101 protein-coding genes, 2 tRNA genes and 2 pseudogenes (1 of these 105 cut by a window edge) are annotated in these 114,706 nt (G+C 61.0%); 44 read left to right on the top strand and 61 right to left on the bottom strand.

What is annotated here, in order from left to right:
- The 3 genes in view from BLQ09_RS23765 to BLQ09_RS23755 are tightly spaced (at most 18 nt apart) and all read left to right on the top strand, a layout consistent with a single transcriptional unit that may run on beyond the window.
- Positions 1–294, top strand: partial view of a fimbria/pilus outer membrane usher protein gene (locus BLQ09_RS23765; RefSeq protein ID WP_092358747.1) — the 3' end only. 2,292 nt of this gene lie to the left of the window's left edge; only the last 294 of its 2,586 coding nucleotides appear in the window; the start codon falls outside the window, past its left edge; the stop codon is at positions 292–294.
- Positions 281–1,300, top strand: a complete 1,020-nt coding sequence (locus tag BLQ09_RS23760; RefSeq protein ID WP_371914544.1) for a fimbrial protein — start codon at positions 281–283, stop codon at positions 1,298–1,300. Before BLQ09_RS23765 ends, BLQ09_RS23760 begins: the two co-directional genes overlap by 14 nt.
- Positions 1,301–1,318: 18 nt before the next feature.
- Positions 1,319–1,840, top strand: coding sequence for a fimbrial protein (locus BLQ09_RS23755; RefSeq protein ID WP_092358745.1), 522 nt, complete (start codon positions 1,319–1,321; stop codon positions 1,838–1,840).
- Between the two features lie 69 nt (positions 1,841–1,909).
- Here the strand turns inward: BLQ09_RS23755 and BLQ09_RS23750 are convergent, their stop codons facing one another.
- The 3 genes from BLQ09_RS23750 to BLQ09_RS23740 all read right to left on the bottom strand — a co-directional run bounded on the left by BLQ09_RS23750 (position 1,910) and on the right by BLQ09_RS23740 (position 3,706).
- Positions 1,910–2,890, bottom strand: a complete 981-nt coding sequence (locus BLQ09_RS23750; protein WP_092358743.1) for a phasin family protein — start codon at positions 2,888–2,890, stop codon at positions 1,910–1,912.
- Positions 2,891–2,902: 12 nt separating this feature from the next.
- Positions 2,903–3,325 carry a phasin family protein gene (locus tag BLQ09_RS23745; protein ID WP_027605028.1) on the bottom strand — a complete coding sequence of 141 codons (423 nt, stop codon included), beginning with the start codon at positions 3,323–3,325 and terminating at the stop codon, positions 2,903–2,905.
- Positions 3,326–3,430: 105 nt separating this feature from the next.
- Positions 3,431–3,706, bottom strand: a complete 276-nt coding sequence (locus tag BLQ09_RS23740) for a polyhydroxyalkanoic acid system family protein (protein ID WP_027605029.1) — start codon at positions 3,704–3,706, stop codon at positions 3,431–3,433.
- Between the two features lie 144 nt (positions 3,707–3,850).
- On the opposite strand from BLQ09_RS23740, the gene ubiE reads away from it, so the two are divergent.
- The 12 genes and pseudogenes from ubiE (at position 3,851) to BLQ09_RS23685 (ending at position 14,016) form a co-directional block, all read left to right on the top strand.
- On the top strand, positions 3,851–4,621 hold the full coding sequence (gene ubiE, locus BLQ09_RS23735) for a bifunctional demethylmenaquinone methyltransferase/2-methoxy-6-polyprenyl-1,4-benzoquinol methylase UbiE (protein ID WP_003171186.1): 771 nt from the start codon (positions 3,851–3,853) through the stop codon (positions 4,619–4,621).
- Complete coding sequence (locus BLQ09_RS23730) at positions 4,621–5,244, top strand: ubiquinone biosynthesis accessory factor UbiJ (protein ID WP_092358741.1); 624 nt, start codon at positions 4,621–4,623, stop codon at positions 5,242–5,244. Before ubiE ends, BLQ09_RS23730 begins: the two co-directional genes overlap by 1 nt.
- Positions 5,241–6,845: a ubiquinone biosynthesis regulatory protein kinase UbiB gene (ubiB, locus tag BLQ09_RS23725; RefSeq protein ID WP_027605031.1), complete on the top strand. Its 1,605-nt coding sequence runs from the start codon at positions 5,241–5,243 to the stop codon at positions 6,843–6,845. The genes BLQ09_RS23730 and ubiB overlap by 4 nt, the downstream gene beginning before the upstream one ends.
- 41 nt (positions 6,846–6,886) lie before the next feature.
- Positions 6,887–7,279 carry a phosphoribosyl-AMP cyclohydrolase gene (gene hisI / locus BLQ09_RS23720; protein WP_012721796.1) on the top strand — a complete coding sequence of 131 codons (393 nt, stop codon included), beginning with the start codon at positions 6,887–6,889 and terminating at the stop codon, positions 7,277–7,279.
- A 2-nt stretch (positions 7,280–7,281) separates the two neighbouring features.
- A complete protein-coding gene (locus BLQ09_RS23715; protein WP_027605032.1) occupies positions 7,282–7,614 on the top strand; it encodes a phosphoribosyl-ATP diphosphatase in 333 nt (110 codons plus the stop codon).
- A 26-nt stretch (positions 7,615–7,640) separates the two neighbouring features.
- Complete coding sequence (locus BLQ09_RS23710) at positions 7,641–7,919, top strand: twin-arginine translocase TatA/TatE family subunit (protein WP_003171180.1); 279 nt, start codon at positions 7,641–7,643, stop codon at positions 7,917–7,919.
- 10 nt (positions 7,920–7,929) lie between these two features.
- Positions 7,930–8,346 (top strand): Sec-independent protein translocase protein TatB, encoded by a 417-nt coding sequence (gene tatB, locus BLQ09_RS23705; RefSeq protein WP_092358739.1) that lies wholly within the window; start codon positions 7,930–7,932, stop codon positions 8,344–8,346.
- Positions 8,343–9,134, top strand: a complete 792-nt coding sequence (tatC, locus tag BLQ09_RS23700) for a twin-arginine translocase subunit TatC (RefSeq protein WP_027605034.1) — start codon at positions 8,343–8,345, stop codon at positions 9,132–9,134. The genes tatB and tatC overlap by 4 nt, the downstream gene beginning before the upstream one ends.
- The gene (locus tag BLQ09_RS23695) at positions 9,131–9,838 is read left to right on the top strand and encodes a 16S rRNA (uracil(1498)-N(3))-methyltransferase (protein ID WP_092358737.1); all 708 of its coding nucleotides are present in this window, start codon (positions 9,131–9,133) and stop codon (positions 9,836–9,838) included. Before tatC ends, BLQ09_RS23695 begins: the two co-directional genes overlap by 4 nt.
- A 188-nt stretch (positions 9,839–10,026) precedes the next feature.
- Positions 10,027–11,085: pseudogene (locus tag BLQ09_RS32005) on the top strand (methyl-accepting chemotaxis protein); the annotation flags it as partial.
- On the top strand, positions 11,071–11,943 hold the full coding sequence (locus BLQ09_RS32000) for a methyl-accepting chemotaxis protein (protein ID WP_371914545.1): 873 nt from the start codon (positions 11,071–11,073) through the stop codon (positions 11,941–11,943). The pseudogene BLQ09_RS32005 and the gene BLQ09_RS32000, both read left to right, overlap by 15 nt.
- A gap of 165 nt (positions 11,944–12,108) precedes the next feature.
- The gene (locus BLQ09_RS23685; RefSeq protein ID WP_027605037.1) at positions 12,109–14,016 is read left to right on the top strand and encodes a methyl-accepting chemotaxis protein; all 1,908 of its coding nucleotides are present in this window, start codon (positions 12,109–12,111) and stop codon (positions 14,014–14,016) included.
- Positions 14,017–14,028: 12 nt separating this feature from the next.
- On the opposite strand, the gene BLQ09_RS23680 is transcribed toward BLQ09_RS23685, so the two are convergent.
- From BLQ09_RS23680 to hutC, 22 genes and pseudogenes are all read right to left on the bottom strand, one after another.
- A complete protein-coding gene (locus tag BLQ09_RS23680; protein WP_027605038.1) occupies positions 14,029–14,763 on the bottom strand; it encodes an amino acid ABC transporter ATP-binding protein in 735 nt (244 codons plus the stop codon).
- On the bottom strand, positions 14,756–15,715 hold the full coding sequence (locus BLQ09_RS23675) for an amino acid ABC transporter permease (protein WP_065925730.1): 960 nt from the start codon (positions 15,713–15,715) through the stop codon (positions 14,756–14,758). Before BLQ09_RS23675 ends, BLQ09_RS23680 begins: the two co-directional genes overlap by 8 nt.
- Before the next feature lie 94 nt (positions 15,716–15,809).
- Positions 15,810–16,607, bottom strand: coding sequence for a transporter substrate-binding domain-containing protein (locus tag BLQ09_RS23670; RefSeq protein ID WP_027605040.1), 798 nt, complete (start codon positions 16,605–16,607; stop codon positions 15,810–15,812).
- 210 nt (positions 16,608–16,817) lie between these two features.
- Entirely contained in the window at positions 16,818–17,627 is an 810-nt protein-coding gene (locus BLQ09_RS23665) for a transporter substrate-binding domain-containing protein (RefSeq protein ID WP_027605041.1), read from the bottom strand.
- A 175-nt stretch (positions 17,628–17,802) separates the two neighbouring features.
- Positions 17,803–20,375: pseudogene (gene mdoH, locus BLQ09_RS23660) on the bottom strand (glucans biosynthesis glucosyltransferase MdoH); the annotation flags it as partial.
- The gene (locus BLQ09_RS23655; RefSeq protein ID WP_222935589.1) at positions 20,368–22,047 is read right to left on the bottom strand and encodes a glucan biosynthesis protein G; all 1,680 of its coding nucleotides are present in this window, start codon (positions 22,045–22,047) and stop codon (positions 20,368–20,370) included. The gene BLQ09_RS23655 and the pseudogene mdoH, both read right to left, overlap by 8 nt.
- Positions 22,048–22,370: 323 nt before the next feature.
- The gene (dtd, locus tag BLQ09_RS23650) at positions 22,371–22,808 is read right to left on the bottom strand and encodes a D-aminoacyl-tRNA deacylase (RefSeq protein WP_027605044.1); all 438 of its coding nucleotides are present in this window, start codon (positions 22,806–22,808) and stop codon (positions 22,371–22,373) included.
- Complete coding sequence (gene pip / locus BLQ09_RS23645) at positions 22,805–23,776, bottom strand: prolyl aminopeptidase (RefSeq protein ID WP_027605045.1); 972 nt, start codon at positions 23,774–23,776, stop codon at positions 22,805–22,807. The genes dtd and pip overlap by 4 nt, the downstream gene beginning before the upstream one ends.
- A 103-nt stretch (positions 23,777–23,879) precedes the next feature.
- Entirely contained in the window at positions 23,880–24,809 is a 930-nt protein-coding gene (locus BLQ09_RS23640) for an alpha/beta hydrolase (RefSeq protein WP_092358733.1), read from the bottom strand.
- A 233-nt stretch (positions 24,810–25,042) separates the two neighbouring features.
- On the bottom strand, positions 25,043–25,990 hold the full coding sequence (locus BLQ09_RS23635; protein WP_027605047.1) for a choline ABC transporter substrate-binding protein: 948 nt from the start codon (positions 25,988–25,990) through the stop codon (positions 25,043–25,045).
- 131 nt (positions 25,991–26,121) lie between these two features.
- Positions 26,122–26,922 (bottom strand): N-formylglutamate deformylase, encoded by an 801-nt coding sequence (hutG, locus tag BLQ09_RS23630; RefSeq protein WP_092358731.1) that lies wholly within the window; start codon positions 26,920–26,922, stop codon positions 26,122–26,124.
- An 11-nt stretch (positions 26,923–26,933) separates the two neighbouring features.
- Positions 26,934–28,139 carry an imidazolonepropionase gene (hutI, locus tag BLQ09_RS23625; RefSeq protein WP_092358729.1) on the bottom strand — a complete coding sequence of 402 codons (1,206 nt, stop codon included), beginning with the start codon at positions 28,137–28,139 and terminating at the stop codon, positions 26,934–26,936.
- 15 nt (positions 28,140–28,154) lie between these two features.
- The gene (locus BLQ09_RS23620; RefSeq protein WP_027605050.1) at positions 28,155–29,564 is read right to left on the bottom strand and encodes an amino acid permease; all 1,410 of its coding nucleotides are present in this window, start codon (positions 29,562–29,564) and stop codon (positions 28,155–28,157) included.
- Positions 29,565–29,724: 160 nt separating this feature from the next.
- Positions 29,725–31,263 carry a histidine ammonia-lyase gene (gene hutH, locus BLQ09_RS23615; RefSeq protein ID WP_092358727.1) on the bottom strand — a complete coding sequence of 513 codons (1,539 nt, stop codon included), beginning with the start codon at positions 31,261–31,263 and terminating at the stop codon, positions 29,725–29,727.
- Positions 31,264–31,296: 33 nt separating this feature from the next.
- Complete coding sequence (gene hutH, locus BLQ09_RS23610; RefSeq protein WP_092358725.1) at positions 31,297–32,805, bottom strand: histidine ammonia-lyase; 1,509 nt, start codon at positions 32,803–32,805, stop codon at positions 31,297–31,299.
- Between the two features lie 117 nt (positions 32,806–32,922).
- Positions 32,923–33,747, bottom strand: coding sequence for a quaternary amine ABC transporter ATP-binding protein (locus BLQ09_RS23605; protein ID WP_051429333.1), 825 nt, complete (start codon positions 33,745–33,747; stop codon positions 32,923–32,925).
- A complete protein-coding gene (locus tag BLQ09_RS23600; RefSeq protein ID WP_027605053.1) occupies positions 33,744–34,595 on the bottom strand; it encodes an ABC transporter permease in 852 nt (283 codons plus the stop codon). The genes BLQ09_RS23605 and BLQ09_RS23600 overlap by 4 nt, the downstream gene beginning before the upstream one ends.
- A gap of 71 nt (positions 34,596–34,666) precedes the next feature.
- Positions 34,667–35,632, bottom strand: coding sequence for an ABC transporter substrate-binding protein (locus BLQ09_RS23595; protein ID WP_027605054.1), 966 nt, complete (start codon positions 35,630–35,632; stop codon positions 34,667–34,669).
- A 70-nt stretch (positions 35,633–35,702) separates the two neighbouring features.
- The gene (locus BLQ09_RS23590; RefSeq protein ID WP_092358723.1) at positions 35,703–37,151 is read right to left on the bottom strand and encodes a purine-cytosine permease family protein; all 1,449 of its coding nucleotides are present in this window, start codon (positions 37,149–37,151) and stop codon (positions 35,703–35,705) included.
- Positions 37,152–37,220: 69 nt separating this feature from the next.
- Positions 37,221–38,891 carry a urocanate hydratase gene (gene hutU / locus BLQ09_RS23585; protein ID WP_027605056.1) on the bottom strand — a complete coding sequence of 557 codons (1,671 nt, stop codon included), beginning with the start codon at positions 38,889–38,891 and terminating at the stop codon, positions 37,221–37,223.
- A 406-nt stretch (positions 38,892–39,297) separates the two neighbouring features.
- The gene (locus BLQ09_RS23580; protein WP_027605057.1) at positions 39,298–39,858 is read right to left on the bottom strand and encodes a HutD/Ves family protein; all 561 of its coding nucleotides are present in this window, start codon (positions 39,856–39,858) and stop codon (positions 39,298–39,300) included.
- Complete coding sequence (hutC, locus tag BLQ09_RS23575; protein WP_223841674.1) at positions 39,855–40,565, bottom strand: histidine utilization repressor; 711 nt, start codon at positions 40,563–40,565, stop codon at positions 39,855–39,857. Before hutC ends, BLQ09_RS23580 begins: the two co-directional genes overlap by 4 nt.
- A gap of 147 nt (positions 40,566–40,712) precedes the next feature.
- On the opposite strand from hutC, the gene BLQ09_RS23570 reads away from it, so the two are divergent.
- Positions 40,713–42,077, top strand: coding sequence for a formimidoylglutamate deiminase (locus BLQ09_RS23570; RefSeq protein WP_027605059.1), 1,365 nt, complete (start codon positions 40,713–40,715; stop codon positions 42,075–42,077).
- A gap of 54 nt (positions 42,078–42,131) precedes the next feature.
- Here BLQ09_RS23570 and BLQ09_RS23565 read toward each other — a convergent pair whose 3' ends face one another.
- The 6 genes from BLQ09_RS23565 to BLQ09_RS23540 form a co-directional block, all read right to left on the bottom strand.
- Entirely contained in the window at positions 42,132–42,701 is a 570-nt protein-coding gene (locus BLQ09_RS23565; protein ID WP_027605060.1) for a lipocalin family protein, read from the bottom strand.
- A 30-nt stretch (positions 42,702–42,731) separates the two neighbouring features.
- On the bottom strand, positions 42,732–42,986 hold the full coding sequence (locus BLQ09_RS23560; protein WP_027605061.1) for a hypothetical protein: 255 nt from the start codon (positions 42,984–42,986) through the stop codon (positions 42,732–42,734).
- Positions 42,987–43,162: 176 nt separating this feature from the next.
- Positions 43,163–44,173: a class 1 fructose-bisphosphatase gene (locus BLQ09_RS23555; protein WP_027605062.1), complete on the bottom strand. Its 1,011-nt coding sequence runs from the start codon at positions 44,171–44,173 to the stop codon at positions 43,163–43,165.
- Between the two features lie 109 nt (positions 44,174–44,282).
- Entirely contained in the window at positions 44,283–45,635 is a 1,353-nt protein-coding gene (locus BLQ09_RS23550; RefSeq protein ID WP_092358779.1) for a DUF3999 domain-containing protein, read from the bottom strand.
- Entirely contained in the window at positions 45,635–49,150 is a 3,516-nt protein-coding gene (locus tag BLQ09_RS23545) for a DUF2339 domain-containing protein (protein ID WP_092358721.1), read from the bottom strand. Before BLQ09_RS23545 ends, BLQ09_RS23550 begins: the two co-directional genes overlap by 1 nt.
- A gap of 157 nt (positions 49,151–49,307) precedes the next feature.
- Positions 49,308–51,758, bottom strand: a complete 2,451-nt coding sequence (locus BLQ09_RS23540) for a glycogen/starch/alpha-glucan phosphorylase (RefSeq protein ID WP_027605065.1) — start codon at positions 51,756–51,758, stop codon at positions 49,308–49,310.
- Positions 51,759–51,998: 240 nt separating this feature from the next.
- Here BLQ09_RS23540 and BLQ09_RS23535 point away from each other — a divergent pair, with 240 nt between their 5' ends.
- On the top strand, positions 51,999–52,433 hold the full coding sequence (locus BLQ09_RS23535) for a YkgJ family cysteine cluster protein (RefSeq protein WP_024072902.1): 435 nt from the start codon (positions 51,999–52,001) through the stop codon (positions 52,431–52,433).
- Between the two features lie 193 nt (positions 52,434–52,626).
- Here the strand turns inward: BLQ09_RS23535 and typA are convergent, their stop codons facing one another.
- A complete protein-coding gene (gene typA, locus BLQ09_RS23530) occupies positions 52,627–54,447 on the bottom strand; it encodes a translational GTPase TypA (RefSeq protein WP_024072901.1) in 1,821 nt (606 codons plus the stop codon).
- Positions 54,448–54,586: 139 nt separating this feature from the next.
- Positions 54,587–56,041: a tRNA uracil 4-sulfurtransferase ThiI gene (gene thiI, locus BLQ09_RS23525; RefSeq protein WP_065940748.1), complete on the bottom strand. Its 1,455-nt coding sequence runs from the start codon at positions 56,039–56,041 to the stop codon at positions 54,587–54,589.
- 334 nt (positions 56,042–56,375) lie between these two features.
- Here thiI and glnA point away from each other — a divergent pair, with 334 nt between their 5' ends.
- From glnA to ntrC, 4 genes are all read left to right on the top strand, one after another.
- On the top strand, positions 56,376–57,782 hold the full coding sequence (glnA, locus tag BLQ09_RS23515; protein ID WP_024072899.1) for a glutamate--ammonia ligase: 1,407 nt from the start codon (positions 56,376–56,378) through the stop codon (positions 57,780–57,782).
- Positions 57,783–57,867: 85 nt separating this feature from the next.
- Complete coding sequence (locus BLQ09_RS23510) at positions 57,868–58,404, top strand: chorismate mutase (protein ID WP_027605068.1); 537 nt, start codon at positions 57,868–57,870, stop codon at positions 58,402–58,404.
- A 302-nt stretch (positions 58,405–58,706) separates the two neighbouring features.
- Positions 58,707–59,792 carry a nitrogen regulation protein NR(II) gene (gene glnL, locus BLQ09_RS23505; RefSeq protein WP_024072896.1) on the top strand — a complete coding sequence of 362 codons (1,086 nt, stop codon included), beginning with the start codon at positions 58,707–58,709 and terminating at the stop codon, positions 59,790–59,792.
- Entirely contained in the window at positions 59,789–61,225 is a 1,437-nt protein-coding gene (ntrC, locus tag BLQ09_RS23500; RefSeq protein WP_027605069.1) for a nitrogen regulation protein NR(I), read from the top strand. Before glnL ends, ntrC begins: the two co-directional genes overlap by 4 nt.
- A gap of 529 nt (positions 61,226–61,754) precedes the next feature.
- Here the strand turns inward: ntrC and BLQ09_RS23490 are convergent.
- On the bottom strand, positions 61,755–62,195 hold the full coding sequence (locus BLQ09_RS23490; protein ID WP_092358719.1) for a hypothetical protein: 441 nt from the start codon (positions 62,193–62,195) through the stop codon (positions 61,755–61,757).
- On the opposite strand from BLQ09_RS23490, the gene BLQ09_RS23485 reads away from it, so the two are divergent.
- Positions 62,194–62,649 (top strand): tRNA (cytidine(34)-2'-O)-methyltransferase, encoded by a 456-nt coding sequence (locus BLQ09_RS23485; RefSeq protein ID WP_046070509.1) that lies wholly within the window; start codon positions 62,194–62,196, stop codon positions 62,647–62,649. The two genes, BLQ09_RS23490 and BLQ09_RS23485, sit on opposite strands and share 2 nt — an antisense overlap.
- Before the next feature lie 126 nt (positions 62,650–62,775).
- On the opposite strand, the gene secB is transcribed toward BLQ09_RS23485, so the two are convergent.
- The 3 genes from secB to BLQ09_RS23470 are packed head-to-tail and all read right to left on the bottom strand — an operon-like array spanning position 62,776 to position 63,967.
- A complete protein-coding gene (secB, locus tag BLQ09_RS23480) occupies positions 62,776–63,255 on the bottom strand; it encodes a protein-export chaperone SecB (RefSeq protein WP_014716520.1) in 480 nt (159 codons plus the stop codon).
- A 42-nt stretch (positions 63,256–63,297) separates the two neighbouring features.
- Positions 63,298–63,552, bottom strand: coding sequence for a glutaredoxin 3 (grxC, locus tag BLQ09_RS23475; RefSeq protein ID WP_010213876.1), 255 nt, complete (start codon positions 63,550–63,552; stop codon positions 63,298–63,300).
- A 1-nt stretch (position 63,553) separates the two neighbouring features.
- Positions 63,554–63,967, bottom strand: coding sequence for a rhodanese-like domain-containing protein (locus BLQ09_RS23470; RefSeq protein ID WP_027605071.1), 414 nt, complete (start codon positions 63,965–63,967; stop codon positions 63,554–63,556).
- A 151-nt stretch (positions 63,968–64,118) separates the two neighbouring features.
- On the opposite strand from BLQ09_RS23470, the gene gpmI reads away from it, so the two are divergent.
- The 4 genes from gpmI (at position 64,119) to BLQ09_RS23450 (ending at position 69,317) form a co-directional block, all read left to right on the top strand.
- Complete coding sequence (gene gpmI, locus BLQ09_RS23465) at positions 64,119–65,645, top strand: 2,3-bisphosphoglycerate-independent phosphoglycerate mutase (RefSeq protein WP_027605072.1); 1,527 nt, start codon at positions 64,119–64,121, stop codon at positions 65,643–65,645.
- 248 nt (positions 65,646–65,893) lie between these two features.
- A complete protein-coding gene (locus BLQ09_RS23460; protein ID WP_092358717.1) occupies positions 65,894–67,189 on the top strand; it encodes a murein hydrolase activator EnvC family protein in 1,296 nt (431 codons plus the stop codon).
- Between the two features lie 30 nt (positions 67,190–67,219).
- Positions 67,220–68,536: a S41 family peptidase gene (locus BLQ09_RS23455; protein WP_027605074.1), complete on the top strand. Its 1,317-nt coding sequence runs from the start codon at positions 67,220–67,222 to the stop codon at positions 68,534–68,536.
- 1 nt (position 68,537) lies between these two features.
- Positions 68,538–69,317 (top strand): divergent polysaccharide deacetylase family protein, encoded by a 780-nt coding sequence (locus BLQ09_RS23450; protein ID WP_027605075.1) that lies wholly within the window; start codon positions 68,538–68,540, stop codon positions 69,315–69,317.
- On the opposite strand, the gene BLQ09_RS23445 is transcribed toward BLQ09_RS23450, so the two are convergent.
- From BLQ09_RS23445 to BLQ09_RS23415, 7 genes are all read right to left on the bottom strand, one after another.
- On the bottom strand, positions 69,308–70,063 hold the full coding sequence (locus BLQ09_RS23445) for a substrate-binding periplasmic protein (protein WP_027605076.1): 756 nt from the start codon (positions 70,061–70,063) through the stop codon (positions 69,308–69,310). The two genes, BLQ09_RS23450 and BLQ09_RS23445, sit on opposite strands and share 10 nt — an antisense overlap.
- Positions 70,064–70,129: 66 nt before the next feature.
- Entirely contained in the window at positions 70,130–70,900 is a 771-nt protein-coding gene (gene hisF / locus BLQ09_RS23440; RefSeq protein ID WP_003171107.1) for an imidazole glycerol phosphate synthase subunit HisF, read from the bottom strand.
- Positions 70,901–70,909: 9 nt separating this feature from the next.
- Positions 70,910–71,647, bottom strand: coding sequence for a 1-(5-phosphoribosyl)-5-[(5-phosphoribosylamino)methylideneamino]imidazole-4-carboxamide isomerase (gene hisA, locus BLQ09_RS23435; protein ID WP_027605077.1), 738 nt, complete (start codon positions 71,645–71,647; stop codon positions 70,910–70,912).
- A 39-nt stretch (positions 71,648–71,686) separates the two neighbouring features.
- Positions 71,687–71,944: a DUF2164 domain-containing protein gene (locus tag BLQ09_RS23430; RefSeq protein ID WP_027605078.1), complete on the bottom strand. Its 258-nt coding sequence runs from the start codon at positions 71,942–71,944 to the stop codon at positions 71,687–71,689.
- On the bottom strand, positions 71,945–72,583 hold the full coding sequence (gene hisH / locus BLQ09_RS23425) for an imidazole glycerol phosphate synthase subunit HisH (protein ID WP_065925756.1): 639 nt from the start codon (positions 72,581–72,583) through the stop codon (positions 71,945–71,947).
- Positions 72,583–73,176, bottom strand: a complete 594-nt coding sequence (hisB, locus tag BLQ09_RS23420) for an imidazoleglycerol-phosphate dehydratase HisB (protein ID WP_017849940.1) — start codon at positions 73,174–73,176, stop codon at positions 72,583–72,585. Before hisB ends, hisH begins: the two co-directional genes overlap by 1 nt.
- Before the next feature lie 168 nt (positions 73,177–73,344).
- Positions 73,345–75,006, bottom strand: a complete 1,662-nt coding sequence (locus tag BLQ09_RS23415; RefSeq protein ID WP_027605080.1) for an OFA family MFS transporter — start codon at positions 75,004–75,006, stop codon at positions 73,345–73,347.
- Between the two features lie 325 nt (positions 75,007–75,331).
- Between BLQ09_RS23415 and BLQ09_RS23410 the strand changes: the two genes are divergently transcribed.
- The 4 genes from BLQ09_RS23410 to BLQ09_RS23395 all read left to right on the top strand — a co-directional run bounded on the left by BLQ09_RS23410 (position 75,332) and on the right by BLQ09_RS23395 (position 79,054).
- The gene (locus tag BLQ09_RS23410) at positions 75,332–77,542 is read left to right on the top strand and encodes an AsmA family protein (protein ID WP_092358715.1); all 2,211 of its coding nucleotides are present in this window, start codon (positions 75,332–75,334) and stop codon (positions 77,540–77,542) included.
- Positions 77,539–78,606 carry an A/G-specific adenine glycosylase gene (gene mutY, locus BLQ09_RS23405; protein ID WP_092358713.1) on the top strand — a complete coding sequence of 356 codons (1,068 nt, stop codon included), beginning with the start codon at positions 77,539–77,541 and terminating at the stop codon, positions 78,604–78,606. Before BLQ09_RS23410 ends, mutY begins: the two co-directional genes overlap by 4 nt.
- Positions 78,603–78,875 (top strand): oxidative damage protection protein, encoded by a 273-nt coding sequence (locus BLQ09_RS23400; RefSeq protein ID WP_027605083.1) that lies wholly within the window; start codon positions 78,603–78,605, stop codon positions 78,873–78,875. The genes mutY and BLQ09_RS23400 overlap by 4 nt, the downstream gene beginning before the upstream one ends.
- A 103-nt stretch (positions 78,876–78,978) precedes the next feature.
- Positions 78,979–79,054, top strand: a tRNA-Phe gene (locus tag BLQ09_RS23395).
- Positions 79,055–79,183: 129 nt separating this feature from the next.
- Here BLQ09_RS23395 and BLQ09_RS23390 read toward each other — a convergent pair.
- The 5 genes from BLQ09_RS23390 to BLQ09_RS23370 all read right to left on the bottom strand — a co-directional run bounded on the left by BLQ09_RS23390 (position 79,184) and on the right by BLQ09_RS23370 (position 82,737).
- On the bottom strand, positions 79,184–79,453 hold the full coding sequence (locus BLQ09_RS23390; RefSeq protein ID WP_027605084.1) for a hypothetical protein: 270 nt from the start codon (positions 79,451–79,453) through the stop codon (positions 79,184–79,186).
- 94 nt (positions 79,454–79,547) lie between these two features.
- Positions 79,548–81,152: an ArnT family glycosyltransferase gene (locus BLQ09_RS23385; protein ID WP_027605085.1), complete on the bottom strand. Its 1,605-nt coding sequence runs from the start codon at positions 81,150–81,152 to the stop codon at positions 79,548–79,550.
- An 85-nt stretch (positions 81,153–81,237) separates the two neighbouring features.
- Positions 81,238–82,203 (bottom strand): arsenic resistance protein, encoded by a 966-nt coding sequence (locus BLQ09_RS23380; RefSeq protein ID WP_092358711.1) that lies wholly within the window; start codon positions 82,201–82,203, stop codon positions 81,238–81,240.
- A gap of 41 nt (positions 82,204–82,244) precedes the next feature.
- Positions 82,245–82,553, bottom strand: a complete 309-nt coding sequence (locus tag BLQ09_RS23375) for a type II toxin-antitoxin system RelE/ParE family toxin (RefSeq protein ID WP_051429336.1) — start codon at positions 82,551–82,553, stop codon at positions 82,245–82,247.
- On the bottom strand, positions 82,543–82,737 hold the full coding sequence (locus BLQ09_RS23370) for a type II toxin-antitoxin system RelB family antitoxin (protein WP_081744416.1): 195 nt from the start codon (positions 82,735–82,737) through the stop codon (positions 82,543–82,545). The genes BLQ09_RS23375 and BLQ09_RS23370 overlap by 11 nt, the downstream gene beginning before the upstream one ends.
- Before the next feature lie 199 nt (positions 82,738–82,936).
- On the opposite strand from BLQ09_RS23370, the gene BLQ09_RS23365 reads away from it, so the two are divergent.
- Both BLQ09_RS23365 and BLQ09_RS23360 read left to right on the top strand, forming a co-directional pair.
- Entirely contained in the window at positions 82,937–83,911 is a 975-nt protein-coding gene (locus BLQ09_RS23365; protein ID WP_092358709.1) for an alpha/beta hydrolase family protein, read from the top strand.
- Between the two features lie 17 nt (positions 83,912–83,928).
- Positions 83,929–84,333: a hypothetical protein gene (locus BLQ09_RS23360; RefSeq protein WP_027605088.1), complete on the top strand. Its 405-nt coding sequence runs from the start codon at positions 83,929–83,931 to the stop codon at positions 84,331–84,333.
- A 74-nt stretch (positions 84,334–84,407) separates the two neighbouring features.
- On the opposite strand, the gene gabP is transcribed toward BLQ09_RS23360, so the two are convergent.
- Positions 84,408–85,799 carry a GABA permease gene (gabP, locus tag BLQ09_RS23355; RefSeq protein WP_092358707.1) on the bottom strand — a complete coding sequence of 464 codons (1,392 nt, stop codon included), beginning with the start codon at positions 85,797–85,799 and terminating at the stop codon, positions 84,408–84,410.
- 555 nt (positions 85,800–86,354) lie between these two features.
- On the opposite strand from gabP, the gene BLQ09_RS23350 reads away from it, so the two are divergent.
- The 5 genes from BLQ09_RS23350 to BLQ09_RS23330 all read left to right on the top strand — a co-directional run bounded on the left by BLQ09_RS23350 (position 86,355) and on the right by BLQ09_RS23330 (position 90,518).
- Positions 86,355–87,128, top strand: coding sequence for an ABC transporter ATP-binding protein (locus BLQ09_RS23350; protein WP_027605090.1), 774 nt, complete (start codon positions 86,355–86,357; stop codon positions 87,126–87,128).
- A 13-nt stretch (positions 87,129–87,141) separates the two neighbouring features.
- On the top strand, positions 87,142–87,894 hold the full coding sequence (locus tag BLQ09_RS23345; RefSeq protein WP_027605091.1) for an ABC transporter substrate-binding protein: 753 nt from the start codon (positions 87,142–87,144) through the stop codon (positions 87,892–87,894).
- Positions 87,895–87,968: 74 nt separating this feature from the next.
- Entirely contained in the window at positions 87,969–88,661 is a 693-nt protein-coding gene (locus BLQ09_RS23340) for an ABC transporter permease (RefSeq protein WP_027605092.1), read from the top strand.
- On the top strand, positions 88,661–89,350 hold the full coding sequence (locus BLQ09_RS23335; protein WP_027605093.1) for an ABC transporter permease: 690 nt from the start codon (positions 88,661–88,663) through the stop codon (positions 89,348–89,350). Before BLQ09_RS23340 ends, BLQ09_RS23335 begins: the two co-directional genes overlap by 1 nt.
- Positions 89,331–90,518 (top strand): methyltransferase, encoded by a 1,188-nt coding sequence (locus BLQ09_RS23330; protein WP_092358705.1) that lies wholly within the window; start codon positions 89,331–89,333, stop codon positions 90,516–90,518. The genes BLQ09_RS23335 and BLQ09_RS23330 overlap by 20 nt, the downstream gene beginning before the upstream one ends.
- 240 nt (positions 90,519–90,758) lie before the next feature.
- Here the strand turns inward: BLQ09_RS23330 and bcsQ (BLQ09_RS23325) are convergent, their stop codons facing one another.
- From bcsQ (BLQ09_RS23325) to BLQ09_RS23275, 11 genes are all read right to left on the bottom strand, one after another.
- Positions 90,759–91,688 carry a cellulose biosynthesis protein BcsQ gene (gene bcsQ / locus BLQ09_RS23325; RefSeq protein ID WP_027605095.1) on the bottom strand — a complete coding sequence of 310 codons (930 nt, stop codon included), beginning with the start codon at positions 91,686–91,688 and terminating at the stop codon, positions 90,759–90,761.
- Between the two features lie 175 nt (positions 91,689–91,863).
- Positions 91,864–92,988, bottom strand: a complete 1,125-nt coding sequence (locus tag BLQ09_RS23320; protein ID WP_092358703.1) for an alginate O-acetyltransferase AlgX-related protein — start codon at positions 92,986–92,988, stop codon at positions 91,864–91,866.
- A 12-nt stretch (positions 92,989–93,000) separates the two neighbouring features.
- The gene (locus BLQ09_RS23315; RefSeq protein WP_027605097.1) at positions 93,001–94,416 is read right to left on the bottom strand and encodes an MBOAT family O-acyltransferase; all 1,416 of its coding nucleotides are present in this window, start codon (positions 94,414–94,416) and stop codon (positions 93,001–93,003) included.
- Positions 94,417–94,433: 17 nt separating this feature from the next.
- Entirely contained in the window at positions 94,434–95,099 is a 666-nt protein-coding gene (locus BLQ09_RS23310; RefSeq protein WP_027605098.1) for a DUF4397 domain-containing protein, read from the bottom strand.
- Positions 95,099–95,764, bottom strand: a complete 666-nt coding sequence (locus tag BLQ09_RS23305) for an SGNH/GDSL hydrolase family protein (protein ID WP_027605099.1) — start codon at positions 95,762–95,764, stop codon at positions 95,099–95,101. The genes BLQ09_RS23310 and BLQ09_RS23305 overlap by 1 nt, the downstream gene beginning before the upstream one ends.
- A gap of 17 nt (positions 95,765–95,781) precedes the next feature.
- Positions 95,782–99,621, bottom strand: a complete 3,840-nt coding sequence (locus tag BLQ09_RS23300) for a cellulose biosynthesis protein BcsC (RefSeq protein WP_092358701.1) — start codon at positions 99,619–99,621, stop codon at positions 95,782–95,784.
- The gene (bcsZ, locus tag BLQ09_RS23295; protein ID WP_027605101.1) at positions 99,603–100,799 is read right to left on the bottom strand and encodes a cellulose synthase complex periplasmic endoglucanase BcsZ; all 1,197 of its coding nucleotides are present in this window, start codon (positions 100,797–100,799) and stop codon (positions 99,603–99,605) included. Before bcsZ ends, BLQ09_RS23300 begins: the two co-directional genes overlap by 19 nt.
- On the bottom strand, positions 100,796–103,063 hold the full coding sequence (bcsB, locus tag BLQ09_RS23290) for a cellulose biosynthesis cyclic di-GMP-binding regulatory protein BcsB (protein WP_027605102.1): 2,268 nt from the start codon (positions 103,061–103,063) through the stop codon (positions 100,796–100,798). The genes bcsZ and bcsB overlap by 4 nt, the downstream gene beginning before the upstream one ends.
- Entirely contained in the window at positions 103,060–105,279 is a 2,220-nt protein-coding gene (bcsA, locus tag BLQ09_RS23285) for a UDP-forming cellulose synthase catalytic subunit (RefSeq protein WP_027605103.1), read from the bottom strand. The genes bcsB and bcsA overlap by 4 nt, the downstream gene beginning before the upstream one ends.
- Positions 105,276–106,325: a cellulose biosynthesis protein BcsQ gene (gene bcsQ / locus BLQ09_RS23280; RefSeq protein ID WP_027605104.1), complete on the bottom strand. Its 1,050-nt coding sequence runs from the start codon at positions 106,323–106,325 to the stop codon at positions 105,276–105,278. Before bcsQ (BLQ09_RS23280) ends, bcsA begins: the two co-directional genes overlap by 4 nt.
- 573 nt (positions 106,326–106,898) lie before the next feature.
- The gene (locus BLQ09_RS23275) at positions 106,899–107,309 is read right to left on the bottom strand and encodes a hypothetical protein (protein ID WP_027605105.1); all 411 of its coding nucleotides are present in this window, start codon (positions 107,307–107,309) and stop codon (positions 106,899–106,901) included.
- Between the two features lie 188 nt (positions 107,310–107,497).
- Between BLQ09_RS23275 and BLQ09_RS23270 the strand changes: the two genes are divergently transcribed.
- The 7 genes from BLQ09_RS23270 to tnpB form a co-directional block, all read left to right on the top strand.
- A tRNA-Thr gene (locus BLQ09_RS23270) sits at positions 107,498–107,573 on the top strand.
- 172 nt (positions 107,574–107,745) lie between these two features.
- On the top strand, positions 107,746–109,068 hold the full coding sequence (locus BLQ09_RS23265; protein WP_092358699.1) for a tyrosine-type recombinase/integrase: 1,323 nt from the start codon (positions 107,746–107,748) through the stop codon (positions 109,066–109,068).
- Positions 109,069–109,979: 911 nt separating this feature from the next.
- Complete coding sequence (locus BLQ09_RS23255) at positions 109,980–110,960, top strand: integrase domain-containing protein (RefSeq protein ID WP_092358695.1); 981 nt, start codon at positions 109,980–109,982, stop codon at positions 110,958–110,960.
- Positions 110,957–111,313 (top strand): hypothetical protein, encoded by a 357-nt coding sequence (locus BLQ09_RS23250; protein WP_256569003.1) that lies wholly within the window; start codon positions 110,957–110,959, stop codon positions 111,311–111,313. Before BLQ09_RS23255 ends, BLQ09_RS23250 begins: the two co-directional genes overlap by 4 nt.
- Before the next feature lie 516 nt (positions 111,314–111,829).
- On the top strand, positions 111,830–112,801 hold the full coding sequence (locus BLQ09_RS23245; protein ID WP_092358693.1) for a reverse transcriptase domain-containing protein: 972 nt from the start codon (positions 111,830–111,832) through the stop codon (positions 112,799–112,801).
- Positions 112,802–112,803: 2 nt separating this feature from the next.
- Positions 112,804–114,156, top strand: coding sequence for an ATP-dependent nuclease (locus BLQ09_RS23240; RefSeq protein ID WP_092358691.1), 1,353 nt, complete (start codon positions 112,804–112,806; stop codon positions 114,154–114,156).
- A 305-nt stretch (positions 114,157–114,461) separates the two neighbouring features.
- Positions 114,462–114,706: IS66 family insertion sequence element accessory protein TnpB (gene tnpB / locus BLQ09_RS23235; RefSeq protein ID WP_139202133.1), on the top strand; the 245-nt coding region annotated here is incomplete at its 3' end.

The raw sequence follows: 114,706 nt of genomic DNA, 5'->3' as shown, positions 1-114,706 counted from the left end.
CGCGAGGATGGCAGCCCGCTGCCGTTTGGTGCGGATGTGTTCGATGAGGACGGCGCGAGCGTCGGGGTGGTCGGGCAGGGTGGTCAAGCCTTTGTTCGAGTGTCTCGTACACAGGGACCATTGACGATCAAGTGGGGCCCCCATGCCGGCGCCGCATGCCAGTTGCATTACGACTTGGGTCCACAGTCGAACATTGCCGGCACCCAACGCTTGCTTAATCTCGACGCGGGCACCTGCCGGCTCGATACAGCACAGCACATGCCACCGTCGAGCGAGCGCAATGCAAGCAGTTGATCCGGCGCAGGCGAGCACGCCCAGCGCACTGCTTGCCTGCAACCGCCCTATTTCTTTTGCGGGACTGAAGATGAAACGCGCCATACAACTCATGTCAACAGTGCTGGTCCTTGGCTCGCCGATTGCGGCTCAAGCGGCGTGTGACAGGTATCAGAACGACACATTCACACTCACCCTTCCGTCCACAATCGTCGTACCGGACAGCCTCCCGGTGGAGTCTGAAATTGTCATTAAGGAATTCACTGGTACGGCACCCTCTTACACCATGAATTGCGGCCACACTTTATTAACGATTACCGGGCGCTACAACGCAAGGTCTCACTCAAAGTACTACGAGACCGAGGTTCCTGGCGTGGGCGTGCACATGCGGATCCGACATTCCGGCTCGCTTTACCCTTTCTTCAGCATGCATAACCAGCAACGCACATTCAGCGGCCCCCTCACCAGCTTCATGGCCGCGGAGTTGAGGTTCTATAAAGCCGGGCCTGTAACAGACGGGACAGTGCCTGCCGGTAACATTTGGGTGCAGAGACTGGATAACCGTCCGGAGAGTTTTACCCTGAGGCTCGGCAACGCAGTGCGCTTTGTCAGGCCCGCCGCCACCTGCGACCTGGCAACCGGCGACGTCAACCGCACGATCTCGCTCGACCCGGTGCAAGTCGGCGCATTCAACAACGCAACGACCGCGGGCCCACGCAACTTCGAGTTAACCGCAAACTGCACCAACGCTTCCAACGTGACCTTCCGCTTTTCCGGTACCCCCGCACCTGGCAATGATCGGCTCTTCGCCAATACGGGCACTGCCGGTGGCGTCGCCCTGTGGCTGTATTCGCGCATTGGCGGTGGTATCCAGAACATCCTCGCCAACGGCACCGAAAACACCCGCACGGTGCCGGTCTCCGGGGGGCGCGCGGTGCTGCCGCTGGGTGCGGCCTATCACAAGAACGGCACGGTCAGCCAAGGCAGGCTCGAAACGACCGCGACCGTCAACATCACCTATAACTAAAAACCTGAGGAGTATGTAATGAGGATTCGAGCCCTGCCCCTGCTGCTGGCTATCACCGCGAGCCTGGCCGCCACTGCGGTCCAGGCCGCAACCACGGGCACCTTGCGCTTTACCGGCCAGGTCAACGCCGGCACCTGCAACCTGGCCGCCGGTGATGTGACCCGCACCATCACCCTGCCCTCGATCAAAGTATCGGATTTTGATTCATCCGAAGAAGTGGGTACGACAAATTTCGACATTACCGCCGAGTGCGAATCGGACATTCAAAATGTGTTCTTTCTGTTCGCGGGCACTCCGTCCAGCGGCAATGGCGCATTGTTCGCCAACACCGGAACCTCAGCCGGAACGGCGCTCTCGCTTTCCCACCGAAACGTCGCTTACATTCCCGCCAATGGTTCTGTCGCCGAGCGCACTCGCCAGATCGCCACAAGCGGCGCAAGAGCGTTGTTACCGATGAATGCGTCGTATCGGAAAACCGGCACCCCAATTACCGCGGGTACCCTGGACAGCACTGTCACCGTTTCCATTACTTACAATTGATGGGGAACCGCGCACGAAAAAAATGCCCAGCCTTTGCAGGCCGGGCATTTTTTTCGCGTCCCGGAAAAATCAGGACTGACTGGTTGGCGTCGGGGTGACCGGCGTTGCAGTCGGGGTGGCGGCAGGCGTGGGTGCCGACACCGAGTTGGCTGTCGAAGCAGCTGGTGCCGTGGTTGCCGGCTTGGCGGCAACAGCAGGCTTAGGCGCTGCCGGTTTTTTCGCTGCAGCTGGCTTCTTCGCCGCAGCAGGTTTGGCGGCTGGCTTGGCCACCGGTTTCGCGGCAGCTGGCTTGGCCGCAGGTTTAGCAGCGGCAGGCTTGGCCGCGGGTTTGGCGGCTGCGGTTTTGGCTGCGGGCTTAGCGGCCGGTTTTGCGGCGACCTTGACTGCTGGCTTGGCCGCAGGTTTGGCAGTTGCTTTCGCAGCCACGGGTTTAGCGGTGGCCTTGGCAGCCGGTTTGGCCGCTGCGGTTTTGGCAGCCGGTTTAGCGACTGCTTTTACAGCTGCCTTGGCCGCGGGTTTTGCAGCTGGCTTGGCGGCAGCTTTCACCAGAGGTTTGGCAGCCGTTTTAGCCGCTGGTTTGGCAGCGGCCGTTTTTGCAGCAGGCTTGGCAGCCGGTTTAGCGGCGGCCGCTTTCACTGGAGCCACTTTGGCACCGGTCAGTTTTTCGATTTGCTTTGTCAGGGTATCGACCTTGCTGTGCAGGGTCTTCAGCTCAGCTTTACTCGGCACGCCCAGGCGCGAAATAGCACTGTTGAGGCGCTTGTCCAGAGCCCCTTCGAGTTCGCCCCAAGTACCCAATACCTGTTTCTTCGCATCACTGATGCGCGAACCGGCAGTGGCTTTAGCAGCACCTACTTGTTTACCCACTGCGCTCTTGGTCAACTTCTCGGCTTTCTCGCCGTCCTTAACCAACGTCTCGAAGAGTTTACTGCCGTCACTGTCGATCTTCGAGTAAACGCCTAAACCAGCCAGCCAGATCTTGCGGGAATACTCTTCAACTTTCCCGACCCACGAGCTGCCTTCTTTCTGAGTAGTCTTTTTAACAGCCATCCCGATGTCTCCTTAGTGTTTACGCGCGACACGTTCGAGCAATGCCGTCAGCTCTTCGAGCTTAGCAGAGAGTGTCTCCACGTCATGTTTAGACGCAATGCCAATTCGATTCAAGGCACTGGCAACGCGAGTATCAAAAGCTTTTTCAACTTTATCCAGCTGAACTTCTACCAGACCTTTGACCGCGGAGACATTACTCTTTACTTGATCAATCTGACTGTTGGCTGCATCAAGTTGTTCCACTGCAACTTTTTTGCCTTTACTTTCAACATGTTGACCGGTTTTAACCAGCTCTTTGAAGTAGTCGCCGCCCTCGCTGCCGACCTTCGCGTAGGCACCAAGACCCGCCAACCAGATCTTGCGGGCGTAGGTTTTAACGTCACTCAACGCGCCGGTCTGAGCATCGATTTTTTTCTTCAGGATAACTTTGGCCATGGTGCACCTCACGCAGAAAAGGGGGGAGGAACGGCCCGCAGGAGTTGAGGACCTGGGCACAAAGTAGGCTGGAAAATTAGAATCGGCACCCTAAGTACTCGCGGATCAGGCCAAGGCTTTATCCAGGGCTTTCTCGATTTCGGACTTGATGGTGCCACTCATGGCCGACATCAACAGGCCCAGTTCCACATCAATGCGCAGCGAATCATCCGCCACCAATACGGTGCCTTTAACCCCCGAACGCTTGAGGTTCAAGGTATCGCCGGACCACGAAGGCTCCAGGCCATATTGCTCCTGGAGTTTATGCGCCAACTTCTCGGCCTTTGCGCGTGCCCCTTCTTTACCCAGGGAATGTGCACGCTCAACGGTTATACGGGCCATTACGATGACTCCTCTTTATAGGGATTTGAATACCTTGAATGCGGCAAAAGGTCTCGGTGCCTGCCTATCTTACCTGCAGCCTTGCCAAGACAAAGCAGGCCTTGGGGATTATCATGTCCCGCATTCTCTTTTGGTGACAGCGATATGACTGATCAGCGCAAAGGCAGCGATGCCGAACCCACCACTCACTTCGGTTTCAAGAACGTCCCGGAAAGCCAGAAGGCGGAAAAAGTCGCTGAGGTGTTCCACTCCGTGGCAGCCAAGTACGACCTGATGAACGACGTGCTCTCCGGCGGCATGCACCGCCTGTGGAAACGCTTCACCATCGAGCTGTCGGGGGTACGCACCGGCAACCGCGTGCTGGACATCGCCGGCGGTACGGGTGACCTGGCGGCCAAGTTTTCCAAGCTTGTCGGCCCTACCGGCCAGGTGGTGCTGGCGGATATCAACGGCTCGATGCTCAAGGTCGGCCGTGATCGCCTGCTCGACAAAGGCGTGGCCGGCAATATCGAATTCGTCCAGGCCGACGCTGAAAAGCTGCCGTTCCCCGACAACCATTTCGACTGCGTGACCATCGCCTTCGGCCTGCGCAACGTGACCCACAAGGAAGACGCGATCCGCTCGATGCTGCGCGTCCTCAAGCCGGGTGGCCGCCTGTTGGTACTGGAGTTCTCCAAGCCGACCAACGCGCTGATGTCCAAGGTCTACGACACCTACTCCTTCGCCTTCATGCCGTTGATGGGCAAGCTGATCACCAATGACGCCGAAAGCTACCGCTACCTGGCCGAATCGATCCGCATGCACCCCGACCAGGAAACCCTGAAGTCGATGATGGTAGAAGCCGGTTTCGACCGCGTGACCTACCACAACATGACTTCGGGCATTGTCGCCCTGCACCGTGGCATCAAGCCCTGATGCTGCTCAAAGGCCTTCTCGTCAGCGTCGAACACGGGATCAACCGTGTACTGCGCCTGGACAGCACCGCCCTGGCACGGCTCGCGCACTTGAACGGCAAGGTCATCGCCGTGGACTGCAGCAGCCCCGCCCTGCAGCTGTTTATCCTGCCCAGCGATGAAGGCCTGCTGCTCGCCACTCAATGGGCTGCCGAAGCCGACTGCACCCTGCGTGCACCCGCCTCCAGCCTGTTGCACCTGGCGCTGAGCCGCAACAAGACCGCCATCCTCCACGGCCCCGAAGTGCACCTGGAAGGCGACAGTGCGGTCCTGATGGACCTGGCCGCCGTGCTGCAGGACCTGGAACTGGACTGGGAATACGAGCTGTCCCGCTGGATCGGCCCCGTCGCCACCCAACTGATCAGCGGGCACCTGCGCAGTCGCACGCGCTGGTACCAGCAGGGGTTCGCCAGCCTCAACCAGAACCTTGCCGAATACTTGAGCGAAGAATCGCGCACCCTGGTCGGCGAACGAGAAGCGCAAGCGCGCTTTCGTGAGCTCGACAAGGCCAAAATCGACCTGGAACGCCTCGAGGCCCGCTTCGAGCGCCTGAGCCGTTCCCTTGATCCAAGCGATAACGCATGAAGCTGCTCGCCGTCCGCCGTTTGTTCCGTATCCAGCGCGTCGTAATCCGCTACCGCCTCGATGACCTGCTGTTCGCCCTGCCCTTGCCATGGTTCCTGCTGGCGGTGCGCTATGTGCTGCCTTGGCGCTGGTTCCCGCGCAAACAGCTGGAGTTGAGTCGAGGCGCACGCCTGCGCCTGGCGTTGCAGGACCTGGGGCCGATTTTTATCAAGTTCGGGCAGATCCTCTCCACGCGCCGCGACCTGCTGCCCGAAGACATCGCCGACGAACTGATGCTGCTGCAGGATCGCGTGCCGCCGTTCGATTCCCAGCAGTCGATGAAGCTGATCGAAGAGCAACTGGGCAAGAAGATCAGCGAGGTGTTCAGCCGCTTCGACGTCGAACCGCTGGCCTCGGCCTCGGTGGCGCAAGTGCACGCCGCGCAGTTGAAGAGCGGCGAAGAAGTGGTGGTGAAGGTGATTCGCCCGGGCCTCAAGCCGATCATCGGCCAGGACCTGGCGTGGCTGTTTATCCTGGCCCGCGCCGCCGAACGTTTCTCTGCCGATGCGCGCCTGCTGCACCCGGTGGACGTGGTCGCCGACTACGAAAAAACCATCTACGACGAACTCGACCTGCTGCGCGAAGCGGCCAACGCCAGCCAGCTCAAGCGCAACTTCGAAGGCTCGCCGCTGCTGTACGTGCCGCAGGTGTACTGGGACTGGTGCCGCCCGAAAGTGCTGGTGATGGAGCGCATCTACGGCGTGCAGGTCACCGACCTCGCGACCCTGGCCGACCAGCGCACCGACATGAAGATGCTTGCCGAGCGCGGCGTGGAGATCTTCTTCACCCAGGTGTTCCGCGACAGTTTCTTCCACGCCGACATGCACCCCGGCAATATCTTCGTCAGCACCGTCAACCCGTGGAGCCCGCAGTACATTGCGATCGACTGCGGCATCGTCGGCAGCCTGACCCCGGAAGACCAGGACTACCTGGCGCGCAACCTGTTCGCCTTCTTCAAGCGCGACTACCGCCGCGTGGCGCAGTTGCACATCGATTCGGGCTGGGTGCCGGCGGAAACCAAGCTCAATGAATTCGAAGCGGCGATCCGCACCGTGTGCGAGCCGATCTTTGAAAAACCCCTGAAAGATATCTCCTTCGGCCAGGTGCTGATGCGCCTGTTCCAGACCGCGCGGCGCTTCAATATGGAAGTGCAGCCGCAACTGGTGCTGCTGCAAAAAACCCTGCTCAACATCGAAGGCCTGGGCCGTCAGCTGTACCCGGACCTCGACCTGTGGAACACCGCCCAGCCGTTCCTGGAACGCTGGATGCGCGAGCGGGTCAGCCCGAAAACCCTGCTGGGCAACCTGCACAGCCAGTTCGAACAGCTGCCGCACCTGGCCAACATGACCCGCGACCTGCTGGAGCGCATGTCCCAGCCCCATGCCAAAGACCCCGCACCGCCCTGGCAGAAGCGCAAGGACGACTGGTTCCTGCGCCTGCTGGGGGCCGCGCACCTGGTCGGTGGCGTGATGCTGGCCATTGGCGGGCCGCTGAACCAACTGGGCCACTGGCCGGCCGGCATCATGGTCGCCGTGGGTGTTTATCTGATCGTGCGTCGATAGCCAATCCGGTTATACACTGTCGCAAATTGCCGGAGCCGAAAATGAAAGACTGGCTGGACGAGATCAAGTGGGACAGTGACGGCCTGGTGCCGGCCATTGCCCAGGACTACAAGACCGGGCGCGTGCTGATGATGGCCTGGATGAACCGCGAGGCCCTGAGCCTCACCGCCACTGAGCAGCGCGCCATTTACTGGTCACGTTCCCGTGGCAAACTGTGGCGCAAGGGCGAAGAGTCCGGGCACGTGCAGACCCTGCACGAGATGCGCATCGACTGCGACGCCGACGTGGTGATCCTCAAGGTCGAGCAGATCGGCGACATCGCCTGCCACACCGGCCGCCACAGCTGCTTCTATCGCGTGTTCGAGAACGGCGAATGGAAGGTTGTAGAGCCGGTGCTCAAAGACCCGCACGCCATCTACTCGGCAGGACACTGACCATGAGCGATACCCTCAACCGTGTGGCCCAGGTGCTGGAGGACCGCAAAGGTGCGGATGCCGACAGCTCCTACGTCGCCAGCCTGTACCACAAGGGCCTGAACAAGATCCTGGAAAAACTCGGCGAAGAGTCCATCGAGACCATCATCGCGGCCAAGGACGCGCAAATCAGCGGCGATTGCAGCGATGTCATCTATGAGACCGCCGACTTGTGGTTCCATAGCCTGGTCATGCTCGCCCAACTGGGGCAGCATCCACAGGCCGTGCTGGATGAACTGGACCGTCGCTTCGGCTTGTCCGGGCACGCCGAAAAGGCCTCGCGCCCGTCCGCCTGAATAACTTTTACTAGAGGATTTGCAGCATGGGCATTTTTGACTGGAAACACTGGATCGTCATTCTGGTAGTGGTGGTACTGGTATTCGGCACCAAGAAACTCAAAAACCTCGGCACCGACGTGGGCGAGTCGATCAAGGGCTTCCGTAAAGCCATGAACGACGATGAGAAGCCTGCCGACCCGGCCGCCAACCCGGTGCCACCGGCCCAGCCTGTACACCCCCAGGCCACCCAGCCGATCACCGAGCGTCGCACCTTCGACGTGCAGGCTGAAAAAGTCGAAGAGCCGACCCGCAAAGACTCGTGAGCACTGACTAATGTTTGGTATCAGCTTCTCTGAACTGCTGCTCGTCGGCCTGGTTGCCTTGCTGGTACTGGGGCCGGAACGCCTGCCCGGTGCCGCACGCACGGCCGGCCTGTGGATCGGGCGCCTGAAACGCAGTTTCAACGCCATCAAACAGGAAGTTGAACGGGAAATCGGCGCCGACGAGATCCGTCGCCAACTGCACAACGAACATATTCTGTCGTTGGAACAGGAAGCCCGGAAGATCCTGTCGCCGGTGCAGGAGCCCGCCAAATCGGTGGAGCCTGTGGCCGAGCACAGCATCGCGCCTGCGCCAGCGGTGGATACCCAGCCCGCCGCCCCGACCCCGACCGCTCCAACCGAGCCTGCGCCGACGCCCGCTGCGTCGCCCGCGCCCCATGACCCTACATTGCCGCCGCGAGCCCCATGAGCGCTGATAAACCGGAAAACGACCAGCATATGCCGCTGGTCTCGCACCTGACCGAGCTGCGGACCCGCCTGCTGCGTTGCGTGGCCGCGATCTTCGTGATCTTTGCCGGGCTGTTCGCCTTTACCCAGCAGATCTACACCTTCGTCTCCACGCCGCTGCGCCAGTACCTGCCGGCCGGCGCGACGATGATTGCCACCGATGTGTCATCGCCCTTCCTCACACCGTTGAAGCTGACGATGATGGTCTCGCTGTTCCTGGCGATCCCGGTGATCCTGCACCAGATCTGGGGCTTTATCGCGCCGGGCCTGTACAAGCATGAGAAGCGCATCGCCGTGCCCTTGCTGGTGTCGAGCATCCTGCTGTTCTACACCGGCATGGCCTTCGCCTACTTCCTGGTGTTCCCGTTGATCTTCAAGTTCTTCGCCGCCGCCACCCCGGCCGGCGTGGAGATGATGACGGACATCACCAGCTACCTCGACTTCGTGATGACGCTGTTCTTCGCCTTTGGCGTCGCCTTCGAAATCCCCGTGGCCGTGGTGTTGCTGGTGTGGATCGGCGTGGTCAACGTGCAGTACCTGAAGAAGATCCGCCCGTACGTGATCATCGGCTGCTTCGTGGTCGGCATGATCCTCACGCCGCCGGACATCTTCTCCCAGACCCTGCTGGCCGTGCCGATGTGGATGCTGTTCGAGATCGGCATCCTGTTCAGCGGCCTGATCAGCAAGCGTGGCGATCACCCGGATGACCAACCCGCAGACGACGACCAGCCGCCAGCGACCCAGCCGTGAACCTGCTGCTGCTGTTCGATGCCGACTTTATCGCGGCCGACCGGGTGATCCTGCGTGATCGGCGCCTGGTGCATATGCAGGAAGTCCACCGCGCCGCCGTAGGCGACAGCCTGCGGGTCGGGCGCCTTGGCGGGTTGATGGGCAACGCGCAATTGCTGCGCCTGGAAGCCCGTGAAGCCGAACTGCAAGTGAGCTTCGACCAACCACCGCCGGCCAAACTGCCCCTGACCCTGCTGCTGGCCCTGCCACGTCCGAAGATGCTGCGCCGGGTCCTGCAAACCGTGGCGGCCATGGGCGTGCCGAAAGTGGTGCTGGTCAACAGCTACCGGGTGGAAAAAAGCTTCTGGCAGACCCCCTTCCTGGAGCCCGAGGCCATTCGCGAACAACTGATCCTCGGCCTGGAACAGGCGCGGGACACGGTACTGCCGGAAATCCTTATCGAAAAGCGCTTCAAGCCCTTCGTCGAAGACCGCCTGCCGGCCATGACCGCAGGCACCTTTGGCCTGATTGGCCATCCCGGCGACTACCCACCCTGCCCACGCGGCCTGGACGAACCGGTCACCCTGGCCATAGGCCCGGAAGGTGGCTGGATCCCCTATGAGGTGGACCTGCTGGCCAAGGCCGGCTTGCAGCCGGTGCAATTGGGCGCCCGCATCCTGCGCGTCGAAACGGCCGTCACCGCCCTGCTCGCCCGCCTTTTCTAACCACACCGCATAACCCTTTGGGAGGGGGCCTGCTCCCGATAGCGGCGGGTCAGTCAGCATTTCTGATACTGAACCACCGCTATCGGGAGCAAGCCCCCTCCCACAGGGGACAGCGTCGCTACAGAATTCCGTATGCAAGCCGATAACCCGTGAATAAGTCCAAGCCTTGTTCCAGGGGAGTTCGCAACATGTATCGTTGGTTAGCCGAAAAGCTGGGGAATGTCAGCGTCAAAACCAAGCTGGCGGTGGGCTTTGGCCTGGTATTGCTGTTGACACTGATGATCACCTTCACCGGCTGGAGCGGCCTGGGCGACGTGATCAGCCGTGGTGACAAGCTGGGTTACATCTCCAGCCTCAACGGCTTGACCAAAGACCTGCGCCTGGCACGCCTTGACTACGAGATGCGCCGTGGCGAACAAGGCCCGACCGCCGTCAGCGAACTGCTGAACAAGCTGGACACTGGCCTGAAGACCGCACGCAGCCTGATCGAACAACCCACGGATGCCGCCCTGGTCGATGAGCAATTGGCCGCCGTGGACCAGTACAAGCGCGCGTTCAACGATATGGTGCAGGCAGGCACCAACCGCGAAAATGCCCGCAGCAAGCTGGGCGATACCGCCGATAATGCGGTACTCAAGGTCAGCGAAGTCGAGAAATCCCTGCTGCAAGGCGACAGTGTCACGCTGTTCAACAGCGTGGTGGACCTGAGCAAACTGATCCAGCAAGCGCGCTTCCAAGTACGGGGCTACACCTACAGCGGCAAGGTGGAGGCCGAGCAGCCCGCGCTGGATGCCATCGACAACGCGCTGAAAAGAATCACCAGCCTCACCAGCCAAATACCTGATCAGTATTCAGCCAACCTGCAACAGGCCAGCGTCTCACTGCAAGCCTACCGCGCCGCCGTCAGCCAATACCGCGACTCTCAAGTGGCCAGCGCAGCGGCACTCAAGACCATGTCTGCCCAGGGCGATATCCTGCTGGGCCACAGTGACAAACTGACGGTTTCCCAGACCGCGGTACGCGATGCGGATGCCGCGCAAGCCAAATACTTGCTGCTAACGGCCACCGTGCTGGCGCTGATCTTCGGCCTGGTTGCCGCCTGGGCCATCACCCGCCAGATCATCCTCCCCCTGAACCAGACCCTGCAGGTCGCCGAGCGTGTCGCGTCGGGCGACCTGAGCCACAACCTCACCTCCTTGCGCCAGGATGAGCTGGGCCAATTGCAACGCGCCATGCAAAGCATGACCGTGGGCCTGCGCGAGTTGATCGGCGGCATCAGCGAAGGGGTCACCCAGATCGCCAGCGCTGCCGAGCAACTGTCGGCCGTGACCGAACAGACCAGCGCCGGGGTCAACAGCCAGAAAGTCGAGACCGACCAGGTGGCCACCGCCATGAATGAAATGGCCGCTACCGTGCAGGAAGTGGCGCGCAATGCCGAGGAAGCCTCGGAAGCCGCGCTGGCCGCCGACCAGCAGGCCCGCGAAGGCGACAAAGTGGTCGGCGAAGCGATCGCCCAGATCGAACGCCTCGCCACTGAAGTCGGCAACTCCACGGTCGCCATGGCCGATCTGAAGCGCGAAAGCGACAAGATCGGCAGCGTGCTCGATGTGATCAAGTCCGTGGCCCAGCAAACCAACCTGCTGGCGCTCAACGCGGCCATTGAAGCGGCGCGGGCCGGTGAAGCCGGACGCGGTTTCGCGGTGGTGGCCGATGAAGTACGCAGCCTGGCCCAGCGCACCCAGAAGTCCACCGAAGAGATCGAAGAGCTGATCGTCGGCCTGCAAAGCGGCACCCAGCAGGTAGCGAACATCATGGACAACAGCCGTGGCCTCACCGACAGCAGTGTCGAGCTGACCCGCCGCGCCGGCAGCGCCTTGGAGAACATCACACGTACGGTCTCGACCATCCAGGCGATGAACTCCCAGATCGCCACCGCCGCCGAGCAGCAAAGCGCCGTGGCGGAAGAGATCAATCGCAGTGTGTTGAACGTGCGCGATATCTCCGAGCAGACGGCTTCGGCCAGTGAAGAGACCGCCGCATCGAGTACCGAACTGGCGCGCCTGGGCACTCATCTCCAGGCGCTGGTCGGCCGCTTCAGGGTCTGACCCCTTCCCCGCGTGGCGACCCGCCCTGGGTCGCCGCCTGCAATCTGTGAAATTTCCTACGCATTTATCAGCCCCACCTCTGCGCCGAGAGAACTAGCGTTCAATTCAGCTCAATGTGCCTGCGCACGTTGAGAACGCCCACTGTTCACTTGTCGGAGGTTGATCATGCTTCGTCGAATGACTTACCTGCTGGGTGACGCCAGTGTCACTCTCAAACTGGCCCTGGGCTTCTCCCTGGTCCTGGCATTGAGCCTTGTGATTGCCGTGACTGGCTGGCAAGCGCTGGCCGCGTCCCTTTACCGCTCGCAGACCCTGACCGTGCTCGCGCAACTGGCCGTGACGGGTGAAGAACTGCGGGCCGACAGAATCGTCTACCGAACCCTGGACGATACCAACAGCCTCAACAAATTGAGCGTGAGCATAGAAAAAATCGACGGATTCCTGAGCGAGCTTTCCAACCGGCTCAAAGTCCCCAAATCCATTCAATACCTGCAGGAGATGACCCGCCTCTCCGCAACGTTCAAAACCACGCTCAAGGAGGTGCCCGCCCTGGTCGAGAAACGTGAGAGTGCCCGTGAACAACTGAAGCAGAGCTCCGTACGCACCGGCGACGTGCTGGCACAACTGGCCAGCGACTTACCCGACCAGGAGGATGAAAAAGCCCTCGATGCCATCGAAAACCTGCGCCAGGCCATAGAGCAGGCGGAGGATCGCGCCCAAACCCCTGCCTGGGCCGCCAGCTCGCTGGATGCCTACGCCCAGGCCGTCAGCGACGCCGAGCGCAACCTCGAACTCGCCCAGGCTGGCGTAGCAAAATTGCCGGTCGACAGCGGCGCCCTGAAAAATACCGTGCTCAGTATCCGCACCCACCTCACACGCCTCAAGGACACGCAACTCACAACCGAGGGCGCGCAAAAGCAATTGGAACAGCAACTGGACGAACTGCTCGCCCAGAGCGACCTCTTGAGCCAGGACCAGACTCAGCGGCGCGAACGCGAAGCCGAACAGGCCCGCACCCAAACCCTTGGTACGACCGCTGCCGCCTTGCTGCTGGGCACTCTGGCAGCCTGGCTGATTGCCGGGCAAATCGTGAAACCGCTGCGCAAAGCGCTGTCCGCTGCCAATCGCATTGCCCAAGGCGACCTGAGCCAAGATGTGCAGTCCCGACGGCGTGACGAGTTGGGTCAACTGCAACGCAGCATGAGCCAAATGACGCTGAACCTGCGGGGGCTGATTGGCAACATCAGCGACAACGCGCGGCAAATTGCCAGCGCCGCCGAGGAGCTCTCCACCGTGACCGAACAAACTCGCGCAGGGGTGAATAATCAGCGCGATGAAACCGAGCAGGTCGCCGCCGCCATGAACCAGATGCTCGCCACCGCCCAGGAGGTTGCGCGCCACGCCGAGCAGGCTTCGCTCGCCGCCGGACAGGCCAATCAACAGACTGAGCTGGGCGATCAGGTGGTGACGGATGCCGTGGCGCAAATCGAGCACCTTGCCCATGAAATGGCGCGCGCAGGCCAGGCCATGATTGGGCTGCAACGGGAAAGCCAGAAAATCAGCAGCGTGCTGGATGTGATCAAGTCCGTGTCACAGCAGACCAACCTGCTGGCGCTCAACGCCGCGATAGAAGCCGCACGGGCCGGCGAAGCCGGTCAAGGCTTCGCGGTGGTCGCCGATGAGGTGCGCGGTCTCGCCCAACGGACCCAGCAGTCCGCCGAGGAAATCGAAGAGCTGATTGGCGGCCTGCACAGCGGTACACAACAGGTGGCCGACATCATGGACTACAGCCGCACCCTGACCGACAACAGCGTCGGCCTGGCCCGTAATGCCGGGGATTCCCTGACGGAGATCGCCCGCACGGTGTCGGTCATCCAGGAGATGAACCCGCAGATCGCCGCTGCCGCCGAGGAGCAAAGTGCGGTGGCCGAAGAGATCAACCGCAGCGTATTGAAAGTACGCGACGCCTCGGAGCAAACCGCCGCCGCCAGTGAACAGACGGCAGCGGCCAGTATCGAACTGGCGCGGCTGGGAACGGATTTGCAGCAATGCGTGGGGCGGTTCAAGGTATGAACGCCCCGCGCCCTATAGCACCTGGCGCAGGAACGCCTGGGCGCGCGGGTCTTTGGGCGCCGCGAAGAACTCGGCCGGGGCCGCATCCTCCAGCAACTTGCCATGATCGAAGAACAGCACCCGGTCCGCCACTTCACGGGCAAAACCCATCTCGTGGGTGACGCAGACCATGGTCATGCCTTCAAGGGCCAGGGTCTTCATCACGTCCAGCACCTCGCCGACCATTTCCGGGTCGAGGGCCGAGGTGGGCTCGTCGAACAGCATCACCTTGGGCTCCATCGCCAACGCCCGGGCAATCGCCACCCGCTGTTGCTGGCCGCCGGAAAGCCGCGACGGGAACTCGTTGGCTTTCTGCGCAATGCCGACCTTTTCCAGCAGCGCCAGGGCCTTGGCTTCGCGCTCCTTCTTGCCGCGCTTGCGCACGACTTTCTGCGCCAGGCACAGGTTTTCCAGCACGGTCATGTGGGGGAACAGGTTGAAGTGCTGGAACACCATGCCGACTTCACGGCGATAGGCATTCACATCGGTTTTCGGGTCGGCCAGTTGCAGGCCATCGATGCTCACCGAGCCCGAATCGAATTCTTCCAGGCCATTGAGGCAACGCAGGAACGTGGACTTGCCGGAGCCGGACGGGCCGATCACCACCAGCACTTCGCCCTTGGCCACCTGGGTGGTCACATGGTCCACCGCGCGCACCACATGCCCGCGGGTATCGAAGACTTTTACCAGATCGCGGACTTCAATCACTTTGGGCGAGCCTCCGCTCAAGCCGGCTGGCCATTTTCGACAGCGGCAGGTTGATCAGCAGGTACAGCCCTGCGACGCAGAACAGGATTTCAAACGGCGAGAACGAGGTGGTGATCACTTCGCGACCGCTTTTGAGCAGCTCGGTAATCGCGATCACCGAGACCAGCGAGGTGTCTTTCACCAGGCTGATAAATTGCCCGGCCAGCGGCGGCAACACGCGCTTGAAGGCCTGCGGCAGCACCACATGGCGCATCGACTGGCTGGCGCTCAGGCCCAGGGAACGAGCCGCCTCGTTCTGGCCACGGGTGATGGACTGCACGCCGGCGCGGACGATTTCCGCCACATACGCGCCCGTGAACAGTGACAGCGCGGCGATCCCGGCAAACTCCCGAGACAGGTTGAGCACCGTGCCGATAAAGAAGTAGAAAATAAAGATCTGCACCAACAGCGGCGTGCCACGCACCAGCTCGACGTAGATCGTCGACAGATCGCGCAGGGTCGGGTTATTGGACAGTCGGCACAACCCGGTGGCAAGACCGATCGCCAGGCCGAGAATCCCGGATACCACCGACAGCCACAACGTGGTCCACAGGCCCCACATCAAGGGGCCCAATGCCCAATGGCGGTTAACCCCAATGACATCGCCTTCGGCCACATCATCGCCGCGCGCCACTTGCAGGCTGTTGTCGGCCACGCTCACACGCTGTTCGACGCCGGCATCGTTGCGCAGGGTGACTTCGGCCACATCGCCCTTGCGGACCAGCTCCACGACAGTGGAGATGTCCGCAGCGCGCTGGGACTCTTCGGCCTGGTAGGCGAAGTATTGCGGGACCCGGTTCCAGCGCCACTCGTAGGACATCAGCGAGGTGGCGTAATACAAGGCGCCGGCCAGGCCGACCAGCACGACGACGGTCAGCAGGTGCCAGGGCCATTGGGCTTTTTTCTGTTTCATCTACTCAGCATCCAAAAAAATCGAGGCCCGCACACCTGATGTGGCGAGCGGGCTCCCCACATCAAGCCCTCTCACACCAGAAAACAGTCCCGCTTTATTCCATGTCCTTGAGCCACTCGGAGCTCTTGAACCACTTGTCATGGATGCGATCGTAGGTGCCGTCGTTCTTGATCTGGTGCAGGAAGTTGTTGATGAAGTTGATGCTGTCGTAGTCACCCTTCTTCAGGCCGAACGCCAGGGGTTCAAAGGTGAAGGGTTCTTCAAGGAACACCAGCTTGCCGTTACCGACTTTTTTCTCGGCGACCACGTTGTACGGCGCGTCATACACGAAGGCATCGGCCTTGCCGTTGACCACGTCCAGCACACCTTCCTGCTCGTTGTCATAGCCGTGGTACTTGGCCTTGGAGATCAGCTTCTTGGCGACCATCTCACCGGTGGTGCCGAGCTTGGAGGTCAGGCGGTACTTCTCGTCGTTCAGGTCTTTGTAGGACTTGATGGTGCCTTCCAGGTCCTTGCGGATCAGCAGGGTCTGGCCAACCACGATGAAGGGTTCGCTGAAGTTCAGGCGCAGGTTGCGTTCCTGGGTCAGGGTCATGCCGCTGCCGATCATGTCGAACTTGCCGGTGAGGAACGCCGGGATGATGCCGTCATAGCCGGTGGACACCAGCTCCAGCTTGACGCCCATGGACTTGGCCATGGCCTTGAGGATATCGACCTCGAACCCAATGATTTCGCCGCGTTTGTCGGTCATTTCGAACGGCATGTAGGTCGGGTCCATGCCGACTTTCAGCGTGCCGCGCTTGACCGCATCATCGATGGCACCGGCCTGGGCGGCATTGGCCGAAACCAGCGCGGCGACGCCGAGCAGCAGCATCGAAAGATACTTTTTCATCATCAAGTCCCCTGAACGATTCTTATACGGTCGGCGCGCAAAAGGGCTGCACCAATTCGGGGTGCGATCCTAACCCACTCATTGCCTGTCACAAAGGTTTCACGGGTATTTGTTATCTGCGTATGTCGGAAAAGTCCCACAACAACGCAGCCAGCTGCTGGGATAGACGCTTGCGTTGGCAGCGCTGGCAACGGATTGATGTGTAAGAAGTTATGACTTCCAGTCGACCTCTACCAGCCAGTCCATGTCCTTGAACCACTTGTCGTGCAAGCGATCGTAGGTCCCGTCCTGGGCGACTTGATTGAGGAAATGGTTGATCCAGTTGAGGCTGTCAAAATCGCCTTTCTTCACGCCAAACGCCAAGGGCTCAAAGGTGAACGGCTGTTCAAGCGCCAGCAGCTCGCGGTTTTCCGGCAGGCTCAGGGCGATCAGGTTGTAGGGCGCATCATAAATAAAGGCATCGGCGGCACCGTTCACCACTTGGCGCACAGCTTCCCGGGGCGTTGCAAAACTGCTCAAGCGCGCCGCCCCCAGGAAGCGTTGCGCCGCCGCCTCGCCAGTGGTGCCCTGGACGGTGGTGACACGGTAAGTGGCGTCGTCCAGGTCTTCGACACTGGCGACCTTGTCCTTCAGGCTGGGGTGCAGCAACACGGTTTGCCCCACCACGATAAAGGAGTCGCTGAAATTCAGCTTCAGGTTGCGCTCCTGGGTGACGGTCATGCCGCTGCCGATCAGGTCGAACTTTTTCGCCTGCAGCCCAGGCAGCAACTCGGTATAGGGCACGCTGACCAATTCAAGCTCAACGCCCAGGGCCTGGCTCATCACCTTGAGCAGGTCGATTTCAAAGCCAACGATACGACCCTCTTTATCGGTCATTTCAAAGGGGACATAGGTGGGCGTAGTACCCACTTTCAACACACCACGCCGAACCGCATCGTCGATGGCACCGGCCTGCACCAGACCAGCGTGAATCAATGCAATAACGCCGATCAGCAATGCCGAACAATACCTTTTGATCATGAATCCCCCTGTGACCGAGTCAAATTTGGGGGGCGATCCTACCCCACTCGCGGGCACGCAAATACGCCTCGGACAAGGGACTTTTGTTTCGAAATAACAAGGAGTTAGGGCGGTAGAAAAACGCTGTAGGACCAGCGCTTCGAACGCCCCCGAAGTGAACCCTCGGGGGCGTCTGAATCAGGCCGGTTGGGCCTGGGACGACAGCGGTTGCAGCGGCAGTAACGGCGCGTGCGGGTCGGCCTTGATCGAGTTCCGCCAGGCAGCGAGCCACTCAGCATGCCCTTCGCTCCAGACCTGCTCATGCAAGCGGGCCAGGGCTACCGGGTCGCTGAGCAACGCCAGGCGTTCGCCGTTGTTGAGGCCGGCAGGGCCGACTTTCAACGCGTGGCGCACACGTTCGGTACGCAGGTACTCGATGGGCTCGGCCTGACCGTGACGCGAGGTCGCCAGGGCACAGGCCAGTGCGTTCTGCTGTGGGTCGACCACCGAGCGCACAAAGCCGTCTTTCAGCGCGTGCCAACGGTTTTCGTGGGTGTACTTGTCGGTGGACAGCAACGCTTGCGGCGGATTGTATTCCTCAGGGATCAGGAACAGGCTCTCATCGCGGGACTTCAGTCCGAGGTTGACCCGGCTGGAGATCACCGACACCGGGATCGACAGCATCAACGAACCCACGATCGGCACCAGCCACCACAGGAAGCTCGGGTTCAACCACACCACCAGCAGGGCCCAGAAGAAGCCAAGCAAGGTCTGCGTGCCGTGACGCTTGATCGCTTCGCCCCACGGGGTGGAGTCGTCGTCACGCTGCGGCGAGTTCCAGGTCGCGGCCCAGCCGAGGAACGCGGCGAGCACGAAACGGGTGTGGAAAATCATCCGCACCGGCGCCAGCAGCATGGAGAACAGCATCTCCAGCAGCATGGACATCGTCACCTTGAACTTGCCACCGAACTCTTTCGCGCCCTTGGCCCAGATCAGGATGATGCTCAGCAATTTCGGCAGGAACAGCAGCACGATGGTGGTGGAGAACAGCGCCACCGCCTTGTCCGGGTGCCATTGCGGCCACAGCGGGTACAACTGGCGTGGCGCCATGAAGTACTGCGGCTCCATCAGGGTGTTGACCGCCAGCAAGGCCGTCGACAGCACCAGGAACAGGAACCACAACGGCGCCGACAGGTAGGACATCACACCGGTCAGGAACACCGCGCGGTGCACCGGGTGCATGCCCTTGACCAGGAACAGGCGGAAGTTCATCAGGTTGCCGTGGCACCAGCGACGGTCACGCTTGAGTTCATCCAGCAGGTTCGGCGGCAGTTCTTCGTAGCTGCCCGGCAGGTCGTAGGCAATCCACACGCCCCAGCCGGCACGGCGCATCAGCGCCGCTTCAACGAAGTCGTGGGACAGGATGGAGCCGGCGAATGCACCTTTACCCGGCAATGGCGCCAGGGCGCAGTGCTCGATAAACGGTTTCATGCGGATGATCGCGTTGTGACCCCAGTAGTGGGATTCACCCAACTGCCAGAAGTGCAGGCCGGCGGTGAACAGCGGGCCGTACACCCGGGTGGCGAATTGCTGCATGCGCGCATACAGGGTGTCCATGCCCGACGCACGCGGCGCGGTCTGGATAATCCCGGCATCCGGCGTGGCTTCCATCAGGCGCACCAGGCTGGTCAGGCATTCGCCGCTCATCACGCTGTCGGCGTCGAGAACCACCATGTACTTGTAGTCGCCGCCCCAACGACGGCAGAAGTCGTCGAGGTTGCCGCTTTTACGCTTCACGCGACGGCGACGGCGGCGATAGAAGATCTTGCCGAAGCCACCCGCCTCACGGCAAACGTCGAGCCAGGCTTGCTGCTCGGCGATGCAGATGTCGGCCTCGTTACTGTCGCTGAGCACGAAGAAGTCGAAACGATCGAGGTCACCGGTGGCGGCCACCGATTCGAACGTCGCGCGCAAACCGGCGAATACCCGCGGCACGTCTTCGTTGCAGATCGGCATGACCAGCGCGGTGCGCGCGTCTTTCGGGATCGGCTCGTCGCCGGCACTTTTACCGGAAATCCGGTATTTATCGTGGCCGGTGAGCAGTTCGAGGAAGCCCATCAATGCAGTCCAGAAACCGGCCGAGACCCAGCAGAACAGGATCCCGAACATGATCAGGATGCTGGTCTGCAGGGCGTAAGGCAGCACCTGGGTGGCGGTTTGCAGCAGGGTCTGGTTGCGGATCTCGTCGAAGTCGACCAGCGACCAGCCCTGGTAGGGCATGATGCCTTTCATGTACCAGCCGGCCACGATGGTCTGGCCGAGCATCAGCACCAGCAGGATATAACGACGAATCGAACCCACGGTACGCCAGCGGGCTGCCGGCAATACGCGCTCATCCTTCGGCGGGGTCGGCGGGTTGCTGCGGCCGGTGATCCGCCGCCAGCCGCGCACCAGGATATTGGTGCGCCACGGTTCAGGCACCACGCGGGTACGGCGGATGGGCGGCGTGGCCTTGAGGCACACGCGCCCACTGGCGTCGAGCCCGAGCATTTCGGCGTCTTGCAGCTCTTCGGCCGTGCTGAGGGTCAAGCGGGGACCCACCGACGCCTGGGCGGCGTCGACGGGTGCATCGAACGCCTTGGACGACAAGCGCTCGTGCAACTCGGTGAAGGATGTGCAGCCCGCCAACTCGGCGCGCTGCTCAGCGGTCATCGGAAGATGCGCCAGGTACTCGGAGAGAGTCTCTGGCTGGACTTGAGAATTACTCATCGGCAGGCAACTGATAGCTCCAGGTTTCGGTCAGGACTTGCTCGGTCTTGATCGGCTCCGGTGTGGCTGGGGCAGCTTCTGGCTGCTTGGCTTCCTTGTCTTTCGCGTCTTTCTTGGCCTGTTTCTCGTGTTGCTTGGCCAGGACCTTGTCGGCCTTCAGCACCTGGGTCGAAACATGCTCAGGCTCAGGCGGCGTGATGTCCTGGACCAGGGCTGCACGCATCTCGGTCGGCTTGCCTGCGTCCTTGATCTTCATACGCAGGGTCAGGCGCCAGCCTTTGGTGTGTTCGTTGTAGCGCACGCTGTTTTCTACCAGCTCGGCATTGTCACTCACGCTCACCTGGCTGCGCACCGGGGCGTCCGGCAGCAGTTTCTTCAGGGACGGGCCCTCGAAGTCCACCAGGTACGCCACGCTGCCATCCGGCTGACGGATCAGGTTGGATTGCTTCACATCACCGGTGGAGCGCAGGGTCTGCTTGACCCAGGCGCTGTCCGGCGAGTGGAACGCGGCATCATCGAGGGTCCAGTGCAGGCGGTAGGCCACTTCCAGCGGCTTGCCGACTTCCGGCAACTCCGCCGGGCTCCAGAATGCAACGATGTTGTCGTTGGTTTCGTCGGCAGTCGGGATCTCGACCAGGTCGACGGAGCCCTTGCCCCAGTCGCCTTCAGGCTCGATCCACGCGCTTGGACGCTTGTCGTAGTTGTCGTCGAGGTCTTCATAGTGGCTGAAGTTGCGACCCCGTTGCAGCAGGCCGAACCCACGCGGGTTCTCCACGGTGAAGTTGCTGACCGACAGGTGTTTAGGGTTGTTCAGGGGGCGCCAGATCCACTCGCCGTTGCCGGCATGGATCGACAGGCCGCTGGAGTCATGCAGCTCGCGACGGTAGTTGAGCACCTTGGACGGCTGGTTGGCGCCGAACAGGAACATGGAGGTCAACGGGGCAACGCCCAGTTTGCTGACCTTGTCACGCAGGAACATCTGGGATTTCACATCGACAACCGTGTCGGTGCCCGGACGCAGGATCAGGCGATAGGCGCCGGTCGCACGTGGGGAATCCAGCAGGGCAAAGATCACCAGGTGCTTGTCACCCGGTTTTGGACGCTCGATCCAGAACTCGGTGAAACGCGGGAATTCTTCACCCGACGGCAGCGCGGTATCGATCGCCATGCCACGGGCGGACAGGCCATAGACCTGGTCCTTGCCGACGACGCGGAAATAGCTGGCGCCGAGCATGGTCATGATTTCGTCTTGCTTGTCGCCCTTGTTGATCGGATACAGCACACGGAAACCGGCGTAACCCAGCTGCTCGGTGGCTTTAGGATCAAACTTCACGTCACCGAAATCGAAGCGAGTCGGGTCGTATTTGATTTCCTGGACGCTGTCGGCGGTCACTTCGTTGATTTTCACCGGTGTATCGAAATGCATACCCTGGTGATAGAAGGACAACTTGAACGGGGTGTTCTGATCGGCCCATTCGGCTTTTTCGTTGCGGAAACGAATCTTCTGGTAGTCCGCGAACTTCATTTCGCGGAATTCGTTCGGCAGATTGCTGCGCGGAGCTTCGTATTTCTGCCCGGCCAGCTCTTTTGCCTTGGCCGACACATCATCCAGACTGAATGCCCACAGTTGACCCGCGCCGAACAGGCAAAACAGGGCAGAGCCCGTCACCAGTGCGTTTCGTAACCGTTTGGCAGACAATTTTGGTGCATTACAGGGACTAACAATCACGAGCAACCCTCGCCGAAAACAGATCAAAAAACCAACGGCCAGCTATCTATATGCCAGGTTGGCGAGCATTGTTCCGACTCCCCTGGGGCAAAATGATTCCCCAGTGGTTACCGGACAAGTCTCTACCTAAGTCAAAAATGGACCAAACAACGCTGATCCCCGTAGCGCGCGATTATCTAGTAGCCCGCGAGACAACGCATCAGGGACAACGAAGTATTTGTAGCGAAACCCTACGTTTTTAGGCATTAAAGTCGTTTTTAATACATTCATGTCTGTAAGAGAAAGGTCACAGGGCCATCATTGACCAAATGCACCTGCATATCCGCACCAAAACGCCCCGAGGCCACCTTGCCATGCAATTGTTGCGCTTGTAACAGCAAGTGATCAAAAAGCGCCGCTCCCAGGGCCGGCGGCGCAGCGGTTGAGAAGCTTGGCCGCAGGCCGCTCTTGGTATCCGCCGCCAGGGTGAACTGCGACACCAGCAGCAATCCCCCATCGATATCCTTCAACGACAGGTTCATCTTGCCCTCGTCGTCGCTGAATACCCGGTAGTTAAGCAGCTTGTGCAGCAGTTTGTCGGCACTCTCGGGCGTATCTGCAGGTTCGACGGCCACCAGCACCAGTAAACCCTGGTCGATAGCCCCGACGATTTCGCCCGCCACTTCGACCCGGGCGCCACGCACCCGTTGCAGCAAGGCCTTCATGCTTCTTCTGGCGGCAGATCAAGCAGGCGCCGTGCCATTTCGCCGGTCGCGCGCACCAGTGCATCGGTAATCCCGGGCTCGGACGCCGCATGGCCCGCTTCACGGATGACCTGCAGTTCGCTGTTCGGCCAGGCCTGATGCAGCTCCCAGGCGTTATCCAGCGGGCAGATCATATCGTAGCGGCCATGGATGATGACGCCAGGCAGATGGGCGATCTTGTGCATATCGCGAATCAGCTGGTTGGGCTCCAGGAAGGAGTTATTGGTGAAGTAGTGGCATTCGATACGGGCGATGGACAGCGCGCGCTGAGGCTCGGAAAAGCGCTCCACGTGCTGCGGGCTCGGGCACAGGCCGAGCATGCGCCCTTCCCAGCCGGACCAGGCCTTGGCGGCGTGCATCTGGGCGATCTGGTCGTTGCCGGTCAGGCGCTTGTGGTAGGCCGCGATCATGTCGTGACGCTCATCGGCGGGAATCGGCGCGATGTAGTCCTGCCAGTAGTCCGGGAACAGGCGGCTGGCACCGGCCTGGTAGAACCATTCGATGTCCTGGGGGCGGGCGAGGAAAATACCGCGCACGATCAGGCCATGCACACGCTCGGGGTGGGTTTGCGCGTAGGCCAGGGCCAGGGTCGAGCCCCAGGAGCCGCCGAACAGCACCCATTTGTCGATGCCAAGATGTTCGCGGATGCGCTCGAGGTCGGCGACCAGGTCCCAGGTGGTGTTGTTTTCCAGGCTGGCGCGCGGGGTGGAACGGCCGCAGCCACGCTGGTCGAAGGTGACGATGCGGTACAGGTTGGGATCGAAATAGCAGCGGCTCTGGGCATCGCAACCGGCGCCAGGGCCACCGTGGATGAATACGACAGGCAAGCCTTCGGGGGAGCCACTTTCATCGACATACAGCGTGTGGGTGTCATCGACGGCCAGATCGTGCCGGGCGTAGGGTTTGATCTGCGGGTACCAAGTCTGCATTGCGCGCTCCGTAGGGGGTCGGGTTCATCCCTGGGGGGACGTCTTTTATTTTGCCGTCTGGCACTATAAACCCGAATTGTGCAATGAGCATGTCCTTGAGCGCTTAGAGCTGCGTCAGCAGTTCGCTCCTCAGGTAATCCAACAGGTAGCCGTACAGCCGATCCACCTCCGGGGCCTGGCCCTTTGCGCGTAGACAGCCGTGGACCAGGCCTTTGCCCGGATACAACAGTGCAGGCACACCGGCCTGTTGCAGGCGCTCGGCGTACAGCATGCCGTCGTCGCGCAGCGGGTCGAATTGGGCGACTGCGATCAAGGCCCTGGGCAAACCACTGAGATCCTCGGCCAACAGCGGCATGGCATAGGCCGATGGTTTATCCAAACCGCGCAGGTAGAGCGCCAGGTAGTAGTCGGTGTCGGCAGTGCTGAGCAGCGGCGCGTCCATGCAGTCACGGCGCGAGGGCAAATCGGCCGGGCCGCCCAGCCCGGGGTAAATAAGGACCTGGGCCCGCGGCATAGGCTGGCCATCATCGCGCAACCCCAGGCACAACGCCGCCGCCAGGTTGCCGCCCGCACTGTCACCGACCACTGCCAGGCGTTGCCGATCGATGGCGTGTGGCGCCTGTCCTTTCTGGATCGCCTGCCACACTGCGCGGCAATCGTCGTAGGCGGCCGGGAATGGGTGCTCGGGCGCCAGGCGGTAGTCGATGGCGATCACCAGCACCCGGAGGGCATTGGCCAGCTCGAAGCAGATGAAGTCATGGGAATCCAGGCCGCCGACCACCCAGCCACCGCCGTGTATATAGAGGAGACATGGCCAGCCATCGGCGGGTGGCGGTGCAGGGGGCAGATAACTGCGCACGTCCACGCCGGCCAGGGTGAAGTCCGCGAGCTGCAAGCCTTCCGGTTTCGGCGGGGTGAATGCCTGGCACATGCGCTGGTAACTTTGGCGCTGGCTCGTCAGGGAAGAGTCGGCGCAGGTGAAGGACTCGGTTTTTGCGACGAAGGCGGCGAGTTGCGGGGATATCGGGTACATACGCGATGATCTCTGGCGCGGCAGGTTCAAGGTCGGGGGTTTCCGATTGCGATGGATCAGTCACTTGATAGGTTGCCCGGCATGGCGCTATCGGGGCAGTCGTATCTACACATCTTCGGTGAAAGAATAATCTAAGGTAATGAAGTCCTTGTGGTGAGCGGGCTTGCCCCGCTCACCACAGCGTTATGCGTCAACCCTCAAGATACCCATGGCTATCGGGGGCTGCACTTGGCTTAGGGTTTGAGGTAGGCCTGGAGCGACGCCAAGCCGTCGCTGCCATCAAATGCTGTAACCCCGGCCAACCAGCGCTGCAAATCCTCGGGGTGGTCGCGCAGCCATTGCCTGGCCACGTCCTGCGGTGACTGGCGCTCCATGATCGGCACCATCAACTGGCTTTCCTGGGCGGCGGTGAAGGTCAGGTTCTCGAGCAATCGGTTAGCGTTGGGGCAGCGTTCGGCAAAGTCCGGCGCGGTCACGGTGGAGACCGTGGCGCGCCCTTCGTCAGGACCGAACACGTCTTCGCTGCCAGTGAGATAGGCCATTTTCATATTGATGTTCATGGGGTGCGGGGTCCACCCGACAAATACCACGAACTCCTTGCGGTTCACTGCGCGCTGCACCGCCGCCAACATGCCAGCCTCACCGGAAGCCACCAGCTTGAAGCCGCCCAGGCCGAAGTGGTTGGTGTCGATCATTTTCTGGATATCGGTATTGGCGCCGCTGCCGGGCTCGATGCCGTAGATCTTGCCGCCCAGCTTGTCCTTGAAGCGGGCGATGTCGGCAAAGGTCTTCAGCCCGGCGTCAGCCACGTATTGCGGCACGGCCAGGGTGGCCTGGGCATCGGCGAGGCTGGGTTTATCAAAGACCTTGACCTGCCTGGCGGCCAGAAACGGCGCGATGTTGTTGTCCATCGCCGGCTTCCAATAGCCGAGGAACACGTCCAGGCGTTTATCGCGGATACCGGCAAAGATGATCTGCTGCACGGCGCTGGTCTGCTTGCTGTCATAGCCCAGGCCGCTGAGCAGCACGTCGGCCATGCCCGAGGTGGCGACTACATCGGTCCAACTGACCACGCCCATGCGAATGGATTTGCAGGAGACCGGTTCGGCGGCCATGGCTTGGGCACTGAGGAGTGCGGCGCCGGTGAGGGTCAACAGGTAACGGTTGAACAGTCTTTTCATGAAAGAGGTCTCACTCGGCAGCTTTTATTATGGGAAGTGGCGTCTGGTGCGCCATAACCACAACCTTACCGAGCGAGGCCTCTCCCAACACGACCTGTGGCGACTGTGAGTTGCACAGGGGCGACCGTTCGTCACTCGTAGCGCTTGCGCCCCCACGCCAGCAAGCCTTCCAGCAGCTGCTTCAACACCACTTGCGTCGGCTCGGCCAGATCCGGGCGATAGCGGAACGGCTCGAACTCTTCCATATACGTGCTCTGGCACAATTCCAGCTGCACCGCATGGATATCCTGCGCCGGATTGCCGTAATGGCGAGTGATATGCCCGCCCTTGAAGCGCCCGTTCAGCACATGGGTGTACTGAGGATGGGTGGCACAAATGGCCTCGAGCTGGCTCGCCAGTTCCGGATCGCAGGCGGCGCCGTTGAAGGTGCCGAGGTTGAAGTCCGGCAGTTTGCCGTCGAACAGGTGCGGGATCACCGAGCGGATCGAGTGCGCATCGAACAGCAGCGCATAACCGAACTCAGCCTTGAGCCGCACCAGTTCCTCTTGCAGCGTGCGGTGATACGGGCCCCAGATCTTTTGCAGGTAACTGGCGCGCTCTGTCTCGCTCGGCTCCAGACCTTCGCGGAACAACGGCACGCCATCGAACAGGGTCGCCGGGTACAGGCCGGTGGTGGCACCGGCGTACAGCGGCTTGTCGTCCGAAGGCCGGTTCAGGTCAATGACAAACCGCGAGTACTCCGCCGACAGGGTGCTGGCGCCCAGTTCATCCGCGAAGTCATACAGCGTGGGGATGTGCCAATCGGTGTCCGGCAGGCTTTGCGCTTCGGGGATCAACCCGGCTTCCACCGCAGGCGTCAGGCGCAGGCCGGCGTGGGGCATGCTGATCAGCAGCGGCACACGGCCTTGTTTGAAGTTCAGAACCTTATCCACAGCAGTGCTCCTTATAGGGTGACGTCGATGCCGTGGCGCACGACGCGTTTATCCAGCTCACCGCCCAACCAATAGGCGAGGTCGGCGGGGCGATCAATCTGCCAGGCGACAAAGTCGGCCACCTTGCCCACTTCCAGGGACCCATGGGTGTCGCCCATGCCCAGGGCAGTAGCCGCATGTTGTGTGACACCGGCCAGGGCTTCTTCCGGGGTCATACGGAACAGGGTGCAGGCCATGTTCAGCATCAGGCGCACCGACAACGCCGGCGAGGTGCCGGGGTTGAGGTCACTGGCGATGGCGATCTTCACGCCGTGCCGGCGCAGGGCGTCCATCGGCGGCAGCTGGGTTTCGCGCAGGAAGTAGAACGCCCCCGGCAGCAACACCGCAACGGTGCCGGCAGCGGCCATGGCGATGGCGTCTTCTTCGGTCATGAATTCCAGGTGATCCGCCGACAGCGCGTGGTAACGCGCCGCCAGGCTGGAGCCGTGCAGCGACGACAACTGCTCGGCGTGCAGCTTCACTGGCAGGCCGAGTTGCCGGGCGACCTTGAACACCCGCTCCACCTGCTCGGTGGAAAACGCCAGGTATTCGCAGAACGCATCCACCGCGTCCACCAACCCCTGCGCCGCCAAAGCCGGCAGCATTTCATTGCAGATGTGCTCGATGTAATCGTCGGCGCGGTCCTTGTACTCCGGCGGCAATGCATGGGCCGCCAGGCACGTGGCACGCACGCTGACCGGCAGCGCTTCGCCCAGGCGCCGAGCCACCCGCAACATCTTGCGCTCGTTGGCCAGGTCCAGGCCGTAGCCGGACTTGATCTCCACGGTGGTCACGCCGTCACGCAGCAGGCTGCGCAGGCGCTTATAGGCGCTGGCGAAGAGTTCATCCTCCGTGGCGGCGCGGGTGGCACGCACGGTGCTGGCAATACCGCCGCCCTTGGCCGCGATGTCGGCATAGCTCACGCCCTCGAGGCGCTGCTCGAATTCGCCGCTGCGATTGCCGCCAAACACCGCGTGGGTGTGGCAGTCGATCAGCCCGGGGGTGACCCACGCGCCTTGCAGGTCATGCACCTGGGCGTAATCCGCCGTCGGTACTTCGCTGCGCGGACCGATCCACTCGATGAGCGAACCGGCGGTGACCAGGGCGGCATCCTCGATGATCGAGTATTTGCCCTGGGCCATGGTTGCGACGTGGCAGTGTTGCCAAAGGGTTTTCATCAACGCCTCCCTAAGTTATCGATGAGACAAGGCCGGGTCGTAATGGACCTTGGCCGCTTGCCCGGCGGCGGGCTTGACCCACAGCAGGTAGGCAACGACCAGCAACACGATCCACACCGCACCGACCAGCAAGGCCGCCTGGGTGTCCGGGAAGTAACCGAGCACGCCAAACACAAACAGCATGAACACGATGGCGGCAGCCGGCGCGCAGGGCCAGAACGGCACCGGGAATTTCAATTCGGCCACCTGCTCTTTCGTCATCGAGCGGCGCATGGCGACCTGGGTGAACAGGATCATCAGCCACACCCATACGGTGGCGAAGGTGGCAATCGACGCGATCAGCAGGAACACGTTTTCCGGGATCAGGTAGTTGAGCAGCACACCGCCGAGCAAGGCGGCGCCCATCACCACCACCGTCATCCACGGTACGCCTTGCCTGGACAACCGGGCAAAGCCCTTGGGCGCCTGCCCTTGCTGCGCCAGGCCGTACATCATGCGGCCGGCACCGAAGATGTCGCTGTTGATGGCCGACACGGCCGCCGAAATCACCACGATATTGAGGAGGGTCGCCGCCGAGCCTATCCCGAGGTTGCTGAAAATCTGCACGAACGGGCTGCCCTGGCTGCCGATCTGCGGCCATGGGTAGATGGCCATCAAGACAAACAACGTCAGCACGTAGAACAACAGGATGCGCAGCGGCACGGCGTTGATCGCCTTGGGGATCACGCGCTGCGGGTCCTTGGCTTCACCGGCGGTGATGCCGATGATCTCGATGCCGCCAAACGCGAACATCACCACGGCAAACGAGGCGATCAGCCCACCAATGCCGTTGGGCATGAAGCCGCCGTGGGCCCACAGGTTGCTCAGGCCGCTGGCCTGGGTTTCGCCGGCCGAGTGGATGCCGAACAGCATGATGCCGAAACCGCCGAGGATCATCGCCACGATGGCGCCGACCTTGAGCAGCGACAGCCAGAACTCCATCTCGCCAAAGACCTTGACGTTGCACAGGTTCAGGCCGCCGATCAAAAACACGATGCCGAGCACCCAGACCCAGCGTGCGACCTCGGGAAACCAGAAGCCCATGTAGATGCCGAAGGCGGTGACGTCGGCGAGACAGACGATGATCATTTCAAAGGCGTAGGTCCAGCCCAGGATAAAACCGGCCAACGGGCCCAGGTAGGTGCTGGCGTATTGGCCGAAGGAGCCGGAGACCGGGTTGTGCACGGCCATTTCACCGAGGGCGCGCATCACCATGAACACCGCGGCGCCGCCGATCAGGTAGGCCAGCAGCACGGCGGGGCCAGCCATCTGGATGGCCGAGGCGGAACCGTAGAACAGCCCGGTGCCGATCGCGGAACCGAGGGCCATGAAGCGAATATGTCGGGCGCTCAGCCCGCGTTTCAAACCCTTTTCTTGCTGGTGCATTTCTCGTCCCTAATTATTTTTATCCTGAGAAAGTTGTTTGTGGTGAGCGAGCTTGCTCGCGCTCGAGTGGGAAGCGCTCGCGGCCTTTTTTGGGGCTGCTGCGCAGCCCGGCGCGAGCAAGCTCGCTCACTACAGAGAGCCATGCCGTCCTCTGAACCGCTTACAGGCTCGGCAGCAACGTGGCCGGCACCAGCTCATTCAGGCAGCGGCTGGCGAGCAGTTCGCTGGCGGCGATGATGTCCGGGGCGAAGAAGCGGTCCTTGTCGTAGAACGCCACTTTGTCGCGCAACAAGCCACGGGCTTTTTCCAGTTTCGGCGAGGTTTTCAGGCCTTCGCGCAGGTCCAGGCCCTGGCACGCGGCCAGCCATTCCACCGCGAGGATGCCGCGGGTGTTCTCGGCCATTTCCCACAGGCGCTTGCCGGCCGCCGGGGCCATCGACACGTGGTCTTCCTGGTTGGCGGACGTCGGGATGCTGTCGACGCTATGGGGATGAGCCAATGCCTTGTTCTCACTGGCGAGGGCGGCGGCGGTCACCTGGGCGATCATGAAACCGGAGTTCACCCCGCCATTGCCCACCAGGAACGGCGGCAGTTGCGACATGTGCTTGTCCATCATCAGCGAGATGCGACGCTCGCTCAGGGAGCCGATTTCGGCGATGGCCAGGGCCATGTTGTCAGCGGCCATGGCCACCGGTTCGGCGTGGAAGTTGCCACCGGAGATCACGTCACCCTCGGCGGCAAATACCAACGGGTTGTCGGACACGGCGTTGGCTTCGACCACCAGCACCTCGGCCGCCTGGCGCAACTGGGTCAGGCAGGCGCCCATGACTTGTGGCTGGCAGCGCAGGGAGTACGGGTCCTGCACCTTGTCGCAGTTCTGGTGCGACTGCGACACCTGACTGCTCTCACCGAGCAGGTCACGATAGGCCGCCGCCGAATCGATCTGCCCACGTTGACCGCGAGCCGCATGAATACGCGCGTCGAACGGCGAGCGCGAGCCCAGCACCGCTTCCACGGTAAGACCGCCGCACGCCAGGGCGCCGGCGAACAGGTCTTCGCCTTCGAACAGGCCACGCAGGGCATAGGCGGTGGACACCTGGGTGCCGTTGAGCAGCGCCAGGCCTTCCTTGGCGGCGAGGGTCAGCGGCGTCAGGCCGGCGACTTTCAGCGCGTCGGTGGCTTCCAGCCATTCGCCCTTGTAGCGCGCCTTGCCTTCGCCCAGCAGCACCAGGGACATGTGCGCCAATGGCGCCAAGTCACCGGAAGCGCCCACCGAGCCTTTCAACGGAATATGCGGGTACACCTCGGCATTGATCAGCGCGATCAGTGCGTCGATCACCTGCCGGCGAATCCCGGAGAACCCACGGCTGAGGCTGTTGACCTTGAGCACCATGACCAGCCGCACCAGCGCATCGCTGATCGGCTCACCGACGCCGGCGGCGTGGGACAACACCAGTGAACGCTGGAGGTTTTCCAGGTCTTCGCTGGCGATGCGGGTCGAGGCCAGCAGGCCGAAACCGGTGTTGATGCCATAGGCGGTGCGGTTCTCGGCGAGAATCTGTTCCACGCAGGCCACACTCGCTTCGATCTGGGCCGAGGCACTGTCATCCAGACTGAGGGTTACCGGCTGCTGGTAGATGGCCCGCAGTTGGGCGAGGCTCAGTTGGCCTGGAATCAGGTTTAGCGCAGTCACATTCATACTCCTTGTGAATTATTCTTTTGAAATAAGTGTTCAGTGCAGATTCGGTAATACGGTGTCCTTGAGCACCTTGGCGGCGGCCGCAATATCCGGCGCCAGCCAACGGTCCTGCTCATAGGCCGGCACCACTTCACGCAACAGGCGCCAGGCGCGAGCGGTACCCGCGCCGAAGCGCTGGTCTTTCAGGAATTCGAAGGCCTGGGCCGCCAGCAGGTACTCGATGGCGAGGATCTGGGTGACGTTGGACACTACCTGGTGCAGCTTGAGCGCGGCGTTGGTGCCCATGCTCAGGTGGTCTTCCTGCAGCCCCGAGGTGACGAAGTTGTCGAGCACCGCCGGTTGCGCCAACTGGCGGTTCTGTCCGCACAGCGAGGCGGCGACGTACTGCACGATCATCATCCCGGAGTTGACCCCGGGGTTGCTCACCAGGAACGCCGGCAGGCCACTGACGTGGGGGTTGATCAGGCGGTCGAGGCGGCGTTCGGCGACCGAGCCGATTTCGGCCAGGGCAATCGCCAGCAGGTCGGCGGCCAGGGCGACGGACTGGCCGTGGGGGTTGGCCTGGGACACCACGCGGTAGTGGTCCGGTGTGCCGAGCACCAGCGGGTTGTCGGTGGCGCTGTTGAGTTCGGTCTCGATCTGGCGAGTGGCGTGTTCCACCTGGTCGCGCGCCGCGCCGTGGATCTGCGGGATCGAGCGCAGGCTCAGGGCGTCCTGGGTGCGGATGCCTTTGCTGCTCGCAATCACTTCACTGCCATCGAGCAACGCACGCAGGTTGCGGCCGACATGCTGCATGCCCGGGTGCGGCTTGAGGGCGATGATTTCTTCGTCGAAGGCGTCGATCTGGCCGCGCTGGGCCTCGAAGCTCATGGCGCCGATCACGTCGGCCCATTGCAGCAAATGATGGGCGTCGGCCAGGGCCAGGCAGCTCAGGCCGGTCATGCACGGCGTGCCGTTGACCAGGCACAGGCCGTCCTTGGCGCCGAGGACCACCGGCTGCAAACCTTCTTCGTCCAGGGCTTGTTGCGCCGGCACGATCCGGCCGCCATAGCTCACATTTCCGACACCCAGCAGCGCCACGCCGACATGGGCCATATGGGTCAGGTAACCCACCGAGCCCTGGGACGGTACTTGTGGCGTGATGCCGTGGTTGAGCAGCGCCAGCAGCGAATGCACCACCTGCGGATGCAGGCCGGATTTGCCGTGGCTGTAGTTGATGACCGCCGCGCAGATGATCGCGCGGGTCTGCTCGTCGCTGAGGACCGGGCCGACGCCACAGGCGTGACTCAACAGGGTACTGCGCGACAGCTGGCTCAGTTGCTCGCCTTTAAGCGACACGTTGCACAATGCGCCCAACCCGGTGTTCACGCCATAGGCACGCTCGCCGCTGGTAACGATGCGCTGCACGATAGCCTGGGCATTGTCGATCCGCGCCCAGGCCTGGCCCGAGAGTTCGAGCACCGCACCGTGACGGGCCACGGCGACCACGTCCTGCCAGCGCAGGGGGATGTCGGCGATGATGATTTTTGCTGCCTGGGACATTGTTGACCTCTTCATATTCTCTACAGCTTTGCCGGCCTCATCGGGGGCAAGCCCCCTCCCACAGGGGAATGCATTGCAAATGTGGGAGGGCGCTTGAGCCTCACCACAGAACCTGGGTCAGACCACCGCCGCACGCCGCTGGACAAACCGATCCACGTACTCATCCGCCGGCGAATGCAGGATCTCCCTCGGCGTGCCGACCTGGATCAGCCTGCCGTCCTTGAGAATCGCAATGCGGTTGCCGATACGCACGGCCTCGTCGAGGTCGTGGGTGATGAACACGATGGTCTTGTGCAGGGTCTTTTGCAGCTCGAGCAACTGGTCCTGCATCTCGGCGCGGATCAGCGGGTCGAGGGCGCTGAAGGCTTCGTCCATCAGGATGATGTCGGTGTCAGCGGCCAGGGCGCGGGCCAGGCCGACACGCTGGCGCATGCCACCGGAAAGCTGGTGCGGGTACTTGTTTTCGTAGCCCTTGAGGCCCACGGTTTCGATCCAGTGCAGCGCGCGTTCGGCGCAGACCTGCTTGGTTTCGCCACGCACCTTGAGGCCGTAGGCGACGTTGTCGAGCACGCTCTTGTGGGGCAGCAGGCCGAAGCTCTGGAACACCATGCTGATCTTGTGCCGACGGAATTGGCGCAGGGCGTCCATGTCCAGTTGCAGGATGTCTTCGCCGTCCACCAGGATCGCGCCGCTGGTGGGGTCGATCAGGCGGTTGAAGTGGCGCACCAGCGTGGACTTGCCCGAGCCCGACAGGCCCATGATCACGAAGATCTCACCGGTGCCGATGCTCAGGGACAAATCGTTCACGCCGACCACGCAGCCGGTCTCGGCCAGCACCTGGTCCTTGGTCTTGCCCTGGCCGACCATGGCCAGCGCCTCCTTGGAGCGGGCGCCAAAGATCTTGAAGACGTTTTTAACTTCGATTTTGCTGACAGTAGTCATTTGCTCGCCTCATGCCGTGGACGACCATAGGCCTGGGTAATACGGTCGATGACCACGGCGAGAATCACGATCGCCAGCCCGGCTTCGAGGCCACGGCCGACGTTGAGGGTCTGGATGCCGACCAGGACATCTTCACCCAAGCCACGGGCGCCGATCATCGAGGCGATCACCACCATCGACAACGCCATCATGGTGGTCTGGTTGATACCGGCCATGATGCTCGGCAGCGCCAGCGGCAATTGCACGCCGAACAGCTGTTGCCAGCGGTTGGCACCAAAGGCGTTGATGGCTTCCATGACTTCGCCGTCGACCTGGCGAATCCCCAGGTCGGTGAGGCGAATCAGTGGCGGCGCGGCGTAGATCACCGTGGCGAAAATCGCCGGCACCTTGCCCAGGCCGAACAGCATCAGCACCGGGATCAGGTACACGAAGCTGGGCATGGTCTGCATGATGTCGAGCAGCGGCATCAGCACCGAACGCAGGCGATTGCTGCGCGCCGACAGGATGCCCAGCGGGATGCCGATCAACACCGAGATCACCGTGGCAACCATCATCAGCGCCAGGGTCTGCATCAGCTTGTCCCACAGGCCGACCGCGCCCACCAGGAACAGCAGACCGACGATCACCGCCGTGGTCAGCACCTTGCGGGTGGCATGCCAGGCAACGGCGCCGACGATGGCCAGCATCAGCCACCATGGGGCGGCGCGCAGCAGCCCTTCCAGGTTGACGATGGCCCACAGCAGGGTGTCGGAGATGTGCCGGAACACATCGCCGTAATTGGTAACCAGTGAATCCACCCAACCATTGACCCAGTCGGCGATGGAAAACGTAAAACTCTCAGGAAACATAGCGTGCTCTCGATCCAGTGGGTTGTGGCCAGGCGCCCGGCCACCCCTGAGGGTAGCCGGGCACACTTGACCTACAAGGCCGCGTCGATTTTCTTGGCTGCCTCGTCACTCACCCAGGCGTGCCAGACTTCAGGATGTTCCTTGAGGAAAATTTTCGCCAGTTTCGGCGACTCAATGCGCTCCTTGGCCATGCGCCCCAGGTTCTGGTTCAGCAGGTCGATGGGCAGGTTGACTTTTTCCAGCACGGCCACCAGTTCCGGGGCTTGCTCGTGGAAGGTCTTGGACAGGCCGACCTTGATGCTCACGGTCTTATCCACACCGGGTTTTTCTTCCAGCTTGACCAGGTCGACCTGGCCCATCAGCGGGGTTGGCGACCAGTAGTAGAACAGGATCGGCTCGCCACGCTTGTAGCTCGACAGCACCGCCGCATCCAGCGCCGGGCCGGTGCCTGGGCGAAAGTTGGTGTAGGTGCTTTCCAGGCCGTAGCTCTTGAGCATTTCGCTGTTGTCCAGCTCGCAGGTCCAGCCGGCCGGGCAGTTGTAGAAACGGCCCTTGGACGGTTCTTCCTGGTCCTTGAACACCGCGGCGTACTTGGCCAGGTCGGCGATGTTTTTCAGGTCCGGCGCCTTGGCTTCCAGCTTGCGCTTGGCGTCGCCTTCGATCACGTAGCGCGGTACGTACCAGCCTTCGACGGCGCCCACCACCGGGGCACCGACACCGACGACTTTGCCGGCCTTCTCGGCCTTGTTCCAGACTTCGCTGCGGCCGACCCACTCTTCGGCAAACACTTGGATGTCGTTGCTGCTCAGGGCGTTTTCCATGGTGATGGAGTTGCCCGGCAAACTGTCGGTTTTGCAGTCGTAGCCTTTTTCCAGCACGGTTTGCAGGATGTCGGTGAGCAACATGCCGCTTTCCCAGTTCAGGCCGGCGAATTTCACCGGTTTGCCGGATTCACACCAACCGGCCGCCTGGGCGCCAGCAGTGGCCAGCAAGCCCGCGGAAAACACGGTGGCCAACAGGGTCTTATGCATTTTCATTGTTGTGACGCTCCCAAATCTTGAAATGGATTACGGCAGTCAGTAGGCATCCTGCCCTGTCCACGTCCCATCAGGCCTGTGCAACCAGCCCGTTTGTCGTCGTCGGTGCAGCGCCCTGCTCTGTCGGCAGGGTCAGGTGTTCAGGCGTTGCGCGAGGCCACTTTTTCGCCGCCCAGTAATAGAGCGCGGCGGGAAGGACCAGGCCGATGATCCAGGAAATATCCACATCCCCCAGGGCCGCCACCAGGGGACCGGTGTAGAACTTGGTGGAGATGAACGGCAATTGCACCAGCACACCGAAGACATACACGCTGATACCGAGCAGGTTCCAACGGCCATAGCGCCCGTTCGGATCGGCCAGCGCCGGCACGTCGTAGCGATCGCGGGTGATGCAGTAGTAGTCGACCAGGTTGATCGCGCTCCATGGGGTAAAAAACGCCAGCAGGAACAGGATGAAGGACTTGAACGCCCCCAGGAACGAGTGCTGCCCGAGCAAGGCGATCAGGGTCGCCGTACCGACGATGGCCAGTACGAAAAACAGGCGCTGCAAGCGCGTGACCTCGAGACGACCGCGGAAGCCGCTGATGATCGTGGCAATGCACATGAAGCTGCCGTAGGAGTTCAGCGTGGAGATGGTGACCTTGCCGAACGCGATGCTGAAATACAGCAGCGCCGCAGTGGCTCCGGTACCGCCCAGGCCGACGATGTAGGCCACTTCGTGACCGGCAAATTGCCCGTTGGACATGGCCGCGGCAAACACGCCGAGGATCATCGCCACCTGCGCGCCAACCACCGAACCTGCGCCTGCGGCAAGAAAGGTTTTCAGCGAGGCCGTGTTGCTCGGCAGGTAGCGTGAATAGTCCGCCACGTAAGGGCCGAAGGCGATTTGCCAGGATGCCGCGAGCGACACCGCCAACAGGAAGCTGCTCCAGCTGAAGTGGCGGATTTGCAGGAGCGCGCCTACGTCGGCCTGGCTCATCAGACGGCTGAACAGGTAGACAAAGGCAATCACGCCAATGACGCTGGCAACGCGGCCGATGAAGTGGATCACCCGGTAACCGAGCACCGTGACCAGCACGATGACACTGGCGAAGATCAGGATCCCGACGCTGTCGCTGACACCAAACAACTGGCCCAGGGCCTGGCCGGAAAGCACGGTGCCGGTTGCGGTGAAACCGAGGTACATCAGGCACACCAGCACGATCGGAATCGCCGCGCCGTACACACCGAACTGCACCCGGCTGGAGATCATCTGCGGCAGGCCCAGCCTGGGCCCTTGCGCCGCATGCAACGCCATCACGCCACCGCCCAGCAGTTGACCGAGCAACAGACCGAGCAACGACCAGAACACATCACCGCCCAGCACCACGGCCAGGGCCCCGGTGACGATCGCGGTGATCTGCAGGTTGGCACCCAGCCACAGGGTGAACTGGCTCAATAGACGACCGTGTCTTTCCGCTTCCGGGATGTAGTCGATCGAACGCCTTTCGATCAACGGGGTGGTGTCGTTTGCAGCCATGTGTATTCAACCTCTGATGGATTGTCCTGGGTTCGCCGCCATCGGGGGCAAGCCCCCTCCCACATCGGGTTACTTGATCATTGGAAGATTGAGGCCCTGCTCTTTGGCGCAGTCGATGGCGATCTGGTAACCGGCGTCTGCGTGACGCATCACACCGGTGGCCGGGTCGTTGTGCAGCACGCGGGCAATGCGCTCGGCCGCTTCGTCGGTGCCGTCACAGACGATGACCATGCCGGAGTGCTGGGAGAAGCCCATGCCCACACCGCCGCCGTGGTGCAACGAAACCCAGGTCGCGCCGCTGGCGGTGTTGAGCAAGGCGTTGAGCAACGGCCAGTCGGACACGGCGTCGGAACCGTCCTGCATGGATTCGGTTTCGCGGTTCGGGCTGGCGACCGAGCCGGAGTCCAGGTGGTCACGACCGATCACCACCGGCGCCGACAGCTCGCCGCTGCGCACCATCTCGTTGAACGCCAGGCCGAGCTTGGCGCGCTGCCCCAGGCCAACCCAGCAGATACGCGCCGGCAGGCCCTGGAAGCTGATGCGCTCGCGCGCCATGTCCAGCCAGTTGTGCAGGTGGGCGTCGTCGGGGATCAGCTCTTTGACCTTGGCGTCGGTCTTGTAGATGTCCTGCGGGTCGCCCGACAGCGCAGCCCAGCGGAACGGGCCGATGCCACGGCAGAACAGCGGGCGGATGTACGCCGGTACGAAGCCTGGGAAGTCGAAAGCGTTTTCCACGCCCTCTTCCTGGGCCATCTGGCGGATGTTGTTGCCGTAGTCGAAGGTCGGGATGCCTTGCTTCTGGAAGTCCAGCATGGCTTTGACGTGCACCGCCATCGACTGCTTGGCGGCCTTGATCACGGCAGCCGGTTCGGTCTTGGCGCGGGCGCGGTATTCGTCCCAGGTCCAGCCGGCCGGCAGGTAACCGTTGAGCGGGTCATGGGCGCTGGTCTGGTCGGTGACCATGTCCGGGCGCACGCCGCGCTTGACCAGTTCCGGCAGGATTTCCGCGGCGTTACCCAGCAGCGCGATGGAGATGGCCTTGCCTTCCTTTGTGTACTTGGCGATGCGGGCCAGGGCGTCGTCGAGGTCGGTGGCCTGCTCGTCGACGTAGCGGCTGTTGAGGCGGAAATCGATGCTGACCTGCTGGCATTCAATGTTCAGCGAGCACGCGCCGGCCAATGTCGCGGCCAGAGGCTGGGCACCGCCCATGCCACCGAGGCCGGCGGTGAGGACCCAGCGGCCCTTGAGGTTTGAATCGTAGTGCTGGCGACCGGCTTCGACGAAGGTTTCGTAGGTGCCCTGGACGATGCCCTGGCTGCCGATGTAGATCCAGCTGCCGGCGGTCATCTGGCCGTACATGGCCAGGCCCTTGGCGTCCAGCTCGTTGAAGTGTTCCCAACTGGCCCAGTGCGGTACCAGGTTGGAGTTGGCGATCAGCACACGCGGGGCATTGCTGTGGGTCTTGAACACGCCGACCGGCTTGCCGGACTGCACCAGCAGGGTTTCATCGTCATTCAGGTGGGTGAGGCTCTCGACGATCTGGTCGTAGCACTCCCAGTTGCGCGCTGCACGGCCAATACCGCCGTACACCACCAGCTCCTTGGGGTTCTCGGCCACTTGCGGGTCGAGGTTGTTCATCAGCATGCGCAGCGGCGCTTCAGTCAGCCAGCTTTTGGCGGTGAGCTTGTTACCGCGGGCGGCGCGGATTTCGACGTCACGGTATTTTGTAGGCTTGGTCACAACAAGAACTCCTCGGCGATCGATGCGCGAACATGGATGGTGCGAAGGAGAGTCTTACGCACACATCTTTACTTGTACATACAAGCATATGCAATCAAGCGGCCAACTTTCCGAGGGAGGTGTTAGGATTTTTCCGAAAAGCGTGTGCGAGCCTTGGAAATTAAGGCTTCGAGTCGTGATGAAATTTCTTGCGAAGGGGGTTTATAGCGAAGGAGGTGTGTCACGACAGCGCGGTTTTGCGCCGAGCTGGGGCGTTCGGTAACAAATTGGTGCAGGGACTGGAAACAGATTCTATAAGCGACACAAAAACAAATGTGGGAGGGGGCTTGCCCCCGATTGCGGTGTGTCAGCCCAGGATATACCGACTGATCCACCGCTATCGGGGGCAAGCCCCCTCCCACATTTTTTAATCGCGCTGAGTCAGTTCGATGATGCAGCTACGGCCAGTGATAGAGATGTCCAGCAAGCCAGCGTTACCGTCCACTTGCAGGCAATCGTGATGGCCCAGTACCTCGTCCAGCACCTTCACTTCATCCGCCACGCTGAACACCAGCACCGTCTGCGCCGTAGTGAAGAACCGCTGCACACCATCTACCCACTGCAACCGCGCATGGTAACGCTGGGGCGAGTAGATCAGGTTGAAGTCGCGGATAGGCCCGGTAATCAAGCGGCATGAAACCTGGCTGTCGCCTTTGAAGGCGAACGGTTGCAGCGGTAACAACCCGCGCTGTTCCTCGCCATCCACGGTCAACACCATGCCTGCGCCTTTAATCACGGTGATCACACGTTGGTAACCGGCGAAGGTGGAAAACCCGCCGGACTCACCGATATCGGCAATCGACAGGCGCCAGCCGAAGCCTTCCAGGCCCTCGCCGGCATCGCGGGTGATTTCTTCGGTACTGCCGCCGCCGTTTTTCCACGGCATGCGCACGTAATCGGCGGCGCGCCAGACTTTCACTGCACTCATTTACTGAACCGTCCTTCCAGGCTGTGGCGGGAACCGGGGTGGATCAAACGCGCGGCAGTCACCGGCTGACGGCCGGACCAGGTACGCCGGCGAATCAACAGGCACGGCTCGCTCGGCTCGATCTGCAGCAACTTGCACTCGGCAACGTCGGCGAGAATCGCCTCGACCACGTGCTCGCCTTCGGTCAACGGCGCCACTTGGTTGAGATAGGCATAGGGGGTTTGCAGGGTGAAGTCCTGTTGCAGGTATTCCGGCGCGACCAGGGCGTTGACGAAACGGTCCTCGATTTGCACGGGAATATCGTTTTCGTAATGCACGATCAGCGAGTGGAACACCCGCCCGCCTTCACGCATTTCCAGGGCGACGGCGCGTTCGGAACCGGCAGCCTCTTCACCCAGGGTGATGACCTGGCAGGTATGCCGATGACCGCGGGAGGCGATCTCATCGGCAATGTTGTGCACTTCGAACAGCGCCGACTGGCTCTTGGGCTCGGCGACGAACGTGCCGACGCCTTGCATGCGCACCAGCAAACCTTCGGCGGTGAGCTCACGCAGGGCACGGTTGATGGTCATGCGGCTGAAGCCCAACTGGCTGACCAGTTCGCTCTCCGACGGTACGCGGTAATGGGGCGGCCAGTTGCCGTTGAGGATCTGCTGGCTGATCATCTGTTTGACGCGGGCATACAAGGGCGCCGGACTTTCGTCCATGTGGGCAGCCAGTGAAGACTTGGCGGGCGGAGTCGGCACAGGGAATCCTTGCAAGGGGAAAAGATGCATAGATTGCCGGAGTTTACCGAGCAGGCAAACGTCTGTATATGTATATACAAATAAACACACGACCGGGGTGCTCTAATCATGTCCGCTTTCTTTGCCGAACGCGCGCTGCTGCCTAGTGGATGGGCCAACGATGTACGTCTTGAAGTCAGCGCCGATGGCCTGCTGACACAGGTTGAGGCCAACGCCAGCGCAGCCGGCGCCGAACGGCTCAGGGGCCCGGTATTGGCGGGCATGCCGAACCTGCACTCCCACGCCTTCCAGCGCGCCATGGCCGGGTTGGCCGAAGTGGCCGGCAACCCGAATGACAGTTTCTGGACCTGGCGCGACCTGATGTACCGCATGGTCGGCAAGATCAGCCCGGAGCAACTGCAGGTGATCGCGCGGCAGTTGTATATCGAGATGCTCAAGGCCGGCTACACCTCGGTGGCCGAATTCCACTATGTGCATCATGACGTCAGCGGCCAGCCGTACGCCGACCGTACGGAACTGTCGCGGCAGATCAGCCAGGCCGCAGCGAGTAGCGGCATCGGCCTGACGCTGGTGCCGGTGCTCTATACCCACTCAGGGTTTGGCGGCCAGGCGCCGAATGAGGGGCAGCGACGGTTTATCAACAGCACCGAAAACTACCTGGACCTGCAGGCGCGCCTCAAACCGATTCTGGCGGCGCAGCCGGCGCAGCAACTGGGGCTGTGCTTCCACTCCCTGCGCGCGGTTACACCACGGCAGATCAATGAAGTATTGGCCGCCAGCGACAAGACGTGCCCGGTGCATATCCATATCGCCGAACAGCAAAAGGAAGTCGACGACTGCCTGGCCTGGAGCGGCAAACGCCCGTTGCAATGGCTGTACGACAACGTCGAGGTCGATGAACGTTGGTGCCTGGTGCACGCGACCCACGCCAACCCGGAAGAAGTGACGCGCATGGCCAAGAGTCGCGCGATTGCCGGCTTGTGCCTGACCACCGAAGCCAACTTGGGCGACGGGATTTTCCCGGCGGTGGATTTTCTCGCCCAGGGCGGACGCCTGGGCATCGGTTCCGACAGCCATGTGTCCCTGAGCGTGGTGGAAGAGCTGCGCTGGCTGGAATACGGCCAACGCCTGCGCGATCAACGGCGCAATCGCTTGTATCGCAGCGACCAGCCGATGGTCGGCCGTACGTTGTTCGATGCGGCGCTGGACGGCGGCGCACAAGCGCTGGGGCAGCCGATAGGTCGACTGGAAGTGGGCAAGCGTGCGGATTGGATCGTGCTGGACGGTGACGACCCTTACCTGGCGACAGCGACACAGGACGGCATCCTCAATCGCTGGCTGTTTGCCGGCGGTGATCGGCAGGTGCGCGATGTGCTGGTCAACGGCAAGTGGGTCGTGCGGGATGGGCGACATGCCGGCGAGGAAGAGAGTAGCCGGGCGTTTACACAAGTATTGAAAGACCTACTCGGTTAAACATGCGGAAGGGGGCTTGCCCCCTCCCACCATTGGATCTGTGGCGATCCAGAATTACTGCGAAGTCTTCGCCATCTGCTTATCCGACGTGCGCCAGATCAACCGCGTGGTGTCATACCCTTGCTGCCGCGCCCTGCTCAACAGGTCTTCACGGGTGTCCGCACTGACCGTCGGCGTGCGCGACAGGATCCACATATAGCGCCGGCTCGGGCTGCCGACGATGGCGGTCTTGTAGTCATCGCTGACGTACAGCACCCAGTAATCGCCCTTGGCGACGCCTGGCAGCAGTGACGTAAACCAGTTGTTGAATTCCACCCAGAGCTTGTCGGTCTTGCCAGGCACCTGCGGCGTGGCCGTGCCCTTGGCTTCTTCCCACTTCCACTCGGTGGTGAGGCAGCGGTTGAATACCGACATATCGCCATCAGGCAGCAATGTGTAGCGGGCTTCGGACTGCGCGCAGTTGCGCTGGAAGTACATCGGCAATCGAGCCAACTCATACCAGGTGCCCTGGTAACGCTTGAGGTTGACGTTGCTCGCTGTCTTGGGTTGCAGATCATCGCCAGAATGGCTGGCGCAGCCCGCCAAAAACAGGCTGGCGCAAAGGAACAAAACAAAACGCATCATTCTTCTTCTCCCGCAGGCTTTCGCCCCGGTTTACTTCAGGCCTTGCCCGGAAAACATCAGAACTTTGTCACCGGCATATTGAACGCTGATAAAGCTGTTTTTATCGCCCCATGTGCAGCTGGACATGCCCAGTGCGCCGGAACAATCGGTCGGCTTGCCCAGCAGCGACTCCACCTCGGCCTTAGGCATGCCGGCCGACAACTTTGCGTAGTTTTCTTGATTGACCTTGCTGCAAGCGGCCAACAGCACGCAAAAGGCCAGCAAAGCGAGACGGCGTAACGACATGGAATAACTCCTGGAGGGACGAAGCAGCTTGGGTATCTGCCAGAAGCTTAGAAGGGAAAAGAGGTGTCTGGTTCCCGACGAACGAAAACAAAAAAGCCCCGAAAACGCTGAAACGTTTCGGGGCTTCTTTAAGGGTGAACCGGCTCACAACAACGCCGTTCACTTATCGCCGCAGCTTACTTCTTGTGGTAGGCGGTCACACGCTCAACTTCTTCCTTGGAACCCAGGAACACCGCCACACGCTGGTGCAAGCCGTCGGGCTGGATGTCGAGGATGCGCTGGTGGCCATCGGTGGACGCACCGCCCGCCTGCTCTACCAGGAAGGACATCGGGTTGGCTTCGTACATCAGGCGCAGTTTGCCCGGCTTGGACGGCTCGCGGCTGTCGCGTGGGTACATGAACAGGCCGCCACGGGTCAGGATACGGTGTACGTCGGCCACCATCGCCGCGACCCAGCGCATGTTGAAGTTCTTCTTCAACGGGCCTTCTTCGCCTTCCATCAACTCGTTCACATAGCGCTTGACCGGCTCTTCCCAGTGGCGCTGGTTGGACATGTTGATCGCGAATTCCTGGGTGGAAGCCGGAATGGTGATGTCTTCATGGGTAAGGACGAAGCTGCCCATTTCACGGTCCAGGGTGAAGCCTTTGACGCCATCGCCCAGGGTCAGCACCAGCATGGTCTGTGGGCCGTAGATCGCGTAGCCGGCAGCGACCTGCTCGGTGCCTGGCTGCAGGAAGGCCTTTTCGTTCAGGGCTTCGTTCTGGCTCAGGTATTCGTTCGGGCAGCGCAGTACCGAGAAGATGGTGCCGACCGGGGCGTTGATGTCGATGTTGGACGAGCCGTCCAGTGGGTCGAACACCAGCAGGTAGGCGCCCTTCGGGTATTTGCCCGGGATCTGGTAGGCATTGTCCATTTCTTCGGACGCCATGCCGGCCAGGTGACCGCCCCATTCGTTGGCTTCGAGCAGGATCTCGTTGGAAATCACGTCGAGCTTCTTCTGCACTTCGCCCTGCACGTTTTCAGTGCCCATGCTGCCCAGGACACCACCCAATGCGCCTTTGGACACGGCGTGGCTGATTTCCTTGCAAGCACGCGCCACCACTTCGATAAGGAAGCGCAGATCGGCAGGCGTGTTGTTGCTGCGGGTCTGCTCAATCAAATAGCGACTCAAGGTAACGCGGGACATGGAAGGCTCCGATGAAGGGGGGGGCTAAAAACCCGCGCAGTTTAACGCGAGTCGGGGCGTATTTCCTCCTATCAGAGGATTTAAACCCAATAGAGTTCATGGACTTTATTTAACGTGCCACCGGTGGCTTGCGCAGCAAACTGTAGGCCATGCCTCCCAGCGCCGCCACGCCGAGCAGTAATACGGCCCAGAGTCCGAGTTTTTTCCAGTTCGGCCCGCTGTCGACAGCCGTCGGGACCGGTGGCGAAGTGACCGCGACGGCCCCGGCCAACTTGGCCTGTCCCAAGGTGTTGAAGCGCTCGGCGGTGTAATCCGGGATCAGCGTCGACAACGGCAGGTTCGCCGCCTTCACCGAGGCATTCCCCAGCGCCAGTGTGAACGGCGGCTCGCCCCGCGCCAGGAACACCAACTGCGTGGCGCGCACCGCGAAGCGCAGGGACGGCGCTTCGACGCCCAGGCCGCCGCCGCGCTCGTCGACCTGCAACTTGAGTTCGGTGACCGTCTGGCCGGGCAGTTGCAACTCGTCCTGCACCACGTCCTGGCCATTCTGGGTCAGGCGGTAGAGCAGACCATTGCTCAGCGGCTGCCAGGCTTGATTGCCATCGCGTCGCCCCGCCAAGCTCACCGGCGCCAGCGTATTGGCCTGCTTCAGCTCGACACGCAAGCGCTCGACACCCAGCCCGGTGGGCAACGTCCAAGTGTACTCACCCGCCTTGAGCCGCGTGCCCGAGAGCGGCTGCGACCATACCAGCGGCAGCGGCAGGCTGCTGCTGGTGGCACTGGCCAACCTGGCCGAGGTCAGCAATGGTGCCGCCTGCCCCTTCCACACCAGGCGCAGGTAACGCGCGGACTGGCCCGGCAAACTGACGTCATGCTGCTCGACCCGCTCGTCGGCAAACGACAAACGCGCCACTTGCCCATCGCCCCAGGATTGCCAGTGCTGCAAGTCATCACTGGCTTCAATGCTGAAGCGCTGGAAGCCGTCCTGCTCGCGGCTCCAGTCCAGGCTCAACTGCTGCAACGGCGCCTTGATTTTACTGGCATCGAGCACCCAGCCGCGCAGCACCTGCTTGCCGGGCTTGGGTGCGGTGGACGGTTTGATTTCCACCAGGGTGCCTTCGGCCGTGGTTTTCATCACCACACCGGGCAAGGTTGCCTGGGTGTCGGCGGCATACAGCGGGAACCACTTCACGTCGGTGACTTCACGACTTTCGGTGCGTTGCGACGCTTGACGCGCCAGCGCGTAGGCCTGGGGTTCACCGGCGGCGTTGAACACGCGCACATCGCTGAGATCAGCCTGGCGCGCATTCAGTTGCACGGCCAAGGGCAACTCAAGGCGATACCAGGGGCCGTTGCCGCTGACGCTCAGCGGCACGTGGCTGCTGAAGTCGGCCGGCGTTTCCTGCGCCCACGCCGACAACGCCGTACACATGCCCAGCACGACCACGCTCAACTTACCGATCAAGAGGATGCTCCTTCAGTTTCCAACCCAGGTTCGGCACGCTTGGGCGGCAGCGGCGCAAAGTAGCCCACCACCAGCAACAACCCGCCCACGCCGATAAACGACACGATCCGCGCCAAGCCGCCACGGTTGCTCAGCTCGACAAAGAACAGCTTGGCCACCACCACCGCGATCAGCGCCGCGCCGATCAGCCACACTTCGCGGCGATGGCGCAGGTGGCCGCCGATCATCAGGCCGAGGGCGATCAGGGTCCAGACAATCGACAGGCCGGCTTGCACCAACATCGATTCCAGCAACCCATCCAGATGGAAAGGTACGCCGCCCCAGTGATGTGCGGTGCGCATCACCAGGGCCGTAAAGAACGCGAACAGCGAAATACCGGCAATGCCCTGGGCGATCAATTCAGCACGCGGCCCGCGTTGCGGCGCCACGCTGCGCGACCACAGGTACACGCCCAGCAGCGCAAACAGCAGCCCCAGGTCCAGCGGGTTGAACAGCGGCACATAGGGCAGCGGCTTGGCCGTGCCGTCGCTGAAGGTATTCGCCAGCCAGAACCAGCCCAGCATCAGCACCGCCAAGGGCAGCGCCGCCAACACGCGATACTCCCGTGGATACGCCGACACCGGCCATGGCCAGTTGCGCGGTGCAGCAGCCAGCACCAGGTACAGACTTGGCAGGATCGCCCAGCCCAGCCAGCGCCAGGCGTTGTATTCGCTCGACAGCAACAACAGGCCGTAGCGCAGTTCCAGCGCCAATACGCCGATCAGCATCCAGCCACCCAACACGTGAGCAATGCTCAGGACGGTGGCCGGCACCAGCGTCGCCAAACGCCGCAGCGCGATGAAATGCACCCCGAACACCGCCAGCCAGGCCAGCCAGCCGTAGTGCGCCGCCGGGTGGTAATAATTATGCACAGACACCAGCAAAACCATCCCCGCCGCCGGCATCAACAGGGTGCAGAGCATACCCAGGGACGCCCAACGCAGGCGCGTCGCGAGCAACGCCCAGATCGCCACACTGACCGCCGCACTACCCAGCAGGCACGCCCCCCGCAGTTCATCGGGGATAAACCGCAGCACTTCAGCGATCAGCGCCAACGCCCACCACGCCGCGCCCCACACCAGCAGCAGGTCAGACAGGCGTTGCAGCTTGAGCACGGCAAACACCGGCGCATGGGGTTCACGCTGCAGGCGCCAGGCACCGATCAAGGCGGCCAGGCCCAGCACCATCGGCGTCCAGAACCCGCTATGTCCCAGGGGACGCAGGCCTTCGCTGGCCAAAGGCCCGAGCAGCTCCGGCACCGCCAGCAGGAACGACGCGCCGCCGATCACTTGCAGCAGCAACCCAAATACAAAACTGACGCGCTGTTGCAGGTACAGGCTCAACCAGATGATCAACAACCCACTGGCCGCCCACACACCGCTGGCGCTTTCCCATGGCAGTACAAACAGCACGGCGAGGTTGATCAGCACCAACCCGGCCAGCAGCACCACGGACAGCCCGCGCAACAGCCGTACATCGCTACGCACCATGTCGTCGCGCGCCGCCAGCAGCATGCCGCCGATCAACGCCAGGCCGATCAACGACGCGCTGAGCAGGCCGCTCCAGCCGGCGTTGAATACCGCTGCCGAGTCGCCGCCTTGCAAGCGCAGCAGGAACAACGCCCCGCCCAGCAGTTGCACGGCGAACGCCGTGAACAGGAACGTGCGCGAGCCAATCCGCAAGCCGATGAACAGGGTCGCCAGGCCGGCGAGCGCCCAACTGATGGCAGTGCCTTGAGTCAGCAACAGCAGCGGCGCGAGCAGGTACACGAAAGTCAGGCCGAGGCTGGCCAGAACCGGCAGGCCCTTGCGCTCCCACTCCGCCGCCTGCTGCGTCGCGGCCCTGCGCAGTTGGTCGAAGCTGAACAGCAAGGCCGCGCCCAGCAGCAACGCCCCCAAGGGCGCCCCCTCCAGCAGCGTGTGCTCGCCGATGCGCAGCTCACTGAGAAACGCCAGCGCCGAGCCCAATTGCAGCAACAGGCCAAATGCCCGCGCCAACGGCCGCTGCTGGCGCAAGCCGAGCCAGAAGATCCCGGCACCTTCCACGGCCCAGGCGGCTGCGGTCCAACGCGCATCGAGCCCCAGGGGAATCGCCAGGCTGGCAAAGATCACCCCCAGGGCCAGGCAGGTTTCCGCCAGCAGCAAGGCGCGCCCGCCACTGAGCACGCGGGCCAGGCCCATGTAGAGGATGCCCAGGCCCAGCGCGCTGAATGCTGCGGCGAACTCAAGGTGCTGCACCAGCGCGAACTGCAGGCCAAACCCCACCAGCGGCGGGCCGAACAGCATGCTGCCGTCGACGTAGTCGCCTTTGGATGCCGACCAGCGCAACAACGCATCACGGCCTTCGGGCGCGTCGCCCATCTCTCGCAATTTGCGCCGGGCGAACAACAGGCCGATAGCCAGGTACATCAGGAAAAACAGGATCAGGAACGGCTCGGTACTCCACAGCAGTTCCGGCGTGTAGGAGCGCATGCCCCAGGCAAAGCCGATGCCGAAGGTGCCGACAAAGCCGATCAGGTTGAGCAAGCGCCAGGCCTTGAACCAGGCGATGGCGAGGATACCGGCGTTGAGCAGGGCAAAATAACTGAACAGCGCGACATGATTACCGGCGCCGGTGGACGTGAGGATCGGCGCCGCGAAGCCGCCGAGCGCGGCCGCACAGGCCAGTCCCAACGCATCCTGGGTAATCGCCAGGATCGCCGAGAACACCGTGACCGCCACCAGCAGGCCCAGCGCCGCGCTCGGGTCGATCAACGGGTGCAGGCGCATCGCGGCAAACACCGTCAGGTACAGCACCGCGATCCCGGTGCCTTGCAGCATCAAGCCATAGTTGCTGTTACGCAACCGCAGCCACCAGCCCAGGCCCAACAGGCCAAGGGCCGCCGCGGCAACGCCGGCGTAACGCAGTTCGATCGGCACCACCATGCCTTCGGTGGCGTAGCGCAACAGGAAGGCCAGGCCGAGAAACAGCAGCACCACACCGACACGCAGCACGGTGTTGCCACCAAACAGCCAATTGCGTGCGCCGCCGATGGCGCGTTCGATCAGGTTTGGGTCACGGGGAGCAGCAGGTTCTTGAGGCGGACGTGGCGTCGGGGCAGGCGTCCAGACGTCATCCGGCAATGGCTGGCTCGGTTCGGCGACCATGGCGACAGGCGCCAATTCAGCCGGCAGCTCCCACACCAGTTCAGGCGCCTTGGCGACAGGTGCCGCCTCAGGCACAGGCGGCTCGACGATGACAGTGCGTGTCGGCGTGGGTACTTCCAGTTGCCGCAGGCGCTCACCCAGGGCGATCAACGCCTTCTGCGTGGTTTCCAACTGAACAGCCTGCTGCTGCGCCTGGGTCGCCAGCTTCGACAGGCGAATCGCCTGGCCGATGCCCAACCCCAACAGCGCACCGATGCCCGCATCATAGAACGACTCATCGAGCGTCCAGCCGAGCACCAGGCCAATCAGCATGAAAATCCATTGCATGGTCGATATTCCCTAAGCAAACCGGCGCTCAGTATATCGACGCGCAACTAATGTGGGAGGGGACTTGCTCCCGATAGCGGTGTACCAGTCGACATATTTGTCGACTGACACTCCGTCATCGGGGGCAAGCCCCCTCCCACATTTTGTATTGCGGTGTTTAGTCGAGGGCTTTCCAGATTTCAGTGGCGTACTCGCGGATCGTCCGGTCCGACGAGAACCAGCCCATCCGTGCGGTATTGAGCACCGCCGAACGCCACCACGCCTTGGAATCATGCCAATGCGCTTCGACCCGCGCCTGGGCGTCCCAGTAGGAATCGAAGTCGGCGCAGACCAGGAAGCGGTCGTAGTCGATCAACCCGTCGATCAAGCCCACATAGCGGCCCGGATCGTCCGGCGAGAACACCCCGCCGCGAATCGCTTGCAGCACATCGCTCAGACGATGGGACGCCGCAATATCGGGCCCGGCGTTGAATTCACCGGCATGTTTACGTGCCTCCACCTGTTGCGCACTGAGGCCGAAGATAAACATGTGATCGGCGCCCACGCGCTCGTGCATCTCCACGTTGGCGCCGTCCATGGTGCCGATGGTCAGCGCGCCGTTGAGGCCGAACTTCATGTTGCTGGTGCCCGAGGCTTCAAAGCCGGCGGTGGAGATCTGCTCCGACAAGTCCGCCGCCGGAATGATGCTTTCCGCCAGGCTGACGTTGTAGTTGGGCAGGAACACCACCTTGAGCAGGCCGCGTACGGTCGGGTCGTTGTTGACGGTGCGCGCGATGTCGTTGGTCAGCTTGATGATCAACTTGGCCTGGTGATAGCTGGCCGCCGCCTTGCCCGCGAAGATCTTCACCCGTGGCACCCAGTCGGTGCCCGGCTCGGCACGGATTGCCTGGTACAGCGCCACGGTGTGCAGCAGGTTGAGCAACTGGCGCTTGTATTCGTGGATACGCTTGACCTGCACGTCGAACATCGCCGCCGGGTTCACCGAAATGCCCAGGCGCTCATGGATGATCTCGGCCAGCGCACGCTTGCTGTGCAGGCGCTGATCGGCGAAGGCTTTGCGGAAAGTCTGTTTCTCGGCGAAGGTTTCCAGCTCGCCCAGGCGGGTTTCGATGGTGTCGAGAATGTCCGGGCCCAAGGCTTCCACCAGCATATCGGTGAGCTTGGGGTTGGCCTGGTACAGCCAGCGGCGGAAGGTAATGCCGTTGGTCTTGTTGTTGATGCGCTCCGGGTAGAGCTTGTGCAGTTCGGAGAACACGGTGCTGCGCATCAGTTGGGTGTGCAGGCCGGACACGCCGTTGACGCTGTGGGAGCCGAGGAACGCCAGGTTGCCCATGCGCACACGGCGGCCGTTGTCTTCTTCGATCAGGGACACGGCGCGCAGCACGTCGAAGTCATGGATGCCCTTGGCGCGCAACGCATCGATGTGCTGGGCGTTGATCAGGTAGATGATCTGCATGTGCCGGGGCAGCATGCGCTCCATCAGGCCGACCGGCCAGGTTTCCAGAGCCTCGGGCAACAGGGTGTGGTTGGTGTACGACAGGGTTTCGACGGTGACATCCCACGCGGCTTCCCACGGAATGTCGTGCAGGTCGACCAACTGGCGCATCAACTCGGCCACGGCGATCGAGGGGTGGGTGTCGTTGAGCTGGATCGCCGCGTGTTCGCCCAGGCTCAGGACCGAGCCGTGCATGTTCTTGTGGCGACGCAGCAGGTCTTGCAAGGAAGCGGCGACGAAGAAGTATTCCTGGCGCAGGCGCAGTTCCTGCCCCGCTTCGGTGCTGTCCGCCGGGTAAAGCACTCGGGAGATGCTCTCGGCGCGGGCCACTTCGGCGACGGCGCCCAGGTGGTCACCGGCGTTGAAGCGCTCCAGGTGCAGGTCTTCCACCGCCCGGGCACGCCACAGGCGCAAGGTATTCACGCTGGCGCCGCGCCAACCGACCACCGGGGTGTCGTAGGCAACGGCGCGCACGGTTTCGTTGGGCGTCCACACCTGGATCAGCTTGCCGGAGGCATCCGGCAGGGTCTCGACGCTGCCGCCAAAGCCAATCGGGTAAATCACCTCGGCCCGCTCGAATTCCCACGGGTTGCCGAAATCCAGCCAGCGTTCGGTCTGTTCCTGCTGCCAGCCATCGACAATCGCCTGGCGGAACAAGCCGTGCTCATAACGAATGCCATAACCGTGACCGGCGATGCCCAAGGTCGACATGCTTTCCATAAAGCATGCGGCCAGACGGCCGAGGCCGCCGTTGCCAAGCGCCGCGTCGGGCTCCAGCAGGCGAATGCGTTCGAGGTCCACACCCAGCTCGGACAAGGCTTCGCGAGCGATCTCCAGCACGCCGAGGTTGCTCAGGCTGTCGTAGAGCAGGCGGCCGATAAGGAATTCCAGGGAGAGGTAATACACCCGCTTCTGGCCTTTGCGGTAGATACGCCGCGTGTGATCCATCCAGTGGTCGACCATCTGGTCGCGGGCGGCCAGGGCAATGGCTTCGAACCAGTCGTGGTCGAAGGCATGGTCCGGGTCTTTGCCCACCGCGTAGGTGAGTTTGGTCAAGACAGCATCGCGGAATGCGGCTACCTCTGCTTCTCGTGCAAGCGGTTCCTGAGACATCGGTGTGACCTCGGGCGAGATTGAAGGAGTTGCTAGAGCCTAGTCGGTCTGACAGACGGTAGACGCTCTGGTTCGGCAGTTTTTTAACTCATTCACCTTTAATACGCTTTTGATGCAGGGGTCGTGCCCGATCAGCCCTCGTCCGCGCCTTTGAGCTGAAATCCGTAAAATATTGTTCAAAAAACCACCAATCCCGGTATGATCGCGCGCCCGGATACCGCCCCACCTTTTGGAACCCTGATGAAGCCTCAACTGATCGCCGCCGCGGAACTCGACCGTCTCGAGACTTGGCAGAAATACTCCGCCCATATGTGCGGCGGCTGCGTGTCCAGCTGCTGCACGCTGCCGGTTGAGGTGAAGATCAAGGACCTGATCCGCATTGGCATCGTCGATGAGTTCGAGCGCGGCGACCCGCCGAAGAACATCGCCAAGCGGTTGCAGAAGGAAGGCATCGTCGAGCGCTACAACAACAAATCCGAGATTTTTACCCTGCAGCGCATGAGCAACAACGACTGCCTGTACCTGGATCGTAAGACGCGCTTCTGCACTATTTATGACAAGCGCCCGGATACTTGCCGCAACCACCCGAAGATCGGGCCGCGCCCGGGGTATTGCGCGTACAAGCCGAAGGAAGTGGTGCGCGAGACCAAATTCAAGACCCTCGACAAGTTCTGATTCGGGTTTTGTGGGGCTCTCAAGGGCCCTATCGGGGGCAAGCCCCCTCCCACATTTTGATCTGTGAACACATTCAAAGGTGGGAGGGGGCTTGCCCCCGATGAGGCCAGTACAGCCACCACAGAAACTGCAGGCATAAAAAAACGCCCCCGGCCTTTCGACCGGGGGCGTTTTTCATTCAGCCTGAGTTAACTCAGTTCTTGGCTTTCTTGGCAGCGCGGGTACGCTCGCCTTCGTCCAGGATCTTCTTACGCAGGCGGATCGACTTCGGCGTCACTTCGCACAGTTCGTCGTCCTGGATGAATTCCAGGGCCTGTTCCAGGGTGAAGCGAACAGGTGGAACCAGGGCGATGGTTTCGTCTTTACCCGAAGCACGCATGTTGTCGAGCTTCTTGCCTTTGGTTGGGTTGACGCCCATGTCGTTGTCACGGCTGTTCAGGCCAACGATCTGACCGTTGTAGATCTCTTGACCGTGCTCAACGAACAGCTTGCCACGCGCCTGGAGAGTTTCCAGGGAGTAGGTCAGCGCCTTGCCGGTTTCTACCGATACCAGGACACCGTTCTGACGGCCGGACATGTCGCCGGACTTCATGGTGTCGTAGCGATCGAAGATCGAGGTCAGGATGCCAGCACCGTTGGTCAGGGTCAGGAACTGGTTACGGAAACCGATCAAGCCACGAGCAGGGATGTTGTATTCCAGACGCACACGGCCTTTGCCATCCGGCACCATGTTGGTCAGGTCGCCCTTACGCAGGCCCATCTCTTCCATGACCTTGCCCTGGGATTCTTCAGGGGTGTCGATGGTGACGTTTTCGAACGGTTCCTGCTTCACGCCGTCAACGGTACGGATGATCACTTCAGGACGACCAACGCCCATTTCGAAGCCTTCGCGACGCATGGTTTCGATCAGTACCGAGAGGTGCAGCTCACCACGGCCGGAAACCTTGAACTTGTCAGCCGAGTCGCCTTCTTCAACGCGCAGTGCAACGTTGTACAGCAGCTCTTTGTCCAGACGTTCCTTGATGTTACGGGAAGTCACGAACTTGCCTTCTTTACCGCAGAAAGGCGAGTCGTTTACCTGGAAGGTCATGGAAACGGTTGGCTCGTCAACGGTCAGAGGCTTCATTGCCTCGACAGTGTCCGGCTGGCACAGGGTGTCGGAGATGAACAGCGAGTCCATGCCGCTGACGCACACGATGTCGCCGGCGAAGGCTTCTTCAACGTCGATGCGGTGCAGGCCGTGGTGACCCATCAGCTTCAGGATACGACCGTTACGCTTCTTGCCGTCGGCGCCGATAGCGACAACCGGGGTGTTCGGCTTGACGCTGCCACGGGCGATACGGCCAACGCCGATAACACCCAGGAAGCTGTTGTAGTCCAGTGCCGAGATTTGCATCTGGAACGGACCGTCACGGTCAACCTTCGGTGGTGGAACGTGGTCAACGATCGCCTGGTACAGCGGGGTCATGTCTTCCGCCATGGCGGTGTGTTCCAGACCGGCAATACCGTTCAGGGCCGAAGCGTAGATCACTTGGAAATCAAGTTGCTCTTCGGTGGCACCCAGGTTGTCGAACAGGTCGAAGATCTGGTCCAGAACCCAGTCCGGACGCGCGCCCGGACGGTCAACCTTGTTGATGCACACGATCGGACGCAGGCCGGCTTCGAACGCCTTCTTGGTCACGAAACGGGTTTGCGGCATAGGGCCGTCTTGAGCGTCAACCAGCAGCAGAACGGAGTCAACCATCGACATTACGCGTTCTACTTCGCCGCCGAAGTCGGCGTGGCCCGGGGTATCCACGATGTTGATGTGGTAGCCGTTCCAGTTGATGGCGGTGTTTTTTGCCAGGATGGTAATACCGCGCTCTTTTTCCTGGTCGTTGGAGTCCATCACGCGCTCGTCGTTGAGCTCGTTGCGCTCCAGGGTGCCGGATTGACGCAGGAGTTTGTCTACCAGGGTGGTTTTACCATGGTCAACGTGGGCAATGATGGCGATGTTACGTAGATTTTCGATCACTTGTGTATCTCGATCAGAGGATTCGGTGTGCTGACAGGTCGTGGCAGCGATTAACAGTAGAGTCAGGCCTTGCCGTTACAGCTTGACGGCAGAGTCGGGGGGCCGGTGACGCAGGCCACAGGCAAACAGCCCCGGGCTCTTAGCTCGGTCGATAAACGCGCACATTGGCATGCCCCTCACTGAGCAAATGGTGGGCATGCAGGCGACTCATCACGCCTTTGTCGCAATACAGCAGGTACTGACGGCTGTTATCCAGTTCCTTGAAACGCGCGTTCAATGCATAGAACGGCAGCGTTTGTACGTCGATGCCGGCGATTTCCAGCGGCTCATCTTCAGCGGCATCCGGGTGACGGATGTCGATGACGATCTGGCCGGCCAGGGCTTCGCTGACTTCTTCGATCTGCACATCCTGGCCCAGTTCGTCGATAACACGATCGATCGGGACCAGCTTGGCGTTCTCGAGCGCACGCTCCAGAACCGCCATATCAAACTGTTGTTCTTCGTACTCCACGCGGTTGCGCTTGGCGTGGGTCTTGGGGTTCACCGAAATGACCCCGCAGTATTCAGGCATATGCTTGGCAAAGTCGGCGGTGCCGATTGTTTCTGCCAAGTCGATGATGTCCTGCTTGTGGCTGGCGATCAGCGGGCGCAGTACCAGCTTCTCGGTCACGCAGTCGATCAGCGACAGGTTCGGCAGCGTCTGGCTGGAAACCTGGGAAATCGCTTCACCGGTCACCAGCGCGTCGATCTGCAACTGATCGGCGATTCGGGACGCAGCGCGCAACATCATACGCTTCAAAACTACGCCCATATGACTGTTATCGACTTTACCGAGAATTTCGCCCAGCACTTCCTCGAACGGTACGCTCACAAATAGCACGCGCTGGGAGCTGCCGTACTTCTTCCAGATAAAGTGCGCAACTTCCATCACGCCCAATTCGTGTGCACGCCCGCCCAGGTTAAAGAAGCAGAAGTGGCTCATCAGGCCGCGGCGCATGATCTGGTAGGCCGCCACCGTGGAATCGAAACCGCCGGACATGAGGACCAGGGTCTGTTCCAGGGCGCCCAGCGGGTAGCCGCCGATGCTGTCGTGCTGGCTGTGAATCACAAACAACCGTTGGTCGCGAATTTCCATGCGCACTTCAATTTGCGGCGCCTTGAGGGAAATTCCGGCGGCGCCGCACTCGCGACGCAGCTTGCTGCCGACGTATTTCTCGACGTCCATGGAACTGAACGGGTGCTTGCCGGCACGCTTGCAGCGCACCGAAAAAATCTTGCCTTCAAGGCTGTCGCCGAAGTGCCGTTTGCATTTCTCGGTGATGTCGTCGAAGTCCCCCAGCGGGTACTCATCCACCTGCAGGAAATGCGCGATACCCGGCATGCAGCTCAGGCGCTCGGTCATGTCCTTCAAGGCTTTGGCGTCGGTCAGGCGGGTTTCCAGCTCGAGGTTGTCCCACACACCGTTCACCACCACAGCCGGGTCCAGATCGCGGAGCACGGCACGGATGTTCTTGGCCAACTGACGGATGAAACGCATCCGTACCGGTCGGCTCTTGATGGTGATCTCGGGAAAGACTTTAACGATTAATTTCATGGAAACAGCGCGCGCAGGGCCTGCCGAAAAAGGGGGGCGCGGATTATAGCGGAAATCGCTCAAGGTTTAACCAGTTAATATGCACAACACTCGACTCGCACTAAAGAGGTGCATTTGCACTCGCGCGCGCCACATTGCGGTGCGCTAATTTCCGGCATTTGTCGCAATGCACCTTTATAGGGGCGTTTTTGGAGCAAAAAACCCATGTTGGCGCACTGGCATGCAATTTGCTCTCTTGTGAGGCAGGTTGCCATGGCGGACTATCCGCGCCGGCATCACCCACATTCTAAGGGCTAACTCCACTACCCCAGCCCGAAGCCACCCGGAGGACACTATGTCGAAGTCGGTTCAACTCATCAAAGATCATGACGTTAAATGGATTGATCTGCGCTTCACGGACACCAAAGGCACTCAGCACCACGTGACCATGCCGGCTCGCGACGCGCTGGATGATGCTTTCTTCGAAGAAGGCAAAATGTTCGACGGCTCCTCCATCGCTGGCTGGAAAGGCATCGAAGCCTCCGACATGATCCTGATGCCGGACGACAGCACTGCCGTTCTCGACCCGTTCACCGAAGACCCAACCCTGATCATCGTCTGCGACGTGATCGAGCCTTCGACCATGCAAGGCTACGACCGCGACCCACGTGCGATCGCCAAGCGTGCCGAGGAATACCTGAAGTCGACCGGTATCGGCGACACCGTATTCGTAGGCCCGGAGCCGGAATTCTTCATCTTTGATTCGGTCAAGTTCAAGTCCGACATCTCCGGCTCCATGTTCAAGATCTTCTCCGAACAAGGTTCGTGGATGTCCGACCAGGACGTGGAAGGCGGCAACAAAGGCCACCGTCCAGGCATCAAAGGTGGCTACTTCCCGGTTCCGCCGTTCGACCACGACCACGAAATCCGTACCTCCATGTGCAACGCCATGGAAGAAATGGGCCTGGTCATCGAAGTTCACCACCATGAAGTGGCGACTGCCGGCCAGAACGAAATCGGCGTTAAGTTCAACACCCTGGTGGCCAAGGCTGACGAAGTCCAGACCCTGAAGTACTGCGTACACAACGTGGCTGATGCCTACGGCCGTACCGCTACCTTCATGCCTAAGCCGCTGTACGGCGATAACGGTTCGGGCATGCACGTTCACCTGTCCATCGCCAAAGAAGGCAAGAACACCTTCGCTGGCGAAGGTTATGCCGGCCTGTCCGACACCGCTCTGTACTTCATCGGCGGCATCATCAAGCACGGTAAGGCCCTGAACGGCTTCACCAACCCGTCGACCAACTCCTACAAGCGTCTGGTCCCAGGTTTCGAAGCACCGGTCATGCTGGCCTACTCGGCTCGTAACCGTTCCGCCTCGATCCGCATTCCTTACGTATCCAGCCCGCGCGCTCGCCGTATCGAAGCTCGCTTCCCGGATCCAGCAGCCAACCCATACCTGGCCTTCGCTGCCCTGGTCATGGCCGGCCTGGACGGTATCCAGAACAAGATCCACCCTGGCGACGCCGCCGACAAAAACTTGTACGACCTGCCGCCTGAAGAGGCCAAAGAGATCCCACAAGTGTGCGGCAGCCTGAAAGAAGCCCTGGAAGAGCTGGACAAGGGCCGTGCGTTCCTGACCAAAGGCGGCGTATTCAGCGACGACTTCATCGATGCCTACATCGAGCTGAAAAGCGAAGAAGAAATCAAAGTACGCACCTTCGTACACCCACTGGAATACGAGCTGTACTACAGCTGCTGATCCGGTAGCGCTGCTTGACGCAGCGTGATGAAAAAGGCCTCCTTCGGGAGGTCTTTTTTTTGCCCGCACCCTAGGAGGTCACCTCTTGAAGCGTCTACTCGCATTCACTTTATTGTTCGCCAGCGCCAGTGCATTCGCTGCACCGCCGACACTGGCGCCATTGCTCAACAGCATCGCCGAACGCCTGGCCATTGCCGACCAGGTGGCCCTGAGCAAATGGGACAGTAAAAAACCGGTAGAAGACAAAAAGCGCGAGCAGGACGTGCTCGCCAGCGTCATTGCCCAGGCACCGAGTTACCAACTGGAGCCCGCCGCCGCCGAGCAATTTTTCTCGGCGCAGATCGAGGCAAACAAGCTGGTGCAGTACACCCACCTGTCCGACTGGCAGTTCCAGGGCAAGGCACCCGACGACCCGCGCCCGGACCTGGTGAAGCAGATCCGCCCGCAGCTGGATCAATTGCAAAAACGCCTGCTGCAACAGCTCGCGGACTTCACGCCACAACGCAGCGACCCGCAGTGCCCTCAATGGCTGGCTGAAGCGGTGCATGAACCACTGAACGACCCGTTGCGGCAACTGGCGATGATTCGCGCCACGGCCGAGCTATGTATCCACAAAGACTGAAGCTGTAACCCGAGCCGAACATGTGGGAGTTCCTCCCACATTGGATTTGTGTGAATTCGGCACTTCCTGAACAACCTTCACAAAACCGCACTATATTGGTGCGACATCCCGCACCCTTCCCACTGACTCACACCATTTTGGTTCGAAACTTCCCGAGCGGGCTGGCAGAACGCCACAGTTTCGCGCCTTAATCCCTTATTTCAGGGGATTCACGCTTCTTTTCGGAGCCTTGGTTTGGTTTTTGCATTTTCCTTGTATCAGCGTGTGCCTCAAGCCCGCGCCTTGCTCCAAAAGAGGTCCCGATGACCATCAGCGATGCACTGCACCGTTTGCTACTCGACAACCTGACCACCGCGACCATCCTGCTCAATGACGACCTGCGCCTTGAGTACATGAACCCGGCGGCAGAGATGCTCCTGGCCATCAGCGGTCAGCGCAGCCATGGGCAGTTCATCAGCGAATTGTTCACCGAGTCGGCCGAAGCCTTGAGTTCGTTGCGCCAGGCAGTGGAGCAGGCACACCCGTTCACCAAGCGTGAAGCGATGCTCACGGCACTCACCGGCCAGACGCTGACCGTCGACTACGCCGTGACCCCGATCCTGAGCAACGGCGCCACGCTGCTGCTGCTCGAAGTGCACCCCCGCGACCGCCTGTTGCGCATCACCAAGGAAGAAGCCCAGCTGTCCAAGCAGGAGACCAGCAAGATGCTGGTGCGCGGCCTGGCCCATGAGATCAAGAACCCGCTGGGCGGCATTCGCGGCGCGGCGCAGCTGCTGGCCCGTGAACTGCCGGACGAGCACCTCAAGGACTACACCAACGTCATCATCGAAGAGGCCGACCGCCTGCGTAACCTGGTGGACCGCATGCTCGGCTCCAACAAGCTGCCGTCGCTGGCGATGACCAACGTGCACGAAGTTCTGGAGCGCGTCTGTCAGTTGGTAGAAGCCGAAAGCCAGGGCTGCATCACCCTGGTGCGCGACTACGACCCAAGCATTCCCGACGTGTTGATCGACCGCGAGCAGATGATCCAGGCGGTGCTCAACATCGTGCGCAACGCCATGCAGGCCATCAGCAGCCAGAACGAGCTGCGCCTTGGCCGCATCAGCCTGCGCACCCGCGCCCTGCGCCAGTTCACCATCGGCCACGTGCGCCATCGCCTGGTGACCAAGGTCGAGATCATCGACAACGGCCCGGGCATTCCTGCGGAACTTCAGGAAACCATCTTCTTTCCCATGGTCAGCGGCCGCCCGGACGGTACCGGGCTGGGCCTGGCCATTACCCAGAACATCATCAGCCAGCACCAGGGTCTGATCGAATGTGAGAGCCATCCCGGCCACACCACATTCTCGATCTTTCTGCCTCTGGAACAAGGAGCCCCATCGACATGAGCCGTAGTGAAACTGTGTGGATCGTCGATGACGACCGTTCTATCCGCTGGGTCCTCGAGAAAGCCTTGCAACAGGAAGGCATGACCACCCAGAGCTTCGACAGCGCCGACGGGGTGATGAGCCGCCTGGCGCGCCAGCAGCCCGACGTGATCATCTCCGACATCCGCATGCCCGGCGCCAGTGGCCTGGACCTGCTGGCGCGGATTCGCGAGCAGCACCCGCGCCTGCCGGTGATCATCATGACGGCGCACTCGGACCTGGACAGCGCTGTCGCGTCCTATCAGGGCGGCGCCTTCGAGTACCTGCCCAAGCCGTTTGACGTGGACGAGGCCGTGGCGCTGGTCAAGCGCGCCAACCAGCACGCCCAGGAACAGCAGAACCAGGAAGCTCCGCCGACCCTGACCCGCACCCCGGAAATCATCGGTGAAGCGCCGGCGATGCAGGAAGTGTTTCGCGCCATCGGGCGCTTGAGCCATTCCAACATCACCGTGCTGATCAACGGCGAGTCGGGTACCGGTAAAGAGTTGGTGGCCCACGCCCTGCACCGCCACAGCCCGCGGGCGGCCTCGCCGTTTATCGCGCTGAACATGGCGGCGATCCCCAAGGACCTGATGGAGTCCGAGCTGTTCGGCCATGAGAAAGGCGCATTCACCGGCGCAGCCAACCTGCGTCGCGGCCGCTTCGAACAGGCGGACGGCGGCACGCTGTTCCTCGATGAAATCGGCGACATGCCGGCCGACACCCAGACCCGCCTGCTGCGCGTACTGGCGGACGGCGAGTTCTACCGCGTGGGCGGGCACACACCGGTCAAGGTCGATGTGCGCATCATCGCCGCGACTCACCAGAACCTGGAAACCCTGGTGCACGCCGGCAAGTTCCGTGAAGACTTGTTCCACCGTCTCAACGTGATCCGCATCCACATCCCACGGATGTCGGACCGCCGCGAAGATATCCCGACCCTCGCCCGCCACTTCCTCAGCCGCGCCGCCCAGGAGCTGGCCGTCGAGCCGAAGCTGCTGAAAAGCGAGACCGAGGAATACCTGAAGAACCTGCCGTGGCCCGGCAACGTGCGCCAGCTGGAGAACACCTGCCGCTGGATCACCGTGATGGCGTCCGGCCGCGAAGTGCATATCGGCGACCTGCCGCCGGAACTGCTGAGCCTGCCGCAGGATTCGGCCCCGGTGACCAACTGGGAACAGGCGCTGCGCCAATGGGCCGACCAGGCCCTGGCACGCGGCCAGTCGAACCTGCTGGACAGCGCCGTGCCGGCCTTCGAGCGGATCATGATCGAAACCGCCCTCAAGCACACCGCCGGCCGCCGTCGCGATGCCGCCGTGTTGCTGGGTTGGGGTCGCAATACCCTGACACGCAAGATCAAGGAGTTGGGCATGAAGGTCGATGGTGGGGATGACGATGAGGGCGACGACGCCTGATCTCCAATCTACCGAGGTCTAATGTGGGAGGGGGCTTGCTCCCGATGGCGGTGGATCAGTCAGATAGATATCGACTGACACTCCGCCATCGGGAGCAAGCCCCCTCTCACATTTGGCCCCCCACACGGACTCAGAACCGTGCACCGCTTCAATGCACCCTGTTCTAGCATCGCGCACACGTTCCAAGCCCGAAACATGCGTTTTGTTAAGAAAATGCTGAACCCCGAAAACACCAAAGCCCCGTATTCCGGGGCTTTGCGCTTTCTGGAGAAATTTTTTGGCACAACTCAGCCACTCTGGCACGCGCCCTGCAATAACCCCAGTACAACCCAGTTTCGGGGACCTTGGTACAGGCAGGCCGAGAATCCCCTCTTTACACCCGGGGTGCTTGATGCGAACCGCGTCGCGCTCCACACCGCTTTCGGGAACCTCGGTACAGGCAGGCCGGGGATTCCCTCTTTAACACCGAAGCCTCTGGCTTCACCCCGTTTTGGGAGCCCTGGTACAGGCAGGCCGGGAACTCCCTCTTTTATTGCTCTTGGAGATGGATCTCCAGCCGCCAGCGGTCATCCACCTCCTCGCCCTTCCACTCCCCGCGCAACGGCCGAGCCGCCACCAGGTTCAGCAGCAAGCCCGCATCGGTCTTGCGCACGCGCCAGTTCACATCCTTGTCGTTGACCTTGAGCTGCCCGCTGGCGGCCTTGCCTTGTGCATCGAACAACAGCGCCACGGTGCCGTCGATGTGCTCGCCGTGCAGCTTGGGTTCGCGGTTGAACCACACCACAACACCGTCCGCCGCCGTCTCTATCTGCTGCAACTCGACCGGGTCAGGGGTGGTCAGGCGACCGATCATCAGGCCCACCATCAGGCCGACAATCGCCAATGAGCCCATGACCCTCGGCATTAGCTTCGGCCTTGGGTCTTCTTCAGGGGTAGAATGCAGCGCATCTTTGCCTTCGGAGCCGTGCATGTTTCACGTCATCCTTTTTCAACCAGAAATTCCGCCGAATACCGGCAACGTTATCAGGCTGTGCGCCAACAGTGGCTGCCACCTGCATTTGATCGAGCCCCTGGGCTTCGACATGGACGACAAACGCCTGCGCCGTGCCGGCCTGGACTACCACGAGTACGCCACCCTCCAGCGCCATGCCGACCTGGCCAGCTGCCTGGAAAGCCTGGGCCACCCACGGCTGTTCGCGTTCACCACCAAGGGTTCGCGACCGTTCCATGATGCCAGCTTCGCCGAAGGCGACGCTTTCCTGTTCGGCCCGGAAAGCCGCGGCCTGCCGGCCGACGTACTCGACGCCCTGCCGGACGGGCATCGCCTGCGCCTGCCGATGCGCGAAGGCTGCCGCAGCCTGAACCTGTCGAACACCGTCGCCGTGGCCGTCTACGAAGGCTGGCGCCAACTCGGCTTCAAGTAACACACATAACAAATGTGGGAGGGGGCTTGCCCCCGATGGCGGAGTGTCAGTCGACATCTACGTGACTGATCCACCGCCATCGGGAGCAAGCTCCCTCCCACATTGGGTTCTGCGTCGGGTTCGAGATTACTGAACCGTCGGCGCGCCTTCCTGTTGCATGCGCTGCAGCTCTTGGGCGTACAGAGCATCGAAGTTCACTGGAGCCAGCATCAACGCCGGGAACGAACCACGGGTGACCAGGCTGTCCAGGGTCTCGCGGGCATACGGGAACAGGATGTTCGGGCAGAACGCACCCAGGGTGTGGCTCATGGACGCTTCGTCCAGGCCCTGGATCAGGAAGATACCGGCCTGTTGCACTTCAGCGATGAAGGCCACTTCTTCGCCATTCTTGACGGTGACCGACAAGGTCAGCACGACTTCGTGGAAATCGCCTTCCAGTGCCTTTTGACGGGTGTTCAGGTCCAGGGCAACGCTTGGGGTCCATTCCTGGCGGAAGATAGCCGGGCTTTTCGGCGCTTCGAACGACAAGTCACGCACGTAGATACGCTGCAGCGAAAATTGTGGGCCTTGGGCTTCTGCTGCTTCGGTGTTCTGTTGGTCAGTCATCGCAGATCCTTCTTGATCTTGGGGTCTTTTAGGGGTTAGGAGTCAGACGAGCAGCAGCGCATCGAGTTTACCGGCGCGCTCCAGGGCAAACAGGTCGTCGCAACCACCGATGTGTTTGGCGCCGATCCAGATCTGCGGCACTGACGTGCGCCCCGCCTTCTGGGCCATTTCGGCACGCACCTGGGGCTTGCCATCGACCTTGATCTCTTCGAAGGCAACGCCCTTTTTCTCCAGCAGGGCCTTGGCCCGCATGCAGTAAGGGCACCAATCGCTGGAATATACGACAACCTGGCTCATATCACTTCACCAGCGGCAGGTTATCGGCGCGCCAGCTGCTGATGCCACCGGACAGCTTGGCGGCGGTGAAACCGCTCTTGAGCATCTCGCGGGCGTGGGTACCGGCGTGCTGGCCCTGGGCGTCGACCAGGATGATGGTCTTGGCCTTGTGCTTTTCCAGCTCGGCCAGGCGCGCGATCAGCTTGTCCTGAGGAATGTTCAGGGCACCGACGATGTGGCCGGCGGCGAAATCCTTGACTGGGCGGATATCCACCACAATGGCCTCATCCTTGTTGACCAGCGCGGTCAGCTCCGACGTGCTCAGGCTGCGGCCACCACGGCTCAATTCGTGAGCGATCAGCAGCGCCAGCAGGATGACGAAGGCACCCACGAGCAGATAGTGGGCAGTGGCAAATGCAATCAGGTGATCAACCATCAAGGAGGTTCCAGGGCGTTAAAATGGCGGTAAGTATACACAGCCGTCAGGGGGGGCCAACCCCCGTAAGGCGGTGACGTGGTCGGAACTTCGCTTTAAACTGCCACTCCCTTTTCAATTGCCTTCCTTTATTACCGCCGCGAGAGGATCTATGACTACTACGCCTAAACCTTTGGTCCTGATAATTCTCGATGGCTTCGGACACAGTGAAAGCCACCACGACAACGCGGTGTATGCGGCCAAGAAGCCCGTACTCGACCGCCTGACCGCGACGGTGCCCAACGGCCTGATCTCCGGCTCGGGCATGGACGTGGGCCTGCCGGACGGCCAGATGGGCAACTCGGAAGTCGGCCACATGAACCTCGGCGCCGGACGAGTGGTCTATCAGGACTTCACTCGCGTGACCAAATCGATCCGCGATGGCGAGTTCTTCGAGAACCCGACCCTCTGCGCAGCGGTAGATAAAGCCGTGGCCGCCGGCAAAGCCGTGCACTTCATGGGCCTGCTGTCCGACGGCGGCGTACACAGTCACCAGGACCATCTGGTGGCGATGGCCGAACTGGCCTTCAAGCGCGGCGCCGACAAGATCTACCTGCACGCCTTCCTCGATGGTCGCGACACCCCGCCAAAAAGCGCGCAATCCTCCATCGAGCTGCTGGACGCCACCTTCGCCGCCCTGGGCAAGGGACGCATCGCCAGCCTGGTGGGGCGCTACTTCGCCATGGACCGCGACAACCGTTGGGACCGCGTGTCCCAGGCCTACAACCTGATCGTCGACGGCCAGGCCGAATTCCACGCCGCCACCGCCCAGGAAGGCCTGGAAGCCGCCTACGCCCGCGGCGAGAGCGATGAATTCGTCAAGGCCACCACCCTCGGCGAGCCGGTCAAGGTCGAAGACGGCGACGCCGTGGTGTTCATGAACTTCCGCGCCGACCGTGCCCGCGAGCTGAGCCGTGTGTTTGTCGAAGACGGTTTCAAGGAATTCGAGCGGGCGCGCCAGCCAAAAGTCCAATACGTCGGCCTGACCCAATACGCCGCCAGCATCCCGGCCCCCGCAGCGTTTGCTGCCGGCAGCCTGGACAACGTGCTGGGCGACTACCTGGCGAAGAACGGCAAGACCCAGCTGCGTATTGCCGAAACCGAGAAATACGCCCACGTCACCTTCTTCTTCTCCGGCGGCCGTGAAGAACCGTTCCCAGGCGAAGAACGCATCCTGATCCCTTCGCCGAAAGTCGCCACCTACGACCTGCAGCCGGAAATGAGCGCGCCGGAAGTCACCGACAAGATCGTCGACGCCATCGACCACCAGCGTTACGACGTGATCGTGGTCAACTACGCCAACGGTGACATGGTCGGCCACAGCGGCAACCTGGAAGCTGCGACCAAGGCCGTGGAATGCCTGGACCTGTGCGTCGGCCGCATTGTCGAGGCCCTGGAAAAAGTCGGCGGCGAAGCGCTGATCACCGCCGACCACGGTAACTGCGAGCAGATGTCCGACGAAACCACCGGCCAGGCTCACACGGCTCACACGACCGAGCCGGTGCCGTTCATCTATGTAGGCAAGCGCGACTTCAAAGTGCGTGAAGGCGGCGTACTGGCGGATGTGGCGCCGACCATGCTGATGCTGATGGGGTTGGAGAAGCCGAAAGAGATGACTGGCACCTCAATCCTGGTCTGATCTAAACAACAGTGTGGGAGGGGGGCTTGCCCCCGATAGCAGTGGGTCAGCCAACACCTATTCAGCTGACACACCGCAATCGAGGGCAAGCCCCCTCCCACATTGGATCTCCGGCGTTTGGTAGATGTCTTTTTGCCATACCACCGCCACTCGGCACCTATCTTGCCTTCCAGGCCGAATTGGGCGTTTTTTTTGCAGCGCTTGGCGGGCATACTAGGCCGTCCCTTTCCCTGGTGTCGCCCGCCTCTATGCTTCGCGCCTTGATTACCCTCGCTCTTGTCTGCCTGCTCCAACCGGCGTTTGCCGACGAGCGCGCACAAACTCAACAACAGTTGGACGCTACGCGTCAGGACATTACCGAGCTGAAAAAACTGCTCGGCAAGCTCCAGGAAGAAAAATCCGGGGTGCAGAAAGACCTGCGCGGCACGGAAACCGAAATGGGCAAGCTGGAGAAGCAGGTCCAGGAGCTGCAAAAAGAACTAAAGAAGAGCGAGTCGGAACTGGAGCGACTCGACGCTGAGAAAAAAAAACTCCAGAGCGCACGCGTTGAACAGCAACGCTTGATCGCGATCCAGGCCCGCGCCGCCTACCAGAGCGGCCGCCAGGAATACCTCAAGCTGCTGCTCAACCAGCAGAACCCGGAGAAATTCGCGCGCACCCTGACCTACTACGACTACCTGAGCAAGGCCCGCCTGGAGCAATTGAAAAGCTTCAACGAGACCCTGCGCCAGTTGGCCAACGTCGAACAGGAAATCGCCAACCAGCAGTCGCAGCTGGAGGACCAGAAAGCCAGCCTCAACGCCCAGCGCGACGAGCTGGACAAGGTCCGCAAGGAGCGCCAGCTGGCCCTGGCCAAGCTCAATGACGACGTGAAGGCCCGCGACGCCAAGCTGCAGGCCCGCGAGCAGGACCAGGTCGACCTGGCCAAAGTGCTCAAGACCATCGAAGAAACCCTGGCACGCCAGGCACGCGAGGCCGAAGAAGCGCGACAGAAAGCGCTGATCGCCCAGCAGGAAGCGGAAAAAAAGCGCCAGCGTGAGGCCGAACTGGCAGCCACCAGCGATGCCCCGGCGCCGCGCAAACCGGCACATGCCGCCCCTGGCCCGCTGGTTTCCAGTGCCGGCGAGTCGTTCGGCGGGCCTTTTGCTTCAGCCCGCGGCAAACTTCCATGGCCGGTTGATGGTCGACTGCTGGCACGCTTTGGGGAAACCCGGGGCGATGATACCCGCGCCAAGTGGGACGGAGTGATGATCAGCGCCTCTGCCGGCAGCCAGGTCCACGCCGTACATGGCGGGCGCGTGGTGTTTGCCGATTGGCTGCGGGGCGCCGGCTTGCTGGTGATTCTCGACCACGGTAATGGCTATTTAAGCCTTTATGGCCACAATCAGACGTTACTCAAGTCGGCAGGTGATGTTGTAAAAGCCGGTGAATCCATCTCCACTGTCGGTAACAGTGGTGGCCAGGACACCCCGGCGCTGTACTTCGCTATTCGTCAGCAGGGTCGCCCGAGCGATCCCGCACAATGGTGCCGGTCCCAAGGATAGGGTCGCATCTACATTAGGAGTTCGTTCGACATGCTGCATTTGTCCCGCCTCACTTCGCTGGCCCTGACGATCGCCCTGGTCATCGGCGCGCCTCTGGCTTTTGCCGACCAGGCCGCCCCGGCTGCACCCGCCGCCACGGCCGCGACCACCAAGGCGCCATTGCCGCTGGACGAGCTGCGCACCTTTGCCGAGGTCATGGACCGGATCAAGGCCGCCTATGTCGAACCTGTAGACGACAAGACCCTGCTGGAGAATGCCATCAAGGGCATGCTCAGCAACCTTGATCCGCACTCCGCCTACCTGGGTCCGGAAGATTTTGCCGAGCTGCAGGAAAGCACCAGCGGTGAATTCGGCGGCCTGGGCATTGAAGTCGGCGCCGAAGACGGCAATATCAAGGTGGTCTCGCCCATCGATGACACTCCGGCGTCCAAGGCCGGCATCCAGGCCGGTGACTTTATCGTCAAGATCAACGGCCAGCCGACCCGCGGCCAGACCATGACCGAAGCCGTCGACAAGATGCGCGGCAAGATCGGCCAGAAAATCACCCTGACCCTGGTGCGCGACGGCGGCAACCCGTTTGACGTGACGCTCACCCGCGCGACCATCGTGGTCAAGAGCGTGAAGAGCCAGCTGCTGGAGTCGGGCTACGGTTACATCCGCATCACCCAGTTCCAGGTCAAGACCGGCGACGAAGTGGCCAAGGCCCTGGCCAAGCTGCGCAAGGACAACGGCAAGAAACTCAGCGGCATCGTGCTCGACCTGCGCAACAACCCGGGCGGCGTGCTGCAGTCGGCGGTGGAAGTGGTCGACCACTTCATCACCAAGGGCCTGATCGTCTACACCAAGGGCCGTATCGCCAACTCCGAGCTGCGCTTCTCGGCCACCGGCAACGACCTCAGCGAGAACGTGCCATTGGCCGTGCTGATCAACGGCGGCAGCGCCTCGGCCTCGGAAATCGTCGCCGGCGCCCTGCAAGACCAGAAGCGCGGCGTGCTGATGGGCACCACCAGCTTCGGCAAAGGCTCGGTACAAACCGTGCTGCCGCTGAACAACGATCGCGCCCTGAAGATCACCACCGCGCTGTACTACACGCCGAACGGCCGCTCGATCCAGGCCCAGGGCATCGTGCCGGACATCGAAGTGCGCAAGGCCAAGATCACCAACGAAATCGACAGCGAGTACTACAAGGAAGCCGACCTGCAAGGTCACCTGGGCAATGGCAACGGCGGTGCCGACCAGCCAACCGGCAGCAGCAAGAAAGCCAAGCCGATGCCGCAGGACGATGACTACCAGTTGGCCCAGGCGCTGAGCCTGCTCAAGGGCCTGAGCATTACGCGCAGCCGTTGATATGCGTGTTGCCCTGATCATCGCTGTGCTGTGCAGCCTGGCAGGGGTCGCGCAAGCGACCCCTGCCGGCGAATCCCACAAAGCCTACCTGACCCTTATCATCGACGACCTGGGGCAAAACCTGCCCCGGGATCGTCGCGTGCTGGCCCTGCCTGGGCCAGTGACCACGGCGATCATGCCCGACACGCCCCACGCCGCCGAATTCGCCCGCGAAGCGCACAAGGCCGGCAAGATCGTGATCCTGCACATGCCCATGGACCCCGCCACCGGCCCGTTCGCCTGGCACCCTGAACTCTCCCTCGAAGAACTTGGCCAACGCCTGGACGCCGCCTTCAAGGCCGTGCCCTACACCGCCGGCATCAATAACCATATGGGCAGTCGCATGACCGCCCAGCCGGCCGCCATGGCCTGGCTGATGGCGGAACTGCAGCGGCGCAACAAATTCTTCGTCGACAGCCGCACCAGCGCACAGACCGTGGCCGCCGCCGAGGCGCAGAAGATCGGCCTGGCCCATGTCTCGCGGGATGTATTCCTCGATGATGAGCGCACCGAAGCGGCGATTGCCACGCAGCTGCAAACCGCGATCAAGCTGGCGCATAAACAGGGTTCGGCGGTGATGATCGGCCACCCCTATCCGCAGACGCTGGCGGTGCTCGAGCGCGAATTGCCCAAGCTCCAGGCCCAGGGTATCGAGTGGATTGATATCAAGCTGATGATCAGTGTGCGCAGCAATCAAGCCATGGCGGGGCACGGCAAGAACGGCGTCTACCGCTACAAATAGTCCGCCATGATCTGTTCCACCCGCCCTTCAGAGCGCAACTGATCCAACGCTGCCTGCAGCCTGGCCACCGTCTCATCCGGCACATCCTTGTTCAGCGCCAGGTACAACTGGGCACTGTTGAACCGCAGCACAGTCTTGAGCCCGGTCACACCGACCTGGCGCGCCAGGTAACGTCCGGCCGGGTCGCCGGTGGCCCACAGGTCGATCTGGCCATCCACGAGCTTTTGCGCGTTGTCCTGGTCACGCAACACCACCACCGGGTTAAGGCCCTGCTTCTCCAGGGTCTCGGCGATGGCATCGCCTTTATAGGCGCCGATCCTGTAGCGGCGCGCGTGCTCCAGGTCGTCGAGCTGGATCTTGCTGTCGGCCTTGGCCAGCAGCACCCAGTCGTCCGGGCCAATGGGGCCGACCCACTTGAACAGCGCTTCACGATCCGGCAGGCGCGCCATCACAAACACGCCATAGCCGGGTTTCTCCAGGGCGAGCTTGTAGATTCGCTCCCAGGGAAAACGCAGGGTGAGATTGTAGGAAATGCCGGCACGCTTGAAGGTTTCCCGCACGATGTCCACGGCGATGCCTTCGATGTTCTCGTCCCGGGCGAAGTTCTTGCCGTTCTTGGCCATGTTGTAGGGCGGGAAATTTTCCGTCAGCAACACCAGGGAGGCGTCGGACGGCTCTTCGGCGTGGGCCGCACTCACCATGAAGATGGAGGCGCTGGCGAGGGCAAGCAGCAGGGTCTTGAACATGAAGGCTACCGGAATCCATGGCAAGCGCAGAGAGTGCCGCGCGCCTGCCATGGTGTCCAGCAACGTTTAGCGAACCACGATACCGCGCGCCGCCATGTAGGCCTTGGCCTCGGGAACGGTGTATTCGCCAAAGTGAAAAATACTCGCCGCCAGCACCGCGCTGGCATGGCCTTCGATCACGCCGTCGGCCAGGTGTTGCAGGTTACCGACACCGCCGGAGGCGATCACCGGAATACCCAGCGCATCGCTGATGGCGCGGGTCACGCCCAGGTCGAAGCCGTTCTTCATGCCGTCCTGGTCCATGCTGGTCAGCAGGATTTCCCCGGCGCCCAGGCCTTCCATCTTCATCGCCCACTCCACCGCGTCCAGGCCGGTCGGCTTGCGACCGCCATGGGTGAAGATCTCCCAGCGCGGGGTTTCGCCCGGGCCGGAGACTTTCTTGGCGTCGATGGCGACCACGATGCATTGCGAGCCGAAGTGCTGCGCGGCTTCGCCGACGAACTCCGGGTTGAACACCGCAGCCGTGTTGATCGAGACCTTGTCCGCACCGGCATTGAGCAGGTTGCGGATGTCCTGCACGGTGCGCACGCCACCGCCCACGGTCAGCGGGATAAACACCTGGCTGGCCATGCGCTCGACGGTATGCAGCGTGGTGTCGCGGCCGTCGACGCTGGCGGTGATGTCGAGAAAGGTGATCTCGTCGGCACCCTGCTCATCGTAGCGACGGGCGATTTCCACCGGGTCGCCGGCGTCACGGATGTTCTCGAACTTGACGCCCTTGACCACGCGACCGTTGTCGACGTCCAGGCAAGGGATGATGCGTTTGGCCAGCGCCATGGTCAGTCCTCAGCCGTTGTAGGCATCGCAGTAAGCCTGGGCTTCGGCGACGTCCAGGGTACCTTCGTAGATCGCGCGGCCGGTGATGGCGCCGATGATCCCTGGCGCCTTGGCGTCCAGCAGCGACTTGATGTCACCCAGGTTGTGAATGCCGCCGGAAGCGATCACCGGAATCTTCGTCGCCGCCGCCAGCGCCGCGGTGAACGGCACGTTGCAGCCCTGCATCATGCCGTCTTTGGCGATGTCGGTATAAACGATGGCGGACACGCCGTCGGCTTCGAACTGCCTGGCCAGGTCGATGACTTGCACGGTGCTGATTTCAGCCCAGCCGTCGGTGGCGACGAAACCATCCTTGGCGTCCAGGCCCACGATCACCTTGCCCGGGAACGCGCGGCAGGCTTCGGCGACGAAGGCCGGGTCTTTCACGGCCTTGGTGCCGATGATCACGTAGCTCACGCCAGCCTTGACGTAATGCTCGATGGTTTCCAGGGAGCGGATACCGCCGCCGATCTGGATCGGCAGGTTCGGGTAGCGCCTGGCGATCGCGGTGACCACCTCGCCGTTGACCGGCTGGCCTTCGAAGGCGCCGTTCAAGTCCACCAGATGCAGACGCCGGCAGCCCCCTTCCACCCATTTGGCAGCCATGCTCACCGGATCATCGGAGAACACGGTGGAGTCTTCCATACGGCCTTGGCGCAGACGGACGCAGGCGCCGTCCTTGAGATCGATAGCGGGGATAATCAGCATCTGGCAAACCTTATTCGATATTCAGCAATGCTTGGGAAATCAGGGTTTCTCAAGCGACCACAGGTCGCTTTCGATGCTTTCGAACCTTTCTTTAAGGAGCGTCTGCGTATCGAAAATCGCCCTGTTGTAATAGTGCGGAGCCACTTCGGTGGTGAACAGCTCAAGAATCTCGGCGACCTCGAACGAGCCCAGCTTGAGCTCGAAGCGGTCTTCCATGAAGCGCTTGATCTTGAGGGTAGCCTCACTTTCCTGCTCTGGCGTGAGGGTCAAGATCGGCAGCTTCGGCTTCCTGGCCATTTACCAGCGCCCATCCCAGGCGGCGAAGTTCTGCAGCAATTGCAGGCCATGGGTATGGCTCTTCTCCGGGTGGAACTGCACGGCAAAACGCGAACCTTCGGCCAACGCTGCGGCGAAGTCGACGCCGTAGTGCCCACCACCCACCACCTGGCGCGGTTTACCGGCGGCGATGTAGTAGCTGTGCACGAAGTAGAAGCGCGCCATGTCCGGGATGTCGTGCCACAGCGGGTGATCCACCGCCTGGCTGACTTCGTTCCAGCCCATGTGCGGGACTTTCAGGTGGGCGCCGTCTTCGTGCAGGTCCTTGCCGAAGAACTTCACCTGGCCGGGGAACAGGCCGATGCAGTCGACGCCGTCGTTCTCTTCACTGCGATCGAGCAAGGCTTGCATGCCCACGCAGATGCCGAGGAACGGACGATCCTGGCTGACTTCGCGCACCAGGCTGTCAAAGCCCAGGCGACGGATCTCCGCCATGCAATCGCGGATCGCCCCCACACCGGGGAACACCACGCGGTCGGCTTCGCGAATCACGCTGGCATCGCTGGTGATCAGCACCTTGCCGGCCCCTACGTGTTCGAGGGCCTTGGCCACCGAATGCAGGTTGCCCATGCCGTAATCGATAACCGCGACCGTCTGCATTACAGGACGCCCTTGGTCGAGGGCATCTGCCCGGCCATGCGCTCATCCAGCTCCACGGCCATGCGCAGCGCGCGGCCGAAAGCCTTGAACACGGTTTCGATCTGGTGGTGGGTGTTGGTGCCGCGCAGGTTGTCGATGTGCAGGCTGACCAGTGCGTGGTTGACGAAGCCCTGGAAAAATTCCTGGAACAGGTCGACGTCAAAGCCGCCCACGGTGGCGCGGGTGTACGGCACGTGCATCTGCAGGCCTGGGCGGCCGGAGAAGTCGATGACCACACGCGACAGCGCTTCGTCCAGCGGGACATAGGCGTGACCGTAGCGACGGATGCCTTTTTTGTCGCCGATGGCCTTGGCAAACGCCTGGCCGAGGGTGATGCCTACGTCTTCCACCGTGTGGTGGTCGTCGATATGCAGGTCGCCCTTGCTGACGATATCCAGGTCGATCAGCCCGTGACGGGCGATCTGGTCCAGCATGTGCTCAAGAAAAGGTACACCGATATCAAATCGGGCCTTTCCGGTGCCATCCAGGTTGATCGAGGCTTTGATCTGGGTTTCCAGAGTGTCGCGCTCGACGGACGCCTTACGTTCGGCCATCACCAGCTCCGCAAAATCATTGGGCGAAAAAGGCAGCCATTATAGGGGCGCGGGCGCTAAACAGAAACATCGAAGGGGATAAGACTGACGAGTTGAGGCGGGGAATGCCGGGATAGACATGTATACACAAGCGGGCGCTCCAGGATGGTGCGCCCGCTTGTATTCAACTTAGTGGAACAGTACCGCCGTCTTCTGCAGGGTCACCCACACACCCCACGCCAACGGAATACCCACCACCAGCCAGGCCGCGATCGCCAATGGCACGGTGCCGGGCGCCGCTTTCCACTCCAGGGAAGTGCTGGCATCAGCCCCTTTGTCATGGCCCAGCGCCTGTTCGGCGGCAAGTTCTGCATCGGTCATGAAGTACTTGTCGGCCACCGGGCGGACCAGCATGTTGCAGATAAAGCCCAGCACCAGCAGGCCGGCGAGGATGTACAAGGTGATGTCATAGGCCGCAGCGCGTTCAACGCCGATGCTCAGTTGATACTCACGCAGGTAGTTCACCAGCACCGGGCCCAGCACGCCCGCCGCTGCCCAGGCAGTCAGCAGGCGACCGTGGATCGCGCCGACCATCTGGGTACCGAACAGGTCGGCCAGGTAGGCCGGGACGGTCGCAAAGCCACCGCCGTACATCGACAGGATGATGCAGAACGCCGCCACGAACAGCGCCACGTTGCCCAGGTGCCCCAGGTTCGGGATCAGCGCATACAGGGCAAAGCCCAGGGCGAAGAACACAAAGTAGGTGTTTTTACGCCCCAGGTAGTCGGAGAACGACGCCCAGAAGAACCGACCACCGATGTTGAACAGGCTCAGCAGGCCGGTGAAGCCCGCAGCGATGGCGGCAATCGACGCCAATTGCCCGGCGTCCAGTTGGCCAAACGGCACATCGACACCCAGCAGCTTGCCACCGAACACTTCCTGCAGCAGCGGCGAAGCCATGCCGAGGATGCCGATACCGGCCGACACGTTCAGGCACAGCACCAGCCATACCAGACGGAATTGCGGGGTTTTCCACGCCACATTCACGTGCACGTGACGGTGGGTGATCATCGCGTTACTGGCTTTTTTCGCCGGTGCGGTCCAGCCCTCAGGCTTCCAGCCAGTAGGTGGAACGCGGTAGGACAGCGCGCCGCCGATCATGAACACGAAGTAGATCGCAGCCATGACCAGGAAACTCTGCCATACGCCTACGCTGGTCGGCGAAGCAAAGTGCCCCATCAGCGCAGCAGCCAGCGGGGCGCCCACCATTGCGCCGCCGCCGAAGCCCATGATCGCCATGCCGGTGGCCATGCCGCGCTTGTCCGGGAACCACTTGATCAGGGTCGATACGGGCGAGATATAGCCCAGGCCCAGGCCGATACCGCCAATGACCCCGGAGCCGATCCACATCAGCCAGATCTGGTGGGTATAGATACCCAGCGCCGAGATCAGCAGGCCGCCGCACCAGCACAACGCCGACACAACACCGGCCTTGCGCGGCCCGGCATGTTCCAGCCAGCCACCCCAGATCGCTGCCGAGCAGCCCAGGAAGATGAAGAACAGGGTGTAGATCCAGCCCAGCATGGAGATGGGCCAGTCGCATTGGGATGAGAAGACCTGGGCGATGAAGCTCATGTCCGGTGCACAGGCGACAGGCTTGGTGATACCCAGCGCCTTGGACAACGGCAACCAGAACACCGAGAAGCCGTAGGCCATGCCGATGCACAGGTGGATGGCCAGGGCGGCCGGTGGAACCAGCCAGCGGTTGAAGCCGGGCTTGGCGATAATGCGCTCCTTGGACAGGAACGCAGGCTGTGGGGCGGTAGTGCCCGCCACAGTGCTGCTGCTCATTGATGTATCCCCCAGTTATTAGTATGCGTTCGTCAGGCGCTCTCTCCCTCGGCCTTGCACGCAAAGCGTGGCCGTTTTTGTAGAGTGAAGCTCCATTTTGGCGCGACGATAAGTCGCAGAAGGCGAACGAACGGCTGAAGATTAGCATTAGCGAGTGACAGAAAAACCAAAATGACATCATCTTTTTGCGATTTTTCGGTTTTATTGGCGTCAAAAACCCGTTTTCACCCCTATGGATACAATGTAACGATCGGTGACCTGACGCAGGCCGTCGGGCGTTATACTCTGCGGCTAAATTTTGAAATCGACATACAAGGACTCGCCCATGAAAGCGTTCGGCAAAATCCTGGGTCTGGTACTTCTCGGGCTGTTGCTGATCATTGTGGCTCTGGGCTTTGCCCTGACCCATCTCTTCGATCCCAACGACTATAAAGACGAGATTCGCCAGATTGCCCGCGACAAGGCCCACATCGAGCTGACGCTCAATGGCGATATCGGCTGGAGCCTGTTCCCCTGGCTCGGCCTTGAACTGCACGAAGCCAGCGTGGCGACCCTGACCACGCCGACCCAACCCTTCGCCGACCTGCAAATGCTTGGCCTGTCGGTGCGCGTCCTGCCGCTGCTGCGTCGCGAGGTGCAGATGAGCGATGTGCGGGTCGAAGGCCTGAACCTGCGCCTCAACCGCGACAAGCAGGGCCATGGCAACTGGGAAGACATCGGCAAGAACGCGCCGGTGGCAACTGCCGGAACCCCCGCGCCAGCGCAAGCGCCTGCCGAGCCCGAAGCAGAAAAACCGTCCAAGCCGATCCGCCTGGATATCGACAGCCTGACGGTCAACAACGCCCGCGTCGAATACAACGATGAACAGACCGGCAAGCAATTCAGCGCCGAAAGTATCCAGCTGAGCACCGGCGCCGTGCACGAAGGTGCGAGTATCCCGGTGAAACTCACCGCCTTCTTCGGCAGCAATCAGCCGGTGATGCGCGTCAAGACCGAGCTCAACGGCAACCTGCGTATCGAACGCGCGCTCAAGCGCTACCAGTTCGAAGACATGAAAGTCACCGGCGAAGCCACTGGCGAGCCGCTGCAAGGCAAGACCGTGACCTTCTCCACCCAGGGCCAGCTACTGGTGGACCAGGCGGCCAATATCGCCGAATGGACCAACCTGAAGCTCGCGGCCAACCAGTTGCGCGCCCTGGGCGAGCTGAAGGTCAACGACCTGGACAAGCCCCCGCAGCTCAGCGGCGCGCTGTCCATCGCCCAGTTTGACCTGGCCAAGTTCCTCGACAGCGTCGGCAACCCGCTGCCGCCCATGGCCGAGGGCAGCCTGAGCAAGGTCGAGCTGGTCAGCCGCCTCAAGGGCACGCCGACCAGCCTGGCGCTGGAAGACCTGAACCTGAAACTCGATGGCAGCACCTTTACCGGTCGTATCGCCGTGGACGACTTTGCCAAGCAGGCGCTGCGCGTGCAGCTCAAGGGCGATACCTTCAACGCCGACAACTACCTGCCGGCCAAGTCCGAATCCGCCAAGGGCGCGACCGCCGCCCGCCAGGCCGAAGTGCAGAACAGCGAAGCCGGCGCCATGGCGGCCGGGGGCACCACGCCACTGCCGGAAGCACCGACCAAAGGCGCCTGGAGCACGGACAAACTGCTGCCATTGGCCCACCTGCGCAAGCTGGATGTGAATGCCGACCTCGCCTTCGGCCAACTGACCCTGAGTAAATTGCCGATCCAGAATGCCGTGCTGAAAGCGTCCGGCGTCGACGGCCAACTCAAGCTCGACACTCTGAGCGGCGGGCTCTACAACGGCACCTTCCAGGCCAATGGCAGCCTGGACGTGCGCCAGGACATTCCGCTGCTGGCCCTGCAAAGCCGGATCAGGCAGGTGCCGGTCGAACGCATCCTGCAGGCCCAGGGGCAAACGCCGCCGGTGAAAGGCCAGGTCACCCTCGACAGCAACCTCAGCGGCCGCGGCAACAGCCAGAAAGCCCTGATCGACAGCCTCAACGGTACCGCCAGCTTTGTGATCAACAACGGCGTGCTGCTCAACGCCAACCTCGAGCAGCAACTGTGCACCGGTATCGCCCTGCTCAACCGCAAGACCTTGAGCGGCGAACAACGCGGCAAGGACACACCGTTCCAGGAGTTGAAGGGCAACCTGACCTTCCGTAACGGCGTCGCCAACAACCCCGACCTGAAAGTGCGCATCCCCGGGCTGGCGGTCAATGGCAACGGTGACGTCGACCTGCGCGTACTGGGCATGGATTACCGCGTCGGCATCATCGTCGAAGGCGACCAGCGCGAAGTACCGGACCCGGCCTGCGAAGTCGGCGCCAACTTCCAGGGCATCGAAGTGCCGCTGCGCTGCCGTGGCCCGCTGGAGCTCGGCGCCAAGGCCTGCCGCCTGGACAAGGACGGCCTGAGCCAGGTCGCGATCAAGGCGGCCGGCAACAAGCTCAGCGAGAAGCTGGAAGAGAAGCTCGACAAGGTCAATCCGCAGCTCAAAGATGCTTTGAAAGGCCTGTTCAAACGATGAAAAACGAGCAGTTTTCAACGGCGGTGCTGGACTGGTACGACCGCCACGGCCGCCATGACCTGCCCTGGCAGCAGGACATCACGCCTTACCGGGTGTGGGTTTCGGAGATCATGCTGCAGCAGACCCAGGTCAGCACGGTGCTCAATTACTTCGACCGCTTCATGGCCTCCCTGCCAACGGTCGAAGCCCTGGCCGCCGCGCCGGAAGACGAAGTGCTGCACCTGTGGACCGGCCTGGGTTATTACACTCGGGCGCGCAACCTGCAAAAGACCGCGAAAATCATCGTGGCCGAGTACGGCGGCGAGTTTCCCAGGGATGTGGAAAAACTCACCGAGTTGCCCGGTATCGGCCTGTCCACCGCCGGCGCGATTGCCAGCCTGAGCATGGGCCTGCGCGCGCCGATCCTCGACGGCAACGTCAAACGCGTGCTGGCGCGCTTCACCGCACAAGAGGGCTACCCCGGCGAGCCCAAGGTGGCCAAGCAGCTGTGGGCCACCGCGGAGCGCTTCACACCCCATGACCGTGTCAACGCCTACACCCAGGCGATGATGGACATGGGCGCCACCCTCTGCACCCGCAGCAAGCCCAGTTGCCTGCTGTGCCCGCTGGAAAAAGGCTGCGAAGCCCACCTGCTCGGCCTGGAGACACGCTACCCGATCCCCAAGCCGCGCAAGAGCATCCCGCAGAAGCGCACGCTGATGCCGATGCTGGCCAATGCCGAAGGCGCTATCCTGCTTTACCGTCGCCCTTCCACCGGCCTGTGGGGCGGCTTGTGGAGCCTGCCCGAACTGGACGACCTGCAAGACCTCGAACACCTGGCCAACCAGCACGCACTCGAACTGGGCAAGCATCAGGCACTGCCGGGGCTGATCCACACCTTCAGCCACTTCCAACTGGCCATCGAACCCTGGCTGGTCCAGGTCGAGGAATCCGCCCATCACGTGGCCGAGGCCGACTGGCTCTGGTATAACCTCGCCACCCCGCCGCGCCTGGGCCTTGCCGCCCCGGTAAAGAAACTGCTGAAACGCGCGGCCGATGTATTGAACGCAGGAGAGTCGTCATGACCCGCACCGTAATGTGCCGCAAGTACAACGAAGAATTGCCAGGCCTGGAACGCCCTCCGTACCCAGGTGCGAAGGGCCAGGACATTTTCGATCATATCTCCGCCCAGGCATGGGGCGACTGGCTGAAACACCAGACGCTGCTGATCAATGAAAAACGCCTGAACATGATGAACGCCGAAGATCGTAAATACCTGTCAGGCGAAATGGACAAGTTCTTTTCCGGCGAGGATTACGCCAAGGCTGACGGCTACGTGCCGCCTGCTCAATAATTGATCAAAAATCGGGGTCGGCACGTAAGCGACGGTAATAATTAAATTTTTTTTGAAAACTTGCTTGACGACCCCCTGAAAAACCCGTTTAATGCGCCCCGTTGCCCAGATAGCTCAGTCGGTAGAGCAGGGGATTGAAAATCCCCGTGTCGGCGGTTCGATTCCGTCTCTGGGCACCACTAATTAGTTTCAGGTGGTGCAAAAACCACCCGAAAGCCCACAAGAAGCCCGCCCAGTGCGGGCTTTTTGTTGTCCGGGATTTATAGATGCCGCCTGGGGCGATCGAGCATCGCCCCAGGGGATTTCAGCTAGCTGCGATCCGACATCAATGTGAACACTGCCACCCGCTCCTGATCGGATATCTCAAAGCCGCGCTCTTCCACCCGATCCAGCCAGCCCTGGGCTGACAGCTGCTCGCCAAAGCGTACCAGGCGCCCGTAACGCTCGAAGACCGCCCTCAACACATTGATCATCGCCGGATAGCTGCAACCGCCATCAAAGCCAATGCTCAGCCTTCCGATTCGCGAGCGCTCAATTACGTAGCCACTGACGGGCCGCTTAAAGTCCTTTTTCGTCATATCCCTGTGCTTCCAATACGGCAAGTTCAAAAAACGGCACAGCCAATTTGACCGACCGGTCACTCGATCGGCAAACATACAGCAAGGTGCCAGGTCACTTCAGCAAAAACACCACCAGCGGGTTGTCGTTCAATCGCCCCTCTAGGCTCGGCTGCAGGCGATCCAGGGGCGTTCCCGGCAACAGCGCCGTTTCCTTGCGTGCCACGATCACCCAGGCAGGACGGGGCAAAGCATCCAGCCGTCCAACCTCGTTACCCGCGATAAACACGGGCTGCTCGTCGTGGTCCAGGTTCATCATGTAGCGCACGGCCCAGGTATCACGCCCCAGATTGAGAAACACCAAGGTACCCGGCTGCTTCACGCGAAGCGCCTCCACCTGCCCCACGAATCTCCGGGTATCGAACTGCAAATCCTTGGCCGGCTCCACGACAGCCACCAACACCAGCCATTGCGCCGCCAATGCAACGAGGCTGAGCCACACCAGTCGCTGCGGCCGTCGCCAGACACCCAGCGCCGCCACTTGCAGCACCAACAGGACAGCAATCAGTAGCGGCAACGAAACGTTAGGCCAGTAACCGTGCTTCTGCCACCCATGCCGACAGACAAACACGGCAACCACGCACAGCGCCGGCAGCGCCGCGACAAGCCACTCATAGCCCCTGCGCACGCCCGAGAGCCAGCCTTGCGCCTGAAGCAGCCCATAGGCCGCGACAGCCGCAAACATCGGCACCATGGGCAGGATGTAATAGGCACGCTTGAAATGCGGCACCGACAAGCCAAGCAGGATCATCAACCCACAGGCACCGAGCCGCACCACCAATTGCACCGGATCATCAAACCGCTGCGCCCAACGATGACGCAGCGCAACCAATGTGACCAACGCCAGCGGCACCACGGGGAAGTAACGGTACAGGCTCAGCTGGAAGTAGAAATAGAACGGCTCGCCGCTTTCATCAAGGCGCCCGCCCACTTGCATCTTGAACACTTCATCGGCAAACCCATCGCCGCCGCTGATGCGCGCCAGCTTCACCAACAGCCACCAACAGGCCGCCAGCAACACCAGGCCGACGATGCCGTGGATCAACACCTGCCTGACCCGTCGTCCAGGACTGCCCAGCGCCCAATACACGCACACCACGCCGCAGACTTCGATCAAGCCCAGCGGGCCGCGTATCGCGAAACCCAGGATGAACAGCGGGAACACCGCAAGTTGCCTGAGCCGTGAGCCCAGGCGCTCACCACTGTGCAGCAGGTAGAAACTGCCGACACACAGCAACGCCACCATCTGGTCCAGGCATACCGAGCGGGACTTCTCGAGCAATTGGGTGGTGAGCAACGTCAGCAGCACCGTGAGCAACGCCCACGGGCGACTCGCCGGGACCAGCAAGCGATAGATCAAGGCTACGACCCCGGCGGATGCAAGGGCAGTGGGCAGCACATTGGCCAAGTGGTTGGGCGCACCGAACAGCCGGGCAAATACGTAACTGAAGAAGGTCGCGGTACCAGGGTAGTCCGCGTAAGGCTGCCCATAGGTGGTGGGGAAAAGACTCGCGCCATGGCGAAACATTTCCTGCAGGAACAGCGCCCAGCGCCCGTCAAAGCCCTGGGGTTGCTGGTCCCAGATACCCAGCGTGAACAGCAACAGCGCGAACAGGAAAATGCCCAGGGACTCCAGGCGGAAACGGTTGCAGTGATCCATGGGTTGGCCTGTCAGGTAGGGAACGCCGACCTAGGGTGCCGAACGTATCCCTAATAGCACCTGAACAAACCTGAACATTCACGTTTCACCGACCTGCAGGCCACACCAGCCTCGGGATCAGGCGCACGTAGATCAACTCGCCCACCAACTCGACCAGGGTTTGCAGGATCACCGCCGTCGCCGCCACGCCGCGCACGCCTTCTGGCAACGCCAGGGCCAGCGGCAACACCACCAATGAGTTACGCGTCGATGCGCTGAACGTCACCGCCCGTGCCGTCGCCGCCGGCAGCGCGAACAGCCTCGCAGCCAACGCCCCGATCACCGGCGCCAGCAACAGGAACGCCACGTACACCGGGATCACCGGCAGCAACAGGTTAATGTCACGCACCACTGAAGTGATTTGCGAACCGATCACCACCACCAACACCAGCGCCATCGCCGGCACCGGCAACCACGCCCAGGCGTCGCTCCACGCACTGACGCCCGATGAGCGCCGCGCCAGGAATGTGGTGATCACCGCCAGCCCCATGGGCAGCACGATCAACAACAGGAACGCCTCGATAAACGGCCCCGCCTGCACCACCACCCCGGACTGCGCCCCCAGCATCAACCCCAGGTACACTGGCAACAGCAGCAACTGCAGCAACAACAGCACCGGCGTCGCCGCCAGCATCAAGCGCGAGTCGCCTTTACCGATATGGGTAAACACCACCACATAGTCGACACACGGCGTCAGCAACACCAGCAATGCGCCCACCAGCAACGCAGGGCGCTCCACCAGGCCACGGGTCAAGGCCCAGACCAGCAACGGCACGAGGATGAAATTGGCCAGCAGCAGCGCCGACAGAAAGCGCTTGTGGCCCAAGCCCTGGCGCAGGTCCAGAAAAGGAATTTGCAGGAACATCGCATACATCAACACCGCGATGGCGGGCGTGGCCAGCGCGCCAAGGCCCTGGGCCAACGAAGGCGCGAACACACCGAAAGCGGCAGCCAGGAGGACAGCGGCGAAGTAGACGGGGATCTGGTGGTGTTCGAGGGTGTCGCGGGTCATGAAAACGCTCTGGTGGATCGCAGAGGTGCAAGCCTATGCGTCTACTGGCGCGAGGTCGAGTGCAGCGGGCCGGTCGCCTCTGAAGGATATTCTTGGCGTGTATGCAATACGGTCAGGATCTCGACCTGTTCCATAACGCGATAGACGACCAGATAGTTTGGATGAACAACCATTTCACGAGTGCCGGACAAGCGCCCTTGCCTGAATCCGTATGGCATTGACGACAAACCCTCAGCGGCCTCCACAATCGTACGGTGCAACGAAGCGGCGGAAGCGGCATTGTACTGCTCGATGTAATCAATAATTTCGGTCAAGGCGACGATAGCCTCAGGTCGCCATTTAACGAGCAGCACGACGAGCCTTGCGCCTCTCTTCCAGCATCCTCTCGACTTCGGCCATTGCCTCATCATGTGGAATGCTTGGGCGAGGATCATCAATGGAAGCCTGTACCTTGGCACGAAACCAACGGTCGTAGCTGGCAGCCTGCTCTTCAGTTTCAAACTCTGAAACGATGGGAGAACGTGGGATGCTCATGGAGACCTCCGGAATAGGTGCCTGCCAGTCTAATCTGTCCATGGTTTGCTGTCGTTTCTCTCGGATGTATGGCTTTCGCCGGGGCTCTGCACGCTTTGCGAGCGCCGAAGGTTAATGACCCAATCAAAGGGCAGACAAGTGCTGGCAAACTGGCTAACTGTTACTAAAAAATAATAATCCAGGCAGGGGCTTCGAAACGATGAATTTGAATGACGCCTCTTCAGTAGTAAAAATTGCAACTACACCCAGAAATAGCCAAAGCGAATCCTTCAAGGAATCCGCCGCAGACGGCCATCCCCTCGGCGGCTTCACCTGGCGCCACCCGCGCACCGACCGCGAACGCCCGGTCGTCATCATCAACGCCGCCACCTCCGTGCGTTGCCGCCACTACTCACGTTTCGCCGACTACCTGTTCGCCAACGGCTTTGACGTGATCACCTACGACTATCGCGGCATCGGCGAGTCCCGCAGCGGTTCGTTGCGTGGGTTCAAGGCGTCGTGGTCGGATTGGGGTACGCTGGATTTCGAAGCGATCCTGCTGCGGGCACAGCGGGAGTTTCCAGGCCAGCCGATTGATGTGGTCGGCCACAGTTTTGGTGGCTGTGCGGCAGGGCTGGGCGCATCCGGCGCGGTGATCCGGCGAATCGTGACCGTGGGCGCGCAGTTCGCCTACTGGCGCGATTACGCCGCCGCCGGGCGCTGGCAGATGTTTGCCAAATGGCATGTGGTCATGCCGGTGGTCACGGCATTCTGCGGGTATTTCCCCGGCAAGCGCCTGGGTTGGCTGGAGGATACGCCGGCAGGCGTGGTGCGCGACTGGAGCACGCCAACGCCCAGGTATGAGACGCGGCCCAGCGGGCGGGCCCTGGCGGACTTGCCATTCAGTCGCGTAAAGGCGCAGGTGCTGGCGATCAGCATCACCGATGACCCCTTCGGCACTGTGGCGGCGATTGAGCGTTTGCTGGGTTACTTCGACGGCAGCGAGCGCACCCATCTGCGCATCGCCCCGGAAGACATCGGCGAAAAACAGGTCGGACATTTCGCGTTCTTTCGCAGGGACTATCAGGATCGATTGTGGCCGATTGCACTGGCCTGGCTGCAACACGGTCAATTAACGGCGGATACCCTTGGGATTTCCCTCAACCTGCGCTTCAATACCCCACCCAGATCCTGACCCAAGGACGTGAGCCCATGGCCTCGCCGAACAAGCAGCAAAAACGTGCCCACCGGGCCAAGGCCAAGGCCAAGCAGAACCGCACCCAGCGCGCCGTCGCGAGCAAGCCGGATGCATTTGCCGGCGATGACGACCGCATTGACCTTGAGTCAGTGGATTTGACCGAGCTGTTCGTGGAGATGCGCACCGCCGGCGAGACCAGCCAGCAGGCCCTCTGCGCGGTATTCCTGGCCCACCCGCTGCTCGCGCTGGTGCTGGAGCAGGAAGGCGAAGAAGAAGCCACCGACTTTATCCTGGCCGCACTGATCGAGTATCGGCAGTGGGCCACCGACAGCGACGATGAAGCCGCCGCACTGGCGTGGATCGAATCGCCGCAGTTCCAGGCGGATTACGTCGCCGCATCCGAGGCCCTCACCAACTAAAACCAAATGTGGGAGGGGGCAAGCCCCCTCCCACATTTGAACTGCGGCGCAATCGAGCACCGCATTCCATCACATCAATTCAGCACCGCAGCGCCCACTCTCTGCGCCTTGCGACGGCTGGACACAATCAACCCCGCCGCCACTACCAGCAAGCTCAAGACCCCAGTCGCGATGATCTCGACCCGATGCGCTTCCTGGAACAGCATGATGGTCAATGTGCCGACGATGAATACCATCACCGCGTAAGTCAGGCCTGGGAACAGCCACATCTTGAAGACAATTTTCTCGCCCGCCGCCATGCGCTTCTGGCGCATGCGCAGTTGCGACACCGCAATCACCAGGTACACCAGCAGCGCGATGGCGCCGGAGCTGGCCAGCAGGAATTCGAACACCGCTGCCGGCGCCACGTAGTTGGCAAATACCGCCAGGAACGCCGCGCCGGTGGACAGCAATACCGCCCAGTAAGGCGTGCCGCTCTTGTTGGTGCGCTTGGCCACGGCCGGTGCATCGCCGCGACGGCCCAGGGAGAACAGCATGCGCGAAGCGGTGTACAGCGCCGAGTTCAGGCAGCTGGTCACGGCAACCAGGACCACCAGGTCGACGATCAGCTTGGCGTTCGGGATACCCATGCGTTCCAGCACGGTCTGGTAGGAACCTACCGCCGCCAGGGTCGGATCATTCCAAGGCACCAGGGACACGACGATGAAGATCGACAACAGGTAGAACAAACCAATCCGCCAGATCACCGAGTTGGTGGCCTTGGTGATTTGCTGGCCCGGGTTCTTCGATTCAGCGGCGGCGATGGTGACGATTTCGGTGCCCATGAAGGAGAACATGGTGGTCAGGATCGCGGCCAATACCGCGCCCATGCCGTTGGGCATAAAGCCTTGGGTGTCAAAGAGGTGGGAAACGCCGCTGACCTGGCTGGTCGGCAGGAAGCCGAAAATTGCCGCCAGGCCGAGGATCACAAAGCCCACGATCGCCACGACCTTGATCAACGCGAACCAGAACTCAAACTCACCGTAGTTCTTCACGCTGAACAGGTTGGTCGCCGTCAACAGCAACGTGATGACCAGCGTGAAGGCCCAGATGGCCACATCCGGGAACCAGGCGTGGAGAATGGTCGCGGCGGCGTTGGCTTCCAATGGAATCACCAGCACCCAGAACCACCAGTACAGCCAGCCGATGGTAAAGCCGGCCCAGTGACCGATCGCATGGTCGGCGTAGGTGGAGAACGAACCGGTGTCCGGCGACGCCACGGCCATTTCGGCCAGCATGCGCATCACCAAGACCACCAGCGTACCCGCTGCGGCATACGCCAGCAGGACCGCAGGGCCGGCGGCAGCAATCGCGTGGCCGGAGCCGACAAACAAACCGGCACCAATGACGCCGGCAATCGACAGCATGGTGACGTGACGCGGTTTGAGCCCCTGTTCGAGGTCATTGGAGCTTTGCGTACTACTCATTGACACACCTTTGCGAGGAATTGCGAAAACGGTCCGCCCGGCCTGGGCTCTTCCTCGTGAAAAGAAACCAACAGGGCGTTCTTTATTTTTTACGCAAGATTTGCGCCAAAATGTTACAAAACCGCGATTGACGCGGCCTGCAGGACGATTCACCAGTCATCGCAAGTCATTGAGAACAATGGCATTCCGCTATAGCGTTACCGTGCGACTCACTTTCAAGACGAACAAGTGCACCAAAACCACACACGAAAAGTACGCGGCGCGCCATAAAAGGGCCGATAGCTACCGTTTGCCCGTTTAACCCTTCCAACACCCGGCCAAAGCTGGCACCATCGCGCCCTTTTTCACGCGAAGCCTGCGGATTCACGGGTTAAAACGGTTGTTCGGTTGTTGATGGCGCGACACCCTGCTGTGCCGATGCGACACCCTGCCGCACACCGCCCGTTTACCGCCCGCCGCGCTGTTGGCCGCCATCAGGACGCTATGCTAGCTTGGCGCCTCGCCAGGAAGGCGGCCCAACAGCGAAGATCGCAATGAACACAATGAGGACCCCACATGGCCGAGGCCACGCCCGCGCTTGAAATCCGCAACTTGCATAAACGCTATGGTGAGCTGGAGGTACTCAAAGGTATCTCGCTGACCGCTCGCGACGGCGATGTGATCTCGATCCTGGGTTCCTCCGGTTCCGGCAAGTCCACGTTCCTGCGCTGCATCAACCTGCTGGAAAACCCGCACCAGGGCCAGATCCTCGTGGCCGGCGAAGAACTCAAGCTCAAGGCCGCGAAAAACGGCGAGCTGCAGGCCGCCGACGGCAAGCAGATCAACCGCCTGCGCAGCGAAATCGGTTTTGTGTTTCAAAACTTTAACCTGTGGCCGCACATGAGCATCCTCGACAACATCATCGAGGCCCCTCGCCGTGTGCTCGGCCAGAGCAAGGCCGAGGCCATAGAAGTGGCCGAAGCCCTGCTGGACAAGGTCGGTATCGCCGACAAGCGCCATGCCTACCCCGCGCAATTGTCCGGCGGCCAGCAACAACGGGCCGCCATCGCGCGCACCCTGGCGATGCAGCCCAAGGTCATCCTGTTCGACGAACCCACTTCAGCCCTTGACCCGGAAATGGTCCAGGAAGTACTTAATGTGATCCGCGCGCTGGCCGAAGAAGGCCGCACCATGCTGCTGGTCACTCACGAAATGGGCTTCGCCCGTCAGGTGTCCAGTGAAGTGGTGTTCCTCCACCAGGGCCTGATCGAAGAGCAAGGATCGCCACAGCAGGTGTTTGAAAACCCGCTTTCGGCGCGCTGCAAACAATTCATGTCCAGCAACCGCTAACGGAGCAACATGCATGCAGAACTATAAAAAATTCCTTCTGGCCGCGGCCGTCTCGATGGCGTTCAGCGCCACGGCCATGGCAGAAACCTTGACCATGGGGATCGAAGCGGCCTACCCGCCGTTCAACAATAAAGACGCCAGCGGCCAAGTGGTCGGCTTCGACAAAGACATCGGCGACGCCCTGTGCGCCAAGATGAAAGTCGAAAAGTGCGACGTGTATGTGTCCGACTGGGACGGCATCATCCCGGCCCTGAATGCCAAGAAGTTCGACTTCCTGGTGTCCTCGCTGTCGATCACCGACGAGCGCAAGCAAGCCGTCGACTTCACCGACCCGTACTACTCCAACAAGCTGCAGTTCATCGCGCCCAAGGCCACCGCAGACTTCAAGACCGACGCCGCCTACCTGAAGGGCAAGGTCATCGGCGCCCAACGCGCGACGCTGGCCGGTACCTACCTGGAAGACGAGCTGCCTGACACCGAAGCCAAGCTCTACGACACCCAGGAAAACGCCTACCTTGACCTGACGTCCGGCCGCCTCGACGGGATCCTCGCCGACAAGTACGTGCAGTACGAATGGCTCAAGAGCAAAGACGGTTCGGCCTACGAGTTCAAGGGCGACCCGGTTGTCGAGAGCGACAAGATCGGTATCGCCGTACGCAAGGGCGACCCGCTGCGCGAGCGCCTGAACAAAGCCCTGGCAGAGATCAAGGCAGACGGCACCTACAAGAAGATCAACGACAAGTACTTCCCGTTCAGCATCGAATGACCTGAACGGCCAGCCCGGCGCGCTCACTTGAGCGCGCCGGCTTTCAGCAATGCCTGCCGCGATATGAAGACACCATGAATTTCGATCTCTACGGATTCGGCCCGGCGCTCGCTGCCGGCGCGCTGATGACCGTCAAACTGGCCCTCACGGCGTTATGCCTGGGGCTGGTACTCGGCCTCGCCGGTGCCCTGGCCAAGACTTCCCCGTACAAGCCGTTGCAATGGCTGGGCGGTACTTACTCGACAATCGTCCGCGGTGTGCCGGAGCTGCTGTGGGTGCTGCTGATTTACTTCGGCACGATCAACGCCATGCGCTCACTGGGTGAGCTGCTCGATATTCCCGACCTGTCCCTCAGCGCCTTTGCCGCAGGCGTGATCGCCCTGGGCCTGTGTTTCGGCGCCTACGCCACGGAAGTGCTGCGTGGAGCGATCATCTCCATTCCCAAGGGCCACCGCGAAGCGGGTGTGGCGCTGGGCCTGTCGAAGTTTCGTATCTTTACCCGGTTGATCATGCCGCAGATGTGGCGCATCGCCCTGCCGGGCCTGGGCAATCTGTTCCTGATCCTGATGAAAGATACCGCGCTGGTCACGGTCATCGGCCTCGAAGAAATCATGCGCCATGCGCAGATCGCCGTGACCGTCACCAAACAGCCTTTCACCTTCTATATGGTCGCCGCGTTCATCTACCTGGGCCTGACGTCGCTGTCGATGGTGGCCATGCACTTCCTGGAACAACGCGCCGCCCGCGGCTTCGTGAGGACGACGTAATGGAATGGGAAGTCATCATCAAGTGGCTGCCGAAGTTTATCCAGGGCGCCATCCTGACCCTGGAGCTGGTGAGCATCGCTGTGATCCTCGGCCTGATCCTGGCCATCCCCCTGGGTATCGCGCGCTCGTCCAGGCACCTGTCTGTGCGCGCCCTGCCTTACGCCTATATCTTTTTCTTTCGCGGCACGCCGCTGCTGGTGCAGTTGTTCCTGGTCTATTACGGCCTGGCCCAATTCGACAGCATCCGCTCAAGCTTCATGTGGAAGTACCTGCGCGATCCGTTCTGGTGTGCCACCGCCACCATGACGCTGCACACCGCCGCGTACATCGCCGAGATCCTGCGGGGCGCCATCCAGGCCATTCCGCCTGGGGAAATCGAAGCCGCCCGTGCGTTGGGCATGTCCAGGCCAAAGACGCTGTTCTACATCATCCTGCCCCGGGCCGCACGCATCGGATTGCCGGCCTACAGCAACGAAGTGATCCTGATGCTCAAGGCCAGCTCGCTGGCGAGCACCGTGACCCTGCTGGAGCTGACCGGCATGGCCAGGACGATCATCGCGCGCAACTACCTGACGGTGGAGATGTTCTTCACCGCCGGCGTGTTCTACCTATTGATCTCCTTCCTGCTGGTACGCGGCTTCAAGCTGCTGGAACGCTGGCTGCGCGTCGATGCCTGCCAGGGACGTTGAAGCCCGCTTCGAGGCGCTGGATGCGTTTCTGATCGAGCACCAAGGGCTGTGGCGACCACGGCCCTTTGTTCATCGGCAGCTGCCTTGGGAAACCGAGCATCCGCAACTGGCCCGATGGCTGCGCCAACGCTCGTTGTCCGACGCGGAAACCAGTCATAACCATCCCCACACCCTACCCGCGCCGGCGCCTTTTCCCTCACTGGCCCGCGAAGCATTGCGCCTCAGTGCTGTGGATAAGTTACCGACGCAGCCCCTGCAACCCGCGGCGCGCCGCCTGAATGTCGACGTACCCGGGCGCAAGTGGCAGCAAATCGAAGCCTTCGGCGCCGCGCTGCAGTTTGCGCAAACACCCCGGCATTGGCTGGACTGGTGCGCCGGCAAGGGCCACCTCGGCCGCCGCCTGCTGCACACCGGCCAGCAACTGACCTGCCTGGAATACGACCCGGCGCTGATCGCGGCAGGCCAGGCCTTGAGCGACCACCACGGCCTGCCCGTCACCCATCGCCTGCAAGATGTCATGGCAGACGTGGCCCTTGACCCCGAGCACACCCCCGTCGCCCTGCATGCCTGCGGCGACCTGCATGTGCGCCTGCTGCAACTGGCCAGTGCCGCCGGCTGCAAGCAACTGGCCGTAGCGCCGTGCTGCTACAACCGCATCCACGCGAGCGCCTACCAACCGCTGTCCGAAGCGGGCCGTGCTTCCACCTTGCAGCTGTCGGTCGACGACCTTGGCCTGCCCCTCAGCGAAACCGTCACGGCCGGCAAACGCGTGCGGCTGCAGCGGGACACCTCAATGGCCCGCCGCCTGGGTTTCGATCAGTTACAACGCCAGTTACGCCACTGCGATGAGTACCTGCCCACACCGTCCCTGCCCGCCGGTTGGCTGGACAAACCCTTCGCCGACTACTGCCAGGCGTTGGCCAGCCTCAAAGGGTTATCCACAGGTGAACAGGATTGGGCGGCGCTGGAGGCGCACGGCTGGCGACGTTTGGCCGAGGTCAGGAACCTGGAGTTGCTGCGTGGGCTGTTTCGGCGCCCACTTGAGCTGTGGCTGGTCCTGGATCGGGCACTGTTTCTGGCCGAACGTGGCTACAGGGTCGAGGTGGGCACCTTTTGCGAAACCGCACTGACACCACGCAACTTGATGGTGCTTGCCGAGCGCGATTAAGGGGCAGAATTGTCGCACCCCAGCCTGTGGATAACTCTGTTGATGGAATCGTTACAAGGCCTGTGGTCATCTGCGCTACAGGCAAAAAGCCACGTTGTTCATTTTTTGTTCACAGAATAAAACGCACGTAAAACAGGCAGTTGCGGGGTGATGAGAATGGCTCCACAACCTGATCATTTCGCGACAGCCCAAACAACCAACTGTGCATAAGCATCTGGCGTCAAGGACATAAACCGGCATTTACAGTTGCTTTTTGCGGGCAATCAGCAGGCGGCAAAGCTCATTGATATCGTCACCGGCCAGGCTCAACGCCTGGCTGTCCAGCGGGTCGGCACCGAACGCCAGGGCTTCGCTGATCCCTACGTCGTGATGCACCTCAAACGGCTCTTTCGTCCCCAGGCGCTGCCGGAATGCCTCAACCATATCCAGGCTGAAGGCGCTGTCCTCATCCAACTGGTTAAGCACGTAGTGAACGTGCGGCGCCCGGTCGCGCCCAAGGTGCGGCGCCAGCAGCCCATCGAGTTGGTCCAGGGTTCCCAGGGACGCCGCGTCGGCCTGGGCGATCACCAGCACCACATCCGCCACGCTCACGGCTTGGTGGAAATAGACGCTGTTACCGGCGGGGGTATCGAGGATCACCGTGTGGCGGGCGTCCAGGCCCAAGGCGTGCAGCCGCTGCGCCAGCCAGTACGGTTCATGTTTCAGCCAGCGCTGCAGGGTGTCCTGCTGCTGGATATCGGTGTCGCCAAAGGTAATGACGCGGCTGCCGACAAAACCAGGCTGCTGGATGTGTTTCCAATGCGCATTCTGCAGGCTGGCGAGGCCGATGCCCGGTGAGGTCGGAGCGACACCGAAGTGACGGCGCAAGGCGTTTTGCGGGTCCAGGTCCACCGCCACCACCGATTCGCCCAGGCGCTGCAAACCACTGCTCAACAGGGTGGCCAGGGTGCTGCGCCCCACGCCTCCGTTGACCGACACCAGCGCCACCACGCAAGGGCGCCGCTCGGCCTTCTCCATCAGCGCGGACTGTACAGTGGAATCCTGAGGGGGAAAGGGGGTGCCATCCTCCACGGGAATGCTGCCAAAAAAGTGCAGTCGCGAATTCAGGCCACGGGGGTCACGGCTGACATCTTTGCCAAGCAGAGCAAGAAGACCGTCGGTAAAGCTCATAGCGCACCCTCCTCACGGCGAAGCTTAAAGACGTGAAAAGGTCAGCTGATACGACTGCTTACCGCAGGTCTTCTTATGGTCGCCCTTGTGCAGGCAGTCTGCTTCAAGCGCACAAAAGTGTCATTATTTTGATGGATAAGCCGTCTATTTTTTAGATAAACGGCAAGGCGTCAAATTACCGACCAATACTGATCGTATCGTAGGGAGTCTGCAGATCCCGCTCTGGAATTTCCCAAATCAACAACTTCGGCGGGGTTTGCTTGAACGCCGGGCTGTCGAAGTACGCCTTGGCTGCGCCGGAGAACTCGCCGCCGTCCTTGCTGAAATTGCCCACGGGAGCGTTCAGGGCTTTCTGCAGGAAGCCGACAAAGTTGGAATTGCGCGAGAACGAAGTCCCGATCAGTGCCACATTGGGCAACCCGGCGTCGCCGAACAGGTCGTCAGTGTTGCTGGTGGCGCCACCCGCTTCGTGGGCGGAGCTGGCCGCGACCGATTCCCCCGGGGGCTGCAACTTCGGCGGTAACCAGTCGAGACCGGCCAGGCGCACCAGATCACCGGGGCGCACGGCAAGCGGTGCCTGGGTGATCTCAAAGGTTTGCTCGGGCGTAGCCTTGATCTCACGTTGCTGGATGCGTTTTGCCAGCGCCTGGGCGCCGGCGTTGGAGCCGATTTCGCTCCAGTGGGTGTCGGTGCGCAGGTATGCCTCGGGCCCGAGGGGTTTTAAGGTATCGGTGAGGTCCAGCGCCGACACGCCAGCGGCCTGCAAAGTGGCCGTCCAGTCCTGAATCCGGCTGTTGAGCACTGCCGGTCGGTACACGCCACACAGCTGGGCAACCGCAATGCGGCTCTTGTCCGGTACCACCACCACTTGCAGCTCGATACCTTTTTCACCCAGTTGCCGCTGCAGGTCGATCACGGCCTGGGCCTTGGTCTGCGCGTTGGCTTGGGCGTGGCGGTTGATGCGCAGTTCATCGCTGATAAACAGCCAGCCCGGGCAACCCGGCCGCACGCGTGGGCCGGTGTCGCCGAACGCCAGCCAGCTTGCGCCACGTTCCAGGTTGGCCGCCTGGATCGCCATCGGCGCCTTGGCCAGTTCCTTGGCGAAACGGTGGGTCAACTCACCGTGCAGCAGCATGTCGCTGTCGACCTTGGCGGGCAAGGAGCTGATCGGCCCCTTCACCATCAGCCAGGCACAGGACAGCAGCCCCGCCGCCAGGAAGGGTACCAGCACCCAGGCCGCCAGGGGGCTGGTGCGAACAGCCAAGTCGCTCGGAGGAGTCGGCGCGGTAGGAGCGGGCATGGTCGGGCGTCCTTAGAACTGAAAGTACAGAAACGGTACGGCGTCGCGGCTGGCGATCAGCGCGAACGACAACACAAACCCGGCCACCGGCCACAACGAAGCGGCCACCACAAACCAGGGCTGGGTACCGAAACGCTGCTCGCAACGCACCTGCCAGATCGGCGCAATGATGCACACCAGGCCCAGTAACGCCGCCATGCCGTGGGCCGGGCGCATGGCCACGGCCATGGCGTCACCCAAGGCCACGCCATGCATACCGAACTGGCCGGCGTACATGGTCAGTGCCGAATGGAAGTCCGGCGCGCGGAACAAGGTCCAGGCCAGGCACACAAACAGTAACGTCAGGATGTGCGACAGCACCGGCGGAATGCGCGGCAGGCTCGACCGCGACCAGGCGCGATCCACACACAGCGCGATACCGTGCGCAGCCCCCCACAACAGGTAGTTCCAACTGTCGCCGCCGTGCCACAACCCGGCGATCGCCATGGTCAGGAACAGGTTGCGATAAGTGCGCCACACGCCGTCACGGTTACCGCCCAGGGCGATATACAGGTAGTCGCGCAACCAGCTGGACAACGACAAGTGCCAACGACGCCAGAAGTCCTGGATGCTGCTGGCCAGGTACGGGCGGTTGAAGTTTTCCGGGAAGTGAAAGCCCAGCATCAGGCCCAGGCCGATGGCCATGGCGCTGTAGCCGGCGAAGTCGAAGAACAGTTGCAGCGAATAGGCCAGGCAACCGATCCACGCATCCACCAGGCTCGGGTTTTCCAGGTGGAAGGCAATGTCCACCAACGGCGACAAGGTGTCCGCCACCAGCACTTTCATGCCCATGCCGATCATGAAGCGCCGCGCACCGAGGGAGAAATTCGGCCAGTTGAAATAACGCTGGTTCAGCTCACGGCGAACCCAGTCATAACGGATGATCGGGCCTGCAATCGAGTGGCCGAACATCGAAATGTACGTGGCGTAATTGATGAAGCTGCGTTCCACCGGCACCGTATGACGGTGCACGTCCACCAGGTAGGAAATCGCCTGCAGCACGATAAATGACAAGCCGGCCGGCAAGGCCACGCGCTGCCAATCCAGCGGCATGGCGCCGTACCAGGTGATCACCTCGCTCACGGTACCGGCGACGATGTTGGCGTACTTGTACCAACACAGCACCGCCGTGTTGAACACAATCAACGCGATCAACAGGCGCACCCGGCCTTTGCCGTCCTCACGGGAACGGTCCACCAGCAGGCCGCCGACCCATGCCACCACGGTCAACACCATGTGCAGGAACAGGAACAACGGGCTCAGCCAGCCGTAGAACAACCAGCTGCCGATCAACAGGATGACGTTGCGCCAGCTCGGACGAGCCAGGGCATAGATCAACAGGAAGGCCGGCAGGAACAGCGTGAGGAATTCGAGTGAGGCAAAGACCATGGTGGTGTCGGGCCCGATCAGTTAGCGAGTGCGTCGGAAGCGAACAGCAACTTCGAACCTGCAGCCGAAGGGACGGCCAGCACGCTATAGCGCTCACCCGCCTTGAGGGTGAACGTCAGCGGCTGGCCCACCGGAGCACCGGCGCACTTGAGCTGCACCGACAATTCCAGCGGGTTGATCATGCGGCGTTGCAACGAACCTTCCGCCACCTTCTTGAACAGCTCGGCCTTTTGGGCCACGGCTTCCAGGCTGGCGTCGGCGCAGGCGGCATCGGCGTTGATAAAGGCCAGGGAAGCCTTGAGCGCGTTGAAGTCGTCCGGTTGCTCACGCACCACCAACTGGCGCGTGGCGCCCTGGGCGTCGACCAACGCGACCACGGTGGCGAATTCGCCGGGGGCCACGGTCACCGACAGGTCGACGTTTTTGCCGTCGCGGCTCAACACGCCCTTGATCGGCTTGTCACCCCCCACCACCGGCAGGAAGGCCGACACGGCTTTATCCCCGCTCAACACCAGGCTGGCCTTGGAACCGTCCGCCACCAGCCTCAACTCACCGGGAGTGCCGTTGGCAAAACGCAGGAACGCTGCGTCTTGCTCCGGGCCGGTGGGGTACAACGGGATGTCGGCGCTGTAGGCGCTGACACTGGCGAGCAAGGTCGCCAGGCCCAGGGTCATGCGTTTCATTATTTGCTTCCTTTACCGTAGGCTGATGGCGGCAGGTCGCCCAGGGCCGTACCAATGGCCTTGGCCCATTTCTGGTAGCCGTCGATGGTGAAGTGCTGGCCGTCAGTGGTGATCCACTCGCCCGGCTTGGAGAAGGTCAGCGAATCGATGTAGGTGCACGGCGCCACGTTACTGGCCAGGAAGGCCGACATCAGCTTGGTGCGGGTGTCGTCCTTCTTGTACTGGGAACCGACCTTGCCCCACGGCGGACCGACCCACACGCACTTGGTGCCGGTGTCGGTGATCGCCTTGGTCAGCGAGGTCACGCTTTTCCAGGCCCAGGCCTTGGGGAACACCGGGTTGGTGTACGAGCCCATGGTGTCGCCGATGATCAGCACGACAACGTCGGGTTTGTCCTTGGCGATCAGTTCCTGGATCGGCGTGGTGCTCATGGCGTTCTTGCCGTAGATCACCGCTTTGCCGGTGGGCAGGCGCTCGCCGCCACACTCGACTTTTTTCGGTACGACCCAATCCGCCGCACCAGCACCGCAGGCACCGATGGAATGAACCACCGCGCCTTGCTTGGTCAGGTTGTCTTGCAGCGGGTTGAGCAACGAATCGGGAAAGCTCATATGACTTTCGCCCAGTACCAGCATGGTTAGGCCGGCAATCGCAGAAACAGGCATGAATGACTCCGATTTAATCAGTTGGAATAAGGGGAACGGTACGGGCTGACCGGCAAAGGCATAGGTCCGCTCAGGTCTTCGAACAAGTAGCGCAGATAAGCATTACCCGCGTACTGGCGGTAATCCTGGGCGTTATCGAGTCCGATTTCACCCCCCAGGTAGAACCGCGAGCTGAGACGGTATTCGGCCGCCGCGTTGAAGCTGTAGCCGACGCCGGTTTTGCTGGTGCTCTCGTACTTGGGATTATTCCTGGACGCTTGCAGCGTACTTTCGCCAGGGAAGAAATCCGCCCCATCTTGCGCGATATGCTGCAGGCCTACCGAACTTTTTACCTGGTAACTGAAGCGATCAAAGCTTTGTGCCCAACGAATCGGCACGCCCAGGGAGAAGAAGCGCTGCGGGCTGAAGTAACCACCGTTGCCGTAGGTGTAGAAGTCCTGGTTTTCCTTGAAGGTCATCGCCGAGCCGCTGATGCCCAGGGTCAACGTGTCCCGCTGGTTGTTGCGCAGGTACCAGTAGATGCCGCTGCCCAGTTCCAGGCGGGTGTTGTCTTCGACGTTATTGCCCAGCAATTCATGCAGCGACGCGTAGCCGTAGACGCCCAGCTTCTGGTTGTCATAGCTCAGCTCACCACGGCCGCCGTTGGCGGTGACGCCGCCCCATTTGTTGCCATCGCCGTCTTCGGAACCCGCGAAGGAAGTGACACTGTCGGTGACCGGACGCCGGGAAATATTGGCGCCATAGCGGAAGTTCGAATTGGCCTCGAACGGACGCGAGACACTCACGCCACCCACCAGGGTGTTGTAGAGGAAGCCCAGAGGGCTGACCCCGACGTCGGCCTTGAGACCTTCATCCGGATTCTCGAACGCGACGGCCAAGCCAACACCGGTGTCGCTCTGGGAGCCCGCCGGGGTGGTGGTGCCTTTGCCGAAACGCGACAACGCATCGCTGCCCACGCTGCCCGCACTCAAGTGCACCGGCGTGACGCGCAACGCTATGGTGTTATCGCCCACCGGCATGCGCGCTTCGAACGGCGCTTCCACATCGGTGATCTTGCTCAAGCCTTTCTCGCCGTTATTGCTGCGCACGCTCAAGCCCTGCACCACATACCCGGTACGGTCACGCAGGATGGTATCCAGCGCACGCCGTGCCGGGCTCAGCTCGGGGCTGTCGATGGAGGCGATGGTCGACGGCGGCACAAACGGGTCGCTCAGGTCGTTGGACGTCGCGCTGGCAAAAGCGCTGGACGTGACGGTCTTGGTCGGTGCATCGATCGGCGGCGGCACGGCGCCGGCGACAGTCAGGTCGGTGACCTGGCGGCGCTGGCCCGGCAAGCCCACGAAGGGGTTAGACGATTTGCCCTGAGGTTCGGCCTGGGCCACCTGGGTCCTGGCCTTCATCGCGGTTTCAATCGCCAGGGCCTTGCGCAGCAGTTCAGCGGCTTCGCTGTTCTTGCCCAGGCCCTGATAGATGCGTGCCGCCGAAGTGAGGATCTCCGGGTTGCCCGGTTCGAGCGCCAGGGCCTTGTCGCTGGCCGATTGCGCCAGGCTGCGGTCGTTGCCTTTCAGGGCGATGTCCGCCAGACCCAATTGCAGGCGCGCATTGTTCGGGTTCTGCTGGATCAACGGCGTGTACAGCTCCATGGCCTTCTTGCCATTGCCGCTGGCCGCGTACATGCGCGCCAGGGCACCGACACCCAATGCGTCATTCGGGCGCTGGGCCAGGGCCGGGGAAAGCATGTCGTAGGCCGCCACCAGGTCGTTCTTCTCGCGCAGGGCGTCGGCCTGCTTGACCCGGTACAGGTAGATCAAATCGTCATAGCGCTGGCGACCGATCTCGGTCAACGGCTGGCCTTGCACTTCGCGCAGGATCTCGCCCGCCTCGCTGTACTTGTTGGCCTTGAGCAGTACGTTGGCGTACAGCAGTTTCTGGTCGACAGTCGGGTTGGGGTTGTTCTCCACCACCTTCTGCATCATGTCCAGGCCGAACTGCGGGGCGCCCACTTCAACATAAGCAGCAGCCAGCACCGCCACGCGCTCAGGTTTTTGCCGGGTCAGCGACTCGGAACGACCAAGCAGCGCCAGGGCTTCCGGACGCTGGCCACGACGCGCCGTTTCGATGGCGATGTCCGTCTGCTGATGCAGGGCGATATCGATCGCCAGCTCGTTCATGTCCGCCGTGCGCTGGGCGGTTGGGATGCGCCCGAGGGTGGCCTCGGCTTGTTTCCACTCGCTCAATTCAGCCGACAACAGGGTGCTGGTGTACAGCGCATCCGGTTGGTTGGGCTGGGTCTTGAGCAGGCCGTCGATCAGGGCACGCGCATTGCGGATCTGACCGTCGCGCAGGTACATGCGCGCCAGGGCAAAGCGGGTCCAGGGGTTTTCCGGGTCGGCGTCGAGGGCCTGGCGGTAGGCGGCTTGCGCGGCCTTCAGGTCACCGCGCTGCTCGGCCAGTTTGCCGACCTGGGTAGCGCGCAGCGCGTTGATTTTCACGCTCGGCGCAAACTTGGCGCGCTGGGCCGGCGACACCGAGTCGATCAGCTTCAGGGCTTCATCCGGCTGGCCGGATTGGGACAATACGTTGATCAAACCGCTGAGCGCATCCGGGTCGCCAGGGTGACGGGCCAACACCTTGCGGTAGCCGGCTTCGGCAACGTCGAACTGGTTGTCCTGGGCCTGGAAACCGGCCAAGGCGATTGCCGCACCCGGTTGGCCCGGGTTCAGGCGCTCGGCCTGGGCCACCAGGTCGCGGGCCTGGGCACCGCGGCCGGCGCGCTGGGCGTCACGGCTCTGGCTGATCAGGTTCCAGTAACGCACGTCGTTCAGGGCCGACTGCCACGCGGCGCCACCGGGCAAGCGCGTGGCCTGCACCAGGTAGTTTTCCGCATCGCTGAAACGCTCTTGCTGTTGACGCAACACGCCCATGCCACCAAGGGCATCGACGTCATTGGATTTTTGCGCAAGGCGCGCCGTGAGCAGTGGCTCGGCGGTTTTCAAGTCGCCGTCGTCCAGGGCCTTGAACGCCTTGGTCATCTGCGGATCACGCTGCCAGGCACCGCCGCCCCTGCCTTGGGCGATGCCCTTGTCCATGAGCGCGCGGATCTCGGTGTCATCCGGGTGCACGGTGAGAAATTGCTGGAACAGCGACACCTGGTCCGGCTTCGGTGGGCCGAGCCAGACCAGCGCAAAGCGCCAGGTTTCATCGGCGTTGCCGCCCACATCGTTGTTCGAGGCCAGCTTGGCCAACGCACGGATACCGTCCGGCCGGGTTGCCGGGTTGCGTGCCAGGTGCTTGGCCAGGAACAGCGCAACGATCGGATCGTTGGGCCGCTCACGGGTCAGGCGCTGCAGGCCGGCAATGGCCTCATTGGTGCCCTTGGCGGTAAAGCCCAGGGTGTTGTAGTACTCACGGGCGATCAGGCCCTGGGGCTGGCGGCCCTGGAAAATCTGACGGTACAAGGCCACGGCCTTTTCGCGCTCGTCTTCGGGCTCACCCAATTCACGCGCCTGCTCCAGCAGCTTGGCATTTTCCGGCATGTTGACGGTGATGTCCTGCTCCAGCTGCAACGCCTGGCGCGGAACCGGGCTCAGCGCTTGCAGTCGGGCCAGGTACTTTTGCGCCTCGGCCGGGTGGTTCTGCTGCATCTGGATCAGGCCGATGCCATAAAGCGCGTCCGGCTGCTCGGGGCTCAGGTTAAGCAGTTTCTGCCAGGTCTCCAGGGCCCGCTCGGGGTTTTTCTTCGCCTGCCAGTAGTAGCCCTGCTCGATCAGCAGGGACTGCGGGTCGCTGGTTTCAGCGAAGCTGGCGGTCGAGGCCAGGGCGGCGAGAATCGCAATGGCTAGCGTGTGACGGCGCATGCTGCCTCCCAGGAAAGTTTGACCGTACCGTCTTGTTCAAAACGGTACTTCTGATCGGAAAAGCCTTGGCTGAACAGGCTGAGCATGTAGTCGTAGTAGATCGGCTGCGCGCTGTCCGGCGCCGAGGGCGCCAAGGCTTTGTTGAGCGCGTCGTCGACCTTGGCCTTTTGCAGTTGTGCCAGGGCGGTTTCGCCACGAGCCTGGAAGAAGGCAATGGTCGACGCCGAGAAGCCGATCGGCGAATAGCCGTTGTTCTTCTCGACTTCGCCGGTGGTGACGTGGATTTTCTCCGGCGGGAAGCCGGTGGCCGCCGCAGCCGTCGCCCGGGACATGCCCCCCAGGGACTTGAGCATGCCCGCCGCGAGTGGATCGGCCTTGGCGGTCATGCCGGCCCACATGTAGGTGCGGATCGCGTCGTAGCTGCCCAGGTCATCGGAGAACGGGTCGACCACAAACAGCCCGGTGTTGGCACTGGTCGCGCGATAACCGACCCAGTTGGCCGCCAGGCCATGGGGGTTGCTGGCGGTGTCGGCGAGCATCCGCGCGTTGCTTTCGGCCACTTCGTTCCAGCCGGCATTCGGCCGCTCTTTATGGAAGCGACGTAGCTGCGCCAGCACCTGGTAGCTCGGGTTGAACCGCCACAGACCACCGGCATGGGCGTAACCCACCGGCCCCGGCAACAGCATCTTGCCCAGGCCCGGCACACGCACGATCAGGTTGCGTTCCACATTGGCCAGCACCAATTGCGCATCGGCGCGGTATTGCGGTGCATTCCACACGCGCGCCGCTTCAAGCAGGGCGTAGGCCATCCACAAATCCGCGTCGCTGGCAGAGTTGGGGTCGATCACGCCCCAGGTGTTGTCAGGCTTTTTGCCCCACAACCAACCTGGCAGGTTCTGGCCGATATCGGCCCCCGACATGTTGGCCTTGGTCCAGGTCCACAGCTTGTCGAAGCTGCCACGGTCGTTGCCGACCAGGGCGAAGAACATCGCGTAGGACTGCCCTTCGGAGCTGCTCTCGGTAGGTTTCATGGAGGAGTTGAGCACGCGGCCGTCGTCCTGCACGAAGCGCTTGGCATAGTTCTGCCACAACGGCCAGTCGCAGCTCTGTGCCTGCGCCACACCAGCACACATCAGCGAGCCCAGCGCTATCAGGGCCATGCTACGCAGCGGGCTCATGCCAACCGCCGTTTTGCACGGGCACGCAGCGACAGGTAGATCAGCGACGTGACCACCGCCAGGCTGAGGAAGGTGATCAACAGCATCCACCCCAGGTGCTGGGACAGTTGCCACTGCATGAACTTGAAGTAGTTGAGCTTGCCGACGTAGTACTGCTCGTCCGCCACCAGCGAGCTGATCTGCGTGCCTTGCACCACCGCCAGGCTGCCCTGGATCGAATCTTTGTAGTCGTCGCCGCCGATCAGGGCGGAGGTAGCTTCCAGCAGGCCTTGCGGCTGGTTGCTGGCGATCAGTACCACGCTGCGCCCGGACTTGAGCGGCGATTGGAAACCGGCCAGCCAGGTGCTGCTGCTCAAGCTGTTGAAGGTGATCCCGGTATTGGCCTTGTGGATATTGGCCGCCGGATCGGGGCTGACCCAGCTGCGCACATAACGCGGCAGGTCCGACAACAGGAACTGATGCTGCGCGCCATCGCTGGTCGCCGGCAGGTACTGCTGCCACTGCTTGAGCAGCGGTTGGTTGGCGGCGGTGGCGAGCACCAGCAGGTCCTTGTCGGCGACGCTTTGCACATCTTTGGCCTGTACCACTTTCACCGCAGTCGCCGGGTAACCGGTGGCTTCGCCGAAGCGGCCGAGCACGGTCAGGTAAGCGGTGATTTCATCGGTGCCGAAGTTGTCCGGCATGACCACGGCGGATTCCGACAGGTCGGCCAGGCGCGTGAACGGGAAACCGGAGTCGTTGAACACACCCAGGTTAGGCATGGCGATGTAGTGCTGGTAACCGGTGACATCGAGGGTCGAGTCCGGGTCGACGGAACCGCGCATGTTGTCGACGATAATGTCGCGGCATTCGCCTTCCTTGATGTAGTCGTACATAAAGCGCAGCTGCAGCTTGGACTTGGGCGATGCCGAGCTGATCGGCAACAGGGTCGTCACTTCACGGGGCAGGCTTTCGTCTTTCTTCAACTGGTCGAGCAGGGTTTGACCGCCGCCCAGGTTGGTCACCGACGGCAGCGCCACGGACTTCATGAACTGGTCATTCAGACCGATCAGCAGCGCGGAATTGGTCGACACCTGCTGGGGGGTGTAACGGTATTTGAGGTGCAGCGGCACGCCTTCTTCGCGCCAGTTGAACAGGTCAGGCGGCAGGCGCATGTCGACGCTGATGGCGCCGGGATTGTAGCCCGACACACTGAGTTTCTGCTGCTCGACCAACTCACCGAGGCGCACCGGGCGGTTGCTCGGCAGCCAGTTCGGGGCGTCATAGGGACGGCGCGGCGCGAGGGCTTCGAGCTTGGTGATGACCACGCTGTTGCCGGCCAATACCGGGCTACCCAGCACCACGGCGGTGGCGGCGCGCTTGAGCTCTTGCGCGTCACGGCCGGTGACGATCAGCAGCTTGCCATTGGCGTCGGTGGGGTTGGCGATCAGGGTCAACGTCGGGCCGGTCGGCTTGGCGATGGCGACACCGTGCACATCCATGGCTTCGGCGGTTTGCACCAGCACGATGGCATTGCCCTTGGCCGGCAGCTCGCCGAGGGTGGTCGGGAAGGTCGCGCCACGGTAGCTGGCGAGGCCGCCGATCCAAGACGACAACGCACCGGCCGCTTCCAGGGCGGCACTGTCCGGCGCGGTGGCGAACACGAACGGCAGGCTCACCCGGCGCGCGTCACGCTTATCGAAGAATGGCAGCGGCAGCACGGCCAGGTCGTCCTTGAGGACGATCGGCTCGACCTGCACTTTCAGCTCACTGCTGTTGCTGATCTTGGCCCACAGGCTGCTGTGCAACGGGTCTTCGCAGGACATGGTGTAGTGACCGATGAACTGCAGGCTCAAGCGGTTGAATTCGGTGATCAACTTCGGCGGGATCTGCACCAGTTGTTCCTGCTGAGTACCGGCACCCTCTTTGGGCAACGCCAGGCTGGCGGCTACTTCGCCGTTGACCAGCACGTTGATCTGCGACAGGTCCGCCAGCAACGCCGGCGAGTAGCTGTACTTGAGCAACAGTTGCGCGCCCTTGACCACTTCGTCGGCACGAATGTCGAAGTTGACGCTGTCGGAAGACTCCACCCCTTGCAGGTTCATGGTGTCGCGACGCCCCAATTGCTTGAGGGTCAGGCTGTAGCCGTTGTCGGTGCTTTGCACGGGCACGGTGGTCACCGCTTGCTCGGCAGCTTGCGCCAGGGTGTTGAAACCCATCAGCGAGGCGATCATCAGCGCGAGTGCACGGCGCGGATGAGGGCGAGCGAAAATCTTCGAGGTCATGGCTTGTCCATCAGCGTATCAAGCGGTTTTTTGGGGGTGCGGCTCAAGGCCAGACGCAGTTCGTGTAGGGTGGCGCGGCCGAGGGTGAACAGGCCGCCGATGCCGATGGAACTGACTTCGCGCAGGGCCGCCAGCGGCGTATCCGGTTGGCCGGCGCCCCAGCTCGCGGCCCAGGTGTCGGCGCGGGAGAAGGTCAGGCGTACCAATTCGCTTTGCTGGCGCAGGCTGAGGGGTTCGAACTGGGCGCCGATCTGCGCCCCTTTGCTGAACACCACGCGCGCATCGAACAGGCTGTCCTGGCCGTTGCGCGAAAGCACCAGTTGCACGCGCTCGCCCTGGGTGATCGAGTGACCATCGGTGAGCATCAGGCCGAAGCCGTTCTGCGAGAAATCCTGGGTAGTGCCATCCAGCACACGGCCGTCGGCACAGATAATGCTCACCGGTAGCTTGGCGCTGACGCGCGGCTCTGAACGCACCTGGCGCGCCTCCGAGGCCACGGCTACGGCGGCGCTGGTGATGATCAGGTTGTAGAGGGTCCAGGTCAGGTTGATCGCCACCGTCACGGCCGTGGACGCATCGCCCCATATCAACTGATGGATACCAAAGCCCAGGCCGACCAGGTTCACGGCCAACAGCACCAGGTAAGGGCGCGCCAGCTTCCAGTCGAAGAACTGCTTGTCGATGATGCCGCCCTTGTCGGTGACATTGAAGCCACCGGCCTTGGGGTTGACCAGCGCCACCAGCACCGGCGGCAGGATGTACCAGGCCAGTACGGTCTCGTACACCTCGTTCCAGAACGAGTGCCGGAAACGGCCCTGGATGCGTGAGTTGGTCAGGCTTGAATGCACCAGGTGCGGCAGTACATAAGCGACGATCATCAGCGCCGAGGCATGGAAAATCTCCGCGCCAAAGACCAAATAGGCCAGCGGCGCGGTGAGGAAAACCAAACGCGGCAAACCATAAAAGAAGTGCAACATCGCGTTGGCGTAGCAGATGCGCTGGCCCCACTTGAGGCCCTTGCCCAGCAGCGGGTTGTCGGTGCGGAAGATCTGCGCCATGCCCCGCGCCCAGCGAATCCGCTGGTTGATGTGGCGCGACAGGCTTTCCGTGGCCAGGCCCGCGGCTTGCGGGATCGCCAGGTACGCCGTGTTGTAGCCCAGGCGGTTGAGCTTGAGCGCGGTGTGGGCGTCTTCGGTCACGGTCTCGACGGCCACCCCGCCGATTGCCAGCAGCGGCTCACGGCGAATCACCGCACACGAGCCGCAGAAGAAGGTGGCGTTCCACAGGTCGTTGCCGTCCTGCACCAGGCCGTAGAACAACTCGCCCTCGTTGGGCACGGCGCGGAAGGTGTCGAGGTTCTTTTCGAACGGGTCCGGCGAGAAGAAGAAGTGCGGCGTTTGCAGCATCGCCAGCTTCGGATCCTTGAGGAACCAGCCCAGGCTGACTTGCAGGAAGGAGCGCGTCGGCACGTGGTCGGCGTCGAACAGCGCGATGTATTCGCCGTCGGTGACCTTCAACGCTTCGTTGAGATTGCCGGCCTTGGCGTGGAAGTTGTTGTCGCGACGGATGTAGTTGACCCCGACCTTGCGGCAGAACTCGCGAAAGTCATCACGGCGGCCGTCATCGAGCACGTGCACGCGCAGCTTGTCCTTGGGCCAGTCCATCGCCTGGGCGGCGAAGATGGTCAGCTTTACGATGCTCAACGCTTCGTTATAGGTGGGGATGAACACATCCACCGTCGGCCATTCTTCCGGCTCGGTCTTGAGCCACACCGGAGTGCGACGCAGCGGCCAGGCGGTTTGTACGTAGCCGAAGATCAGCACGATCAGGGCGTAGAACTCGGCGGCGACCAGGCCGTAGCCGAAGAACATGTCGAGCCAGGTTTCAAAGCCCAGGGTGGAGGTGAGTCGCCAGAACATGTAGCGCAGCGAGGCCACCAGCGACAACACCACCAGCGCAAGGATTGCCAGGCGCCCCGGGATCCTGCGCAGCACCAGCACCGCCATGAAGCACACAGCGGCAAACAGGCATTGGCTGTAGAGGTCCAGCGGCGCACTGATAACGCCAAAAAACAGCAGGGCACCGAGCACGCAACTGGCAAATACCAGCACCGTACGTAGCGCCGCAGGCCAGCGATTGAAGCGCGCGATGGCGCCATTCAGGCGCTGTTCAGCGCGCCCTTCGACGAAGGGCGTGGAGGACGTATTGTCGGTCATGGAAGGTCCGAGTCGATGCGTTCGAGCAAGGCGCGGCACAGGGCGTGGACGTCCTGGCAGCCGATACTGTTGACGGTAGGGTCGAGGGGATCACGCCCGTAGGCCTGGGCTTCGCTGAACGCCAGGTCGCGGTGTACCGTGCCCAGCAGGGCACTGCCGAGGCGCGTCTTGAACACCTCGGCCATGTCCAGGCTGAAGCGGTGGGCGGCGTCCAACTGGTTGATCACATAAAAGCGTTGTGGCGGTTTTGCGCGTTGCAGGTATGGCGCCAGCACGCTGTCCATCTGCTCCAGGGTGCTGAACGACGCCACATCCGACTGCACCACCACCAGCACCGCGTCGGCGACCGACATGGCTTGACGGAGGTACACGGTGTTGCCGGCCGGTACGTCGATGATGACCGTGTCCTGGCCGTTCAGCTTAAGGCTGGCCAAACGCTTGCCAAGCCACTCCGGATCCTGGCCCAGCCAGCGATTCAAGCTCTGCTGCTGCTCGTGGTCAGTGCCACCGAACGCCACCAGGCGGCAACCGCCAAAGCCGTGCTCAGGCAGGGCTTCCCAGCTTTCGTTAAGCAAGCTGGTGGCACCGACGCCAGGGAAGTCGAGGCCCAGGCACAGGTGGTGACGCAGGGCGTTTTGCGGGTCCAGGTCGAGGGCAAGCGCCGGGTGCCCCTGGCGCTGCAAGCCACTGGCAATCGCAGCAGACAAGGTGCTACGGCCCACGCCCCCTTTAACCGAAACCACCACCACCACTTTCGGCGTGGACTGCTCCGAATACACCTCGCCTTGCGTGCCCGGTACCACTTCGGACCGTGGCAGGTGGTCGGCGGCGCCATGGTTCAGCTCTTCGAGCAAACGCAACAACGGGGCCGATGGGGCTTCGTCCAAGAGAGCTGCCACTGCAGGCGGGGGAGCAACAACCTCCGGGCTTTCCAGGACCTCTACTTCGTCCTCGATAAACTCATGGATAAAGTCGATTTCGCGGTAGCCATTCGGGTTGGCACCCAGCTTGTTGAATAGTTTTGAAATGTCATCTGCTCGACTCACTCACTGCCCCTCCCCACCTGGTTTGCGCTTTAAAGGCGATAAAAAGGTCAGCGAAGAGCTGACCTTGTATTTTTATAGTTATGTGTTGGCCGAGGCATTCTGTGATATCACATTGATGGTGTCAGTATTTTGATGCTTTTAGCCCGATCTTATCCGACGAACGGCCTGGCGCCATTTTTATGACTATTCCGCCGAAAAAAATGCATTCCTTGTAAGAACATGAACTTGCACTGATTTATCGTGATTTTTGTTGGCCTGCTGGTCAAAAACGGCACAAATCTGACATACCCACAAACAAATAATCCATTGCCTCAAATCTGTCTCGAAAATTTGCCTACACGATTTTGCGATTAAACCTACTATTCATATCGCGCGACAGAATACGCAAACCGCAGCTGGATTCAAGGCAAAACCCACCCGGCGGTCGCCCGCGACGTCTATGCACAACTAAGCAAAACCCACGCCGCTGGACACTTCCTCGACCCTCAATGAACCCACCCATTGAACCAAGAGGATACCCAGCACGAGCGCAAACGCGTTGACCATCGTCAGCCTGCGGGCATTGGCTCAGGCTTATTGATGAACCCGCCTCTCGGTGAATTCATAATCACCCTGGCAATCACTGGTAGGGGCCGCTGCCACGCTCACGTAATGCACGGTGTCCGGATCCACCAGCTTATAGGCGTACACATCCGGCGAACGCACCCCATCGGTGCGCAACTCGTTCTTACCGTCGGCCGCCGACCACGAACCCTGCTCGGTCTGAATCACCTGCGTCTGCTGCGCATCGCGAAAGAAGGTAATGGTGAAACGGCCATCGGCCTTGAGGTGGTTGGTCCACGACAGGAACTGACAGTTGCCGGTTTCCGAACGCAGGCCTTTCCAGGTACCGACCAGCGCGGGGTCGTTGCCGGGCTTGGTAGTGGAGCACGCGCTGAGAGCGGCGGCGAGGAGGATGAGGCACAGGGAGAGAATCCGTTTCACGTGGGGCTTCCTTAGGCAGGGATGAACTCAAGATCGCACTGGCCAGACCGCCCGGCGACGAGGGAAGAATCCTACCCGTGCTTGCCGGAAAAAGGGGCGTTCGTGAAAAAAGCTCGGGTTCTGCAAAAATAGTCAGAATTCAGGGGTTTACAGAACGTTGCCAATCGCTATAATCGTCGCCCTAACACGCCGGTATAGCTCAGTTGGTAGAGCAACTGACTTGTAATCAGTAGGTCCCGGGTTCGACTCCTGGTGCCGGCACCATACAAGGTTCCAGAGAAGGCTTTCAAAATCTCTGAAACCCCCGAAAAACCCGCCTTCTGGCGGGTTTTTTCGTTTTGGGGTTCCATCGGTTTCCGTCAGAAACTGGTGGATTCCAACCGTTTTAAGGGTAGAGTTTGGGATACAGGTCACTTCGATAAAAGGGAGTACCCTTATGTCGCGCACCACAGCTCCGCTCTCCGACGCAGCTTGCCGCTTGGCAAAACCTACAGTCCGCGCCTACAAGCTTTTCGACGGCGATGGCCTCTATCTTCTAGTCCAACCCAATGGCCGCAAAGGCTGGCGGCTCCGTTACGTCAAACCTGACGGACGGGAAGGGCTTACCTCGTTCGGCAACTACCCCGTCATTGGCCTCGCCGACGCGCGCCGCAAGCGCTTGGAAGTGAAGCGGATGCTGGCGGATGGCATTGATCCCATAGAGACCAAGCACCAAGCCAAGGCGGAAGCCGTAATCAAAGGCAGAACCTTTGAAAGCGTTGCGCTGGACTGGCACACAGAAATGTCGGCCAAGTGGGCACCAGGCCATTCCAAGACTGTGATGAGCCGCCTCAAAACCCACGTGTTCCCGCTGATCGGCGCCCGCGCCATTGTCGACCTCGACACCCATGACCTCATGCAGCCCTTGGAAGCGATCAAGAAGCGCGGAACGATAGACGTCGCTTTAAGGGTACAAAACTACCTGCAGAGCATCATGCGCGAGGCAAAACGCCTCCGGCTTATCACCGCAAACCCTGCTTACGACCTCGAAGGCTCGATCAAGGCCCCGCGGGTGGTGCATCGCCCCGCTCTACCCTTATCGCGACTGCCGGAACTGCAGGAGCGGATCGACACCTATAAAGGCCGGGCACTTACCCGTCTAACGGTGATGCTGTCGCTGCATGTGTTTGTACGATCCAGCGAACTGCGTTTCGCACGCTGGAGCGAGTTCGACCTCAAGCGGGGCACCTGGGAGATACCGGACACTCGACCCGCGTTGGAGGGAGTACCCTTTTCCACAAGGGGTACGAAGATGGCAGGAGATATCCATTTAGTACCCTTATCACCGCAAGCAGTGGCGCTACTCGAAAAAATCCATGCACTCACAGGCAAATTCGCATTGGTCTTCGCAGGGGATGCCAAACCCTGGAAGCCCATGTCCGAAAATACCGTGAACAACGCGCTTCGGACGATGGGATACGACACCAAAACCGATATCTGCGGGCATGGATTTCGTTCGATGGCCTGCAGCGCACTGATCGAGTCAGGATTGTGGTCGGAGACAGCCATTGAACGGCAGATGAGCCACAAGGAGCGCAACAACGTCCGCGCCGCTTACATTCACAAGGCCGAGTTCATTGAGGAGCGCAGACTGATCATGAACTGGTGGAGCCGGTATCTGGAGGCCAACCGGCCCGAGCATGTCACTCCACACGAATTCGCGAACCAGACAGGAGCGAACGTCACTCGCCTAAAAGCAAAACGTGGCGCAACTGAGTAAGCGCTCGGCCTTCATATCTCAATGATCCGCTTGTCCACGCGGGTCCATCCAAACAGGGCTGCAAAGCCGCCCTGCTTGGATGGACCTCACTTAAAAAAATCTAAAACCCATGCAACTATCTGTGGAAAACCACTGATTTCCACCGGTGGATAATTTCATCCACAGCCGCAGAACTCCCGAAAATTCGAGCCTTGACCCAAATTATCCACAGGCGTAGAAAAGATCGGGTAAAGCGCTGTCGTTGACAGCAACCCAGGTAGCCAGAACCTTTAAGGCTACGCCACACCGTGGTGGTTCACCCAAAGTGCGATTAGCGTCCGGCGGCTCGCACAGTCACAGCGATGTGATGGATGCCTACTTTTATCAGTGTGCCCACTGCGGCAACTCATACTCTTTCATAGCTGCCCTGCAGCAACCTATCCGCTTGGCCATTTCATTGCGCCAACCTGCGCCCGTCTCTTTCTCCCGGAAAGAGACGGGCGCTCCTACCGCTGCTGCAGCCCAACTCGTACAAGGCTTTGCGGCATTCCCCCTCGTGACAATCGGCGTGACAAACACCGAAGTCACCAGCAACAGCGATGCAGATGACGGTGCCGCAGACCATGGAATGGACTGCACCTGACTGACAGTCAGGCATGCCCCGGTCATCGCATCACTGCCTTCACCCGACTCAGGATCTCGCGGCGCCGGTCTCGTCAGCCAGCGCAGCCTCCACCCGCCCACTTCTTCGGAAGTGTTCAGGACGCCAGATCATGAGATGCCCAAGCTCCCGGTCGTAAAGAGCCGCCAGTCCCGCGTTAGTGGACAACCCTCACAGGTCGCAGGGGCCTTGATCCCTGATAACACTCAACATTCTTGGCGGGATGACGTGGGGAAGGTTTTACAAGTGTGGCTTCGAGAGGAGTTTGGTCATGGGATTGGTCGGTAGACGGGATGGGCGTAATTTTGGGTATGGTCGACAACTGAGTTATGCCGGACCGCAGGCGTTAAAAGACATGTTCGGCGGAGGGCATTACGGTACGGTCAAAGCGCACAGCGATCGCTGGCAGGCGTTTGTGCGCTGGTGCCGCTCAGACGATGGACCAGGGCTCAACGATGCACGGCAGATAGATCGCCAGATCTTGTCGGATTACGCGGCGCATCTGAGTCACTTAGTCGAGCGCGGCGACCTCGCTATCGCCACCGCACAAAATCGATTATCCAGCGTGAACCGGACCATGGCAGCGCTTCGCGGTGATCAGTACGTGAAAGTACCGAGTCCGAGCAAGGCGTTGGAAATGCAGCGCACCAATGTTCGTCGCTCGGTGCCGCAAGGCCAAGACCGCGAACACGTGAAGCGGCTCGTCGCCGTGCTCTGCGAACACCAAATGCCGCGCGCTGCGGCCATCGCGCAGTTGGCGCGAGCCACCGGCATGCGCTTGCGCGAGGCGATTTTAGCCGACCTTCCGCGCCTGAAGCGCGAGTCCGAACAATACGGGAAGATCAACATCCAGGATGGCACCAAAGGTGGTCGCGCAGGTGCTTCGGCACCTCGCTGGATCGGGGTAGATAATCATATTCGTGATGCCCTGAGGTTTGCCGAACAGGCCTCGCCTGACACTAGCCGCAACGTATTAGCTCCGCACGAAAGCTACCAGGATTTCTTACAGGGCACTGTTCGCCCCGCTCGAGACATCCTCCACGCGCACAACCTCAAAGGCTTCCACGAACTGCGGGCGGCCTATGCATGCGAACGCTACGAGCAAATCACCCTTCATCCCGCCCCCATCAATGGAGGCAATTGTTACCAGCTCGATCATCACCTCGATCAGAAGGCTCGAGCACAAATCAGCTATGAGCTGGGGCACGGTCGAATCGACGTTGTATCGGCGTACATTGGCGCTCGAGCATGAGCAAGCCATTCGATATGGAGATTTTTCTGGCGGGCGTTCTCACCGGGTCGCATGCCACTCGCGAACGTCACCTACGCCAAGCAAAGGCCATTCAAGCGGCGATCTCTGATCGCTGGCACCGAGAGAACCCATGGGCCTGGCAGAGAAAGCATCTCGCATGGTTTCTAAAAAACCACCTCAATCAACACGCCGAATCAACGCGCTATTACTATCTACTGACCATGCAGTTGATCACTGCTCGTCTAGGGAAGCCTTGGCAATTCAAAGTGATAGGTGCAGTTCCACCATCCATAGAGGACGTAAAGACCGACCATCGCAAAAAAAATAGGAGTTCGGCAGAAACGACCCAATAGCGGACATTCGTCTCGGCAGGCGACGTACATCAGCACTGGGTCAGCTTTAGACTCACAGAATATGACTGTACATATCTCAGAGCTAGAACTCAGGGATGACCTGCCTACCCTTGTTTTTTTTGGGAATGCGGCTTAGGATCTCTTCATGTCAGTGACTAGGAGCATCTCCAGTCTCAAGCTGACCTCTAAAGGCCTGTATCCGAGTTACTTTTGTGTGACTTCCCCAATCTGCTGATTGAGGGAAGCCGCACGAACAGTAAAATTTGCGTTACCCGTAACCCCCTTCCTGCCTGCACCTAAAGATCACTTTCAACTGTTCAATTAGCTGTGCACTTATGGTGCATTCTGGCTTAATACCTGCTTATGCGCCTTTTTTTTGTTACAGTGACCCCAGCCTGAATCCATAGTCTGCTGTACATATATAGACTGAGGCAAACACTACAACAGTATTAGTTTTGCTGTCACGAATAAAAAATTCGCGTAACACATAGTGAGTCGAAGGTTTGAGGGGCTGTTATGGCAAAGAAAGAATTAAGCTCGATATTTGACGCCATGTATCATGGAAAACATGATTTCCAGGATTTTTTGGCGGGAGATATAACAACGCGCTATAAAGTAACCACCCTCAAAGGCATGGAACTATACAAGACCGACGAAAAATTGAAGGCCTACCATAAATTTCTAAATTTATTTGTCTTTGAATTTTTAAAAGTAAATGAAAATGTTGTTTATTCCTACAGAAAAGGAGTGAACGTTGCAAGTGCAGTACAAAAACATGCCGGCAGCCGTCATTTTTTTCAAACAGACCTCAAAAGCTTTTTTAACAGTATTGATAGCGCCTTAGTAAGAGAAACAGTAAAAAACAATTTCGACTCTATACCTGTCTCCGACATAGACAGATATTTAGATAGAATTATAGAAATGTCAACCGTAAATGACATGCTGCCCATTGGGTTTTCAACATCCCCTATCATTAGCAATGCGTGTCTTCAAAAATTTGACAGCATACTTGAAGATTACTGTATCGCTCAAAATCTAATTTACACTAGATATTCTGACGACATTATCTTGTCTAGCAGTGGGGACACCCGACTATATGGGATCGATACTACAGTTGGAGAAATGCTGAAAGAGTGTTTCGGCGAGAAGCTAAACCTAAACTTCAGCAAAACCAAATTTTCGTCTGTAGGAAATAAAATAAAAATTTTGGGGATGGTTATTTTGCCCAATGGAACCGTCACCATTGATTCAAAACTAAAAAATACAATTGAGGTTCTACTTCACTTCTACGCGAGTGATAAAACCAAATTCAATGATAGACTAGAATCAGAAAGTTCAAAACTAAAAGGAGACAACAGTGTTGGCCTTTTACAGATATCGGGTTATTTGAACTACGTAAACACTACCGACCCCCACTACTTAAATAAATTACGGAAAAAATATGGAACTTCAGTTGTTGACGCGTTTATTCGCGGCACGGTGAAGTAGCCATGAAGTTGAGAATCCAGATCTCCAACATTCAACACATTCGAAACATGCTTGTAGATTTAGACCTGAGTTCATGCAAGTTAACCTGTATCGTAGGAAGAAACGGTGCAGGCAAAACCACGTTAGTCAAGGCTATTCAAAACCTCCAGTTTGCTGACACATTTGCACGGACATCCCCGGCTAGCATCTTCAATACAGACAGCGCCGTAACTTATACTGCAGAAGATGATAAATATAGCTTTTATTATGATCCGGAGATCAGGACACTCAACTCAAAAGATATAATACCAGACGAAATCAAGGCAAGCATTGATGCCGAATTGCCTATGCCATATGGCCAGAGGTTTAACTTTTTCCAAAATATAATCTCAGCCGACCTAGATATTCGACGATCTATCGTATTGGATAATCATGAGCGTCCGTTAGAGCTTATAAAAATGCTGAATGAGATTTACTCTACTTCAAGATTTGACACCTTAGTAGAGATAAAAATCAAAAAAACAAACTATTATTGCGTTTTGTTAGACGATAGCAAATATATCCGAGAAGACTACTTGAGCTCCGGAGAGTTTTTTCTCATCAGCCTTTATCGAAAAATAAAGGCCGGGGCAAAACTCATTGCTATTGACGAAATAGATATTTCACTGGATGCTGCCGCACAAACAAAACTAGCTGGAAAGCTACGAGAGTTCTGTGAAAAGTATAAGGTTAACATTTTTTTCACCACGCACTCCCTCCCGTTAATGAAGACACTGCTGTACGGCGAGCTATTTCATTTGGAGGAGGTAGACGGAATTGTAAGCCCACTTCCAGTCTCTTACAACTTCATCAAAAGTTTGTTATTTGGATTCGAGGGATGGGACAAATACATCTTAACTGAAGACAAAGTACTGCAGCGCTTTTTAGAATTCATCATTAATAAATTTTGCGCAGAAACTTTTTATCGATTCAAAATTATTTACATTGGCGGAGCGCCCAATGTAGTTAATTTAATGCAAAGAAATGCTGACGAAGAATTTCTGTCGACAAAAGATAACGTAATTTCGATACTGGATGGAGACCAAGCAGACCAAAAGCACACTCTTAATTTTAAGAATGTTCATTGCATCCCTCTTAGCAGCGTGGAGAAGAAAATTTACGAGGATTATCTGTCAGGTGCAGAAGAACTAGTACGAGTGTCCGCCGGTCTTACGTTTCATGACGACAAAGACATGTTCAGCAAGTTAACTGGTAGACGGCTAATGTCAGAAGCTCAAATCTTTGAGTACTTGTGCCGTATCTACATTGACGAAATAACGAAATTCTCGGAAATACTAAAGTCCTTTTTATACGACCCCGTAGACCCAAAGGTCTGAAACGAATTCTATAAATGATAGGGGACTGCTCGTTCTGGCCCGGAATATCGCCAACAGATAGCCCCATCAAAAAGGATACATTTAGAGATAGAATAAAAAACACATATAACAAATATGTTTTTTTACAATGGGTTGTAGCGCTGTTCGACTCCTGGTGCCGCACCATACAAAACAAAGCCCTCACAGAAATGTGAGGGCTTTGTTGTTTCTGGGTTGATACGTAAGCGCTCCATGAACCCCACATTCAAAGTCACCATCTGATCCCCGATGCTGTGCTCCCGATTCCTTTCCGGAGCCAGCACCTCATGATGCGTCCCGACGCAAAAGTCGAAAAAGTCTATCTCTACCCCAAACCCGTCGACTTCCGAAAATCCATCGATGGCCTAGCCGCTCTGGTCGAACTGGACATTAAGGTCGCGGTGTTTGACCCGGTACTTTTCGTGTTCCTCAACAAGCCTCGAAACCGAGTGAAAATTTTGTATTGGGAGCGTAACGGTTTTTGCCTTTGGCTAAAGCGGCTGGAGTCCGAGCGCTTCAAAACATCGCCGGA

This window comes from Pseudomonas sp. NFACC25, from assembly GCF_900100935.1.
In the GTDB taxonomy this organism is placed as follows: Bacteria; Pseudomonadota; Gammaproteobacteria; order Pseudomonadales; family Pseudomonadaceae; genus Aquipseudomonas; species Aquipseudomonas marginalis.
This window is presented reverse-complemented; position numbering and strand designations above follow the sequence as displayed.

Excerpts from the sequence above, each read along its gene's own strand:
- BLQ09_RS23760 (WP_371914544.1), top strand. The coding sequence starts at position 281 with ATGCAAGCAGTTGATCCGGCGCAGGCGAGCACGCCCAGCGCACTGCTT.
- BLQ09_RS23755 (WP_092358745.1), top strand. The coding sequence starts at position 1,319 with ATGAGGATTCGAGCCCTGCCCCTGCTGCTGGCTATCACCGCGAGCCTG.
- BLQ09_RS23750 (WP_092358743.1), bottom strand. The coding sequence starts at position 2,890 with ATGGCTGTTAAAAAGACTACTCAGAAAGAAGGCAGCTCGTGGGTCGGG.
- BLQ09_RS23745 (WP_027605028.1), bottom strand. The coding sequence starts at position 3,325 with ATGGCCAAAGTTATCCTGAAGAAAAAAATCGATGCTCAGACCGGCGCG.
- BLQ09_RS23740 (WP_027605029.1), bottom strand. The coding sequence starts at position 3,706 with ATGGCCCGTATAACCGTTGAGCGTGCACATTCCCTGGGTAAAGAAGGG.
- ubiE (WP_003171186.1), top strand. The coding sequence starts at position 3,851 with ATGACTGATCAGCGCAAAGGCAGCGATGCCGAACCCACCACTCACTTC.
- BLQ09_RS23730 (WP_092358741.1), top strand. The coding sequence starts at position 4,621 with ATGCTGCTCAAAGGCCTTCTCGTCAGCGTCGAACACGGGATCAACCGT.
- ubiB (WP_027605031.1), top strand. The coding sequence starts at position 5,241 with ATGAAGCTGCTCGCCGTCCGCCGTTTGTTCCGTATCCAGCGCGTCGTA.
- hisI (WP_012721796.1), top strand. The coding sequence starts at position 6,887 with ATGAAAGACTGGCTGGACGAGATCAAGTGGGACAGTGACGGCCTGGTG.
- BLQ09_RS23715 (WP_027605032.1), top strand. The coding sequence starts at position 7,282 with ATGAGCGATACCCTCAACCGTGTGGCCCAGGTGCTGGAGGACCGCAAA.
- BLQ09_RS23710 (WP_003171180.1), top strand. The coding sequence starts at position 7,641 with ATGGGCATTTTTGACTGGAAACACTGGATCGTCATTCTGGTAGTGGTG.
- tatB (WP_092358739.1), top strand. The coding sequence starts at position 7,930 with ATGTTTGGTATCAGCTTCTCTGAACTGCTGCTCGTCGGCCTGGTTGCC.
- tatC (WP_027605034.1), top strand. The coding sequence starts at position 8,343 with ATGAGCGCTGATAAACCGGAAAACGACCAGCATATGCCGCTGGTCTCG.
- BLQ09_RS32000 (WP_371914545.1), top strand. The coding sequence starts at position 11,071 with ATGCAAAGCATGACCGTGGGCCTGCGCGAGTTGATCGGCGGCATCAGC.
- BLQ09_RS23685 (WP_027605037.1), top strand. The coding sequence starts at position 12,109 with ATGCTTCGTCGAATGACTTACCTGCTGGGTGACGCCAGTGTCACTCTC.
- BLQ09_RS23675 (WP_065925730.1), bottom strand. The coding sequence starts at position 15,715 with ATGAAACAGAAAAAAGCCCAATGGCCCTGGCACCTGCTGACCGTCGTC.
- BLQ09_RS23670 (WP_027605040.1), bottom strand. The coding sequence starts at position 16,607 with ATGAAAAAGTATCTTTCGATGCTGCTGCTCGGCGTCGCCGCGCTGGTT.
- BLQ09_RS23665 (WP_027605041.1), bottom strand. The coding sequence starts at position 17,627 with ATGATCAAAAGGTATTGTTCGGCATTGCTGATCGGCGTTATTGCATTG.
- dtd (WP_027605044.1), bottom strand. The coding sequence starts at position 22,808 with ATGAAGGCCTTGCTGCAACGGGTGCGTGGCGCCCGGGTCGAAGTGGCG.
- pip (WP_027605045.1), bottom strand. The coding sequence starts at position 23,776 with ATGCAGACTTGGTACCCGCAGATCAAACCCTACGCCCGGCACGATCTG.
- BLQ09_RS23640 (WP_092358733.1), bottom strand. The coding sequence starts at position 24,809 with ATGTACCCGATATCCCCGCAACTCGCCGCCTTCGTCGCAAAAACCGAG.
- BLQ09_RS23635 (WP_027605047.1), bottom strand. The coding sequence starts at position 25,990 with ATGAAAAGACTGTTCAACCGTTACCTGTTGACCCTCACCGGCGCCGCA.
- hutI (WP_092358729.1), bottom strand. The coding sequence starts at position 28,139 with ATGAAAACCCTTTGGCAACACTGCCACGTCGCAACCATGGCCCAGGGC.
- BLQ09_RS23620 (WP_027605050.1), bottom strand. The coding sequence starts at position 29,564 with ATGCACCAGCAAGAAAAGGGTTTGAAACGCGGGCTGAGCGCCCGACAT.
- hutH (WP_092358727.1), bottom strand. The coding sequence starts at position 31,263 with ATGAATGTGACTGCGCTAAACCTGATTCCAGGCCAACTGAGCCTCGCC.
- hutH (WP_092358725.1), bottom strand. The coding sequence starts at position 32,805 with ATGTCCCAGGCAGCAAAAATCATCATCGCCGACATCCCCCTGCGCTGG.
- BLQ09_RS23605 (WP_051429333.1), bottom strand. The coding sequence starts at position 33,747 with ATGACTACTGTCAGCAAAATCGAAGTTAAAAACGTCTTCAAGATCTTT.
- BLQ09_RS23600 (WP_027605053.1), bottom strand. The coding sequence starts at position 34,595 with ATGTTTCCTGAGAGTTTTACGTTTTCCATCGCCGACTGGGTCAATGGT.
- BLQ09_RS23595 (WP_027605054.1), bottom strand. The coding sequence starts at position 35,632 with ATGAAAATGCATAAGACCCTGTTGGCCACCGTGTTTTCCGCGGGCTTG.
- BLQ09_RS23590 (WP_092358723.1), bottom strand. The coding sequence starts at position 37,151 with ATGGCTGCAAACGACACCACCCCGTTGATCGAAAGGCGTTCGATCGAC.
- BLQ09_RS23580 (WP_027605057.1), bottom strand. The coding sequence starts at position 39,858 with ATGAGTGCAGTGAAAGTCTGGCGCGCCGCCGATTACGTGCGCATGCCG.
- hutC (WP_223841674.1), bottom strand. The coding sequence starts at position 40,565 with ATGGACGAAAGTCCGGCGCCCTTGTATGCCCGCGTCAAACAGATGATC.
- BLQ09_RS23570 (WP_027605059.1), top strand. The coding sequence starts at position 40,713 with ATGTCCGCTTTCTTTGCCGAACGCGCGCTGCTGCCTAGTGGATGGGCC.
- BLQ09_RS23565 (WP_027605060.1), bottom strand. The coding sequence starts at position 42,701 with ATGATGCGTTTTGTTTTGTTCCTTTGCGCCAGCCTGTTTTTGGCGGGC.
- BLQ09_RS23560 (WP_027605061.1), bottom strand. The coding sequence starts at position 42,986 with ATGTCGTTACGCCGTCTCGCTTTGCTGGCCTTTTGCGTGCTGTTGGCC.
- BLQ09_RS23555 (WP_027605062.1), bottom strand. The coding sequence starts at position 44,173 with ATGTCCCGCGTTACCTTGAGTCGCTATTTGATTGAGCAGACCCGCAGC.
- BLQ09_RS23545 (WP_092358721.1), bottom strand. The coding sequence starts at position 49,150 with ATGCAATGGATTTTCATGCTGATTGGCCTGGTGCTCGGCTGGACGCTC.
- BLQ09_RS23540 (WP_027605065.1), bottom strand. The coding sequence starts at position 51,758 with ATGTCTCAGGAACCGCTTGCACGAGAAGCAGAGGTAGCCGCATTCCGC.
- BLQ09_RS23535 (WP_024072902.1), top strand. The coding sequence starts at position 51,999 with ATGAAGCCTCAACTGATCGCCGCCGCGGAACTCGACCGTCTCGAGACT.
- thiI (WP_065940748.1), bottom strand. The coding sequence starts at position 56,041 with ATGAAATTAATCGTTAAAGTCTTTCCCGAGATCACCATCAAGAGCCGA.
- glnA (WP_024072899.1), top strand. The coding sequence starts at position 56,376 with ATGTCGAAGTCGGTTCAACTCATCAAAGATCATGACGTTAAATGGATT.
- glnL (WP_024072896.1), top strand. The coding sequence starts at position 58,707 with ATGACCATCAGCGATGCACTGCACCGTTTGCTACTCGACAACCTGACC.
- ntrC (WP_027605069.1), top strand. The coding sequence starts at position 59,789 with ATGAGCCGTAGTGAAACTGTGTGGATCGTCGATGACGACCGTTCTATC.
- BLQ09_RS23485 (WP_046070509.1), top strand. The coding sequence starts at position 62,194 with ATGTTTCACGTCATCCTTTTTCAACCAGAAATTCCGCCGAATACCGGC.
- BLQ09_RS23490 (WP_092358719.1), bottom strand. The coding sequence starts at position 62,195 with ATGCACGGCTCCGAAGGCAAAGATGCGCTGCATTCTACCCCTGAAGAA.
- secB (WP_014716520.1), bottom strand. The coding sequence starts at position 63,255 with ATGACTGACCAACAGAACACCGAAGCAGCAGAAGCCCAAGGCCCACAA.
- grxC (WP_010213876.1), bottom strand. The coding sequence starts at position 63,552 with ATGAGCCAGGTTGTCGTATATTCCAGCGATTGGTGCCCTTACTGCATG.
- BLQ09_RS23470 (WP_027605071.1), bottom strand. The coding sequence starts at position 63,967 with ATGGTTGATCACCTGATTGCATTTGCCACTGCCCACTATCTGCTCGTG.
- gpmI (WP_027605072.1), top strand. The coding sequence starts at position 64,119 with ATGACTACTACGCCTAAACCTTTGGTCCTGATAATTCTCGATGGCTTC.
- BLQ09_RS23460 (WP_092358717.1), top strand. The coding sequence starts at position 65,894 with ATGCTTCGCGCCTTGATTACCCTCGCTCTTGTCTGCCTGCTCCAACCG.
- BLQ09_RS23455 (WP_027605074.1), top strand. The coding sequence starts at position 67,220 with ATGCTGCATTTGTCCCGCCTCACTTCGCTGGCCCTGACGATCGCCCTG.
- BLQ09_RS23450 (WP_027605075.1), top strand. The coding sequence starts at position 68,538 with ATGCGTGTTGCCCTGATCATCGCTGTGCTGTGCAGCCTGGCAGGGGTC.
- BLQ09_RS23445 (WP_027605076.1), bottom strand. The coding sequence starts at position 70,063 with ATGTTCAAGACCCTGCTGCTTGCCCTCGCCAGCGCCTCCATCTTCATG.
- hisF (WP_003171107.1), bottom strand. The coding sequence starts at position 70,900 with ATGGCGCTGGCCAAACGCATCATCCCTTGCCTGGACGTCGACAACGGT.
- hisA (WP_027605077.1), bottom strand. The coding sequence starts at position 71,647 with ATGCTGATTATCCCCGCTATCGATCTCAAGGACGGCGCCTGCGTCCGT.
- BLQ09_RS23430 (WP_027605078.1), bottom strand. The coding sequence starts at position 71,944 with ATGGCCAGGAAGCCGAAGCTGCCGATCTTGACCCTCACGCCAGAGCAG.
- hisH (WP_065925756.1), bottom strand. The coding sequence starts at position 72,583 with ATGCAGACGGTCGCGGTTATCGATTACGGCATGGGCAACCTGCATTCG.
- hisB (WP_017849940.1), bottom strand. The coding sequence starts at position 73,176 with ATGGCCGAACGTAAGGCGTCCGTCGAGCGCGACACTCTGGAAACCCAG.
- BLQ09_RS23415 (WP_027605080.1), bottom strand. The coding sequence starts at position 75,006 with ATGAGCAGCAGCACTGTGGCGGGCACTACCGCCCCACAGCCTGCGTTC.
- BLQ09_RS23410 (WP_092358715.1), top strand. The coding sequence starts at position 75,332 with ATGAAAGCGTTCGGCAAAATCCTGGGTCTGGTACTTCTCGGGCTGTTG.
- mutY (WP_092358713.1), top strand. The coding sequence starts at position 77,539 with ATGAAAAACGAGCAGTTTTCAACGGCGGTGCTGGACTGGTACGACCGC.
- BLQ09_RS23400 (WP_027605083.1), top strand. The coding sequence starts at position 78,603 with ATGACCCGCACCGTAATGTGCCGCAAGTACAACGAAGAATTGCCAGGC.
- BLQ09_RS23390 (WP_027605084.1), bottom strand. The coding sequence starts at position 79,453 with ATGACGAAAAAGGACTTTAAGCGGCCCGTCAGTGGCTACGTAATTGAG.
- BLQ09_RS23385 (WP_027605085.1), bottom strand. The coding sequence starts at position 81,152 with ATGGATCACTGCAACCGTTTCCGCCTGGAGTCCCTGGGCATTTTCCTG.
- BLQ09_RS23380 (WP_092358711.1), bottom strand. The coding sequence starts at position 82,203 with ATGACCCGCGACACCCTCGAACACCACCAGATCCCCGTCTACTTCGCC.
- BLQ09_RS23370 (WP_081744416.1), bottom strand. The coding sequence starts at position 82,737 with ATGAGCATCCCACGTTCTCCCATCGTTTCAGAGTTTGAAACTGAAGAG.
- BLQ09_RS23365 (WP_092358709.1), top strand. The coding sequence starts at position 82,937 with ATGAATTTGAATGACGCCTCTTCAGTAGTAAAAATTGCAACTACACCC.
- BLQ09_RS23360 (WP_027605088.1), top strand. The coding sequence starts at position 83,929 with ATGGCCTCGCCGAACAAGCAGCAAAAACGTGCCCACCGGGCCAAGGCC.
- gabP (WP_092358707.1), bottom strand. The coding sequence starts at position 85,799 with ATGAGTAGTACGCAAAGCTCCAATGACCTCGAACAGGGGCTCAAACCG.
- BLQ09_RS23350 (WP_027605090.1), top strand. The coding sequence starts at position 86,355 with ATGGCCGAGGCCACGCCCGCGCTTGAAATCCGCAACTTGCATAAACGC.
- BLQ09_RS23345 (WP_027605091.1), top strand. The coding sequence starts at position 87,142 with ATGCAGAACTATAAAAAATTCCTTCTGGCCGCGGCCGTCTCGATGGCG.
- BLQ09_RS23340 (WP_027605092.1), top strand. The coding sequence starts at position 87,969 with ATGAATTTCGATCTCTACGGATTCGGCCCGGCGCTCGCTGCCGGCGCG.
- BLQ09_RS23335 (WP_027605093.1), top strand. The coding sequence starts at position 88,661 with ATGGAATGGGAAGTCATCATCAAGTGGCTGCCGAAGTTTATCCAGGGC.
- BLQ09_RS23330 (WP_092358705.1), top strand. The coding sequence starts at position 89,331 with ATGCCTGCCAGGGACGTTGAAGCCCGCTTCGAGGCGCTGGATGCGTTT.
- bcsQ (WP_027605095.1), bottom strand. The coding sequence starts at position 91,688 with ATGAGCTTTACCGACGGTCTTCTTGCTCTGCTTGGCAAAGATGTCAGC.
- BLQ09_RS23320 (WP_092358703.1), bottom strand. The coding sequence starts at position 92,988 with ATGCCCGCTCCTACCGCGCCGACTCCTCCGAGCGACTTGGCTGTTCGC.
- BLQ09_RS23315 (WP_027605097.1), bottom strand. The coding sequence starts at position 94,416 with ATGGTCTTTGCCTCACTCGAATTCCTCACGCTGTTCCTGCCGGCCTTC.
- BLQ09_RS23310 (WP_027605098.1), bottom strand. The coding sequence starts at position 95,099 with ATGAAACGCATGACCCTGGGCCTGGCGACCTTGCTCGCCAGTGTCAGC.
- BLQ09_RS23305 (WP_027605099.1), bottom strand. The coding sequence starts at position 95,764 with ATGCCTGTTTCTGCGATTGCCGGCCTAACCATGCTGGTACTGGGCGAA.
- BLQ09_RS23300 (WP_092358701.1), bottom strand. The coding sequence starts at position 99,621 with ATGCGCCGTCACACGCTAGCCATTGCGATTCTCGCCGCCCTGGCCTCG.
- bcsZ (WP_027605101.1), bottom strand. The coding sequence starts at position 100,799 with ATGAGCCCGCTGCGTAGCATGGCCCTGATAGCGCTGGGCTCGCTGATG.
- bcsB (WP_027605102.1), bottom strand. The coding sequence starts at position 103,063 with ATGACCTCGAAGATTTTCGCTCGCCCTCATCCGCGCCGTGCACTCGCG.
- bcsA (WP_027605103.1), bottom strand. The coding sequence starts at position 105,279 with ATGACCGACAATACGTCCTCCACGCCCTTCGTCGAAGGGCGCGCTGAA.
- BLQ09_RS23265 (WP_092358699.1), top strand. The coding sequence starts at position 107,746 with ATGTCGCGCACCACAGCTCCGCTCTCCGACGCAGCTTGCCGCTTGGCA.
- BLQ09_RS23255 (WP_092358695.1), top strand. The coding sequence starts at position 109,980 with ATGGGATTGGTCGGTAGACGGGATGGGCGTAATTTTGGGTATGGTCGA.
- BLQ09_RS23250 (WP_256569003.1), top strand. The coding sequence starts at position 110,957 with ATGAGCAAGCCATTCGATATGGAGATTTTTCTGGCGGGCGTTCTCACC.
- BLQ09_RS23245 (WP_092358693.1), top strand. The coding sequence starts at position 111,830 with ATGGCAAAGAAAGAATTAAGCTCGATATTTGACGCCATGTATCATGGA.
- BLQ09_RS23240 (WP_092358691.1), top strand. The coding sequence starts at position 112,804 with ATGAAGTTGAGAATCCAGATCTCCAACATTCAACACATTCGAAACATG.